Here is a 106,202-nt window from a genome sequence, read left to right on the forward strand (position 1 = left end):
CATAGCCCCAAGCCGATGGTGTTTACCGCTACAGTGCGCTCGCTGTCGGGGTCAAAGGCCAATCCTCATCTAGATACTCAAGGGCAATATGCCACGCAAGTATATTTTGATAGTCAGGTGACCGAGTCGGTAAAGCGTCTCACACAATATGCCTGTCGCGGTCAAAAGCAACCGACAGGGTTACACTTTCCACTGCTGCCAGACAGTAATGTGCTCATCGGTTGTATGAACAACGACCCAGACCAAAGTTACCTGCTAGGGTTTGCCCTTAACGACACCCAACCATCGGTTGTTACTAGCGCCAATAACGCCCAAAACGTATTGTGCTCTCGCGGCCAAAACCTGTTGATGTTTGATGACACCCCAAATACCCCGCATATTGTGTTGCAAACCCTAGCGGGCAATCAGCACTTGGTGTTACATGAGGATAAAAAGCAGCCTTACATTCACTGGCTTGCGCAACTTGGCGCAATGAATATTTTTGCAGCCAAAGACATACAACTTGGCAGTGTTAAAAGCGCAATTCGACTACTCACCAATAAAACCTTTATTGCCAGCGCCAAACAACAACTGGCACTGGAGAGTAAAAAGTCGGTGATTATTGATGCAGCAACCAACCTAGACGTCACCGCCAATCAAATTGACGCCAGCGCCAAACAAGATTTGACCCTTAAGGCCGGTCGCAGCCATCGCAGTGTTATCCAAAGTGATATAACACTCAAGGCAGACAACAACCTCACCATCACCGCGCCGGCGGGAAGTCAAATCATTCAAAGCCAAGGTAATATCACAGTAAAAGGCAGTGGCTCTGGCAACCTCACTCTTGCCAATGGCGGCAGTGAAATCAGTATTGACTCAAGTGGTAACGTCAACATCTTTGCAAACAAGTTACTGACCTTAAAAGGCAAAGCCATGACCGTGTTTGACGGTAGCATGGAGCAAGATATTGGTGGTAAGCAAAGCGCCACTATGCCGAGTGTACCGCAAATAGCGCAGATAGCAGCAAATCAACGCTTGTCGTTAACCGCTGATGGTACGGCATCACTTGCTGATAAAACCATTGACCTTTCGTATTTTTATAGCGACGGCACACCAGTAGAAGACATTGATTACGAAGTCGTGATGGATAACGGCAAAAAATACACCGGCCAGCTTAGTGGCGGTACCGCAGAAGTCATTGATGTGCCTGCTGGGAATTATACCGTGAGCTACATCGGCGAGGACGAAGAGAAGATTATCTCGTTACGCCAAGAGCTTCGCACGGCCCTTGACCAAATGGTTGCAGAAATCCGCAAGCAAGCTGACATTCAAGAGCGTCTGATTGATGACGAAAATCTTGGGATGCAAGGACTTATCTATAGCGGTGCTTTCTTATACGGGCTTTATCAGCAAGGAGAAAGCATTGTAACGGGAGTTGCAGATTTAGTCGAAGGCACAGCAGGGGCAATTTATGATGTTGGCGCAGCAACTTTCCGTATTTTGGGCCACCTCGCAACTGGCGATGTGGAAGCTATGCGGGCAGAGTTACAGCAAATTATGTCAACTGCCTCAGAGTCCATTAATGGCATCGTTGAAGCGTTTGAAACATTAGTTATAATTGCAGAAGATGAAGAAGCGCGTACTTTACTTGCAAACTTTCCAGCACGTTACTTTAATGCCCATTCCAGTGTTGAACGTACCAGAATGGCAGGTCGCTTGTCGTTTGAAATACTGCTTGCCCTTGCCACCTTTGGTAGTGGTGCAGTGGTTTCAGCTATCGCAAAATCCAATTACTTTGTTAAAGCAACCCGCGCACTGGAAAAGCTCACTCAAGCCACCAAGTTAAAACGCTTAAATTACACTCGCTCGGGTACAACTGAAAAAGTACAATTAGACCGGATCCCAAAGGTCGAAACCGACATTGACGACGTTAAAAGAATTGAGTCTGTCGCACCCGTCTCAGTTGCATTAAAAGTTAACCCAAGGACGCATGTTCAAATATTATTGGATGACTTTTTAAGTGATGCACCAGAGCATGTAAAGAATAATTACCGAGTTGCATTACGAGATGGAAAACCTTATATAACAAGACGAAACCAAACGGTCAGTGACCAATTGCAGTATGTTGACGGCCAAATTGTTTTCGCCTCGAATAGAATTGATACACCTAATAAAGTCTTGCAACGCTTAAAGGTTGACCACAAATCACTCACTCCAGCGGCAAAACAAAAGCTTAGTGCGCTAGAGGCACAAAGAAATCAAGCCATCGCCAAACGCGATGCTGCATTAAAGTCTGGTAATGCAGAGCACCTTAAAGCTGCATATAAAGATATGCGTGCAGCCAGTGAAGAGCTGGGTGAAGAAGCAGCCCGGATCTTCGTAGAACAAAATTATCCAGGAGCAACGCCACTGAGGTCAAAGTTGCTCACAGATGGTAAGCAAGGACAATTTGACCAATTATATCAAACCAAAGACGGTCGACTCCTAGTTATTGAAGCCAAAGGTGGTAGCGCAACTTGGGGGAGTCGAATGGCCGGAACAAAGCGTGCTCAGCAAGGCTCAAGAGCCTATATGGATTCAATTTTTAAGAATTATGAAAAGAAACTAATAAAATATAAAGCTGATCCGAAATATGGTGACCCAAATGAGGCTAAGTTTAACGAGCAGGTTAAAGAATTAAACCGAATGCTCGAACACTATAAAGATATGATTAAAATGGACGGTATTATTGATGACCCAATTGAATATATTGGTGTACAACAAAAAGCTTCTGATGCTGGAATTAAAGGAGCCATTGATGCCACCATATTTGATATTAAAAATATAGAAAAGGGATAGAAAATGATTAAAAATCATTATACGTACGCACAGGCCAGCTATGAAGATAGCCAAGACTCATACAATAGGTTTCCTGACGAATTAACACTCACCGCAATTAGAAATAAACCGCAAAGTGCTTTGTCTACGTTTTTAACAACCAACTTAAGAACATTCCCACTAGAAGCCCTTGAAAACCCAAACAGCAAAAATGCATGGAAATACCTCACGCGTGCACAAGAATTAGGATTGGGAATTTTTCAATCTAACGATAATCCAAGTAAGCCATTTCAACTACACTACGATAACCAAGTTATTGAAGTAGTCGGGGCATTAGACCCTGAAGGCGCTGATATTTTTAATTGGCCAAAGGCTATGTATCTTGCAATAATTACGCGAAATCAAGATGCGATTGATTATCTAATTCAAGTTGATGATTCAGTTTTTAAAGCGGCTAACTATGCTGAGCAATTCACTCCTTTTGATTACGCGCTAGTTGATTTGCTCAAAGCCATTTTTACGCCTGACGCAGACTTAGCCTCGGCAATTGAAAAAGCATTAATTACCAGTAATCCAGACGATTACAAATACGATGAGGCTTATCACTATGCTAGTAGACTCTACTGGCCCGTAGTTTCTGTCATTTTAGGTATATTTACCGATGATGGCGGCGTAGAGTTTAATCAGGCGATTGAAAAGGCAACGCTACTTCATAAAGAATACTACGATACCAAAGAAGAGAAATTTGAAATTGATGGCGCACTATCCATTCCCCTCACTGCCATGGCTTCATTAGCAAAAGACATCAAAGGTTACGACTTGACCACAGAAAATGGCTATATACCTGAGTGGTTGGTAAACCCTAACCCACCAAAATGATAAAGGTAAATTAAAAAAGAAGTCTAATTTGATAAACCACACTCTTTAACAACATGAATGTTGCAGGCTAGGTTCAATCCTCCTCCTAGCCTACATTTCTCATCAAATTTCTTCTGTTGCTTTCATGTACATTTTTAATTAGAGAAACTGAGTTAGCTAACTTTCAACTGCTTTATTGAGATGGTATGCAGTGGTAAGACAAAGCCATAAATAGTGATAGATATTTACCCCCTAAAAAGTAAGGAAAGATAATGGAAAATTTACCCATAGGCTTGCGCGATAAAATTGATGCTCTCTACATTTCTGCATACAAAGCATTAGAAGTCAAAAATGTTGACACCGCCCAAGAAAAAGCTGAGGAAGCATGGGGGTTATTACCTGAACCGAAATTTGATTGGGATGTCACTCTCAGTTTTGTTACCGGAATTTGTAAAATGTATCGAGAATTAAGCTTACACGAAAAAGCCCATAATATTATTAATGAGCTTTTAGACTCAGACCATTTAAATGACTATGAAGATGGACCATTATTTTTAAAAGGTACATTATACTTTGAGCAAGGAGAGTTTAAACAAGCATATGAATGGTTTGCTAAAGCCAATTCTATTTCACGGGGTAGATGCTTTGTAGAACAACCTAAGAAATACAAAACCTTCTTTAATGAGTATAACCAATGAATGTACATGACCAGATAGAAGAGTATTGCGAGCAAGGCAATGACCTTTTTGATGAAGAAGATTTTCAAGGCGCAATGACACTTTGGAAAAAAGCTTTCGATTTGCTCGCTGATCCAGATGAAGAGTGGGAGCAAGCCGTTTGGCTTAAAGTATCTATTGGGGATAGTTATTATATGCTTGATGAATATCAACAATCCCTAGATTCAATGCTGGATGCATTAAACTACCCTGAAGCACTTGACAACCCATTTATTCACTTTAGATCTGGCCAGTGTCATTATCAGTTAGGTGATAAAGAGCGCAGTAAAAATGCTTTACTTAAAGCCTATATGTTAGCCGGAAAAGAAATCTTTGAAGACCATGGAGAGGATGGGCTTTTTTATTACGACTTTTTAAAGTCCGAAATCAAGTTATAAACCAGTTCTACGCAAAGGACAGGACAGGACAGCACATGACAGTTAGCATATCCATCGTGCAATATCTTGTTCGATATATTTACCACAAAATTCAAGAGCCTTGGCTTAAGCTCCAAACAAAATATCACCCTTAAGGCGGGTCGCAGCCATCGCAGTGTTATCCAAAGTGATATAAACCTCAAGGCAGACAACAATCTCACCGGCATTGGTTTAGTCTTTATAAGCGGATGATGCTGATAGCACAAAACACTAGACATAACTGAAGCGGTAAAACCAGCCAGACCACTACAAACCAAATGATGTGGGGATCCGCGCTAATAGATCGGTTTCTCCCATATCAATACCAATCTGGCTGAGTAATGTCGTTATTTGCCCTCTATGGTGCGTCTGATGATTAAATAAATGATGCACTAAAAAACCAAACTGGCGAGAAAAGGTTTTACCTTGTGTGTTTTTGTAGTGTAAATCGGCTGCAAGCGCCTCCTCAGTGACTTCATTCGCAAATTCAATAATCACCTTATCCATTTCAGCCCTTGCCTGTCTCAACGCTGCAAAATCTTCATACAGCATCGCATCAAGTTTTGTCGGCAGCGGCATCGTTGCTACAGCGTTCAGTGCTTCAACATGATAGCTATGCTTTGTATAGCGCTTAAGCCAAATAATATCGGCAACAAGAATATGGTTTAATGATCCTATAATGGAGCCAAAAAAAGCCCCTCGATCTTGGTGTAATTTCGTGACGCCCAATCCCGAAACAGCTTCATATAATCTTTCGTTCATCCAGCGATTGTAATCCGCCATTAATTCAAAGTTTGCTTTCATCTAAATATTCCCTGCTCTTGTAAAAATTGACTAATCTCAACTTAGCGGCATTGGCTAGGTCAAAAAATACAAATATTTGAAGTTGAAAACAATCAATTTTATTGAACACTTTAATCTCAACTATCAATTATACAAATCAAAATGCGCACGGCATAATGGCTACATCAACTTAAGAAGGAAAGCAAAATGTTAAAGAATATTGAAGGTCAACGCGTACCACAGGTTACATTCCCAATTAGAGAAAATGAAGAGTGGAAGCACGTCACCACCGATGAAATTTTTAAAGGTAAAACTGTCGTTGTATTTTCTTTACCTGGTGCCTTTACACCAACTTGTTCGTCTACGCACTTACCACGCTATAACGAACTTGCTAGCGTATTTAAACAAAATGGTGTCGACGAAATCGTGTGTTTATCCGTTAATGATACGTTTGTAATGAACGCATGGGCACAGTATCAAGAGGCGCAAAATATTACACTACTACCTGACGGTAACGGCGAATTCACTGACGGCATGGGCATGTTAGTTGATAAAAACGATTTAGGTTTTGGCAAACGCAGCTGGCGTTATTCAATGCTGGTAAAAGATGGTGTGATTGACAAAATGTTTATCGAACCAGAAAAGCCTGGCGACCCGTTTGAAGTATCAGACGCAGATACTATGCTGGAGTACATTAACCCGCGCCAAATCAAACCAGAGCCGGTTACCGTTATTAGCAAGATTGGCTGTCCATTCTGTGAAAAAGCCAAAGCTTTGCTAAAAGAAAAAGGACTGGCATATGAAGAGCTGGTACTTGGTCAACAAGCATCGCTAACCAGTCTCAAAGCGCTGTCTGGTCGCGAAACCGTGCCGCAAGTATTTATCGGCGGTAAACACATCGGTGGCTCAGACGATTTAGCTGAATATTTCGCTTAATCACTCATCCCCCACAACATGACTTGGTGAACTTGCTCACCAAGTCAAAATGTTCCCCCTCAACACAACACGATGGCTAATAACTGACTGTCATGGGGGAGTATATCAATTTATCTTAATACTTGCTCAATTTGAAGGAGCAAATCTGACGCTAACTGCGTTAAAAATTTCTCATTTAGAACAACTAAATAGCAAAATTTTTGCCTGGTTATCGACAAGATTTTCTCGCCTCAAATAGACCTCTTAATTAAGTAAATTGGTATTACACTTTCTGATTTCGGAGCAAAAAATGAAAAAGATAAACACCGACGTAGTCGTGATTGGTGCGGGAACAGCGGGTCTCAGCGCCTATAGAAATGCCAAAAAATATACCTCAGAAGTACTGATGATTGAGTCTGGCGTATACGGCACAACGTGCGCACGGGTTGGTTGCATGCCAAGCAAGTTACTGATTGCCGCAGCAGAAGCCGCACACCAAATTGAAGTCGCACCTAAATTTGGTATTAATGTAAAACCCGCTGAAATTGACGGTAAAGCGGTTATGGCGAGAGTAAAGCATGAGCGAGATCGCTTCGTTGGCTTTGTCGTCGAAGCTGTCGACGAATTGCCTGAGCAAGATAAACTACGCGGCAGTGCAAAATTTATCAACAGCCATATCGTACAGTTGGACGACCACACCCAGATCACAGCCAAACGCTTTGTTATCGCTACAGGTTCAAGACCTAGCTACCCCGGTGTCTTTAATAATTTTGGCGACCGCTTAGTTATTAACGATAACGTTTTTGAGTGGGACGATTTACCCGACTCAGTGGCCGTATTTGGCCCCGGCGTGATTGGCTTAGAACTAGGTCAAGCGCTACACCGACTTGGCGTAAAGGTCAAAGTATTTGGTGTCGGCGGTGGCCTTGGCCCACTAACCGACCCAATCGTCAAAGACTATGCCACCACGGTGTTCAGTGATGAGCTTTACCTCGACACAGATGCCAAAGTATCAGATATGAAACAGGTCGGTGACAAAGCCGAGCTTACCTACATTGACAAACAAGGGAAACCACAAACCGAGCAGTTTGACTATGTATTGGCAGCCACAGGCCGTGTGCCCAATGTTGATAACCTTGGGCTAGAAAATACCACGCTTGAGCTTGATGAGCGAGGCGTACCGCTAGCCGACCCACATACCATGCAATGTCTTGATGGCTCTGGTAACGCCCCGATTTTTATTGCGGGTGATGCCAGTAACCAGATCCCGCTTCTACATGAAGCCGCAGATCAGGGCACGATTGCAGGTGAAAACGCCGGTCGTTTCCCTGATGTGAGAGTGGGACTGCGCCGCGCAAAACTTGCGGCGGTATTTAGCGACCCACAAATAGCGATGGTTGGAGCAAGTTATAAAGAACTGGAAAAGCAATATGGCAATTGCGGCTGCTTTGCCATCGGAGAGGTGAGCTTTGAAAACCAAGGCCGCAGCCGCGTGATGTTAAAAAACAAAGGCCATATGCGAGTCTACGCTGAACAAGGCACCGGATTATTCTTAGGTGCCGAATTTGTCGGCCCTGCTGCTGAGCATATGGCGCATTTACTTGCTTGGGCGCTACAAAACAAGATGACCGTGCCGCAAATGCTCGAAATGCCTTTCTACCACCCAGTGATAGAAGAAGGCCTAAGAACGGCACTGCGAAATCTAAATGCAAACTTGAAGTTTGGCCCAGATATTATCAAGCACTGCTTGGAATGTGGTCCTGGCGCTTAACTTATCTCTGTTCAGGCCTCATTGCGAGGCCTGTTTTGTTGCAATTACTCGTATCTTAATGATTTTACAGGCCGCGCTTGTGCAGCAACTAGCGTTAACGAGCCGACCGTTAGCCAAGCAATCGCAAACGCTAAACTTGCAGCAATCAAAAATGGTCCGATTGAAAGGTCAATACGATAGACAAAGTTGTTTAACCACTGCTGCATCACAAAGTACGCAAGCGGCCACGCTATCAGGTTTGCAATCAGCACTTGCTTTGAAAATTCCTTGTTGATCAATATCACGATATCCATCACGGAAGCACCAAGCACTTTACGCACCCCAATCTCTTTGGTGCGCCTTTTTGTGGTAAAAGAAGCAAGACCAAATAAGCCTAAACAAGCAATGAAAATCGCCAGCATAGAAAACAAATTAAACACAATGATTTCTTTGTCTTCCTGGCGATACATCTGCTCAAATTTAGTTTGTAGATAAGTCAGTTCCATTTCTTGTTCTGGTACTAGCTTGCGCCAAGTGGCCTCTATAAAGTCGCGAGTTTGCGCTGTATCACCTTGGAATTTAATCGCCATCGAATTGCCTTCATGCTCTCTTAGCAAGTGATACGTTGGGCTTATCTCTGTTTTAAGGGAGGAAAAATAGTAGTTTTGCGTCACCCCGATGATAGTCGCCATAGCGCTTGAATGCCGAGTTAATCGTACTTCAAATGTTTTACCAACTGCTTCATCAGCACTAAATCCTAAACTCTGCGCCGCCTTTTCATTAATCACAACCGAAAAACGCGGATTTGGCTCAGCCGCACTCGGCATCGCGAACTTATCGGCAGGAAAATCGCGACTAAACCCTCGGCCACTCAGTAGCTTAATGTTGTAGCTGCTAAAATAATCTTCATCTACTGCCAATGTCGGCATGGTTTGCGACAATTGTGTTTTTGGATTAACCATCCCAAATGCATCGACAATGGTCTCTGTTGGTACCGCCGAACTTGCCGTCACACTGACAATATTTGGGTGAGAGAGCAGCTGTGTTTTTAGTGCGCTACGCTGTTGACTGGCGATGTCTGTATAAAGACGGCTCAGCACAAAAGTATTGTCTTTGTCATAACCGAGTTCTATGGCTCTGGCGTACTTTAATTGCTGGTTAGATACCGTGGTGGCGATAATAAGCACCACGGCGACACTAAATTGAAATACCACCAGCCCTTTACGCAGCAGCGCGCCAGATTTACCCTGTGTCACTTCTCCTTTAAGCACTTTAGCAGGTTTAAAGCGGCTTAGATAAAAGGCAGGGTATGCGCCTGAGATTAAGCCAACGAATAACCCTAACAGCAACAGCGTAGTCAACACTAACGGCTCTGAATAGAAGTCAAAACTGAGCGGCTTGCCGATAAAGCTCGCAAACAAAGGCAAACCGGCTTCAACCAGCGCTACAGCAATGATCAACGCGATATAACTCAGCATCATCGCCTCAACCACAAACTGCACAACTAAATGCTGCTGTTTTGCGCCTAATGTCTTACGTACTCCCACTTCCTTTGCGCGCTTGGTTGCTGTGGCAGTCGACAAGTTCATAAAGTTAACACACGCAATAAAGAGAATAAGCGCTGAAATAACACTAAACGAATAAACAGTATTGATATCACCATTTTCTTTCATTTCACCATACTGATGGGAGTGAAGGTAAATATCGGTGATAGGCATTAATTCAAAGCCAAGGGTTTTGCTAGTTCCCGGACCATAATGATTATCTAAATAACTTGGGATTTTTGCTTCAACATCTTCACCGGTTACCCCATCCGCTAATTTAACGTAGGTAAAATAGTTAAAACTTGGGTCACGCTGCCAGCTGTTATCACCATAATAAGTGGTGGCCGTTGCCATACTGATGAGCGCAAAGACGTTTAAATGGGTGCGCAGCGGCAAGTCTTTTATCACGGCGCTGACCTTTAACGGTAGTTTTCCTGCACCAAGTAAAGATTCTCCAACAACATTCGTGCGACCAAAATAGAGCATTGCAGCTGCTTGAGTTAAAACAATAGTGTTGGGAGCCTCGAGTGCCGACTGACGCTCTCCGTCAATAACATCTAAGGAGAAAAAATCGACAAAGTTGGGATCAGCGAGGAATACACCATCATGAAGAAAACTTTCCTTGCCTTGCCCAAGCGCAACGCTCACTTCTCGAAAGCGAGTAGCATCAACCACTTCTTCAAAATGTGCTTGGTAGTTTTCTGCGTTAAATACTTGCCCTTGCGCATAGTATTGCTCAGGCGCACTTGGTGGCATCCATTTTACAGACGAGCGATAGATTTGCTCATGACCCTTTATAAACTTGTCGTAACCCAGCTCAGATTCAACAAAGATGGCCATATTGATACAAATAGCTAAACCAATCGCCAAACCCAAAATATTGATTGTTGAGTAGAGCTTTTGTTGCAGTAAGCTGCGATACGCGATTAACAAGTAATTTTTAAGCACAACGAACCTCCTGCATTTGACTCGAAACAATATGGCCATCCAAAACATGGATCGTGCGATGCGCGTAATTTGCATGGTGATCTGAGTGCGTCACCATGACTATCGTTACCCCTTCTTGATTAAGCTGTGCTAACAGCCCCATGACTTCTTCACCATTTTTTGAGTCAAGATTGCCGGTTGGCTCATCCGCTAGAATCATTTTTGGCTTTGCGACAATAGCACGCCCAACAGCAACCCTTTGCTGTTGACCACCTGAAAGTTGCTGTGGGTAATGATCTTTGCGATGCGCAATATTCACTTTTTCAAGCACGGCTGTCACACGCAGTGCTCGCTCGGCTTTAGGGATCCCCTGATAAATAAGCGGAAGCTCAACGTTTTCATACACTGTGAGCTCATCGATAAGGTTAAAACTTTGGAAGATAAAGCCAATATTGTCTTTACGAATATCAGCAAGCTGACCTTCACTTAATTGGCTGATGTTCTTGCCATCAAAAACATACTCACCACCATCAATATGGTCTAGCATGCCGATAATATTGAGTAAGGTAGACTTACCTGAACCTGACTGTCCCATGATAGCAACGAACTCGCCACGCTCTACGGTCACCGTGACATCCTCAAGGGCGTAAGTCTCAACCAGCTCAGTACGAAAAACTTTATTTATTTTAGTTAGATGTAACATATTCTTTTGCCTTTTAATTCGATTAACGAGTCAAACTGACCGACTGCATGTCTTTAAAGCTGCTGTAACTTGAGGTGATCACTCGGTCGCCGACCGCCAGCCCATCAAGTACTTCAATATATTTGTTGTTACGCTCGCCAAACGTCACCGATTTCTTCACCGCCACTTGGCTGCCCTGCTCTAGTACAAATACCCACTTGCCGCCGGTATCTTGATAAAATCCACCATTTGGTATTAAAGTCGCGGCTTTTGCATCTGCTAATAACAACTCCAACTGTAAACTTTGACCTCTACGAATGTCGCTGGGCAGCGCAGCATTAAAAGTTAAATCCACTTCAAAACGACCATTTGACACTTCGGCATAGACCTTTGCGAGCGTTAGCTCATACGGCTTTACCTGCAGGGTTAACCTTGCGGTTTGCCCTTCATACACACGGCCTAGGTAAAACTCATCAATTTGGGCCGACACTTTATATTCGGACACTATATCAACTTGTCCTAAACGTGCTCCTCTCGCCTTTGACGCACCTAATTCCGCATCTAGCGCAGTCAATTGGCCATCCATAGGCGCTTTGATAATTAGGTTTTCAAGATTTTTGCGCGCAAAGCCTAAGTTTTTATTAAGCTGCTCGACGCTATCTTCTAGCTGTGCAATTTGTGCCGTACGGATTTTTTCATCTTGTCGCTGCTGCTCGATAATTAACTTGCGGCGGTTTCTTAGATACTCAGTTTCATCTTCGGCGGCTTGTAGCTCATCTTTTGAAACTAAATTACCGCTACCAAGGCGCTTGAACTGTGCAAGCTTTCGCTCACTTTGACTTACCTGAAAATCTAGCTCTAATAAGTTTCGTTTTAAGTTTAAACGGTTTTGATCTATCGCTAAGCGGGTATTGTGTAGGTTATTTAGCTGCTCTGAGATCTGCGCCTCACGGGAGATCACATCCAGCTGCAAACTGGTGTTGCTCAGTGCGAGCAGTTTGTCACCCTTTTTAACCATCGCACCTTCTTCTACGAAACGCGCTTCGACTCGCCCACCTTCGATGGCATCAAGATACACAGACTTACTCGGCATGATGCTGCCTCTAAGCGGAATAAGATCATGAAACTCGCCCTTTGTTACTGTACTTATCTTGACCTTATCCATTGCCAGATTAACACGATCCCCGCTGCTACTCGCTGCACTATCAAATGCAAAATACGCTACCACGATGACAGGTAGCGCCAGCCACCACAGCTGAAATCTTTTGTTAGGTGTTATTTTTCTGTCCATTTTGTCACTCTCTTGAGTTTAGGTTAGCCTAATAACTCAAATTGCATGCCAAACTAAAAAACAAATAAAAATCAAAAACATAAAATAATTCTATAGAATAATGGAACAAAAGAGTGTAAAAAAATTAAACACCTAGTGTACGATATCGTACAGTTTGACGAGGAAATGTAATGACTATCAGCGATAAGGCAATTTTAGTTGTCGACGACAACAGCGAAATTCTCGTCGCCACGAGAATGTTGCTCAAACAATATTACAAAAAAGTCGTGACGCTAGAGAATCCCCACGATATCGCTAAAACAATGTCGGAACAGGACTTTGCTCTGATATTGCTCGACATGAACTTTACTCGAGAATCAACCTCCGGCGCCGAAGGATTCTACTGGCTAAAACAAATAAAAGCCTTGGATGAAGATGCCGTGGTAGTGCTCTTCACCGCCTATGGCGACCTAACGATGGCGGTGGATGCCATCAAACTTGGCGCCAACGATTTTGTCCTCAAGCCTTGGCAAAATGAAAAGCTACTCGCAACGGTTGCCAATTGCATCGAGTTGAGCGAACAACGACAAAAGTCTAAGAAGCTCACGCAAATCGCACAAATCTCAATGGCAGCGCAAAACAAACCATTCGAGCATTTAATTGCCTCGAGTCCAGCAATGGAGCAAGTTTTTCAAACCATAGAAAAGGCCGCCAAAACCGATGCCAACGTCTTAATCTTAGGCGAAAGCGGCACTGGTAAAGAAGTCGTAGCCAGAGAGCTACATAAACAGTCTTTACGAAAAGACAATACCTTCATGTCTGTCGACATGGGCACGATAGCCAGCTCTTTGTTCGAAAGTGAATTGTTCGGCCATATGAAAGGCGCATTTACAGATGCGAAAAGCAATAAGCCAGGTCGCTTTGAGCTTGCGGAATCCGGTACATTATTTTTAGATGAAATAGCCAATATTCCGCTCGAGTTACAGGGCAAGTTACTTACTGCGATTCAAAATCGAGTGGTTACACCGGTAGGAGGCAGCAAACAAATAGAGGTTGATCTGCGCCTTATCACCGCAACCAATATGAATTTGTATGACATGGTGCGCGAAGGCAGTTTTCGTCAGGACTTGTTATACCGCATTAATACCGTAGAGCTCACACTTCCAGCACTACGAGATAGACCCCAAGATATTCCGCTACTTATTGAGTTTTATGCTGATCTATACAGCAAAAAGTACAAGCTCACGTGTAAAACGGTCAGCGACAAAATGATGGCTGATTTAGTCAAGTATCAATGGCCCGGTAACATCCGAGAATTACAACACTTGGTTGAACGCGCTGTTATTTTATCAGACTCAACCCAATTGCAGTTTCAGCTCGCCAGTCCAGCGGCAAGCTCTGAGGAGAACGCGGGACTTCTTGACACCTATAACCTCGCAGAAATAGAGCAGCACACCATAGAGCGTGCGGTCCGAGACTTTAAAGGAAATATCAGCCATGCAGCTAAAGCGCTTGGGATCACTCGAGCGTCACTGTACCGTAAAATGGAGAAGTATGATGTGGAATAATAGCCTCGTTCGCATGGCCATTTTTCAACTCGCAGCCATTTTATTCGCCACACTTGGTGTGCTGGGCTTTCTCCACAGCTACGTCTTTTTGTTTAGTGGTTTATCCATTGCGATTGCAGTCCTATTCACAGTGCTGTCTATTGCCACGCTGAAAAGACAAAAACAACAATTCGAAGAGGTGTTTACTGCGCTCAAGTATCAAGATGGTAGCTTTAGAATTGATAATAAGCACCCAGTAAGTAAGCAAGCACTTACAACTTGTAACGAGCTTATTCAGAAAGCTCAGCAAGATAAAACCAAGCAGGCAGAGCTCGTCACCACATACGAAACTATGCTACAACACATAGAGGCTGGTCTTATCCTTATCAAAAATGACCACACCATTTTGATTTGCAATAACAGCGCAAAGCAATTGTTGGATATTCGCGGCGCAGAATCCGGATACTCACTACTTGCAGCACACCCAGAGCTTGAACAAGCCAAAGTAGGTAGTCACATCGCCAAAGACTTACTTTTTAAATATTTTACGTTTTCCAATCAAGGCAGTCAGTATCAACTTTGGCTTTTCACCGCGATTTCAGAGCAGCTTGAGAGCACCCAAATCGAGTCTTGGCAAAAGCTGATCAGAGTGCTTATCCATGAAATAGGAAACTCCGTCGCACCGATTTATTCGCTCTCCAATACGCTAGTTAATATCACCAATAATCAGCTAGCTGAAGCGGTAACAGACCAAGAACTCGTTGAAGACTACCTACAAAGTCTGCAAGCGATTGGTATTAGAAGCCAGTCTTTACTTGGCTTTATTGATAACTACAGAAAGCTCACACATATTCCTGAACTTGACCTCCAACCGCTTGCGATACAGACTTTATTTGACGACATTACGCCGCTGATAAAAAGTGACTTTCGTGACGCCAATATCACCCTACACTTTGACGTGACGCCCGCTGCGCTGAGCATTAATGTTGATAGAAAAATGATAGAGCAAGTGCTGCTCAATCTACTAAATAACGCCAAAGATGCCATGAAACATAACAACCATGAAAAAATAGTGACTGTATCAGCAACGATTAATCGCTACGGCAAATGTGAGATCAAAGTTGCTGATAACGGGGAAGGAATAGAACCCAGCGCACTTGATAAAATATTCGTACCATTTTTTACCACAAAACCTCATGGTTCAGGAATTGGACTTGCACTCAGCCAACAAATTATCCATCGCCACAAAGGGCGGATCAGCGCGACTTCTGCAGCAGGAAAAGGGAGCTGCTTTAGTGTCTTGCTTTAGTGCTTTTCTTTTTGTTAAAGAAAAATAGCAACAACAAGGAATTAGTCATGAAACTTCCACTTATCGATAACGCCGAGGCAGAGTATATTCCAGCGTTTCTTACCAAGGCAGAAAACCACTCACTGTATCAGTGGTTAATCAAGCACTGTGATTTATCTCAGCCTGAAATCATCACCTTGCCTAACGGTGAAAATACAGAGATTAGACCCTGGAAAATGATGTTTGTAGAGCCAAGGCTCGAAGATCCAGCGGTATTTCCTAGCTATCATGGTAGACGCCAAACTTGGCCTGATTTGATTGCATTGATACAGCAGCGATTACAGACTCAAATAGGTATCGAATTTAGCGTCTGTGTCTGTATTTTTTATCCAGATGGTGAAGAATACATGGACTTTCACAGTGATCTGTCCGCATTTGGGCCAACTAATGTTATCGCTTCTCTGAGCTTAGGTGCCGAGCGCTTGTTTCAAGTTCGTCATCAAGAAAATCCCGATGAGCAATTTGAACAGCTGCTAGAAGACGGTTCGTTATTCATCATGGGAAATGGCTTTCAAACGCAGTTCCAACATGCCGTACCTCCTACACCTAAAGAGATTGGTGCTAGATTCAATCTGACCTTTAGGCAGTTTGCTTGGCCCAATATTACGTAGGTGAACGATGAAAGTGGGGTTTTATCAATTTGCAGTCAACTATGGCGACCCTCAATGCAACCGGACAACCATAGAAAAAACTTTATCACAGGCTGACTTTGATCTCATCGTCTTACCCGAATTATGTACTTCAGGTAGCCTCTTTCTTTGCCATACTCATATGGAGGAAATGGCAGAGGAGTTATCCGACAGCACGACTATCAGCCTGCTTCAATCTATCGCACAACAACAACACGGTACTATCATCGCTGGCATCATTGAGAAGGCAGGCTGTGAGCACTTTAATAGTGCGGCTATAGTGGGTCCAGAAGGGATTGTTGGCGTACATCGCAAGGTTTTTTTAGCACCGCCCGATAAGCGCTTTTTTCAATCAGGTAATGCATTCAAAGTGCACGAAGTAATGGGTATTAAAGTGGGTATTTTATTATGTTACGACATCTGGTTTGAAGAGGGGCTGACGCAACTCACCGATCAGGGTGTACAGCTCATTGTGAACCCTTCAAATTATTGTGGCGAAGACAGCCTTGATACAATCATAAAACAAGCCAAGAAGTATAAAGTCCATATTATTTCAGCCAATCGCCTAGGAATGGACCACAGCAATGGCACGGGAATTCAATTTATCGGCCAAAGCCTTCTTGTGAGCCCTAATGGAGAGGTACTTATACTCGGCGATGCAGAGGAGCAGCTTATCACAACCGAAATAGACTTCTTGACCTCGTCATAAAGGTAACGAGAATTATCACCTTCAGGAGCTGCTCAATTTTGGTTTTGCATCCACTGCAATTCTTGATATTATCGCAACTCGTTGGGGAGTAGCCTGCTTCCAATGCTCGGAAGAGTTCGTATCAACATAATTGGCCACATGCCATGGTGCGGACACCTCTCGGTTGGCGAGACCATCGATATATCCATGCCTGTGGTCGGGCGTGTGGATGTATCGTGGACTCAAATCGCCCGACCGGAGCAATGTAAATGAATTTCGTCACCCTGCTACTGTTAGCATACGCCATGTCTACCGATGCGTTTGCCGCGGCAATCGGTAAAGGCGCCAGCCTAAAATCACCTCGGCTTACCGAAGCCATAAAAATCGGCCTTATTTTTGGGATTATTGAAGCCAGTACACCGCTGATTGGCTGGTTAATAGGACAATCTGCAGCTGGCTATGTCGAGGCTTGGGATCATTGGATTGCGTTTATCTTATTGTTAGGACTTGGCGCTCATATGATTTATGAGAGCCTTAAGGGTGACGATGATGCACCAACGCAACACGCAAAGCAGCCTTGGTTAAAAACCATTATCACAGCGTTTGGCACTAGCATTGATGCGATGGCTGTCGGTGTCAGTCTCGCATTTGTTGATGTGAATATATGGCTCGCCGCTGCGCTCATTGGCCTTGCCACCACCATGATGGTAACAATTGGGGTGATGATTGGGCATTCGGCTGGAAAGTTTCTTGGTAGTCGAGCTGAAACCTTTGGAGGGGTGACCTTAATCTGTGTGGGAACTTGGTTGCTATATAGCCATCTTTCGATTTAATCTGACTCGCAGAAAGAGCGGTATATTTACCGCTCGCTTACTTATCCCTTTACCTTAGGGCTAATGGCTTTTAAGCCTTTTTAATCGCTTTTTTCAGCTTTTTGATTTTCGCTTCATGCTTTTCAATCTTTGCTTTACGCGCTTTCAGCTCTTTTTTAAGCGCTTTAACATCGCTTTTCTTCGCCATAACTAATCTCCTTTGGTTGTTTTGCGAACACCTACTACCATAGCAAAGTGACTGACAATATCAAACTACACCTGCGCTACTGCGTTACCTGCAACCTAATAGTGGTAATTTTGACCAAATACTATTTTGTACAACTAAATATTAGTAAATAAATAGAGTAAGTTGATATTAAAAAATACTAACCAATTGTTTTATAAATGATTTAATGTTGGCTTGGTTGTTGCTACTCTAACCACAAATCAAGAGAACGGAACCAACCATATGTCTGTACCATTAAAAGATAGACCTCTCGAATCCGTCAGGGAAGAGGTGATTGACCAGTTAATTCTAAATTACAGCCACGGTGAGCTTTCGGCTGATGCATTCGAGAGACGATTGGATAAAGCATACGACCTGAACGAACAAGAACAAATTGCAGCACTTAGTGCTGATTTACCGCTCAAGTCGGATGCAAGATATCACAGCGAAAAAGCCGCTCGTTTGGGTCCAAAATTTACCTCAAGCGTAGATGGTGCTGAGGCAATAAGCATTACCTCTATACTTAGTTCCAACCATCGCAGTGGCGAGTGGGTCGTACCTAAAGAGATCCACCTAAAAAACTACCTTGGCAGCTTGGAACTAGATTTTAGCAACGCAATTTTTAGTCACCCTGAAGTACATATTTATATAGATTGCATTTTAGGCAGTGACGAAATCTTTGTACCAGACACAGTCGACGTCGTCACCGATATTCGTAATATTATGGGTTCAGTAGAAAACACAAGAAATACGCTTGCATCTGCAGGACAGGTGAAACAGCGTCCACGAATTTATATTCACGGCAGAATGATTTTGGGTAGCATTGAAGTTAGTGTAAAACGCTCGATGAAAGCGCAAATAAAGCAATTTGCCGACGGCCTTAAATCCCTATTTGGTGACGGCACGAAATCCAAAAGCTAAAGCTTTATAAAAAACCCCTTGGCATCAAGTTCAGGGGTTTTTTATTATCCGAATAGTAAAGTAACCTTTTTACTTCTCTACCGGAAAGCCTCTATCACGCATCAGCGCCTCAACTTCAGCGTCACGACCTCTAAACTTGCGATATGCTTCAGCAGGATCCATTGAGTTGCGAACTGAGAATAGGTAATCTACCAAACGCTGTGCAACGTCTTTGTCGTAGAAGCCACCTGGCGCTTCTGCAAACGCTTCTGCAGCATCAGAAGTTAATACCTCAGCCCACAGGTAACCGTAGTAACCCGCTGAATAACCTTCACCTGAGAATACGTGACCAAAGTGAGTTGTACGATGACGCATCACTACCTCGTCCGGCATGCCGAGCGCACCTAACTGAGACTTTTCGAATGCAACGGGGTCGCCGATCTTGTCAGGATCTGTGGTATGGAAAAGCATATCCATGATAGCCGATCCAAGGTATTCAGTCGTCGCGAACCCTTGGTTAAAGGTTGCTGACTTCTTGATTTTCTCGACTAGTGCTTTAGGCATAGGTTTGCCTGTTTTATAGTGAACTAGGTAACGATTGATCACTTCATCTGTCGCCAACCAACGCTCCAATAACTGAGATTGAAACTCAGTGTAGTCGCGCACGCCAGAGTTTGAACTTGGATACTTCACGTTTGATGAAAGCGCATGCAGCGCGTGACCAAACTCGTGGAAATAGGTTTCTGCATCTGACCAAGAAATTAAGGTCGCTTCACCTTCTGGTGCTTTCACAAAGTTGGAGTTGTTTGAGCTAAGCACATTTGTTTTACCATCAAATGTTGTATGGCTACGATATGATAAGGCCCACGCACCAGAGCGTTTACCTTTACGTGCGAACGGGTCTAAATACCAAAGACCGATATTATCACCGGTGGTTTTGTCTGTTACTTCCCATACACGAACCTCAGGGTGGAACACTGGTACTGAGCCCTTAGGCACTTCGGTGAACTCAAAGTTAAACAAACGGCCTGCAACATAGAACATTGCTTCGCGCAGATTGTCTAGCTGTAAATAAGCTTTAACTTCATTCGAATCCAATTGGTATTTAGCTTGGCGAACCTTCTCTGCGTAGAAACGGTAATCCCATGGCTTAATGGTGATATCAGCGCCTTCTTTGTCGGCGATCGCTTGCATGTCAGCAACTTCTTCTTTCACGCGCGCAATTGCTGCTGGCCACACTTTTTTCATCAGCGCCATCGCGTTTTCAGGCTTTTTCGCCATGCGATCTTCAAGACGCCACTGCGCATAATTATCGTAACCCAGTAAGTTAACGCGCTCATGTCTAAGCGTTAAGATGTCAGAGATAATCGCTTTATTGTCGTACTCATCACCGTTGTTGCCGCGGTTATAGTAGTTGTTCCATACTTTCTCGCGTAACTCACGCTCTGTTGAGTAGGTTAAAAATGGATCCATTGACGAGCGAGAGTTGGTGATCGCGTACATATCCGCCTTGCCGCGTGCTTTTGCAGCGGCCGCTGCCGATGCAACAAACGACTCAGGCAAACCTGACAACTGCGCTTTAGTGAGGTAAACCACGTAGTTTTCTTCATCTGCAAGGACGTTATTTGCAAACTTAGTATGTAGCTTTGATAGCTCAAGATTAATGTCTGCGTAACGCTTAGCGTCTTCACCTTTTAGCGTCGCACCATTGCGAGCAAAGCCGTTATAACGCATCCAAGTGATACGCTGCTCTTCTGCCGTTAACTTTTTATATTCTGCACCTTCATAAACGGCTTTTACACGTTCAAAAAGCGCTTGGTTTTGGGTGATTTTAGAGCTGAATTCTGAAAACTTAGGCACAACTCGCGATTGGATTTCTCTAAACTCTGGGCTTGAAATGTTTGCACTCCAAAGACCATAGTAGGTAAAAACGCGATCCAAAGCGGCACCCGCTCTTTCAAGCGCAACAATGGTGTTCTCAAAAGTTGGTTTAGCTGGATTGTTAGCTATTGCTTCAATTTCTTTCAAATTATCAGCCATACCAATTTCAAGCGCAGCTTCTAAATCTTCAAGCTTCATTTTGTCAAAATGAGGAACGCCTTGATAAGGACCTGAAAACTGCTGCAAAAGCACGTTATCATATTGCTTACTTTGCAGTGATTTTACTGGTTCTTGGCTTTGGCCTGCAGTGCCCGCACAACCCGCAAGGGCTAAACATACGGCTGCACTTAATAATGTGATGGAAGGTTTGAACATATTGTTTCATCGCTTGTTGTTATCGTGGGTAAGATATTACGGATCGTCTCTAAAAGTGCAATCGCTTTGCGGGAGAAACAAGGTTCTCTGCGATAGAGCAGAAAAGCTAGAGTTCATAGTAGCTTAAAGACACTAAAACGACAGTGAGTAGAGTTTTTTCATGGGTTGTTACAATTTACCTTGAAAATTTAACTAAAATCAGCCAAGTTAGTAAAAAACTGATCTGTGAGAAGAAATAATGGAAGTTGGTATTTTTATCTATGACGGTGCAGAGTGTTTAGATTTCTGTGGCCCGTTTGAGGTATTCAACACCGCAAAGCGGTTTATCGAAACGCCAATTAACGTCAGCCTTGTCGCACCAAGTCATGTTCCTGTTACCTCGCGTGGCGGCATGAGTGTAAACCCCCATTACAGTATCTACTCGCATCCAAAGTTTGATTTGCTCATCGTAGTCGGCGGGCTTCATCACCAAATTTGCGGAGATCACAACGTACTTAATTGGCTTGCAGAAACAGCGAATCATACCTCTCAGTGCGCATCTGTTTGTACGGGTGTGTTTTTATATGCCGAAGCAGGCCTTATTGATGGCAAGCGAGTCACCACTCACTGGCAGGATATCGACGATTTGAGAGAGCAATATCCCTCTTTAGAAGTCGTTGAGGACGTAAGATTTATGATGGATCAGAATTTTACTAGCTCAGCGGGTATTTCGGCAGGTATAGATATGAGTTTAGAGCTGGTGAAAAAACGCTTTGGGCAATCTATTGCAAGAAAAACCGCAACCCAAATGGATTATGACTGGCCTAGAAGTTAATAATGGTGAATAACCTCACCATTATTAACGTTACCATGCGAATAGCTATTCACTACTGCTACCCATAAGCTCTAGCTCACTCACACGTTTTTTCGCAAATACGACGACTTTTTCGTATTCACTTTGCGCTTGTTCCAAGTGTGATTTACACTGCCCAGCTTGGTGTTCACGCGCATAAGTCTCTATTTTATCTAGCAAATCAAAGAGAGCTTCTGCGGCTAAATCACCAGCTTGACCTTTAAGTGCGTGACTGTATTTTGCCGATGCGTCGCAATTACTATTTTTGATACTCAATCTAAGCTGTTGCATTTGATTTTCAGAGTCGCTCAAGAATAAGGTGTAAACCTTTTTAAGTAATTCTTCGTCCCCAGAGATGCGCTCAAGCACGTCAGCTTCGTTTATCGGCATGCCTATTTGCTCTTCTGCCACGCTTTCAAACGGTTGAGTGAGCAAAGAGTCATCATCCTTAGCATGCACACCTAGCGTATCTAGCACGCCAAATAACTGTTCGACGACCACAGGTTTCGTCACAAACTCATCCATTCCTGCATTGAGACAACGTTCTTTTTCACCCGCAAGGGCGCTGGCAGTCATCGCAATAATGATCGCATCTTTATACTTATCACCACCTTGACCTTGACGGATCGCTCTTGTGGCCTGATAACCATCCATTCCTGGCATATTACAGTCCATAAAGATAGCATCAAAATCAACCTCTTGATGCTCAAATAACAGTAGTTTATTCACAGCATCTTGACCATCAACGGCAAAACTCACCTTACCACCTTGCCCTTCCAAAATGCCTTTTGCCACAATCCGGTTGATTTGATTGTCGTCTACCACCAAAAAGTGACAGCCCGCGACCAAGTTACCACTTAATGCGACTGTCTCACCTGACTTTTTCAAGCTAGGCTGTAACCGAATTGCTTTATTTAAGTCAAATAGCGCGACAAATTCTCCAACCCGAAGAGGTGAAGAGATATGCACTATGTTGTCAGCATCGTTAATATTCTGAAGTTCATCCCCCACTAAAATAAGTTTTTCAAAGTGATTTTGAGCTGATTTCATTTGAATATAATCTTGCTCATTGGTAATGATGCATATATCACTCTGCATCTCTTTCTCAAGGTACTTACCACCGCATTTAGCGATAAGCTTAGCGATAGAGTCTGACTCCAATTTGGTTTTACTGAGCACTGAGACTGTTTTACCGGCTAATACTTCAGGCACGTTGATGGGCTTAGTTTGCGCACTAGAAAAGGGTAATTCAAACCAAAACTTGCTGCCTTTAAACTTTTCACTCTCAAAATGAATATGGCCGAGCATTTTTTCAACTAACTGCTTACAAATAGAGAGTCCAAGGCCTGTGCCACCATACTCATTCGAGGTATTAGCGGATTCTTGGCTAAACGATTGAAATAGCTTGTTTTGATTAGCTTTTTCAATTCCCACGCCAGTGTCTTCCACAGTGACTTTCAGCCATACCGTGTCGTCTAACTGTTCTGTGGTAACGGTCAATTTCACATGACCTTTTTTAGTAAATTTAATCGCGTTACTAAGGAGGTTATAAATTATTTGTTTAACGCGCGCCGCATCACCGCACAGTTCAATATGCGCTACACCAGTTTGGTCCAAAATATAAGTGATACCTTGCTCTTTGGCTTTCGCCGACATAGACAGCGCGACATGTTCAATGACAGAGAGCGGGTTGAATGGTTCATTATCAATGTCCAGCTTACCCGCTTCTATCTTCGACAAGTCCAGTACATCATTAATTAACGACAAAAGCGTAGTCGAGCTCGTTTCCATCATTTCTAGGTACTTATGTTGGTGCTTAGTAACGGGCTCTTTTCTCACCAAGTTTAGCGACCCTAAAATACCATTGAGAGGCGTCCTCATTTCATGGCTGATAGTGGAAATAAATGCACTTTTCACTTCTGACGCTTTCGCTGCTTTATCTCGAGCCTTCACCAGCTCTTTGGTACGCTCCTTCACCTCTTGCTCCAGTCGTTCATTTGCACCAACTAACTGTGCTTCCGCTTCTTTTTTCACAGTGATGTCTTCAACAAATAGTGCAACCCCCTGAATGTGCCCACTCCCCCCATAGATAGGTGATAAACTAAGTGATAGCCAGATGTTTTCATGGGCGTTCAAGTCTAGTTGTAATGACTTAGACTCCACCACTTCGCCCTGTAAAACCATATTGGCATAGTGAAATAAAAACTGATGCACAGCCTCTGGCAAAAACTGTGGGTTGTTACCTAAATGACTGTTATTCAGCAGCTTAAAGAAGCGCTGTGCTGACTCGTTAAAGCTGGTGAGCTTTAAGTTGCTATCAAAACCAAGGACACCATCTGATGCACCATCTAAAATCGCCTTAAACTCTGCTCGCGTTGAATCGAGCGCACGTAAACTGCTCGTATATTGCCAAAATGCAAAAAAGACGAGAGCGAATACACCGCAGGCAATAGCGAGTAAAACATAGGTGGTTAATCGTTTTTCATTGAGGCTTTGCTGATAAACAGCAAAAGGGATAAGATTAACGAGCTTAACTTCTAAGTTATTAAAGTTAGCCCCTTCAACCTTGCTAATTAGCGCTAAAAACTGCTCCCCAGTTTGCTTATCTTCCACCAGTTGGATTTTATTGGACCATGGCGTCACGCGATATAATGTTTGAAAGTTGATTTCGGGGTTTATATCTTTGCTGTATCGTAGCGAAAACTCGGGATGATAAATAAATGAGTCATCTGCATCTAAGACCATCACTTGTTGCATACTTGGCGCTTGAGAGACAATTCTGTCTATCATCTTTTCAGCATTGGTATTAATTACCAATATACCAAATAAGTCGTTATCTATATCGTAAGTCGGTAAAGTAAAACGTTTGGTTGGTTGAAAAGGCGTAACAATTTGTCCGTGCTCGCGATTTAAGTTGATTGTTGTGGAATAGATAGTACGTTCTGGCAGTTGCAGTGCTTGAACGTAATAGTCGTGCTTACTTTTATCTTGTAATTTGCTATCAGGGACCGTGATCACTTGGCCTAGCTGTCGCTCAACCCTAACCATTTCCATCCCAGAATGGGCATCAAGTAAACGGATTTGGTTAATGCCATCATAGGAATATAACATTGACCTAAAAATCGTACTTAGTCGTGCCCGCCAAACATCTAGCTGAGTGTTTTCTTGAGGGTCGATACCATCGTTTTTTTCAGCTCTGGCGATACCCTGAATAGGCGGGGTGTCTAGCAGAAAATAAAGAAACCGGCGATTGTCGTCGATCTCGCCCAAGTAGATATTGTTTTGTGCCGAATGAACCTGCTCTAAGCGCTGATAAAAGCTCTCGTTCAGGTCGCGATGGATACTATTTTCAAAATATAAGATGGCACTCACCATCACGGCGAGCAGCAGTACAATAGCGCCCTTAGCAATATTGGAAGAAGACACATTTTCTCCTTGGACAGTGGCCTGACTGTTAGGCATAAAGACCTAAAATGCGTTTGCACTAAAGCACAAGGAGCAACTACAAGCAAACGCATTATTAAATCTAGTCCAAATAGAAACAAAGACAAAGATTACTTACCCTGCAAACGAGATAAGCGGGTAGGTTATTTACACCGTGATCCCTTTACGGTTATGAAAACGGTGATAATCAATGCTTGGCCCTTCTGGTACTACTTGGGTTGGATTGATCATCGTATGGCTAAAGTAGTAGTGCCTTTTAATGTGGTAAAAATCAACCGTATCTGCAATACCTTGATGTTGATATAAGTCACGCACATACGCAGAAATATTGGGGTAATCTTCGATTTGCTTAATGTTGCACTTGAAGTGACCATGATACACGCTGTCAAAACGGATGAGAGTCGTAAATAGTCGCCAGTCGGCTTCCGTTAATTGTCCTTTCACAAGATAACGTTGCGCAGCGAGTCTTGCTTCGAGCTTACCTAGCGCGTTAAATAACGAACTTACCGCATTGTGATAAGCATCTTGGGTTGTCGCAAATCCGGCCTTATATACGCCATTGTTGATATTGTGATAAACAAATTCGTTTATTTCATCGATTTCATGCTGTAGCGCCTCTGGGTAATAATCGGTGTCGTTTCCCGTTATCTGGTTAAAGGCACAATTAAACATACGAATGATTTCACTCGATTCGTTGCTCACGATTTGCTCCGTTTGTTTATCCCAAAGGACTGGCACCGTAACTCGACCCGAATAATTTGGGTCGTTTTTCGTATACAGCTGATGCATAAAACTGAGCTGATACAGGCTATCACCGACTTCTGCACGCTGACTGGTAAAACACCAACCTTGGTCTAACATATCAGGGTCTACAATCGATACATCAATATGCGCCTCTAATTGTTTAAGCTTTCGGAAAATAAGCGTTCTATGAGCCCAAGGGCATGCAAGAGAAACATACAAATGGTAACGTCCAGACTCGGCTTTAAAGCCCGCTTTACCCGTTGGCCCCGCACTGCCGTCTGCTGTTACCCAATTTCTTAGTTTTGCAGACTCACGCTCAAACTTGCCTTGGCTACTTTTTGTGTCATACCACTTATCGTGCCATTGACCGTCAATTAATAATCCCATGTAAACCCCCTATACAATATCGCCGAAGCGTCCTTGTTGATAATCTCTTACCGCTTGATGAAGCTCCTCTTGGGTATTCATCACAAATGGTCCCATATGCGCTATTTTTTCATTAATCGGCTGCCCTGCAAGGATCAAAAAACCAACATCACCCGTCGCGAGGAGATCAAGGTTTTGGCGTGGGTCAAGCTCAAGCAACGTTTGCTCCCCATGGTTTTCAAATCTGCCCGAATGAATGTAGATCATCACCTTGCCAAACTGAGCCAGTTCAAGGTGCAATTGACTTCCCGCAGTTAAGGTCACATCTGCAAGAGCTCCCTCCCCTGCAAGAGACTGTAATGACGATGTAAGCACTTCGCCCGCCACTTGCCATGTGCCAGCCAATGCTTTGAAATGACCAGCTTTTGCTATTGTTTTTTGTGGTGCAGGGTGCTCAGTTGTATCTTGATATCTAGGCGCTCGCATTTTGTCTTTTGCCGGCATATTTAACCAAATTTGAAAGCCATGCATGCCTTGTGCGTCACTTAGCGGCATTTCTGAATGCACCACACCACGCCCGGTACTCATCCACTGCACATCACCGCTGCGAATGGCTTTGACATTACCCATTTGATCTCTATGCTCAAAGCCGCCTTTGCGAATATAGGTAAAGGTTTCAATGCCTCGGTGTGGGTGCGGTGGGAAGCCAGCCATAAAGTCACTGCGATTATCTGATTTCAATTCATCAATCATGAGATAAGGATCTAGGGCCTGTTGACCTTTGCTGTTTGACTTTTGTTCTCCTGAGTGTGTTTTGGTCGCGACGCTCGACTTGCCGCCTAGTAATCTAGGCAAAAGTTGAGCAACAATGAACAAAGTGCACTCAGGTGAACCCGAAGGGCAGCGCTTGATTGGCATTTCTACTGTGTTATCGCCTGACTCACATAGAATAACTATGCTACGCCGGCTCTGCCTTGTATAAATACCAATCAAACTACTGCAAAAACAAACTTGAAAGATAAACAGGCCCTAGACTCTTGCCGTCAAATCCAGCAATGCGGTTAATATTTACGCCAGCACCATCTTGTGTTGCCTGTGCTTTGTTAGTTCGAATAATTTTCATAATAGCTCTCGGGTTAACCTGAACTTGGAATAATCAGTTCAGCGCAATTATTTAATAGTTAGCCTACCAAACCTGCGTGAGAATAAAATTAGTCAAATTTGGCTATTTCGTTCTATTACATCGAATGATTGTTCCAATCTATTACAACGCGTGGTCATACTGGTCAGAACAGTCCTTAACATTGCTCGCATCTAACAATTTTTAACAGTATTTACACAATTATCTGACAAGCTTGTGAAGCTACAATTTAACCCTTAATAGGAGCAAAGGATGAGGTCCCTAAGTTTATTGTTTGCGCTGGCACTACTTGCGGCGTGTAGTTCAACAAGTCCGGTAAGCGTAAATACGGTTGCAGGTCCCCCAACGAATCTTACGGTTGAGATCACTGATGTGACCAATACCGATGGTCAAATGCTAGTGCTGTTATTTGACAACAGCGCTGACTACCACAGCGATAAAAATGTGAATGATCCAGACGCTCACTTTTTCCGCAAGCTGATTGTCACACCGCAAACCCCTACCACAACGGTCACTTTTGAAGGCGTGCCTGCAGGCCAGTATGCGATCCACGTGATCCATGACGAAGATGGTGATGGCGGCATGGATCGGATGATCTTCCCATTTACCGGTATGCCAAGTGAGCCTTATGCGCTGTCGAATAACATTCACGATAGCTTTTCAAAAGGCGATTTTGAAGAGGCTTTGTTTACTGTAAAGGCCCCTGACACTAAGATCCAACTTGCCCTCTCTACGCATTTATCAAAAATGACAGGGCTGTAATGCTTGAATACTCACAGGTGCAGCAATGCCTGTGAGTTCTCTTTTTAAGTTCTGACATTTGTCATTTTATTTCCTGACAACCCTCACTCACGCTTCATCTTATAGCAGCGCATACTGCAAATCGTACAGTTCAGTAGGAGCGAAGACGGTGAGCAACGCCATTGAGTTATCAAATATCAGTTTTGCATACAACAATACTAAGCCAATATTAGCAGACCTAAACCTTACGCTTGAACAGGGTAAGGTATATTCCATTCTTGGTCCAAATGGCGCGGGAAAAACCACCCTGATCAATATAATGCTTGGCAGACTAAGACCCACATCAGGACGAGTTTCAGTTCTTGGCCATCAGCCTGAGTCTGATTTTTGTCGCCAGCGCGTGGGTGCCATGATGCAGTTAGGCGGACTACCTCTGCAAACCAAGGTGAAGGAGTTTCTGGCGTTATTTGCAAGTTACCATCAAGCCCCAATTCCATTGGAGCGGTTAATTTCCCTCTGCCAATTAGCACCATTTTTAGAACAAACTTTCGATACCTTATCTGGAGGTCAAAAGCAACGACTGTTTATGGCAATTGCACTAGCAGGCAACCCCGACATTGTTTTTTTGGATGAACCTAGTGTTGGTATGGATGTAGAGTCGAGGCAGCAACTGTGGCAGGCCGTACGGACGTTAAAACAACAAAATAAAACGGTACTCCTTACCACACACTATCTTCACGAGGCAGAAGCATTAGCGGATGAATTGTTGGTGTTAAAAGAAGGAAAATGTACCAAGCTTAACGATATACCTGAACTTGCTAACACCTATCGTCGCTCACAAATCAAGTTCACCAGCGACCTGTCTGCTGCTGCACTGGTTAACGCACTTCCCATGATAGATCTGAATGTTAAAGGCGATCAGTTCACTATATTGACGGACGAGCCAAACCATATTTTGCAGCAGTTATTAGAGAAATTTTCTATCCGCAATTTGTATGTAGCCCCAATGAGCCTCGAAGAAGCTTATTTATCTCTAATGAATGCTAGGAGCGCTTAACCATGATAAACACAACATCCTTTATACTTGAAACCAAAACTGAACTCTTGAACACATTTAGAAGTAAGGGTTTTGTGATCCCAGCCACCCTATTTCCTTGCTTGTTTTATCTTTTCTTCGGCGTGGTGTTCAGTCATCATGACTCCCATAACTATATGTATATCAATTATCTGATATTTGGCATGATAGGACCTGCGCTATTTTCCTTTGGCGTTAACGTCGCCCTTGAAAAGCAAAATGGTTGGCTGATACTCAAGCAGCTCTCTCCCGTTTCTCCCTATCAGTATCTGCTCGCAAAATGTGTGAGTGCGACGGCTTTTTCATTGCTCGTAGCCTGCCTAATGAGCTTGCTGGCATTATTTTCTGGCGTGTCTTTAAGTTTAGCTCAATGGTTACTCGTGATTGCCATTGCCCTGCTCGGCACCTTGCCTTTGTGTATGTTAGGGCTGTTAGTTGGGCTGTCAGTGTCAGCAAAAGCGGCACCTGCAGTGGTTAATTTAGTTTACCTACCACTCTCCTTGCTTTCTGGCTTGTGGCTGCCTATCACACTATTTCCTGAAGCAATGCAATGGTTTGCTTGGCTGTTGCCCACTTTCCATATTTCCCAGTTAGCGCTTTCGACCATTGATACCACCTTGGGTTTTCCAATTTACCTCCATGTGGCCGCCCTAATTACACAAACGCTAGCATTATTTTTTGTCGCACAAATTAAATTTAAAAAGGCTTAACAGGACAACCAAAAGCGCACGGCCCCAACCCTGTGCGCTTTTATTTTGTAATTACTTAACCTGAGGTTTGGATAAGGAATGTTCCAACTCATTGTTGCTAAAGCACAACTTAGTTTTTTCCTTGTCTAGCCAGAGAGTTTTAGGGAAAACAAGGCGAATTTACGCACCAATAGCTGGCTATTGGAAGTGAATTCAACGCAGTTAGCGCTAAAACTGGCTGCTAGAAAGGCATTAATTATCCGCAGCTCAGGTTACTTACTCTCTACGAGCTTACTATCGATACTGAATTTACCAGCACCTGACACGGCAAGTGCGAGAAAGCCACCAGCCATTGCAATATTTTTAAAAAACATTAAGAACTGCATTTGGTCGGCCAGCTCAAAGTGAAACAGCAACGCACTGACAATACTAAACCCTGCAAATGCAATTGCTGTCAGTTGAGTAAATGCTCCCGCAAGAATGAAAAGCCCTCCTATCAACTCAAAGGCTATAACCAATGGCAGCAGCTCGCTTGGTAATCCGCTTGAAGCCATGTATGCAGCATTACCTTCGAAGTATTGGATTTTATTAATCGCAGCCAGTATAAAAATGCCTGACAGCCCTACTCGACCAAATAAAGATAATACTGATGCCATTGTACTGTTCGGTTTAATGATGTTAATTAGGTTCATGATACTTTCCTCGATAAATATAGACGGTATTGGATTGGCTCTCGGTGATGAGCCGTTAGAAGAAAGTATACGTTCGCTTTAAAATAATTAAATTAGTAAAAATATCACACATCATTCTATTGAAAAGAATTAAAGTTATCCAAACAGATTCGCTTCCAATAGGTAGTCAATAACCGCCCGTGTCCTAGGTGGAATTTGCTTACGTGATGGATACACGAGAGAAAACACCAGTTGCTCGCTACTTAACTCTGGACAGATCATTTGTAACTCCCCATGCTCAACTTCTTGCTTCACAGTAGAAGGCAATAACTGCGCAACTCCTAATCCTGCCACTGTCATTTGTTGTAACAGCATAGGGGAATTGCACCAATGTACTTGAGTTGGTGTAAAGTTTACGGCTTCACCGCCACGATAAAATTGTGTCATCCCCGTTGATTTAGCCTGCTCTAACAGTAACCAAGGTAACTGATTTAGCTGTGTGTCTTTGCTTGGTAAACCATGCAATGCTATCAGTTTAGGGCTTGCATAGAGCTTAAAACATTCTTGATGTAATTGCCTTGCAACCAGTGCGCTATCTTTAGGAAAGCCAACCCTGATGGCGAGATCTATTTGGTCGTTAATAATATCGCGCTTGTCATCATCAACGATGATATTTAACTGGATCTTCGGATATCGTGCAGTGAGCTCAGGAAGTTTAGGTAACAGAAACTTATGTGCGGTGTCGTGTGTCATGGTTATTGAGACCATACCATGAGGCTCTTTGTTATCGAGCAATACCTCAACATCATCCAAAATAGCGTGCAATGAATGCGCTTGAGCCAAAATGTCACGCCCCTCTCGCGTTAGCGTGAGTTGCCTCGTGCTACGCTGCAGTAGTCGAACGCCTAGCATGGTCTCTAACTGAGACACTTGTTCACTCACTCTAGAACGGCTAGTAGCCAGCTTTCGCGCAGCTTGAGCAAAGCTTCCCACATCCACAACCGTTGCAAATATTGCTAAGAGTTTTAGTGCATTTAAGTCTATTGTACTCAATTTCAGAACTCACCATACCGAATTAACCCACTTATGATAACAAAAATTACCACGCATAATAGCCACATCTAATACATTCTCGTTTTAAAAAGAGGTATACATCATGATCGCAATCACAGGCGCAACAGGCAAATTAGGTCAATTAGTTATCGAGTTTTTGGCACAGAAGATCCCAGCCAAGCACATTGTGGCTCTAGTTAGAGATCTCGATAAAGGAAAGGCACTTACCAATTTAGGGATCACGGTACGGCAAGCTGATTACGACAAACCGCACACACTTGACGCAGCACTTACAGGTGTTGAAAAACTGCTACTGATCTCAGGCAATCAGATCGGAAGCCGCACACCTCAACACAAAGCAGTTATTGACGCCGCAGTGAAAAACCAAGTGCGCTTAATTGCCTATACCAGTATTTTGAATGTGGACAATTCACCACTAAAGCTGGCTAAAGAGCACAAAGAAACAGAGGCGTATTTGAGAGCGAGCGGCGTGGCTTATAGCATGTTGAGAAATGGATGGTATAACGAGAACTACACTGATTTAGTACCTGTATTTACAGCAAATAATGCCATTACCTCAATCGCGCCGCAAGCTCAGATCAATAGCGCTGCTCGTGCAGACTACGCACTGGCCGCTGCAACCGTATTAACTAGGTCTGGCCATGATAATTCAGTCTATGAGCTGGCTGGCGATAACGCATTTACAATTGAAGGTTTGGCACAAGCGGTGTCAAAGCATAGTCAAGTTGAAGTAAAAGCAAAGTTTGTATCTGACGAAGAGTATTTGGCCTACTTAGTTGCTCTAGGTGTGCCCGCAGGTTTTGCCGCATTATTGGTTGACGCCGAGGCACAAGCACAGCAAGGATATTTGGCAACCCAGAGTAATACGCTCAGCCAGTTGATTGGTCGCCCGACCACAACGATGGCCCAATCGCTCGCAAAAAATTAAGCGTACTTTACCGCTGATATAGTGCACAGGCTTTGCTTGTGCACTTATTTTTTACTCAACCTTACCTTCTAAGGTTGATATCAATAAGTCTCGGCTCACTAGAAAACCACAAATGCTCACCACGACTAAAAAGATACCGTACATAGAGCCGATATAAACCCAGTCGCTTTGGCCAAACCAAAGGCTTGCACGAGTACCATCATTCACTAATAAGATGTTAACAAGAGACAGTGTGATCACGCTGCGAAAATAAATCGGTTTATCCATATGGCTCGCAAATGCTGCGATAATGAGGGAAAACAGGCATAAGTAGAAGCCTATAACGGAAAACGCACCAGGTTGCATACTAGGATAAAATGCGACGAGAGAAAGGAGTACAGCAGCCCAACCGGTAGTTTTGTATATCATTATCAAGTCCTTTGAAAATGTTAAAAAGTGTTCGTTATGTAAACGCGCAAATTATGAGGTAATACCCGTAATTACGCAACTAAATGGTGATAAATATTGGCTGATATGACCTTTATTCCTTAGTTTTAAACCTATCAGATTGCCTTTGATTTTAAACCTAATCCTAAAGCATTAATTGAAAATTTAATTAACGCATTATCAAGATGATAGCGCAGCTGAAACTCTTGTCTTTAACTGCGGTACACTGTCTTTTTCAAACCAGTCGTGCTTTTTTAACCAGATATGATTACGAGGGCTGGGATGAGGTAATGGCAAAAGACTTTGGCTGGAAAAATCAGCATTTTTTACCATCTCAGTTACTGATGAATATTGCGTTAAGTAGCATTTTTGCGCATATTGCCCAATAAGTAGTGTCAGCGATACGTGGCTGAGTGTAGCTAGCACCTGAGAATGCCACGTGGGCGCGCAGATTTTAGGTGGTGGTAAATCTCCAGATTTCCCTTTACCAGGGTAACAAAATGCCATTGGCATAATGGCAAAGAGTTCAGGGTTATAAAACTGTATTCGACTTACACCCAGCCAGTCTCGCAATCTATCTCCACTTGGGTCATTAAACGGCTGGCAGGTTTGATGTGCTTTTAAACCCGGCGCTTGGCCTATAATTAAGACTTTGGCCTTATAACTGCCTTGGATGATAGGTTTTGCCCCCATGGGAAGCGCTTTATCACACAGCTTGCACTGCCTAACACGTTCAAAAATATCCATCTTTCCTTACTTATTTTACCCAATGACACCAAGGGTCATTATGGCATAGCCATATTCAAAACCCCATTTAACCAACAAAACTTAAAGTGTTTAGTCGTTAAAACGACTCCACTCAACTTAAAACAAGTGCGAATCACTATCATTTAGATGCAAATTATTGGATAATATTCTATTACGTTTGCTGTCTTTTAAAGGGGTGCTATGCCTAGTCGGGATAACACAAATAATAAGGCTATTTTGTACAGAGCTGAAGTGCTTGCACGCTTTTTCATCGCTATTTTCGGCGGCTATTACGTGACTGTTTTAGCTTCATCTTTGTTGGCTTTAACTTTACCTACTCCGCGCCTAGATGCGCTGTTATATGCATTAACAACTGGCATCGTCTTTTACGCCATTGTCTTTATTTGGGTGTTTGGATGCCGCTCTTTTAAAAAGGTATTTCTTGGCATGATCGGACTACTTTGTATTCTTTACGGTACTTTGACGCATTTTGGAGGCTCCCTGTGAGAGAGTCATTTTTCCGCAGTATGACTTGGCTACACACTTGGGTTGGTTTACTCGTTTGTTGGTTGCTGTTTTTAATCTTTTTTGCCGGTACAGCGAGTTTTTTCAGACATGAGATCAGTCTGTGGGCACAACCTGCGACACATCATCTACCTCATTACGATAGCGCTCAACAAAATGAAACCGTCAAAAAGAGTATCGAGCGGTTTCAAGATATAGCACCAAACGCAGAATCTTGGCGTATTGAAATGCCAACGGAGCGTCGCCCCAGCTTGCTACTGATGTACTCAGAAAAGCCAGCAGAAGGAGAAAGGCGCGGAAAACGCCACTCGGAGTATCTTGACCCAGTAACGCTGGAGGCACTTCCTGAGTTTAGAGAGACTAAAGGTGGTAACTTTTTCTACCGTCTGCATTTTGACTTGCATTACATGAACGCGATCACCGCGCGTTGGATTGTCTGTTTTGCAACTCTGTTTATGCTGATTGCGCTTATTTCTGGCATAGTGATCCATAAGCGCATTTTCAAAGACCTATTCCAATTTAGAAACGGGAAAGGGTTGAGAAGTTGGCTAGACGCCCACAATCTCTCTTCCGTGGTGGCATTACCGTTTCATATTATGATCACTTATACTGGCTTAGTGACGCTTATCTTTATGTTGCTGCCACAACCTGCCGAGCAGCGCTTTGAAGATACAAAAACGCTCCGAGCCGAACGCTACCCCTTTCTTGCTGCGATCCCTGAAACAGGACAACCATTGAAGGAGCTCGCATTAAATACAGCGTTAGATCATTATTTTACTAACTCAGGCGACGCACCGCTTCGCCGCATTGTGATCTCATCGCTAGGAGATGCAAGTGCAACAATTAAGCTTTATGCCAATGCTCAACGTGCTGTTCAAGATGATCCACCAAGCTGGATGTATAGCGCGGCATCAGGAGAGTTGTTAAAAACACACAATGTGACACTGTCTGGCGCAGAAAATCTTTACGGCGGAATGATAGCACTGCACACCGGGCGGTTAGCAGAGCCGCTTTTGCGTTGGTTATACTTTGTTGCTGGATTAGCAGGATGTGCCATGATTGCAACGGGTGCGGTTATGTGGGCAAAAAGACTGCGCCAAAAGCTCAAAGGTGATGACAAGCCGGGTGTAGGCCTTAGGCTTGTGGAGTCGCTCAATTTAGGCACCATTATGGGTCTGCCAGCCGCAACGGCGATGTTCTTTTATGCAAACCGATTGCTTCCAGTGGAATTAGCGGGGCGTGCAGACAAAGAAGTTCTGGCGTTCTTTGTTACGTGGGGAGTATTCACTCTGGCTGCTCTCTTTAAGTCGGATAGACTAGCGTGGCGGCTATCTGCGAAAGTGAATGCAATCGTGTGGGGCTTACTGCCTGTCGTAAATATGCTAACCACTGATAGCAGTCTTGTGAGCTATTTCATTAATGGTCAGTGGGTATTATTTGGTTTTGATGTGATGGCTATTGGTATCGCGTTCGGTTTCTTGGTTCAAGCCAAAAAGCTCGGCAGTACCAAAGCAGCACCAGCGACACCACGTCGCCAAGCAAAACATGAGGTAAACGCCTAATGGAATGGCTAACGTTTTTACTTTGTCTGCTAGCGTTTATGGGTTTTGCAGTAGCAAAACCCAATCACTATAAAGAAGTATTTGGTACACGTCCAAAAGGAAACATAACAAACCAATTAACCATTGCCGGCTGGCTTTGCCTCAGCGGCAGCTTGGCACTTGCTCTTAAAACTCAAGGGGCCTACGGTAGCTTAGAGTTTATCGGTTATATGACCTTGGCAGTATTACTACTTATCGCTATCTTTGCGACCAAACCTAGTTACTTCAGATCACTATTTTACCTAGTCATTACCGCTATGCTGCTCAGTACGCTGTATTGGATCATATTTTAACTAAGGCGCCACTAATGGCGCCTTTTTTAGATCACAATTTTACTAACATTCCTTTGTTAACTCTTTGAAACCACATCATTTAGCATAAAATATCAGCAATAATGGCGGTATACACCGCAAATTTACTAACTTAAACTAAGGTAAGTTAGTAAAATCGTGATCTAATGAGCTCAATTAGCTTAATTAGCTTAATCAGTTAGTAAAAATATGATCTGATAGTCTTGTTTTCGGACTAGCTTAGTAAAATCCTGATCTAAGCGCCAAAGGAATACTATTGGTTAGTTAAATTCTGATCCAGAAAACGAGAAGAGTAACTCAGCTCTGCTCCGAGCTTAAGTTTTATCTTACCTTCAAGGTCTATAGCGCTCTATGCTGCGCTAAAAAGTCACGGGTCAGTTCGTTGGCTTGAATAATTTCTTCTGGTGACATTTTTCCCTCGAGATCTCTGATAGTCCACTCAACTCTGCCAAATACCTCACTGTTACTCACCACTTCTACAAAAAAGTAAGCAAAAGCGAGAGACTTAACATAATCCTGCCCACCAGTTTGTGGATCTAAGTGTTGAAAGCCAGAGATAAGCTTTAGCATCGAACTCTCACCACCTTGAAGTGCGACCTTGTGCGCTAAGCGATACTTAGTCGTGATAAATGCTTGTCGACGCGAAACTTGTTCATCTCTTGGGACATCTTTTAACTTCAGCTCATCAACCAGCTCAACGTCGCCCAGTAGCCAAAGCAAAGACACCGCTTTATCTGAGCCCTTTTCAGCAGCTTCTATCAACATGTCAACATAAGGGCCATCGCGATCTGCGATGCCTAAGCACATTTTAAATTTTCTATGCATACTATCTATGATTTCATAGTACTCATCATTAGCATGCGCTCGCTCAGCCCAAGTATCGAGTTCGCTCTGCGTTTTAGGCACTCTTCTGCATATTCTTATGTTGTTTGCATTTTGAAATAGACGCTCACGATCTAAATGATCCGATTGGGTTATGACTTCATTACTTACAGTTTTCTTGCTCGCATAAGCTTCTATTATGGAAGGTTTTTCAACGACATTAATATCGTTACTTGCCGGTATTTTATGAGTATTTTCGTACAAGCTCAGAGAAAATAGAATGCAAAGGCTAATAAAAATGACTATTACCGCTAACTTTTTCAATCAACAACCACTCCCAACTCTTCATGATTTACACAGAGATATAATTAGGTGAACCAGAATTAACTACTTACTGCTATCCAACAATAACTCGTGCTATATTCTTTCGACAAAAAGCTTTTCATAAAAAAACAGCCGAACTAAGTTACTGATAATAAACAATGTAAGTAACTCATGATACCCCCTTAAATATAAAGTTCTTATAAAACAAAAGGATTATGTATGCAGAGTGTACATTTAAAAGTAAGTAATAGCTTTGCTCTAGCACTTCTTCTTACAGCTTCATTTGCTCAAGCTCAAAATGAATTACCACAGTCTTATTTCAACCTCTCTGAAATTGGACAATTTGAAAAAGTTTTACATGCAGAGAAAAAACCAAATGGAGAGCATGAAATAGTATTAGTCGACACAATCGACAATTCTAATTATGTGACTTTCTTAGTCAAAAAAGATGATCGTTTTATCGTTAATCAAAGAATGTTACTTGGTGCAGCTACAAGTAAACATGTACTTGTTACTGTAAATAACACCGGGTCTCAGTTTTTAGTCTTAGCAGCAGAAAATCGATTATTAGTTATTGATACTAATAGTAAAACTCTTATTAATTCGACTGAAATATCAACGTCTCCCATTGTTTCTTTGCAAAAATCGCCGTGGAAACAAAGCGAGGTGTTGATTACAACAGCTAGTTCAATATACGCAGTATCCATCGACAGTAATACCGAAGTTCGAAAACTATCTGATGTTGGTGGTAGCATGCTCGCAGGTAGCTTTACTGCTGAGAATCGTAAACAGATATTGCTGTCCACAGGAGCTATCTATGAGCTCATCGCGGAACAGTTAACGGTGGTGGGTAATGCCAATGCAAATGTATTATCTGGCAAAAACTTCTTAAAGACTTTAGATGAAAATAAGGACGGTATTCACGAAATCTTAATGCAAAATGACGCTGATTCTCAAGTTGAGATCTTTGATAGTATTTCTCAACGAATTGAAGCTATTTTCGGACTGCCAGATGAGCACCGAATAGTCCATCCAATAAATCAAACAGAAACTGATAAGTTGATAACTTGGTCATCGAGCACAAGAGGCCTCGAACGGCAGTTTGAGCGATACCGATACTGTGTTAGAGACTTAAAAAGAAATGCTCCCGCAGCAAAATGCTATCGCTTCGATCATGACCTTAGATACGTCCATCGTTTTATAACCTACTATGGAGACATCACTTTCGATGGTAAAGTAGATTTGATTTATACTACTGAATTTAACCGTCAAAACATTATTTTTGATACTCATGTCGCTTCACAGCAAGCCATGTTACCAGAATATGATGTTCGCTGTATGCATTCTCAGCAGAATATGATTGAGGATGTCAACAACGATCAAGCGCAATTATCTTGCCACTCCAAAACGCTTTTTGAAAGTGCAATGAGCGGGGGAACTTACACCAAGAACATGAGAACCAAAATCAGCTTACAAAACAGCGATACACTCTCAAGGTATACGTATGATTCTGAATTTGCCGAGTACCTCACAAGCAAAAAGTTTGAATTTTATGATGATTTCAACAACGATGGAAAGCTAGATAAACTCTTCTATACGTATTTGCTACTCGACAAATATCCTCATCGCTTCATTGTTACCACTCAAGAAGAAGCCAATGAAAACAGTCTAGATAGTGTTACTCTCCCTCTAGAGTTTCATGTCGAACCACTTAAAAAGCTTGTCTACGCAAGAACGATAGAGAGCCATCTATTGCATGGGTTATATGTTCAAGTGCAGGATTCTACATGGTATTACCAATTTGATTCAGAATTTCAGCAAATTGGTGACGGGTCATATGTCGACATAGCATCTGCAGCATACCATGAAGAAATTGGCACTTATGCCTTAACGAAAGATGGTGCCATTCTTGTGATCAATACAAGCGAAACTCCACTTCCAATCACAAAAGTGTGTGAAGGTGATGTGCCGGTCGGGTTACACCAAAGTGGCCCACATTCACTGATCTATTCTTGCAGTACAAAGTTCGGCCAGCTTGATACATTTTCTCAGCAAATAGATTGGGAAATCAATGGGGTTGCCAATAACGGCTATGTTAATACTTCGGTAGTGAACGATAGTAAGTTTTTGGTGACATCTGGATCCGCTCCCCAAGTGTTTGAAATCGCAAAAGGTCAGCCAAATCAGGAAGTAATACCGCCACTCGACTATAGAGTTCATATTAGCGAGCAATTATCTATTACGCTACCAGAAAAACATGAAAATACCTCCTACGCTTTCACAAATTTCACCCGTCATGGGGAGCTAAGCTCAATAGATCCTGCACCTAGTCAGCGCTTTTTATATCAGCCACAGTCTCTTGGCCATGAATACTTAGAATATAGTGCAACGCAGGGAGAGTGGGAAGTCGCAAAAGGGGATGTCAACATTGAAGTCTACAATGCCCAACCACAAATAAACAATATTGAAGTGGCTACTCACTGGAATAAGCCCTTAAAGATTACATTACCTGCAGAAGACGACGATTCAACATCTTTAAGCTATTCCTTGCTAAATAAAGAAAATATCGAAGGGCTCACATGGCTTGATAGAGAAGCCGGGATTTTACTATTTACACCCACATCTTGTTGCGGTGACGTCCATATACAATACAAAGTAAATGATGGTTATGTGGACTCTGAAACTGGCATTGTATCGATTAAACTCACCAACAGCACACCAACCGCCGAGAACTTAGCGTTTGATGCTGTACGAAATGAGCTGACAACAATTAAACTTGATGGTAACGATGCTGACTCAGACCTACTTATTTACACTGTGAGTAACCCAAATAAGCTTGCAAATTTCATTCTTGATAGCCAAACAGGGGTGGTAAAATTTACAGCGAATGAAAGTACACCACAAAGTTTCCACTTTGAGTACTTTGTATCTGATGGTTTCGCAAACTCAGAAACTAAGATGGTTGAAATCAGTGTGAAAAATCAGCCAAAAACACCACCAGAGAAAAGCTCTGGCAACATGCATATGCTTTTACTTATTTTTCTCCTAGGGACCTTCGTCCTGAGATCCCCAAAGCGTTTGTTAACCTTTAAAAAAGGTTAAATCTGATGTAGGAGCTCATTGAGCTCCTACCATTTTTTCTCGGCTTTATTCCAATCCAGCTGCATATCCCACACGTATCGGTGCTCTGGCTCTAGAGGCTGTTGAGAATCATCGACTTGTTCAAGCACATTGCGTGCTTTTACTATAGTGGCGTCACGACCGAATAGGTAACTTTGCTCTTTGACAATAGTTAAATAGGCTTTATTTAGTGCCAGCGCACGTGGTTTTGATGGTGTGATCAATTCATAAAGGTTTTTCGCAGACTGCACTTTTTTGCTGTTTACCGTACCATCCTTGTTAAACCAGCGCATTAGCATCTCTTGGTTTTGCCTAAACTCATCCCCACCGCCAACACGCATCATATAGGTCAAGAACTCGCCCTGCTCTTCGCCTTTGTTAGGTACGTCTTGCATCTCTTTTAAATTGATATAACCCCAACCCAGTTTGCCTTCAACTTTACGCGCAAACGAGAAGGTTTGGTCATAGGTTGAGCCAATGGTTTTGTGACAACCATTACAAAAAGCAAGCTCTTGCTCATGTTGCGGACGAAGCGCACCATTTTTGTCTTCAATATAACCGTTAATTGTCCAACCGAAGTTGTTATTGATCCCTTGGTCGCCCAAATAAAGCGTTTGTGGGTAATTTTCGAATGACTTTTCTTTAGCTTCTCTGTAGTAAGCAGCACCGAGTGATTGTTTGGATTTAAAGTTGTGCTTCTTCATGTAGCGCACTTCTTTCATTCTTGGCGCATTAAATACTTGGCCATTATCATCCACTCCAATATACCGAACGGTGTGTAAGAATTCAGTGTCTTGTGGATATAACTGATGAGCAAGCTCGATAGGATTGGCATCACCAAGGTAACGTTCACTGCGCAGCATGCTGGTGATCTGTGTGAGTTTGCCATCACCATTTAAATCTACGCCAACTCGCGATTCAGAAATCACTGGCGTTGATATTTCGTCAAGCCCCTTTACAGCCATTTCAACCAGACTTAAGTTGGCAAGATAGACGTCCTGATTATACGTTTCGCCCTTTTCTCTGAAGGCGTCAGCAAGACGGATCATGACATCCCCCGTCGAGCCATTGGTTGGCCAAAAAGTACTAGGAAAAGGCTTATAATTGAATGCCACCCAGCCACTGCCGTCTTTTGCTATACCAAGCTCATCGAAGGCTTTTTCTGGATATGCCAAGTTGTTAAGCGGGGTGATCTCACCTTTCCAGTCGGGGTTATTTTTTAGTTTTTCGATGAAAGGGCTGTAATTATCTTGGTTGACCCAGTTAGTAATATCTTGATCTGAGATACCTTTGATAAGCTCAGAACGATCTTTGAACAAATTTTTCCAGTGGTTTTTAAATCCGAGATCGGAAAACTCATAGGCGCCTTGTAAATTGGCATCGCGCATCATGTTTGGTCGGTTTTTTTCATCATATGATTGATGGCAGGCATAGCAAGGGTTATTCACGCCATCCGTTTTGGTGTAACACTGAGGTGGGATCACTGACTCGGGGTTATAGACTTCATTGTGCTGCATAAACGCGGTCGCAGGAATGTCATCACCCTGTTTATAAGGTGCTGTAGCTTGCGCCGACATAAGTGCGGTATTGGTTAGCCCTTGAGTCTGTTCATCATTACAACCAAACAAGGCTACGCTCGTCAATGCCACTAGAGTTAGGCTAACGTATTTCATTTTTATGACTCCAAAATTTTGCTAAAAAAAAAGCAGCGCACCATGAAGTGCGCTGCTACTTGCTTAATTATTTTGCTTTAGGGTCATAAAGCCAAAGCGTGTTGTTTTCTTGGAAGCCATCTTCACCAATGATGATGCGACCATCTTCCATTACGATTACGTTATCAGGCTGCGAAAGCTGATTGACGTCACAACGCTCAGCGCCAGTTAGTGACGAGCGGTAAGTTGCACCCATGACAACCGGTTCAATGCGAGTTAAGTTATAGTTGTTATCGATATGAGCACGGTATACACCGCCACAATCTTTAACACGCGCAGAAAGCTGCATGTCACCTTCGCCATCAATCATGGTGTTGTCGATATCAGAGATGCCAATATACATATAGGCTTTATCTACCACCTCACCGGCCACAACATCTTGACCAGTTACCGCCTCAAGTACGCGGTTATGGTTGATGCTTAAGCCTTCAAGTTTACGCCATTCAGCCGTAGCGCCTTTTTGGCGTGCAGCCTGACGAGACTCTAGGAAGATAGCGCGGTTGTCCATCGCTTTACCTGCCGTTACTTTACCGCCACCGTTTGCAACTGTTGGATAAGTAGCAGCACCTTCTGCCCACGCTTTTACATCAGCAACAGACAGATAGCTTGTTTGACCTTCAACATAGTCAGTCTCATTGATGCCGTCGTATTCGGCCACCCAAGTTTCAATCTGTGCATTACTGCCGCTACCAAGCTCAACCCAGCTAATGTCAAAGCCAGTTACAGCCGGATCGGTAAGGCCTGCATCTTGAGTTAGCTTTGCTGCGTATAGGGTACCTGCACTTAAGTCTTCTGGTTGATCTGCAACAAATTTAAATAATACGCCACCGGTATCATCTTGTGAGGAATAGACAGTACGACGGTCAGGCATTACAACTGAGTTTTCATGCTCATAACGACCGATTGTAAAGTGTTTTACAACATCAGGCGTTTCGGTTGTAGGATTTTTGATTTCTGCAATGTAACCGTAGCGATAAGGGTTAGGGAAATCAGGTGCCATTAACGCTTCCATTGTGTCGTTACCTGTTTCAGCAGGATTATTCCACTGGGGATCTTGAGTAGTATCCACAGCCGACCAGACAATCCATTCTTCCGAAGTCAGCGGTGTGCCCCAAGGTGATACTGAACCAAAGCAGTTAGCAGCAGTGCCTTTAACACCGTCGAAGTCTACCATCATGGCTTCTTCGATTGACCATTTACCCGTTGTCGCTTTACTCATTTTCAAACGACTGACACCACCTGGGTACGCTTCCCAATTTGTGAATAGGTAACCTGTGTTTGCATCGACTGGAATATAACCATTGAAATCAGGGTTATCATTTTTAATGATTTCTTCACCAGTTGAGATGCTGTAATGTACACCCAAGCCACCCGCTAACCCCTTAGTGCCAAGGTTTGCAAATGTATCACCTGTTTGGCCTAGAATTTGATATTGACCAATTGCAGAAATCACGGTTTGTTGTTCCATGGTCGAAGCAGGAACTGGCGCGCTTGGGATATTTGCAGGTAGATTATTAAAGTTCACACCGGTTAGTACACCGACAGTACCCGTATTGAATGGCTTGCTATTGAACTTATCAGTAGCTGTGTTGGTATCATTTGGGTGCTGAACATTGAAGAACAAGTCACCCCCTTCAGAAAGAAATAGACCTGTTACTTCAGCACCAGCTGGGACGGTTGCGATGCGAACAAGGCCAGGTACGCTGTAACTACCATCACGACCATTTTGGCCGTCTTGTCCATTTTGACCGTCCTGGCCGTCAGTACCATTTTGTCCATTTGTGCCGTTTGTACCATTTGAGCCATTAGTACCGTTTGCACCATCTTGGCCAGCAGTGCCCTGCTCACCTTGAGGACCCGCAGGACCTTGTGCTCCGTCGTCACCATCACAGGCTGTAAGTGCCATTGCAACTGCCGCTGCAATAAGAGAATATGCTACACGCTTCATGAGTTACTCCAGTTCCTAAGTATTATTTTTTGTAAAGCGTGCAACAGTGTGAAGTGTTCCTGTTACAGTTGACTGAATGATTTATTAACCATTTCCTACAGGAATAAGACACTTAGACTCAACCTACATACAGCCTCCCTTCTGTTAGTAAGTTAAAATACCCATAAAAGGAACTTTAGTGTAAAGGGGGTTTACACTATTCTTTTTGAACGGGTTTGTGTCTCATATAGATAAGTTCATTGGTGTTAAAACCATATTGTTCTGACATGGTTTTAAACTTGTTCATTACGGTATCGGACACTTTAGGTGCTCTAGAAAGCAACCAAAGGTAATCACGGTTGTAGCTGGTAACAAATGCATATTGGTAATCCTCATCTAACTCGAATACCACATAACTGCCATAAAACGGACCAAAAAATGACACTTTCAGATGCGCTATTTCATCATTTGCAACAAACTTAGCTTTGCCAATCGCTTCTTTCCATTCCCCTTCCTCTGTTACATATCCCTTATTGACGACTTTAATTGAACCATCGGGATTTTGGCTATACGTCGCCGTGACATTCTGCATGCCCCTTTCAAATGAATGATCTAATCGCGCGATTTCATACCAGGTGCCTGTGTAACGCTCAACATTAAAGTCTTTAACTGGTTTGATGCCCTCAGGCAGCCCTGTGCATGCTGAAACTACAAACACCAAAATCACCGTGAAAAATAACTGACGTACTTTCATATAAGTTCTCCATATTCCATCTTAATGTCATACGTAGTAACCAAGCACTAAGATTAACGATAGGTTCGATTTTTACCTAGTAAGAATAAAATTTAAATTGAGACCCTTACCATGCCAATTTCACCTTATTTATTTTAAACTTACGTGCAAATAAATAGATCGCAGCAAAGTATGATGAATACAGCACAGAGCAAAAAAATACTAACTCATGGTTTGGGTGTAGCAACGGGTAAAGTTGCGTTTTATATTGAACATCCACCAAGCATAGAACCTTATAATAATTTGATGCAAGTCAGTGCGTTAGCCAATAGGGAGATCGAACATATTAATGCGCATTGCGGCAATGGTTGGCGGAAAATCTTCAATGTTTTTGCCAAGTTCTTATTTGCTGCAAGGCTGCCAGATCACGATATTACTAACTATTCAACTTGGCAGTCATATCGTGATAGCGCATTACTTCAAGCTTCAAGTCAAGAAGCCCTGCTCTTCTCAACGCCTGATTTTTCAGCAAAAACATACGATTGGCATATTATTGCAGGACGCACCTACGCGAAATCATTGCTCAGAGATCAGATTTTTACTAACAATCTAATTTGGCTAGATGATGAGTTCGCCGTTGACTATAACTTGCGCCTTATCATTTCGCCATTTTTGGATTATCGCCAACTTAGTAATATAAAAATCAATAAGTTAGCGTGGATAATAAGACAAGGTTAGATATTAGGCGACAACTGAACTGCATACCAATTCGTGAATAGATCAAATTTTTACTAAGTAAAATACTGATCTACCTTCCGTATCACAGTCATTGAGATCAGAGTTTTACTAACTTTTTAGAAGTTATAGATAGATAAAGCGCGGTGACGTCAGCAGCAGAACAGCAATTGACTAGGTATAGATCACTATTTTACTAACTTAATACAAGCTACTTTGAAAGAGTAAGAAAGGAAAAGCCAAACCCGAACGTGACCTGGCTTATTTATCCGAAGATCAGGTTATTTAGATAAAAAAAGCTACTGTTTATCTACCACAAAGCCCGCAAAGCCAAGGGCTTTAAAGAAAGGTTTGGCGATGCCAAAACCTGCGGTGTCTAGCAGTTCAGCAAGGCGCATTTTATCCACGGGGTAAAATTCATGCTCTAAATTCACCCTCATGCGCTGCTCGCCAACATCAGTCAGCCCAAGTTGTTTGCAAACGATTAATTGCGCTTCACGTTCAAAGCTTGTCGCAGGTTTTTCTAAGTCGGCAATAAAAAGACGCCCATCCGACTTTAGCTGCTCACTCATTTGCTTAAACAAGCTTGCTTTATCACCGTTATCTTTTACAAAGTGCATCACCAGCAAGCACAGTACCGCATCCGCTTGATAGGCCTGTGGTGAAATCGCGCCATGATGGATCTGCACGCGCTCCTGTAGGCCTAACTTAGTAAAATGCTGATCTGCAATTGCCAACATATCAGCAGATACATCTTGCGCTATAAACCGCCAACTCGGGTTTAGCTGAGCAAGCTCTACAATTTCTTTGCCTGTCCCTGCACCCACAACCAAAATGGTTGCGCTATCTGGGTAAAGTGCTAAAAGTTGTGCCCCAGTAAGTTGGTGAATTAACGCATAGCCCGGCACTAATTTTGTGATCCTCGAGTCGTAGTTTTGGGCTTCTTCGCCCGTAAAAGTCGGCATCCAAATTTCCTTATGTTTGTGGTACTAAATTTAAAGATGAGTAGCCTCCCGGCTGTTTATTCACATGGATACGGGTGGCGATCCGCTCGCTCATCTGAGCAACATGCGAGATCACTCCAACCTTGCGGCCTTGTGATTGCAACGCGTCTAGTGCATCAATCGCGACACCTAGCGTCTCAGGGTCTAACGTACCAAACCCTTCATCAATGAATAATGAATGTATTTGCACTTTATTTGATGAAAGTGCAGCAAGTCCAAGTGCTAAAGATAAAGATACCAAGAAGGACTCTCCTCCAGACAAGGTGTTGACGCTACGTTGTTCGTCAGCCATGTCTTTATCTATCACCGCAATTTCTAAAGACTGCTCAATATTGGTAAGCAGATAACGTCTAGAAAGCGTATGCAATTGCTGGTTAGCATACTGCAATAAGATTTTTAACGTTTGTGTTTGCGCCCAATTACGCAGCTTTTTGCCTGTTGCGTCGCCTAATAGCTTATCTAACAAATGCCATTGCTCGTAGTCTTGTTGCTGCTGAGCGAGATTTGCCGCTTGCAAAGAGAATTGTTGTTTATTCTGAGCATCGACCTCTAATGCACTTTGCACTTGTAGCAACTGATTTTGAGTTTGCTCAAGTGCTTGCGTCGTCTCGGCATGACTTAGTTTCACTTGTTCACTATCAACTCCATCAGGGTATTTACTTTCAAGTTGGCTGAGTTCTTCACGCTGATGACTAAGCTGCAGCTTAGTGTTTTGAAAAGCTTGCTGAACTTGCGCACACTTTTCTAAATTCGCTCGAGCTTCATCTAACGAAACCTCAAGTAATGCTAATACTTTTACTTTGTCTAGCTGCCCCTGCTGGTCGAGCAACCATTGTTCAAAGCGCACATCAAGTTGCTGCAACCGCAATGTTTGCTCGGCAATTTGCTTTTCTAGCTGCGTCAGGCTGTGCTGAGCCTTTTCACGCTGTGCTTCGGTTTGGCTCAGCGCCAGCTGGGTTTGTGTGATCTGCTCTCGGCTTTGCTGTTCTTGCTGCTTAAGCTCTGCAATCCAATCATCCAAGCTGGTGTGCTGCTGTGGTAAGTATTCAGCACGTTCGTGATTGAGGCGTTCAATATTCTGCTGATGTTGTATAAGCGTATGTTCTAATTCTTCAAGCCGCTGCGCCTCATCTTGTTTTTGTTGACTGACAAGATGTAATTGATGCTCAAGCTGAACTTTATTCGCCGTTAATACATCTGTACGCTCGGTGGTTTTTAGCCAAGTTTGCACCCCTGTTTTAAGTTGGCTGATGGCAGCTTGAGGAGATGAATCAAAGTCTTGCCACCACGACTTATCGGAAATTAACGCTTCAAGCCGACTGCGTAAGGCATCCACTGTCTGTGATAGCTGATCATATTCGGTTCGCAAAAAGGCAATATGATTACCTAAATCATGGTGCTGCTGCTGAAGTGCCTGCCCTTTATGTTTAGCCTGCTCGAGGTGTTGTTGTGCCTGCTGAACCGATTGCCACTGGCGGTCGATATCATTGCGTAACTTGGATAGTTCATTTAGCCGTGACTGTATATTCTCCAGTTGCAATTCAGCTTGCTCAGCGCTGCCAACTTTATACTCATCATTTAACGTATCTAGTCGAGCGCGATTCTCATTTATTTGCTTAGTGCAGTGAGCAATTTCCTGACTGACGGACTGCCATAGTGCATTTTCACGCTCTTTTTCACCGACTTGTTGGTTATAACGCTGCAACACCTGTTCCCGAGCTTGCTCAGCAGCTTGATACTGAGACCGGAAATCCGATAGTAACTGTTCCCAATGGGCATCGATATGCTCCACACCATAAGGATGTTCTTTTGAGCCACACACCATACATTCTTGCCCTGCTCGCAGTTGAGAACGTAAATCGCTGATCCGCTCACTTGCGCGTAACTGCACTTGCTCCAAGTTATCACGAGTTAGGGCTAGACGCTGTTTAGACAACTCATCTTGCTGCTTGGTATCTCGGATCAGTATCTCAAGCCTTTCCAAGCCAATATGATGCTGAGTTTGTTGCGATCGTAACTGATGCAGCAAGGCATCCCCTTCTTCAATACTACGATAGGCTTGCACGCATAGAGACCAGTCCTGCAATGCCAAATTTAGGTCTTGTTGAGTCAAAGGTGCGAGTGCTTCTTTTAACGCGGAGAGCACGCTGGCTTCGGTATCGTAAACCTTTTGTAGGTGCTGTACCTCAGCCTCATGTTTGCTCAATTGTGTACCTAGCGCTTGCTGTTCGTTCGGTAATTTTTGCAACTGGGTTTCATGATCGTTGCGTTGTTGTTGGTACTTTTGCAGATCATCGAATTGAGGTTGAACCACGCTCCATTGCCTAGCAATATTGCTAACTGAGTGCAAATTCGCTTGCTCATGCTCTAGTTGCTGTAATTCAGTAGCGATCTCGCCTTGTTGTACTTGATACTTCTGTATCGCAGCTTCATGTTGCGCAATAAGATTAGCGTGCTTATCAAGATAGGGCTTAGTTTCTCGTTCTTGCGCTTTGTGTAGGCTCAGCTTTTCATCCAATATACGAATGGTGTTAAAGCTTGCTTCTAACTTTACAAAATTGGTTTGCTGCGTAATAAGCTGCTGTTCCAGTTGCTGCTGCTTTGCTTTTAGTGTTGCAATAGCGGATACAAAATCTTGTTGCTGCAGTGCTAGCCGCTCTTGAGATAGCTGCGCAACGCGCTTATCCGCCAGCTCATGCTGCTCACGATTATCACGCATCTCATTGGCTTTTAAGACTTGATGCGCATATTCCTGCTGTGGCTTCCCCTCTTCTATTTGCTGCTCAAGCGTTTTTAGCCTGTGTTCCACCTCAGCTATTTTTTGCTTTCTTAGCTCGACATCCGCGAGCCATTGCAGCTGAGCTTGCAGCTTTGTGCTTGTCTCTTGTTGTCGATTTCTTGTATTAATCAACGCCAACTTCTGTGCTTCAAGTTCTGCAAGCTGCTCTGGTGACAAGAGCACAATTTGACCTAGCCTATCTTGCAGGGATTGCAGCTCGACTTTCTTTTGTTTGTGCGCTTCAAAAACCGCTTTACCGATATTGCTGAACTTTTCGGTACCCGTAAGACATTCTAGTAACTGAGCCCGTTCATCTCCCCCAGCCTTCAAAAACGCGGAGAATTCATGCTGAGCAAGCAGCACGGCTCGAGTAAACTGTTCAAAGTTAAGCCCGACTAGCTGTTCGATTTTTTGTTCTGTTTCTTTTTTCTTCTCACAGACTAGGGTCATATCAGGTAGGCTGAACAACTCAATAGTGGCGGTTTTCAAATTACCTTTAGGGCTTTTTCTAGCGCGCTCTACTGACCAAATAGCTTGATAACGTTTGCTATCTTGAGCAATAAAAACCACGCTAGCAGATGCCGCAACACAACCCCGACGCAATAGGTTTCGCGGGTCGTTTAACTTAATATTATCGCCATTAAAGGCAACTTTCTCTTTGTCGTCCGATTTTAACCGTGCGGTTTTGCCATAAAATGCAAGACAAACCGCATCCAGTAAAGTGCTTTTTCCCGCCCCTGTATCACCAGTAATGGCATAAAGACCTGTGTCTTTGAGTGGTGCCGCAGTAAAGTCGACTTCTGCACTTTCTATAGAGGCAAGGTTGGTGATTAATATTTTTTCAAGTTTCATCGCCCTACTCCTCCATGCTCGCGATCACTTCTGCTAACTTTTCATGTAATGTCGCGGGTGCTTTTTCCTGCTCAGGTTCAATTTCGCGATAGGCAATATCCAACAAGGTATTGGGCGATAACGATTCAACTTTGCCCAAATCTTCAAACAACCACTCACTGGCAGCTGCGCCTTTAGACACCCGCTCAATACCACAAAACTTAATATCCTTTCCTTTTAACGCTTCATCAATCTCAGCTCGAAAGCGGCTATTGGTTTCAGCTGCAGATAATTTTAAGCGAACATAGGGAGCGCTATCGAACTTGCTAAAATCCTGCGCCGCGATAGCTTCGCATAATTCAGCCAAGCGCTTTGCACCATCTTCAGGGATATATAACACATCTTTAAAACGGGGAACGTAAAGGGGGTTTACATCGACCAGACCTTGCTCATTAAATTCAGCGAGCAATACCTGATGCTTATAATTGCGTTCGGAAAATGACATTGGCAAAGGTGTGCCGCAGTATCTGATAGCACTTTGCTTAGCGACGGTTTGCGCTTTATGTAAATGGCCTAGCGCAACATAGTCAAACTGCTCGCCAAACACGCCGGCAGACACCGCATCGAAGCCGCCAATGTTGAGGTTACGCTCAGAATCTTCAGAAATCGTTCCACCTTTGGCGTGCAGATGCCCCATTAGCACAATAGGACCTTTCACTTCTTCTATCGTGCTTAGCGCATGCTGATAAGCTAATTGTACCCCGGTTTGATAGTCAAACTCGTCATCTAGCGGTTTTGGTAAATCAGCACTGCGCAAAAATGGCATTGCCACAACATGCATATGCTGCGCTGCGATGGGTAAATCGATAACAACTTGTTCAGGCGCTTGCTTGTTAAAGCGTCCAATAACATGGGTGTTGAATAAGGTTAAGAGCGGTTTTGCGGTTTCAATGCGATTAGCGGAATCGTGGTTGCCTGCAATCAGAATAATGTGCAGCTGAGGGCACAGTTGAGATGCTTTCTGGATAAAGGTATACAGTTGCTTTTCAGCACTCGCGGGCGGTGTTGCGGTATGAAAAATATCACCGCTGATCAACAGTACATCAATTTGCTGTTCAACCAGCGCATCGCATAGCCAGTCTAAAAACAGCTGATGCTCTTCACTGCGATCATGCTCGTAAAACGATTGCCCTAAGTGCCAGTCAGACGTGTGTAAAACCTTCATTTAGCGTTCCTTTTCCTATAGAAACGCTAATATAGCATCGTCGAGCAATATTCGTCTTGTGAATATTGACGCTTTAACAGCTTAGTGAGTCAACTGCCACCAAGCAAAAATGATTATAGGTAATGCCAGTAAAAAGAATTTAGCAGGTAACTTGAAAACACGACTATGCTTATCTTGCACGCGTTTAATCGCCGATTTCTCGTTACAGGCAGCTACTTTATCAACATAAAAATAGCCGTCATCTAAATAATCTTTACAGTTTTGTTCGTCTGCAGGAATTGCAACAAACTTCTCTTGTTTTTTTAGTATGTAGAAATCCATACTGCCCACCACATTTGATTCGCTAAACGGGTATTTAGTACAGAGCAAAACTAACGCCAGTTTTACCCATAGATTGTAAAGTGCGCGATTTTAAAGACAAACTTGGGTCAATATCAACAACTAATTTTGTTTTCTTTATTTATTTATAAAATGTAGACAATAACCCAGCAAAATACCTTTTTGGCATACAAATTAATTTTTTTGAGCATTGTATTTTTTCTATCAAAAACAACAGATTAAAAAACACTCAAAACAGCGTAATTTCAGTCGTGCCTAAATCTTGTTACTTTATCTCAAAACTTTGATTTATGTGTTTTTATTTGTCAGTTTATTGACACGTAGAAGGTTTTATTTGTCTTCCTTTGTCACCATGCAAATCCCCTCTACTCACTCCGAGCAAAAACTGAAATAAAAATGTTTATTGGTCAATGCTTTGGCACGATAAAATGGGAAATAACAATGAAAAAATCAACACCAGCCATGCCTTTATTGGTTGCACTAGCGCTATCCGGTGTCGCACACGCCAGCGCCATTTCGCAAACCAAAGGGCATTTTGAAGATAAGTTTCGCCAATTAGATGAGACTTTACCGACCCCTAATATCTACCGCAGCGCAGCCGGTGAGCCCGGAGAGCGTTATTGGCAACAAAAGGTGGATTATGATATTGATGTAAACTTGGACGAGAAAGCCAAAAGGTTAACCGCTACGCAGACCATACATTACAAAAATAACTCTCCTCACACCCTCAAATATTTATGGCTACAATTAGACCAAAATATCTTCAAAAATGATTCAATTGCTGAACGCACTGCAACTTTTGGGAACGAATTACAGAGTAATCCGGTTACAAAACATGCAAAAATTTCACTAAATCAACTCAGACGTCAGCAGTTTATGGATGACACAGAACTTGGTTTTGTCATTAATAATGTCAAGGACGGTCGCGGTAAACCGCTCAAGATCACGATTGTTGATACCATGATGCGTGTTGACCTAAACGAACCGCTCAAATCAGGTAAAGATCTGCAATTTAGCATGGACTTCGCCTTTAATATTGTTGAAGAAGATGCGGTTGGCGCACGTTCGGGTTATGAGCACTTTGAAACAGATGGTAATGACATCTTTTTGCTCGCGCAATGGTTCCCTCGTCTAACGGCGTATACAGACTATGAAGCTTGGACCAACAAGGCGTTTCTTGGCAGTGGTGAGTTCACGCTTGAATTTGGTGACTACGATGTTGAAATCACGGTGCCGGCCGATCATATCGTTTCTGCAACCGGTGAGTTAGATAACCCAAAGCAAGTTCTGAGCAAAACCCAGCGTGACAGACTAGCGCAAGCAAAAACAGCAAAACGCCCGGTATTCATCGTTACTGAAGAAGAAGCGCTAGAAAACGAAAAAGCCGGCACAGATGACACTAAAACGTGGCGCTTTAAGGCCAAAAATGTGCGCGATTTTGCTTGGGCTTCATCACGTAAATTTATGTGGGATGCTAAAGGCTATCAGCAAGGTGGTGACGAGCAGCCTCTCGTGATGGCCATGTCATTTTTCCCCAAAGAGGGGGGTGACTTGTGGAAAAAATACTCCACCGAAGCCGTTATTCATACCATGGAAGTCTATTCACGCTTCTCGTTTGATTACCCCTATCCAACCGCGCAGTCGGTAAATGGTCCTGTCGGTGGGATGGAATATCCGATGATCACTTTCAATGGTCCTCGTACGAAATTGCAAGATGATGGCTCTCGCACCTATTCACTGGCCGAGAAACGTTTTTTAATCGGCGTTGTCATTCACGAAGTAGGGCACATCTACTTCCCTATGATAGTCAACTCAGACGAGCGCCAGTGGACATGGATGGATGAGGGCCTCAATAGCTTTTTAGATGGCGTTGCTGGCCGCGAATGGGATCCCACCATTCCTTGGGGCGTTGAGCCAAGAGATGTTGCTGCCTACATGAAATCTGAAGATCAGTCTCCAATCATGACGCAATCAGACAGCGTATTGCACTTAGGTCCAAATGCCTACACTAAGCCAGCTGCGGCTCTTAACATTCTGCGCGAGGTGATTTTAGGCCGTGAGCTATTCGATTTTGCATTTAAAGAATATGCCCTACGCTGGAAATATAAGCGCCCAACGCCTGCCGACTTTTTTAGAACAATGGAGGAAGCCTCTGGAGTCGATTTAGATTGGTTCTGGCGTGGCTGGTTTTACAGCACAGATCATGTCGATATCTCACTAGATAAAATCTATCAATTGCGGTTAGACACCAAAAACCCAGACATCGACTTTGGCCGTCTACGTGAGTTTGAAAAGAACAAACCAATGTCGTTATTCGTCAAGCGTAATCAAGAACAAGGGCGCGCACTTTGGATTGATAAAAACCAAGACATAACAGACTTTTACGATAGTAATGACCAGTTTACGGTAACCAATGAAGAACGAAATGAGTATCGTGAGTTTTTATCTGAGCTTAAACCTTGGGAAAAACGTACCCTTGAGCGCGCGGTAAAAGAAGACAAAAACTATTACGTGCTTAAGTTTAGCAATGTCGGCGGACTCGTGATGCCAATCTTACTTGAGCTCACGTACCAAGATGGTAGCAAAGAAGAGCGGACTATCCCTGCCGAGATTTGGCGGCGCAATGCCCGTAACGTCAGCAAGCTAATTATTACGGATAAAGATAAGCCGCTTGCGTCTGTGACCGTTGATCCGCGATGGGAAACTGCTGACGTTGATATTGAGAATAACCATTACCCAAGACGCATTATAGAATCTCGCCTAGAGCTCTATAAAAAGAAAGAGCGAGAAGGTAAAGTGTATCGCGATATCATGCAAGACGTAAAAGCCGAGCTAAAACCTCTTGAAGAGAAAAAGGATAACTAATGAAAACCTGGCGCTTAGCCTGTTTACTGGTGCTGATTTCGCCGCTTTGTCAGGCGCACCAATTAAAAGCAGCGATCACCACCGTGTTATTTAACGAACGCAGTGGCAATATCGAGATCATGCACAGATTTTATCTCCATGATACTGAGCATGCGATAGAGAGCCTATTGAGTCACAATGCCGACATCTTTAACAACGCTGCTGATAGAGCAAGCTTTGCGAATTATGTCAGTAAGCACGTTGAAATAAAAACAGGCGCAGGGAAAGTGCTGCCTTTAAATTTGGTTGGTGCGGAAATCGATGGCCAATTCTTTTGGGTATATCAAGAAACCCCGCTGTTCTCACCAATAACAGAGCTTAAAATGCGTCACAATGCACTCAGAGATGTGTGGTCAGAACAAGTCAATTTAGTAAACTTCGAAGGCAAAGGAAAAGTCAGGTCGCTGCACTTTGATGGCAATGATGATTGGCTAAGCGTTACGTTTTAGGTTATCTAATTCGCTAAAGTAAAAAGGCACTCGGTGCCTTTTTACTTTATCAACTCATGTTCTGCGCTAAAGTTAAAGCATACATTGTGAACGCGCGACGAGGAAAAGGAATGATAGCCTCAATAAAGCTGGTTTTAACCTTCATATTACTAACGTCATATAGCGTCTGTGCAAGTGATCTTGTGCGCTATAACATCTCTAAAGAATTTGCCGATCCCAAACAAGACTACTACATCGCGCTGTTAAGACTGGCTCTAAATAAGAGCCGCGATAAATACGGCGCTTACCAACTCATTGAAAACTCTTTCGATCACACCCCCCAAGGACGCACCTTAGAAATTTTGGAGCAAGGGAAGCTTTTAGATGTTCACTGGAGCATGACGTCAATCCAACGGGAAAAAAGTTTAGCAACGGTATATGTGCCGTTACTTAAAGGGATGATGGGGGCGCGTTTATTTCTTATCCATAAAGATACCGAGGAAAGACTCTCCCTACTTAACTCACCCGCCCAATTAATGAGCTTCACGCTTGGCAGTGGTATCGATTGGCCTGATACCTCAATCTACGAAAAAAATGGCTTTGTTGTAGTTACTAGCATGGCAGCCCTATTACCTAAAATGCTAGAAGAAAAGCGCTTTGAGCTCTTTCCTCGTGCGCTTCACGAACCATGGACGGAGTTACAAAGTATGAATAGTGCAGTGGTAGAGTCCAAGTTCGCATTTTGTTATCCCACCGCCATGTATTTTTTCGTCAATAAAAACAACCGTCGACTCAAGGAGCGCCTTACCTATGGCCTCAACAAAGCAATAGAAGACGGCTCGTTTGATAAACTGTTTTTCAATCACCCAATTACTCGTGAAGCCATTGCAAAAGCTAAATTTGAAGAGAGAAAAGCATTAAAACTGCAAAACCCAAACTTGAGTGGCCACACAAGGGATACCCTGTTTAACCCCAAATATACTTGGCAACCTATCCACCAGTGCATATCACCCAACTAAACCTAGCTCAGAGCGACAAGCTATTGAAACTTGAATTATCGGCTTTGGTTAATTAATCTGGGGCGGGGATACAGCAGTAACGGATCGACATTAGTTCAATCATGCTTTTGTAGATTTCTCTGCCTATTCAGTAGTTCATTTTACACGATGGTATCGTACACCAGCGCTGGCTACCTAAAGTTGTCAACTAAAATAAATTCACCATCAATAAATAATAAAAACAAAGAAGGCCGATACCTTGATCAATATTCCACCTAATATCCCACGCTCGAACAGCCCTATTGGTCGAAAACTTGGAAACTTGATGCTTAAGATGATGGGATGGAGGATAGCTGGCACTTTCCCAAGTGAAGACAAATTCGTAGCAGCCGTCGCGCCGCATACATCAAACTGGGATTTCTTTATTGGCATTGCTGTCAAGCTTGCACTTGATGTTGAAATTCGTTTTTTAGGCAAGCACACCATTTTTATCCCACCATTTGGCTGGCTATTACGTAAATGGGGCGGTATTCCGGTTAGGCGAGATACACCTCATGGTATGGTCACGCAGGTTCGCGATATCTTCAATGCCAACGACCAATTAATTTTGGGCCTAGCCCCAGAAGGGACTCGTAAATACACCTCAGAATGGAAAAAAGGTTTTATCTACATAGCACAATCCGCCGAAGTCCCCATTGTGCCTATGGCAATAGACTACCGTAGTAAAACTTTTGTTGTTATGCCGGCGATTAACAATACTACAGAGCTCACTCCCGATCAGTTACTTCACCAAGTCAAACAACAGTTTTCAAAACAAATGGCAAAATACCCTGAACACGCATCAGGACTATGAATAAAAGCGTCAACTAAAGCTGAAAACTTTAAATATACAAATCAACTAGATAGAGACTAACAGATAAATAATGCCACTAATTGAAAAAATAAAGTCAATCTAATCAATCACTTTAAAAAGACACACTTTAGTTACATTAGTTTGACAACTCCACTACTTAACACATTTAACCACACCACATTGTAAAGATTTGTTAATGAGATTTATACATATATATCATGAAGATATTTAATTTTAATGAATCCAGATGAAAACACTTGGTAAATTAAAAGTTGATCACAAACCCGCAAAATGAATAGTATTTCACCACTTATTAACGTATTCGTGGTGGATTATGCGATTGCTCATTGTTGCATTACTTGTTGGTTTTATTGGAATTGCTTTTTGGAAAATGATGCCTGAAGCTCAACTTTCACATGCAAATGTAATTCAAGTTTCGAACAACACAGAAGATGAGTCGAAGGCGACCCTAGAGCTTGATACGCTTGAACAAGGTTCTAAGCAAGTCACCATCACAGCAGCGCCAATACAAAAAAGCAGTGACTTTTATGCGGTGAATAAGGTATCGAATAAAGCAAAAGCCGTGCTGTCAGCCGCAAAGGTGTTACCACAAGACTTAAACAATGAAGCTTATATTGAATTTGACTTACCTACACTCAGAAAATTAGAAGGCGGCGATAACTTTGAATTGCTTATTCCGCAAACACAAGAGTCATTTGTAGCAGAAGTGACCGGCATATCCTTAGCAGAAAACGGCGATAAAAGCGTCTTTGGTAAGGTCACAGGTGCTGATGGTCGTTTCCATACCACCGTTTTGACGGTAGGAAAAGACGCCGTATATGGTCAACTCACCGCGCCAAGCGGCAACTATGTATTCGAATCAAAAGACCAATTTGGCTGGATCGCAGCCAAGCGAGACTTATATCGCTCTCACAAAGAAGAAGAACTGCATCCGCATGATAGTCATGACGAAACAGAACGTAACTCAGTGTCTGTGAAGGAAGATATTTTTCAACCCAAAAGTAACGTTAACTAAAAGAAAGGAAAAACAATGAATACAACAGTAAAGGCAGCATCGCTGGCAACAGCACTCGCTCTATCTGCAAGCGCATCAGCAGTCACCGTTGATATCGGCATTCTTTATACTGATCAGTCAGCGGCTGCTACATCAAACATTAACACTAAAATCAATCAGTTGATTGCGTTTACAAACCAAGTTTACAGCCAAAATGGTATCGATCTGCAACTACGTCTTGCAGGCACGCAAAATTTAGGTAACTACAACATCACACCAACGAGTGCTTGGTTAGATTCTGTGACTAACAGCAGCTATGTAGCTAACCTACGTAATACTTGGCGTGCAGATATGGTTGCAGTACTTGGTACAGGTGAGCGCAATGGTAACTACATCACATGTGGTCTAGCTTGGGTAGGTCAAGGTAGCAATGGCAACCTATATTCAAGCATGAGCAACCGTATGTTCAGCATTACAGGTATCGATTGTGGTGCAACAACATTTGTTCATGAGCTTGGTCACAACCAAGGTCTAGCGCATTCACGCAAACAAGGTGACACCAGCGGTGGTGTATACGTTGACGGTATGGGCCACGGCGTACAAGACAACTTCGCCAGTATCATGGCCTATCCACATGTATTTGGTAATGCAACACAGTACGACTACTTCGCTAACCCGAACTGGTCTCTTGGCGGTGTGCCTTACGGTGTAGTTGGTCAATCATATGCTTGGAAAACGGTAGATGCGACTAAAACGAGCATCGCAAACTTCAAGTAATCGCTTGACGTTCAAGTTTCAAACTAAAACACACCCAAACCCGCGCTCTTAGCGGGTTTTTTCGTGCTTAGTATGCTTACTTTGCCAACCATTGATTGATTTCTTTATACATAAAGTCGCGGATTAGAGGTTGTGCTTCTTTGTTTGGGTGTAAGTTATCGTTTTGCATTAACTCCGGTTTGTCCGCCACTTCTAACATAAAGTAGGGCATTAGATAGCTACCGGTTTGCTCTGTCACTTGTTGGTAGCTCTCAGTAAACATACTGGTATAACGCGGACCTAAGTTAGGAGGTATTTGTATTTCCATTACGGCAACGTTGGCGCCAGCTTGTTGACTAGATTGCACCAGTTGTGTGAGATTTGCCTTTAACCTTTTAACAGGGAAGCCACGTAAGCCATCATTACCGCCCAATTCGATTAATACATGAGTAGGCGAAATCGTTTTCAATTGCTGATTTATTTTTGCCACAGCATTACCTGTTGTTTGACCGCTAACGCTAACATTGATAATTTCGATCGGATTTTGTTCTGTTTCGTATTTATTTTGTAACAATTTAACCCAACCATCATCTTGTTTCAGGCCATAAGCGGCGCTTAAGCTATCACCAACTATCATGAGTTTTTGCTTGGCATTTGCGCTTAACGGCGCCATTACAACAACAAGTATGAACAACAACTTTAGGAAATAGTACTTCATGTCAGTGCTTTCTCAGTTAAATATGATCCAAGTAAAAGGCCTTACTAAACAGGTCTCTACCGTCGAAGGTAATCTCACTATCCTTAGTGATATCGATTTCACTGTCAAGTCAGGTGAGTCCGTGGCTATCGTTGGTGCTTCAGGCTCTGGTAAGTCAACCTTACTTAGTTTGCTTGCCGGCTTAGATATCGCATCCAAAGGAGAAGTTCATTTAGATGGCGAATCATTACAAAAAATGGATGAAGAAGCTCGAGCTCAGTTGCGAGCAGAAAAAGTCGGCTTCGTATTTCAGTCATTTATGTTAGTACAAAGCTTAACGGCGCTTGAAAATGTGATGCTTCCTGCTGAATTAGCTGGGGACAAAGGTGCAAAAAATCAAGCGACAGAGTTATTAGAAAAAGTTGGCTTGTCTCATCGACTAACTCACTATCCCTCACAACTTTCGGGTGGTGAGCAGCAGCGAGTGGCTATAGCCAGAGCCTTTGTTGGCAAACCCAAAATTTTATTCGCCGATGAACCATCAGCCAATTTAGACAGTAAGAACGGCCATCTTATCGAGCGTTTGCTGTTTGACCTAAACAAGGAAAATGGCACCACTTTGGTGCTTGTTACCCATGATGAGCAACTCGCTCAACAGTGTGATCGCATCATTCATATTGAAGCTGGAAAACTAGAAGTAATAAAACAAGGAGCGGCTGTCAATGTGGTTTAAGTTAGCACTTACTTTATTCTCTAGGGAATTTAGACGAGGCGAGCTCACCATCATCCTAGCTGCAATTGCGCTTGCAGTATTGACTGTATTTAGCTTGTCTTCCATTACCGAGCGGATCCGTTTGAATCTAGAACAAAAATCCGCAGATTTTATCGCTGCTGACAGGCGGCTTTCGAGCAACCATGATTTCGACGACCGAGTACTGACCACAGCACGAGAGTTTGGCTTAAATACCGCCAAGCAAGTGTATTTTGACTCGATGTTATTTGCCAACGATGAGTTAATTCTTGGCGCGCTAAAAGCGGTGACAGAAACCTATCCACTTAGAGGTAAACTTACTTTAAGAGATAGCCTTAATGGCGAGAATTACCAAGTTCAAGCCGCCCCAAAAAAGGGCAATGTATGGCTCAGCGAAGGCTTGTTTTATTCCCTTAGTCTTAACATTGGCGACATGGTAGAAATAGGGGCAGGGCAGTTTACCGTGAGTAAGGTGCTTATTAGCGAGCCTGATGCCCCTTTCTTCTCGCTGGCGGGGAACAAACGCGTCCTTATTAATTATGATGATATTGCGGTGACGAAAGCCATTCAACCCGGAAGCCGAGTATTTTATCGCCTACTATTTTCGGGCACAGAGCAGCAGCTGGGAGAGTACTACACTTGGCTCAAGCCGCAACTCAAGAGCAACCAATCTTGGCAGGGAATAAAAGACAGGCAATCACCTTTAGGTGAAAACTTAGCTCGTTCGGAGAGCTTTTTACTCCTTGCTGGATTGTTCGGTATCATGCTCGCTGCCGTAGCGATGGCGGTTTCTGCAAAGCGCTATTGTGAGCGCCAATATGATCCTGTCGCCATGATGAAAACTCTCGGTGGTAGTCGCAAAACCATCCGCCGTATTTATCTTTTACACCTTTCTTTAGTGACCTTTTTTTCCGTTGTAGTCGGTCTTGCTATCGGTTACGGGCTGCAAAGTATTGGGGCCGCTTACCTGATTAACTTTATGGATACAGCCCTGCCTGAAGCAGGCTTCAGGCCTTGGCTGTTGAGTATTGCTGTAGGTGTAGTGTGTGCAATGATGTTTTCATTGAAACCACTATTAGATTTATTTGATATCCCGCCGCTGCGCGTCCTAAGACGTAACCTCGGAGACACCATCGCGATTAGTCGAATTCATATGGCGCTCTCGGTATTAACTATTTTTGGATTAATGTGGCTATTTAGTCGCGATATTAAGATCACCGCGATTTTATTCGGCGCAACCTTGCTACTCATGGCCGTGCTATACGTGATCTCAAGACTATTATTTTCAGCGGGCAGAAAACTGGGGTTGAGCCCTGGCTCAAGTTGGTCTCTTGCCATTGCCACACTGCAAAAACGTGCTAATGCAAATGCGGTACAGCTTATTAGCTTTGCTCTGGCTATCAAATTAATGTTGTTTTTAGTGGTACTGAAAAATGACATGATCTCAGATTGGCAGATGCAAGTTCCAGAAGACGCACCTAATGCGTTTTTTATCAATATCATGGAACAAGAAATTCAGCCAATGCAAAGCAAACTCGATGAAAGTGGCATCAAACATGAACATTTTTACCCCGTCTTTTTGGGCCGTGTCAATGCGCTAAATGGCGAAGAGTTTGCGCGCAGGGTCTCACTACAAGAAGGTGAAGAAAAAGACGAAGATGCACGAGAAGGGGTAGGGCGAGAGCTCAACCTTACCTGGCTAGATGAATTGCCAGCGGGCAATGAAGTAGTCGATGGCGAATGGTTTGACGACTCTGATGCGCTTCAAGTTTCCGTCGCTCAAGGGCTCGCCGAGCGGGTAGGGATAAAAGTGGGGGACACGCTTAGCTTCCTAATCAATAGCCAAACAATTGAAGCCAAAGTAACGAGTTTACGTAGTGTCAATTGGGGCTCGCTGAAACCTAACTTTGTGATGATATTTAACGATAAAATCGCCGGCCAATTCCCAGTGACTTACTTTACTGCCGCCAAGCTTGAAATAGCAGACACTAAGGTTATTAGCCAGTTTTTGAAAGCGTATCCAACAATTAGTATGATCGACATTCAAAGCCAGCTCAAACAGGCGCAGTCGATGATTTCTCAAGTCTCACTGGCGATTAGCTTTGTACTTAGTATCGTGCTTATCAGCGGTTCTTTGGTGCTCATTTCTCAGGTTCAGGCAAGCCTTGCCGAACGTATGCAAGAAATCGTTATCTTACGCACTCTCGGTGCCAAAGGTCGTTTGATAAAACTCGCCACGCTTTATGAGTTTTTATTACTTGGCGGATTAGCAGGGCTGGTAGCTGCCGTGGTCAGTGACATTGCACTGTTTGTGATCCAAGTCCAAACATTCGATGTGGATGGCCGCTTGCACCCCTATATTTGGCTATTAGGGCCTGCAACTGGCGCAACGTTCGTCGCTGTAATTGGTTACTTTATGGTGGCGAATACCATGAAACAAAATACACAAGGACTACTACGCAAACTCGCATAAAACTTCGAAAAGCCTAAAAAGTGGCTCACCGTTACCATCAGTGAGCCACTCATCTCGCAAAAGCAAAACTCCATCGTCTTGATCTTTACAAACTTCAATTACGTACCTACCTTTAAGTAGGGCTACGCAGTACATATGCGAAACCAAAGGATATTAAAAATGGATAGGATACCGGTTAAAGGCATCATTTTTGACCTAGATGGCACACTAGTGACATCTGAACTCGATTTCTCACTTATTCGGGCACAAATTGGCTGTCCGGTAGGGCAAGACTTACTCAGTTTTATCAGTGGATTGCCTTCACCTTATATGCGTGAAGAGGCCATGAACATCGTCCACCAACATGAACTATGTGACGCACAGCACTGTGAAGTTATTCCTGGGGTTAAGGAGTCTATTGCGCACCTTTCGAGAATGGGTGTCCCGCTTGCCGTTGTGACCAGAAACTTTGCAAAAGCGGCGCGATTGAAGCTTAAAACAGCGGGATTGCCAATCCCATTGATTTTAACGAGGGACGACGCGCCAGCCAAACCAGACCCAGCCGCACTGCTGCAAGTTGCTCAGACCTGGCAAGTGCCACCTTATCAATGTGTTTATGTTGGCGATTACCTCTACGATATAGAGGCGGCACATAACGCCAATATGCCATCATGCTTGTTTGCCCCCAATGACAAACCTCACTACGCAGAGCAAGCAGATGTCGTCATTAGTCACTTTGCTGAGTTAGTTGATGCGCTGTACACGCTAGACATGAGAAGACACCGCTACTTAGCCTAGCGCAATAACATTGAAGCTATCAGTTATGTGTTATTTGATAGTTTGCCTTTTTTCCCTCAGTCGACTCAAATGACCCTTTGTCACCCACCGCAATCGCGTCAACATCGCTCTGTACCACCGTAAAATTACTATGTGCTTTACCATGCTTAAAACGACCGTCGTGCATCAATACAACTTTGCCTTGTTGCCCAGAAAAGCACCCGATTACTGCTTCAAAGCCATTAAATTCAACATCTCCTTCTTCGGTATAGTGAAGCTGATAATAAACTTCGCTACTGCCTTCAATTTCGCCGTCATAACTGAGGCTCACCACGGCTTTGGAGAGTTTAGCACCATCATCAAATTGTTTTTCTGTGGTTTCTTGCCAATTGATAATTTCGTACACACCTGTTAGTTGCATCGCATTTCCCTTAATTTTATAGTAGAAGAGTTTGACCTTGCTCTGCAGTTTCATGCAGCTTGTTTTAAATCTAGCACGCAATTTAAAATTGGTATTGTAAAAACGCGACAACAAACAATGAGCTCTATCCATAACAAGGCAGCGATGAAATCTAACCTTAGCCCAATCAACGGTGTACTCCACCAACAACAAAGCGCTCCAAACTACCAGCTTAGACGGTATTTCCCATGCACAGAGTTAAAAGGTCTTGTCGAGCAGTTTTGGTTTGTCGACTGGTGTTTGCCGGATAATAAAACCCATACACAACGAAACTTACCAGATCCCAACTTTCATTTACTACTAAGTACCGATGAAATAAAAATTATTGGTCCTGTAAGCAAAGTATACGATTACACAATGCATGGAAAAGGGCAGATCTTGGGAGTTAAATTTAGGGTAGGTGCCCTAGTAGAGCAATTTGATATCACCCCTTTGGCATGTGTCGATAAAACCTTTTCTTTGGAGCATCTTTGCGATGTGCCATCGAGTTCGCTTATTTCTTCATTAACGGCGGCAAGTGATGATGCAGAGCGGGTAAAAGTGCTATCACAATTTTTAATGCCGTTTACACTCCCCTTAAGCACAGGTACAGCTATGGCTGAAGGTATTCTCAACACTTTGCAAGATCACAGCGATATTTTTACGGTTGAGCAACTGGCCGAACAGTGCAACATGCCAATACGAAAAATACAAAGGCTCTGCCAACACTACATCGGTTTTAGTCCCAAATGGCTAATTCGAAAGTATCGTCTACACCAAGCGCTTGCACTGCTTGAATCTGATGCGACTACAATGGCAGACATTGTGGCTCAGTTGGACTATACCGATCAGTCACATCTTATTAGAGATTTTAAAGAAATAATAGGCACCACTCCCAATCGTTATCTCAAACGCCCCTAACAGGTACTTCGCCTCTATGTGTTGTAATGCCCCTTTACAACGCCACAACGCAATGACACTTAAGCCTCAATCGCTTTACAAATTAGTGCAATTGCACCGCTTGTCATCGAGACATTAAACGCTTCTCTATCTGGGTTACACTCCATAGCAAGTGCAAAACCATGTAAATAATCAACCAGTAAGCAAATCGCATCTTGTTGTGCCTTTTCTTGTAATTCAAGCGTTTGAGTCACTTCTTCAAATCGAGTTTGAAATACCTGAGCTGGACCTACTGAGTCCATTGACAGCAGCACAGTTAACAACCCTGGATAGTCGTCGAGTAGCTGTAAATAACTTGCACTGAGCTGTTGTAGTTCTGTTTGCCACTTTTCATCGCAGCTAGGTTCATATATTTCATCGACTAAAGAGCAGGTCAAAGCTTCGAGCAAAGCCTGTTTGTTTTTAAAGTAGTGATAAATTGCCATCGCATCGACATTTAGGCTGCTCGCCAACGCTCGAATACTAGGTACTTTTCTACTTTCCTTCATCTGCAATTTGGCTGCTTGTATGATCCGCTCCTGACTTAGTGCTTCACCTTCCGCTAACGGTCGGCCACGCTTCTTATCCTTGACACTCATTGTTTACTCTCGCTAAGATAAAATAAATTCTACACTGTAGAATTTATTTTATCTTGAAATGGTTTAGGGTTCAATTGGAGTATAAAATGGCAAACATCGTCTATATCGGGGCAAGCCTAGACGGCTTTATCGCCGATAAAAACAACTGCTTAGACTGGCTACACGATTTACCCAACCCTGAAGGTTCAGACTTGGGGTTCGCCGATTTTATGGCCCGCGTAGATGCCATCATCATGGGACGTAATACCTTTGAGACAATCCAAGGGTTTGATTGCGAATGGCCATATAATAAACCTGTTTTTGTATTAAGTAATACGCTTAAAGAGGTACCAAAAGTTTTTTCAGATAAGGTATCGCTTGTGCGAGGTGAACTGACAGATATCGTCGAACAACTGGCTCAGCAGGGCTTTAAAAACCTTTACATTGATGGCGGAAAAACCATACAAAGCTTTCTTCAACAAGATCTCATTGATGAGCTAATTATCACGACCATTCCAACTATTTTAGGTGGTGGAACACCTTTATTCGGAAAATTAAACGAACCGCTTAAATTCAAACATGTGAATGCTGTGAGATACTTAGATTGCGTGGTAAAAAATTACTACGTACGCCAAAGATAACCCTAAGAAGGCGCTTAAAATAAGCGCCTACAGTATGCAACTAAGCGCACTGCTTATCACCTGACGTAGCTTCCATATCTGCATGCTTTAACTGACATAAGTCACGCCAAAGCAGAGGGATGATAATAACGGTTAACGTGATGTTTGAGATAGGTACCGCAAGCCACACCCCATCAACACCAAACCAGAAGGGCAATAAATATAAAAACGGCAATTGCACCAACATGTTTCCAAGCGAAATAGCCAACGCTTTACCGCCTTTGCCTACCGCAACAAAGTACATTGAGGTAAGAAATATAAAGCCATCCAAGAATAACGTGGATAGATGCAGCTGCAAACCACGCTCGGCCGCGTTGAGCAAAGCCAAATCCTCACTGAAGAGCCCAAGTACATCCGTCGGAAACAGATAAAACATAGTTACCATCATCACACCAACACCCAAGCTCACTTTGAGCGCCAGCTTAAACATAGTGAGAATGCGCTGGTAAAGGCTTGCTCCATAATAATAACTGATAGGCGGCTGGACACCATTCGCTACGCCTTCTGCGATAAAATAGTAAATAACGCCAAGGTAACCAACCACAGCGAAGGCCGCCACCTCAACTTCACTGGCAAATATCAGCAACTGCTTGTTATGTAACGCAACGATAAAGCCAAAATACAAAAACATCACCAGTCCTGCTGCGCCTTGCTTTAGTATTTCCAGAGCTAGAGGCTGATTAAACGCACCTTTGGGTTTATTTGCTTCACTAGGTGTGAGCAAAAAGTAGAGCGCTGCAAGTGCGACTATTCCTTGTGAAATCAGCGTAGCAAGTGCAGCACCGGGCAGCTGCCATTGCATTTTCACAATCATAAAATAATCGAGCACTATATTGCTGAGCGCCCCTACAATCAGTAAAGCCGTTGCCATTTCTGGCTTACCGTTGTTTCTTAGTAGTAACGGCAACGCACCTGCCGCAATGGTAACCCCAGCGCCCCAATTTAATACCTGTAAGTAGGCCAAACTGGAATGTAAAAGCTCACCCGATGCACCTTGAAGCTCGAGCAAACCCGGTCCGAATAATATAAGGACAGTCATTGCAACCACAGTCAAGATAGCGATGAGCCAAAAGCTGGTGCTCATCAGCTGCTGCACACCTGTATTGTCGCCAGCGCCACAATAAATCGACAACAAACTGCCAGATCCCATCCCGATTAAAACGCCAAAACCAATAATGATCCCTATAATGGGCCAAGCAAGGTTTACAGCAGCCAACCCCTGAGCACCAAGGTAGTGACCAATAAAAATACCATCGACGATTTGGTACAATCCATTGACCATCATTGCGACAACGGCAGGGATGGTATAACGCCAAAAAGTTCGGGTAACGTTGGCGTATTTAGCATGTGCTTTGTTCGCAGAATCTAACAGCATAATGAAATCCTTAAACATGAAAAGCCGTTATTATCCTTGTAATTGAGATTGGTCAAAGTTAGTATCCATCCGAAATTCGGATAGGTTAAATCATCATGCATTGGACACTCGATCAACTTGAAGCCTTCGTCACCGCCGTCAGGTTGGGATCATTTTCAGCTGCAGCAAGACACTTGGGGAAGGCACAATCTCGGGTCAGCACCGCAATTGCCAATCTGGAAGCCGATCTAGGCTTTGCACTTTTTGACCGCTCCGCCAGGCTGCCAGTGTTAAATCAAGCTGGTCTCGATCTGTTGAAAGAAGCCGAAGCGGTGCTCATGCAGTGTCAGCGACTGCAATCAAGAGCCAATTCTCTTAATAGTGGCGAAGAGGTGTCTCTCATCGTTGCCATGGATGAAGCAGTGCCCATTATCGCATTTGAATCTTTGTTTGAACGATTAGCTCAGCAATTTCCGTTATTAAAATTAGCCATTATTAATGGCTCTCAAGACGACATTGCACAATGGGTAAGCGCAAAAAGGGCAGAAATAGGCATTTTATTTCACCAAAAACCATTGCCAGAATCGCTAGATTTCACTTCGATAAACAGCTTTAAACAGATCTTGATCTGCTCCCCTCACCACCCGCTGGCACAACATCCTGCCCCGAGCATTGAAGAACTAAATCGACATCGGCAGCTCGTAATACGCGACCGCATTGGTAATACTCAGTCACAAGCCATATCCACAAGTCACTGGCACATTGACAGTTACTATTACATCATGGGTTTAGTCATTAGAGGCGTTGGATGGGCATTAGTACCTGAACATGTTGTCAACACACCGTGGTATATGGGAGAACTGTTCGAGCTATCAACAGAGCATATCCCTAATCCTCTAGTCGTCGAAATGGGCATAGTGCAACGCAGAGATCAAAGTAAAGGCCCTATTGTGCAGTGGCTTTATAACGAAACAGCTAACTTATTCTGAGTAAACCTATACTGTCAAATTAAAGCCATACTGGCTCTGCATAGGCTGGTATTTTTTCTACACTGATGGTTAAATTGATCTGTTTTGGATAAATTTCCTTTTAGCAAACACCAGTAACAAAAGTTCACATTTACATAGTAGAGTGGAATTAATACTGAGAACCAATTTAGGAGCACGTAGTTTTATTGTTTAAGACTGCAGTTAGGATACATTATGTTTGATAAAAATACGCTTATTGAAGCCTACGAAAACGTTTTAATTACGCTCATTAAAAAGCGTATCAACGAGTTAAAGTTTTATGTAAATCAAAGTATTTATTCTCATATGTCGTTATCTGTTGAATTTTGGCATTACGATGTAAACTGGAATATCTACAGCCTGCCCGAAAGCCGTTTCGAACAGCATAAAAACGTTGCTTCAGACGAGTTTATCATCTTGTCTGACTTTGAAGATGATTGTCCAGAAGTCAGTAAACTGAGAGACATTTTCGAGAGCTGGGAAGATATAGAACTCGTTGAAGATGAGGACGAGAATATGGATCTGTTGTTCAAGCTATCTCATGAAGCGCTCGCCGAGGCACTATGCGGAAACGAAGTAAAACCACTATTACTAGACATCTTTGCTGAGAATAAAGCGCTTAAAAATAAACCGCTTAACGAGCTTATCAAAGTAGAAGATCCTGACGGACGCTTTGATATCAACTTTGTAGAAGCTGTTGCTTAGTAAGCCGTCAAATAAGCCTAGATCATATGTTTACCAGACTACTTTAAGTAAGCCCCGTAAAGGGGCTTTACACGCTAGTTCATCTCACGCGCCTTTGTGATTGCAGCTTGAATGGCAGCTTTGGCCTGTGGGCTGTTTTTCCAACAGGTTGTTCGCAACATTGAAGCGACCCGCTCAGAAATTTCTTCAACTTCATAAGTTGCAAGCTCGCTCAAACTGCAAATACCGATTTCTTCAAAACGCTTTATCACCGTAGGGCCGACTCCTTTGAGGGCCAGTAAGGTGTTTTTTTCACTTTCAGAGAAAACCATAATTCAGCTATCCTTTTATTTATCAAAACGCTCAACATTAGCGCGATAATATTGAAATTCTATCACTATCTTGGCTTGAGAAGTCTGGATCAACATAAATATGCATTCTTGTGATCAAGCTATCAGAGAATTCGAACACACTACAAAAACGGCCAGATGAAATTTGATTATCAGGCCAGTGCGTACCATTACGCATCACACCGCCTTCGCGCCCTTCAACAACAACAGTTTTTCCAGACACAATGAAATTAAAATGCGCAATATCGTGCCAAATACTGTTGAGTGAGCTGCCAATTTTATCGCCAAACTCAAGTAATGCTTGCTTACCAACAGCGTCACCAAACTTTGGAAAAAAGAAAATCACTTCATCATGAAATAAGTCTAAATAGCTTGAATCTCCAGCATCAATCTTTTTAAAGTACTCAGTCACCAATTCAATTAAGGTATTTTTATCCATCGTGTTTTCTTCCTAATCCTTTGCAATTAATTTGTTATCTCACTCTCTTAATTAGGGCAAAAAAAGTAAAAACAATATAGGCCTGAACTCGGGATAACAACTTGTTCTCTAGCTGCTGTTATCCCTTACTACTGCGTTAAATTTGCTTGTAATAGGCTCGCTATTGACGCACAAATTTACCTTGTATTAAGAAGTAACTTCTGGCTAGAGTGATATTACGCTTTTGAACTTAGGTATTTTAGTAGCTTAACTAACTTCTTATCCCGAGTTAAGGTTAGGTAATCTCAATGGAAGAATTTGCGGTGCAAGGTTTAAAGTTAGCATTGTAGATTCCTCGTCCATAAAGTAATTAACCTTATTTAATGCAATCAGAATACGCAAAATAAAATCCGATGACGACAATCAACCCCAGCTTGCTTTTCTCAACACAAAGCACGCATTGTATACCTCGAAAGGGAATGGTAACTTATTGATGAATTTACGTTTAAATTTATTGAAAGAGAGCTCAATGTTCAAGCTAAGACCGTTCCAAGCCAATGATGTTGACAACATGGTCGTGATTTTGAACGATCCCGATGTCGTTCGGTATTTATCAACAAAAATTCCGCAACCTTACACTGAGCAAGATGCTATGTGGTGGGTAAATGAAGGCAGTAAACACGGCTATGTTCGAGCGATTTGCGATGGTCAGCAGCTTATCGGCTGTATAGGTATTACCCCTGGCGAGTTTGAATATCAGCGCTCTGGTGAAATAGGCTATTGGCTCGCAAAAAGCCATTGGCGTAAAGGGATTACTCATAAAGCCATTTTACACATTACCTCAGAGGTATTTAACGCGACCAGTATTGAACGGGTCTTTGCCGCCGTATTTGACGACAATCGTGCATCAATGAAGCTACTAGAGAAGTCAGGTTTTGAGCAAGAAGCGGTGTTAAAACGCGCTATATTCAAAAATGAGCGTTTCTACAACAATCACATTTTTGCCTTATTAAAGCCTTAAATGAGCGGTTGCTTAGTACAACCGTAAGTAGGCTACTCAAGCAATCAAGTGGCTCCGTATTAACCTAGACCAAAGTCAGCGCTATCTCTAGCGACTCAATCTGCTTTTTTAAGCTTGGATTAATTTCTTCATCGGTAATAATTGTGTCAATTTCGTTAGCTATAACAATCTGATAAGTAGCGACTTTATCTAGTTTATGACTCGGTCCCATAATCACAGTGTGATCGCTTTGACGAATAGTCGCAGAGAGGATCTCCGCTTCTTCGATATAGCTTGCACTAAAACCGTGGTGAATATGGAACGAGCAAATCCCCATAAAAACAATATCAAAACGGATCCGTTTCACCATTTCGATCGCCGTCATGCCTACCACCCGCATTGCAGGTTTAAACATCGGGCCGCCTAACACAATCACATCCACTAATGAATGGTAGGCCAGCTCTTTGGCGATCAGTGGACAACCAGTAACTACCGTCAGCGGCATATTTTTAGGTAAGTGCTGAGCCAAATAACGGCACGTCTCGCCAGAATCAATCACTATCGTTTGTCCAGGCACGAGCATCGCCAAAGCAGGTTCAATATAACGAATTTTACTGGTATCGGGCTTATCTAAACGCTCGATATAGTCAGGAGTATTATCCTGCAGCGCTAAAGCGCCACCATGAACACGCCGCAGGAGCTTAAGCTCAGCCAGTTTGTTTAAATCCCGACGGATTGTGTCTTCGCTCACATCAAGCGTCTGCGCCAAGGACACAGAGGTGATCCGCCCTTGTAAATTAAGCTGATCGAGAATGAATTGATGACGTTCTGCCAATAGCATTGCATGTTCCTGCATTTTTTTGCGTAATTTTACTTGAAAAAGATCGAGATACAAGCGTATTATTTGCACATAAATGCATGATAAAGCCGATTTAATATCAACCAACGCCTGTTTATGCATGAAATATTATCATAAGGAGTAAAAATGGCACTTAATTCACTCAACCTGAACCATTATCAGGGATTGATATTCGATATGGATGGTACACTTGTTGATTCTGAAGTTGCAGTACGACAGGCCGTCGCGCCTTGGTGTGAGAAACATCATGTCGATTTAGAAATGGTATTAACTACGGGCAGAGGTGCACGTTTCAAAGACTTTATAGAACAATTTACTCCGCATTTAGATTGCCAGCATGAAGTCGAGCTGTTGGAACAAGCAGAAGCCGACCTTGCCCATACCGTAACTGCCATTCCTGGAGCTAAATCGTTATTAAGCGAAATAAAAACACAGCAACGCAAATGGGCCGTTGCAACTTCTGCAAATCGTCACAATGCAGTTGCACGACTCACCACAGCAGGTTTACCTATTCCTGAAATATTAATTACCGCAGATGATGTTGGGCACGGTAAGCCTCACCCTGAGCCATTTTTATTGGCGGCCAAACGGCTGGGAGTGGCAACCTCTAAATGTCTTGCATTTGAAGACTCAGATCAAGGGGTAAGATCCGCACTTAGTGCTGGCTGTGACGTAGTCGTAGTTAACCGTTTTTGCACTATTCACCATGACCATATTGTTGCCCGTATCAATCACTATCAGGATATCTACTTATCAGAGGAAGTAAGCGAATGAAAACATGGCTGACAGGCTTTTATCAAACGAAAGATACCTACTGGGATTTCGCCGGTGTATTCTTCGGCGGTATCGGTTTTATCGCATTATTCGGCCAGCTGCTTAGCGAACTTGAGCGTCAAGGCCCAACCAACTTGTCCTTTACGTTTTTAATCGGGTATGTGTTGGTGTTTAGTTTTTGGCTGATGTATGGGCTGAGATTTCAGCGAATAGCAATCATTGTTACTAATGTACTTTGCCTACTTTTACAGATCTTAATTTTACTAACTGCCATTTTGCATTGAGTCGTTGGCAAAGCTCAACAGCTTTGCCAACCTATTTAGAATGGATTGTCATTTGATTGGGAACCCATTTACGAGCCCAGATATCAGCTCTAATTGGATCACATCACTCCATACTGCAATTTAACAACCACACACCTCAATCCAACCATAACTTAGGAGATGCTCGCTCCGATACAATGGCAAATTGCTCAACCCAATCGATTAATCCCTCAATCGCCATTGGTTTGGCATAAAAGTATCCTTGCACATACTGACAGCCCAAGCCTTTTAAGCAATCTAGTTGTCCTTGTTGTTCTACGCCCTCAGCTATCACCTTGAGTGATAAACTCTCTGCCATCGACAAAATCGCGTTGACCAAAATGGCCGCATCTTGGTTTTGATCTATATCTTGAATAAAACCTCGGTCTATCTTTAATATATTGATAGGGAAGCGTTTAAGGTAGCTAAGCGAAGAGTAGCCAGTGCCAAAATCGTCGATTGCTAAGTTGACTCCCGTTGCCCGCAGGCTTTGTAACCAAGCGGTTACGGCTTTATCATCTTCAAGTAAGATGCTTTCTGTGATTTCAAGCGTTAGGTTCTCTGGAAGAAAGCCTGATTGCTGCATGATTTGCTTAATGGTAGTGGCGTTAAAGCCAAGTCGATACTGCTGACTCGAGACATTTACCGTCAAATAACAGTTCATGCCAAGCGCTTTATTTAACCTGCGAATGTCATTACATGCCTTGGCAGGTAACCACTCACCAAGAGGAGCAATAAGGCCGCTTTCTTCAGCGACCGGAATAAATTCAGCAGGTGAGATATACTGGCCGAAATCAGTTGGCCAGCGCATGAGCGCCTCGACACCATATAATTTACCCGACACCGTATCAACAATAGGTTGGTAATGTACAGTTAAGCGCTGATGTTCAAGCGCAGCTCGGAGCAGCTGCTCCAGCTCAACTCGACGATTCACCTGTTGCTGCATTTCTTGCGCAAAGAAATGATATTGATTGCGCCCCGCCTCTTTTGCTTTATACATGGCTAAATCGGCAAGTCGTAATAACTCTTTTTGATCTTTTGCATCACTTGGTAAAATCGCGATCCCGATGCTTGCCCCGGTAAATACCTCAAAGCCGTTGATCACAAATGGTTCGCTCAGTGCTTTGACAATTTTATCAGCTACTTGGGCAGCATGATCCGGGTGAGCAATTTGGCTCAATAATAATACAAACTCATCTCCACCAAAGCGACTCAAGGTATCGCTTTTACGCAGCAGGCCGTTTAAGCGCTTAGCTACGGAGATAAGTAAGGCGTCTCCGGCCTCGTGACCCATGGTGTCGTTGACACGCTTAAACCTATCTAAATCGATAAATAACACAGCACTTTGATGATGAGTACGGCTCATGCGTTTAATATCTTGCTCAATGCGCTCAAGTAATAACGTTCTATTCGGCAGTCCGGTCAACACATCGTAATAGGCTTGATATTCAATCTGCTCTTCTTGCGCTTTGCGCTCGGTCATATCAGACAATATGGCAACATATTGCTGCACTAGCCCTTTGTCATCATGCACGACACTGATTGCTAGCCACTCTGGATATAACGTACCGTCTTTACGCTTGTTCCAGATCTCACTTGCCCACTGTCCGTGCGAGTTGAGGGTGCTCCACATCTGCTCATAAAAATGTTTGTCATGCTTACCTGAACTTAAAATATTAGGTCGTTGGCCGAGCACTTCATGTTCTTCATATCCAGTAATTTTGGTGAAAGCAGGATTGACCGCAGTGATCTCAAGTTTTGCGTTGGTGGTCATGATCCCTTCTTGGGTTGCATTAAATACCGCCGCTGCGGTCTTAAGCTGTGCACTTGCGCTTTTTTGTGCTGTGATATCTTCTTTGATCGCAATAAAGTTAATGATTTCCCCTTGCTGGTTTTTAATCGGGGAAATAGACGCGTACTCCCAATAGTAATCTCCAGACTTACGGCGATTGTAAAACTCACCACGCCAGACTTTGCCTTGTTTGATGGTTTGCCACAGCGTTTTGTAGTCGGTAAATCCTTGTTTGGAGCCTAGTACTTTGGGTGTTTGTCCTTTCACATCCTCAAGTGAATACCCAGTAACTTGTTCAAACTTAGGGTTAACGTATTCAATGCGAGCACGAGGATCGGTGATCACAATAGAAGAGGGGCTTTGCTCAATGGCATGGCCCCACTTGCGAAGCTCTTCTTCCGCTTGTTTAAAAAGGGAGACATTAACACTCACAAACACTTGGCCATTGTTGTGCGTGTTCGTTTGTTTTACTTGTAACCAAGCGCCAGATTCAGTTTGATGCAAATTGGCATCAGAGTTAAAAATTTCTCCAAACTGCTGCTGCCACTCTTCTAGCTTGCGTGGCATTTTTTCGCTATCAGCAATTGCGAAATGATTACGCCAAGCACTGTTACAGAGCAGCAAATTACCGCTGCGACTAAAAAGAGCAAAGCCTTCGGTTAAGCGCGCTACGGCATCGGACAAAGTTTGGCTGGTGCTCAGAATTTTATTTTTGGCCACGTAAAGCCGGTTTGCAAACACAATCAAGAGCAAAAATAGCACAATGGTCAGCAGTAAAAGCAATTCACTTTGATGCTTGGTTTTTTCTATGGTTTCACTGTGGTGCTGGCTATATGCCGCGTAAAGCGCTGAAAAAGCTTGGTCACTCGGCAAAGACAAAAAGCGTTGTTTTGCCTTTTTTAATTCTGCACTGTTAGCAAGAGCAACTTTAAAATGCTGATAGATAAGCTGCTCTAAGCCACTTTCAGAGTTGATGGTCATTAAAGGCTCTGCGACAAATTCATAGAGCTGACCCAACATTAAATTAGCAAGCATTCTATTGGCGTGGGTTGCCAGTTCGGGCTCACTCTGCTCCAGCTCGATTAGCAACTCGGGGAGATAAAGCAGGCTGTTTTTAATATTTGCTGCCGCTGTTTTAATGGATTCGACTTGCAATACTTTATTGCTGAGTAGCTGACGATAGGCATCAAATTGCTGTCGAATGTCGGGCGTGGCTTCTGCAAATAATGCATCCTGCTCTGGTGTATTCAAAGCGTCGATTGCATGTGCTAATCGCGCTAACTCATCATATTGATTGAGCTGTGCACTAAGCATTTGTAACACCGCGGCATCCAGTTTGGCATCAATACTCTTGGCTTCAAAGAGCAGGGTAACTCGTGCTTGGTGTGTTTGACTGCTGAGCTCTTGCTGCGAGTAAAAATACGCAAAAAGCGCAATTGGCGCGCACAGCAGTAACGCTTGCACACCAATGAAGGCCTTATTCTTCATTCGTGGTTTTCCAAATCCATTTCGTGGTGATGTCCTGCTAGGCTGTCAATAAAGGCAACTAGCTTGTTAATATCGGAGTCGGAGATATTGCGGCCAAGTTGGTATTTGGCCATGGTCGCAACGGCGGCTTCTAGGCTGCTATGACTAGCATCGTGAAAAAAGTATGCTTGTTTGCTAGCAAGTCGCAAGCTCGGTACTTTGAACACAAAACGATCTTGCTCATTGCCAGTGACGTTAAAACGACCATAATCCGCTTTTTGAATTGGTGTATTTCTATCGCCAAAATAATCACCAAAGGTGCCCATTTTGGCAAACATATTGCCACCAACATTGCGTCCTTGATGACAACTAATGCAACCATACCGTTTAAATAACTCATAACCGGCAATAGCCGACTTAGGTAAACCTATGCTTTTATCTTTAAGCCATAAATCAAACGGCGCATTAAGCGTGATTAACGACCCTTCAAAAGTCGCTATTGCGTCTTTTACCGTGTGTTTCGTTACTCCCTGCGAGTACACTTTAGTAAATTGCGCGACCAGCGTTTTATCTTGATTTAACTTAGCAACGACCTCTGGCCAAGTCATATCATGCTCTTTTGGGTTTAAGATGGGTGAGTCGATTTGATCATACAGCGATTGCGCCCGGCCATCCCAAGCTTGACGAATATTTAAAGCCGCGTTGTAAACAGTTGGAGTTTTTAGCTCACCGAGTGCGCCATTAATCCCACTGGAAAGGGGCTTTACATCCGCGCCATGGCTGCGTAATTGATGGCATGACGCACAGCTAACTTGGCTTCCTCGGGAAAGCCGCTTATCAAAAAAAAGTGATCTGCCTAAGGTGACTTTATCGGTATCAAGCCCTATTGCAGGCTCAAGAGGCAGAATTGGATCATTTGCAGCTCCCAATAATGGAAACGCAAAAAGTAATAAACTCCAAATTCGCATACACTCCGCCCAAGTTGCCATCTTGGTGTAAAAGATAGCAACATTCGGCATTGCAAATTTTGATTTAAAATAAGCTTAGCAATGGAAGTTGTGTGTTTCTATTCACTCGCCCCGCACGGCTAAACTTGTCACTTCACTCAGCCAGTTATCAATTACCTCAGGAGTTGCTAAGTACGCAGGGCCAAATAACGTATGTTGAGTTGGCTCTATACCACAAAATCCCAATGTCCCATGTTCTAGCTGAGCCATAAGCCCTGCAGCAACTTCTTCCAAATAAGTTTGCGGCGTGTCTGAGGTGAGAATAACTCTCGCGGTTTTATGCGGTAGAAGCTTTTCAATTTCAGTGCCGGCCTCACTGTATTTAAAAGCAAAGCCTGGTAGTAATGCTCTATCTATTAGCCCTTTGAGCTTGGCTGGTAACGCCAACCACCAAATTGGGCTTACTATCACAATGTGCTGCGCCCACAGTAAGTTCTCTTGGAATTGCTTGAGGCATGGCTCTAATATCTGGCTCGCTTCATAGCCATACATCAAATTGATTTCAAAGTGCATCTCACTAAGATCCATTCTGCGTACTTGATGTTGGGTGCTTGCAGCTTGCTCGTAACTTGTGGTGATAGCATGGCAAAGGCTTTTGGTTTTGGGGTTACCGTTTAGTAGCAGTATTTTTTTCATCGTCGTTTCCTTATCACATGACTGAGAAACGAGTGTACTGTCTCCCCTTTACGGGAGAGTCAAGTTACTCTACCTGAGACTAGGATAGTTTTATCTGTGGACATTCATCAAGCGATGCGATGCAATGTTCAATACGCTGTATTTTTTGCTGAAGCTGCGCAACTTGCTCTATGAAAAATACTTTGAGTTCAACTAAAAATATGTTGATTTCGACCCAGTTGACTTGCCGCCCTTTAATCTCAATCACCTGCTGTAATTGCTTAATCGACACGCCGAGCGATTTTGCTTCTTTTATTAATAACAGCAGATCGACATCTACTTGAGAATAGACGCGATACTTACCAACACGCTCCGGGGTAGGAATAAGCCCTTTCTCTTCATAAAAGCGAATAGTCTTGACTGACAGCCCAGTTTGCTTTGACAGCTTGCCAATATACATTTTTGATTCTCCCTACTAAAAGCAAAATAGCGGTTTACAGCCTCCGAAAAAGTTGTAACTATCAACAGTAAACCAGCCACACGCTAACAAAAAGTATCGTCAAGGAATAGCAAAAGATGTATCAGTTATTTTACTACCCCCGAAATGCCAGTTGGGCACCGCATCTCGTACTCGAGCACCTACAACTAGAAAAAGAACTGCTCTTGGTCGATAGAAAAACACAACAACAAAAGTCTGCGACCTATTTAGAACTCAATCCAACAGGACGGATCCCGACATTGGTCGACGGTGACCAAATCATCTTCGAGAGTGCAGCTATTTGTTTGCATTTATGCGAAAAGCACCCTGAAGGACAGCTTATCCCAGCGCCAGCAACCCCACAGAGAGCCACGTTTTATCAGTGGCTTTTTTATTTAACCACGACGGTTCAGCCAGAACTCATGCTGTATTTCTATCCTGAAAAATATCAGCTGTCACCAGTGAACAGCAAGACCATCTCTCAAGCCGCGGAGCAACGAGTCGGCGACATGTTTGCACTCATCGACAAGCAGTTGGCAACACACACCTACTTAGTTGATGAACAGCTCACGCTTTGTGATTATTATTTATTTATGCTGGCTCATTGGGCAAGTGGGTTTAATACTGCGCCAAAAGACTATACGCATTTGGGCCGATTTATGCGAATGATGGCACAGCAAAAAGTGGTAAAAAGAGTGTGTGAAATTGAACAAACCGATCTAAGTTTTTATTAGCATCCATTACACCAAGGAGGAAAAATGGAAACCTTAGTGAAAAACTATATCTCTGCGTACAATCATTTTGATATTCCGGGTATGCTAGCTCAACTCACGGATGATGTCGTGTTTGAGAATCTCGCCAATGGTGAAATTACAACGCGTACAACCAGTAAAATGGAGTTTGCAGAATTAGCAAATCAGTCTGCTAAGTTATTTTCCGAACGCAATCAATCTTTAACCGCCGCCACGCAAGACAATGATCTGTTTATTGTTCATGTGAGCTACAAAGCGAAATTAGCCCAAGACTTAGCCAATGGCATGAAAGCTGGGCAAAGCATCTCCTTGCAAGGCCGTTCAGAGTTTGCATTTCGCGATGGCAAAATTTGTTTGATAAGAGATATAAGCTAACTCCTTACTCCAAACTCGGGTTATTTAACCTGAGGTTTGGATAAGGAATGGGCTAATTCATTGTTTTAAACTCACCTTAAATAACTTTCTTATCTAGCCAGAGAGTTTTAGGGATAACTCCGCTCTCGCGTCCTGCTACCGCCCTGGTACCTACATCCTGTAGGCAAGGCGAATTTACGCACTAATAGCAGGCTATTGGAAGTGAATTCAACACAGTTAGCACTAAAACTGGCTGCTAGAAAGGCATTAATTATCCAAACTCAGGTTATTTATTTGGCAAAATCAGCGTGCTTTCCTATGCTGGTTTTGCACTTTCATCATTAATTCATTTCGACCTAAGCACTATCTTGCGATCGGTCCAAGACGAATGAAATAAAACGGAGAACAACAATGGGACTATTAAGTGGTTTACTCGGTAATGCAAGTGAAGTAGACAGTAGCGAAGTAGATAAGTTATTAGCAGATACATTAATTGCTGGAGAAGAAGTTGCACAAGCTTACAAGGTGATCCGCGACTTGTTTATTTTTACCAATAAACGCCTAATTTTAATCGACAAGCAAGGCATGACGGGCAGCAAAGTAGAAATGCTCAGCATTCCGTATAGCAAAATCACAAAATACAGCAAAGAATCTGCGGGTCACTTCGACCTCGATGCGGAACTAAAAATATGGATTGGCTCAGATCCAACACCAATTAGTAAAGAATTTAAAGCGGGCGACAATATCAACCAAGTATATCAGATCATTTCACAATATTGTTTATAGCCACATGCAGTTAACTATGAATAGGCACGCAGGATGCGTGCTTCTTCCACACATATTCGTCCACTCTTTTATCAATAGAGTGCAGGCTTGGCATTATAACAAATTTGCAGAGTGACCTATCAAGCGCCATTTTTCATCGCTACATAAATACCAAATAGACTGCCTTAGTGCGTCATATGACCTCTCACCCAAGGTATTCTCCAGTGCGGAGACGTACTCAATCACAACCTTATTGGGACACTGCTCAACTAACTTATAATCCTCGCTAATTATTTTATGCTCACTGAGATCTTCACTCTTCAAGCCTTCAATAATGTCATCCTTTGTCATACCATCACAAAATAGTCCACTTTCTGAAAACTCATCATGGATGTAGTCCGAGATCAGATTAATATTTTTTCGTAGCTCTGGCGAATGTAACGCTCGCTCTAAAGCTTCAATTTTATCCAGCATACTCTTTCCAAAAAGCCAGCATAAACCGGCTTTGCTTCTGGGCTACTTATTTTCGAGGCCAAACACCTGCTAGGCATACATCTACAAACTTTTTAGGTTTCGTCAGCTCAATCTCAACTTGTGAATGGGCAGCTTCATTACGCTTAGCACAATTTTTTAAATATGACATGACTATCTCCTTTACTCTTGAATTATAAAGTTATGTACACCTAACTTAGGTAATACAGATTGAAAAAACTTGATGTCGAATAAGACGGCGTGTTTTTCAGGCAATATTGAATCGACTTTAAATAGGTAGGGAACTTGATTAGTGGTTAGCGGATCGAGTTCTGATGCCTGACAAGCTAGACAGTATGTTCTTATTATGGATTGGTAATGATCATTATATTCAATCTTTTCTAGTGGAGTTTCATTCCCGAGAACCACTTTTTTTCTAATTGGATAATGATGTATAAACTGCCCAACACCTTTGCAAAATACTTGGTATAGTTCTGTATGCAAAATAAATGCATGGAATAACTCATCAACTAATTTGCTTGCTGCAGCAACTGCTTTTGGTGAAATAACCACAAATATTAGATAGTCTTTTAGACCCTCAACGACCACCTGGATCTCATCATCAGATAATTTATATTCAAAGTGCGTTTCTATATACCAGTCAAACCACTCCAGCACAGCTTCGTCAAACTTATAGTTTTCAATGAAATCGACCGCATTTTCCTTACCCTCAATTGCTTTCATTAAATCCCGTCTCCATCTCAGCAACAGCCTTAAGGTATACGTCTCACTTTAATTAGTCAAAGTGATTCTGCCCCTAATTGATTACTCGCATGAAACAATAAACATGCTCCTGCTACCAAATTTCAACTGGCTTTAATGAATTTAAACACTGAAAATGAATTGTATTAATAAAAGTAAAATAGGCAATGTAGTTACACGTTTGCCAATTCAAACTTACCCATTTGCTCCTTAAAAGTTTACAGCTGCTCAAATAACAGCTAACTTGTACCTAAAAAATTCATAAGGATATAAAAATGATAAAGCAACTTACTAGCATAATTTTATGTTTTGTACTGACGGCATGTGGCAGTGACACAAATAATACAACTCCAACAAATGTGACCTCTAACAAGCCTCCAACAAATACGCCTTTACCATCATCACCCAAACCCCTTCCTGATGTGAGCTTCGACCAAAGCTTTATCGATGATGTCTCTGAGTTTGTTAAATTAGCGCATGCTGTTCAGTATTTTTATCCATCGGCCGAGGTAAGAGGCTCGGATTGGTCACTTTTCATTGCGGAAAGCATTGTCGAATTAAACCAAACACCAAGTAAAGAGCGTAAAGAAAAGGGGATTGAACTCATAAGGCAAATTGCACCTTACTTGGTTACACAACAAAACCATATCCCAAAATTGCTCCCTGATACGCAAACATATACTTGGATACAAAATGCGTCTGCGCATTTCAGCGTCTATACACGGTTGCTAGTATCAGCTACGTTAGCTGAAATTCAAGAGGAGAAATACGCCCCCAGCAAGCAATTTGTAACTCTTAACTTTTATCAAAGTCCCCTCTACTTACCACTCTACCTGCCCGTTAAAACTGAACTCTCTGGTGGTACATTCACTCAATTAGGCCGTTGGCAGATTGAGTCTAACTTCGCGCGTACCGAAGCTTGTATGGCTACCGTGTCGGGAATGTGGGCCAATATTCAACATTTCTGGCCTTACTTTGAGCAGATTGATATTGACTGGTCAGCAAGTCTTATCCCGTTACTAACCGCTTGCAAAACTGAAGAGCCAGAGCGAAGGTTACAGCTAATTAAAACCGAGCTCACTAAATTGAATGACAACCACATTATAGTTAAGACTCCTGATATGTTTACGGTTAGCGACGCGTACTATGGTACTTTTTTTTACGAGATCGTAGAGGGAAAAGCCATTGTAACGAGAGTTCAACAAGATGAGCAAACTGGTATCGAAATTGGAGATGAAGTACTTACTATTAATGGTGAAGATATAATAGAACACCTATCAAAGAAAGCGCTTTACTCGCTTAAAAATACACTACATAGGTTGAGCCACACTGCAAGACAAGGAGTTTATTTTAAAGATAAGACCCCTGTTAACTTTACCGTTAAAAAACCGGCGGGGGAGATTTTTCAGGTAAATATAACACCGCTAGAGCAGAGTGAAGTAAAACCTTTGATCGGATTACCTTACACCCCCCATTCAACGTCAAAAATTGAAGATTTAGGCGACAATATATATAAAATCAATATTTATAACGTTATACCAGATGACTTGAATGCGATAAAAGAAGCGTTAAAAAATGCTCATGGCGTTGTAATCGACTTTCGCCATTACCCACAAAGCTGGGACGGATGGCGAAGCGTATTAAGCTGGTTTATCAAACAAGATGCGACCAATGATACTTTGGCACTATTATGGCAAGGAGCACCAAATCAAAAAGATAAAAAGCTCTACCCCGTTCAGCAAATAATTCATCGAGATGCCAACCCACTTTCAATTCCATCCATAGTACTTTCTTCTAGAAGAAGTATCAGTCAGAATGAACATGCTTTGGTATTTGCACGTAGTGGCGGCCTAGCAATCTTAGGGGAGCACACTTCAGGGATTAATGGTAACGTTTTTTGGGTTCCGTTTTTTGGCGGTTTAAAAGAGGGCAATCTAGGTGCTGAGTTCCAATACACAGGTATGCTCGCGAACCGACATAATGGTGACCCTTTGATAAACGCAGGTATTGCGCCAGATTATTTAGTGCCAAGAACCAGAGAAAGCATTATCAATGGTACTGACAATCAAGTAGAGCGTGCCATTGATATTCTAAAATCAGAATTTTAGTCTTATAACAGCTCACTTAATTGAATGGTCCGCTTAAAAGCTATGACAACAGGTAATTAGCTTTTAAGTGGACCCAAACTTTATGAACTAACTTCAGAACGAGGAGTTAGCGCCACATCAACTTACCGTACGCTCTGTTCGCAGATAAAAAGCCGAGTACAAACCCATAGCCTTTGTATTGTGCGATCAATTGTCCTAACTCTTGTCTAAAACGCTGATATTAAGCTTTAAATAAAATACGTAATGGTCTTTTTGCTAGAATCATAACCATAGGCGAAGGTTACAAAGGTTAGTATGTTCTAGCCCATATAAAATAAAACACAACGCTATGTCTACTTTATGTAATAAAGCAATGTATTTTGTTCATAGCCACTATAAACACCATTACTATACGGCCATAAATCAAACTTAACATTGTGTTGATATAAAGAAGATCCAGCCCTCATATAACTGTCGCCACGACTTGTAGATTTAATACTTAAACTTATAAAAGAGTAATCCAAGCCTGAAAGGCTACATCCAGTACCTTCATTCTGCCATAAAACTCCAGTGTCAAATGGGACTATAGGTTGACTTAAATCATTGCTCTGACTCAACGCTACACAATTCCCACTATTAAGCTTAGACTCATTAATAAAGGAGATTTTTGAATGCTCGTCTATAAACATCATTCCTGTTGACATGCTATTTCTGACGGCTAGCCACTGCTCGCTAGAAAGAACGCCAGGTTCGCTCGCAGTTACAGGTGAAGATGTAACAATACTTTCAAGTCCGTCTTTGTGGTGAGCAACTAATGTCCAGCCACCTCCATTTACATCCATTTCACACATGGCTAAAAATGGTGATATACCTCCGTTACCATCAGGGTCTATTTCATAAATACCCGATGCTATATTTGGGTTTTGTTCTTTTAAAGCAGCACATGTGGAACCTGTAACTTCTGATGGAGGCTCAGGCTCCGTTGTAGTGCTAGAGATAAACCCTCCGAAATACTCCAGTTCACCTATTGCTCTGTAACTGTGGCCTTGTGTTGAATGTATTTTCAACCGCACGAATCTCCCAACAGCAGGCTCTGTAAGTTCAATTAACTGATCCAAGCTTTTCACTAGCGAGAATGACTCATGGTCAATAAAATTAATATTATCATCGGAAACTTGTAACGTTACATCTTTGACGCCCATACCTGGATCTGATGCACCTGGATACAACATAACTCTGAATGAGGTAATGTACGCTTGACGATTAAAAGCAACTTGCAGCCAATGTTCCTGTACAGAAGTCGTCAGCCAAATCCCCCTATTAATCTTTGAGGTCGCATCAATATTAACCTTGGATGAGCTGTTATAACCGTCAAATGCCCCTGAAGCACTATCTAAACCATAACTCTGGCTGGCCGAGTATGATGATTCGTCTAATCCATTACTTCCAATTAAGGCTATATTTCCATATTGACCTGTTGAATCACCAGGATCTAATTCAAAGCTGCTATCAGTATCCAACCGAAGAGCAATTGTATCTTTTCCGTAATGAGTAATATCCTGAGCAAAAGTTTGATTTTTAATCGTCAGTAAACTTATCGTTTCCAGTAAATGCTCTGTTTCAACATCTTTTGACTGTTCTTCTTGTACTAATAGCTTCCCATTTATAGTTTGAAAGCCATGTTGATTAATTGCTTGTTGATTTAAAGAATAAGCCAATCCGCTGTCTGTGAGTCCATTATTAGGTTGGCTGTATATGGCTAAATATCCGACTTTCTCACTATTACTATGCTTGGTACTTTCTTGCTCTTGACGATTAGTTGTAACACCAAAGGTTAAAGCCGAAACACTAGACACTCGTAATGAGTAAGCCTCCTTAGCACTTTGAGTCTGTCCGCTTAATAATACATGTGGAGCATGCGGAAAACTCTCACTGAAAAATTGCTGAGCATTCCCTTCTGATAAATCAAATTCACCAACTTCCCATATACTACCGTCTTCAAATTGATGCCGACCTTTTTCAACAATAAGGAATGACACATTTTCCTCACTATGCGCTCCATCAAGGTAAGGCCATTCATCAAAGAAGACTTCAAAACTAGAGTTCGACACACTAGAGATAGAAATTACACCTGGCTCACTATCTTTGTATGACGGGATCGAAGCGAAGACAACCGGATCATCATAACCAAATATCGGAATAGTCACTTTCTCACTAGATACTTTAACGCTGTCAATTAACGTAAAAGCACTTACATTTGAAATTAAAGTCATTGAAAATGAAATCAATAAGAGATACTTTTTCACTACAGTTCCTTATGTTAAAAATATTAATAAACTTCAGAAAATTTAATAACTACGAGACCCAAAGTCTAGCTTGTGTTCTTATTTTATTATTTACTAGAGACAGTCAGTTCCACCACTTCTTTCTTGGCCGATATTCGATTTATCAACAGTACATCGTTGTCGTTAATGTCGGTGAGATAGTCGACACTGGTAGGCACTTCGCCGAGTATGCTAAACGACGTTTTGTCTAAATCATAGGACCAGAGTTGATTGTCTTCATTGACGCCATATATCCCATTGCCGCGCATTACAAAAGATTTTCCTCTGCCGCCTTGATTGTTTAGTGCACTGATCCGCTGAGGTTCAACAGCGCCGATTTGCCAAAACTGATCAAGTCTATCCTTATACACAATTTTACCGTGTTCACTTTCAAGTGCCCACAGCACAGGTTGCTGCGTCAGTATTTCAAACGATTGTTGAGCAAAGTCATAAGCAGCTAACTTCATTTCTCCCTTTACCCGAATCTGTGTTAGCGCACGTTGTTTTGCACTTTTCCATTGATATAAGCGTAAAACAGGGTAGGCGTGCGGGTAAGATGTCAAGCTACCATCTAAAGTAATTTGTGTCAGTACACCACTGGCACTGACCAATATGCTTTGACCATCCTCGGCCCAGTGGATCCCGCGAATAAAAGTATCTAACGGGAAATTAGTCAGTTGTCGCGTGTTATTGCCATCGCTTAGCCACACCTGTTCAGTACCAGAGCGCTCCGACCAAAATGCCACTAAGTCTCCATCTGGCTGAAAAACAGCCTGATCTTCACCAAGGTTGGTTCGTGCAAAGCTGGTATATGTTTGAGCGCCTTGTGATAGCTGTGTCAGTGGTAATTTGACGATATCACCGTCGTAAGGCCCTTTGATCATCAGTACACTTTTGCCATCAGGACGAAATTCGGGCTGCCTCATTCGATCTGAAAACGGCAATTGAATTTTACTCACAAGTCCTTCATAAGTCAGGCTAAATAGCTGACGTCCGGTACTGAAAATCAATTGTTGGTTGAGTGGGTCAAAACTTGGGTAGATATCGTGAAATTTAGTAATTTCCGGCGGCCGCTGGATCTGATGGCTAGAGATCAACTCACCGTCGGGTTTTAGCATATCGATATAATGTAGGCCATCAGCATGAATACTACTGACCGCGATTAAATCATCTTGAGGTGAATAGGCGTAATCAATCAACGTCCCGTCTTCTACGGTATAAAGGTCGACACCACTGTCGTCATCTATGGAATAATTGATCAGCTTCCAGCGCTCGCCTTGTTTTTGCTTCAATACCACATTGCCATCGTTCAGCCAGATAGGCTTATCAACCACTGAGTTTTTACACTGGAGAATAACTTTTGGCTGCTGAGGGCTTTTCAATGCTTTAGTAAAATCGAGTGTTACAAGGTCGTAGCAGCGCTTTTGTGTAACGGGCTCGCTACAAGCGTCGGTGGCCAAAAACAGTAACTGCTCACCATCTTTTGAGAAACTATGCCTGCCATATGCTCCAAAGCGCTCTGTGAGTAGGATCTCTTGCTGGGTATCCGCTTTTTTTGCCCATATCTTATTATCGCAAAACTTATCTAAATAGCGGTGAAAAACAATGTACTGACCATCAGGGGAATAGCTTGCATCAAATTCTTTATCGTCAGTTGCGGTCAATGAGCGCAAAGTATCAAAGATCAGTGGTGAAGGTTTTTTGATGGAAAAATATTGATAACCGATAGCCCCGAGCAAAATAGTGAAGGCAAGTAAAACAAACACATAAAGACTGAGTTTATGTTTATTCTGACTTTGATTGAGGTGATTATCTTGTTGCACTTCAGGCTCAGGGACTGGCATCACCTCAAGTTGCGGCTCAGTATTCGTCAGCTCGCTCGTTTGCTCCCCCCAACGTACTTCACACTCTAAGCTATATCCTTTTTTAGCATGCGTTTGGATGTAACCTTGCACCTTACCATCATCCCCAAGCGCCTTTCTCAATTGCGCAATACTACGCTGCAAAGTATTAGGAGAGACTACCGTATCTGGCCATACTGTATCGAGCAAGGTATCAAGGCTCATCACTTTGCCTTGATTCTGAGCCAAGCAAGTGAGTACCGCCAGAGCCTTTGGTGCCAGTGTTTGACATTCACCTTGGTGTGAAATCTGGTTACGTGATAAATCTACAAAAAAGTCACCAACCCAATATTGTTCTACCATAAATTCCCAGAGTACCTATCGCACGCGCTAACAACGCCAATTATTATAATTATCAGTATAAGGATAAGCAGGGTAAAAATAAACAAAATCAAAAACTTAAACTTTATCAACCTGTAAGCTTAAGGACTGTTGATAAACGTCTATTTCTCACATCTATGGAAGCTTTATCTGCCTCCATACCTACGTTCGCTTTGGTAAAATACTACTAAAGTGAACAAAACTTACCGGCTGCTTGCTTTTTATCCAACTTCAGACCAAAATAAATGTAACCAATATTAGTTACATACTTAAATGTAACCAAATTAAGTTACTTTTATGACGTCAATACCTCAAGGTGCGGTGATCACAGCAGACATTGTCGGCTCCCAATCACTGTCACAACTACAACTTACAAGGCTGCAAAGCGAGTTAAAGGATTACTTAGCTGAAATCGCGACTGCGGAGCAGGGCTATTATAGTTTTTACCGCGGCGACGGTTTTCAGCTTGTGTTGCCAGATGCTACGAAACTGTTCAATGTAGCATTACAGCTACGGTTGTTTTTAATTAGCCGACATAGCGATGCCAGACTCAGCCTCGCGGTCGGTGAAGTTAATATCACAGCAGCAGATTTATCAACCGCAACAGGTGCTGCGCTAGTACTTGCAGGCCGAGGGTTGGACGCAATTGGACAAGCAAGACTCAGGTATAACAATGGCAGCAATGCCCACTTTGCACTAAATCTGGCATTTGTGGATTTATTACTTTCGAACTTAACCCAAAAACAAGCAGAGGCCGCTTTTATTCATATTTCACACCCTAAGTTGAGCCATGCCGATATTGCAAAACAACTCAACACCAGTCGGGTGAACGTGACTAAATTACTCAATAGCGCACACTACACTTTATTAGATCAATTTTTAGCAATTGCACGCTCGCACCAATAGTCGAATGCTCAACACTTACATATCACGAGGTGGACTTAATGAACGAATGGCAAGTATTGTTATTGTGGTTAGTAATAGGCCACACAATCACTGACTTTTACCTCCAACCTATGAGCTGGGTGCATGACAGAAATACCCGCCACTATAAGTCCATCAAGTTGTTGTGGCATAGTGTGGCGCATGGCGGGGCTGCACTTGCAATCATCCTACTTTGGCAGTCGACTTTGTTTTGGGGAGTACAGTGGAATGCGCTGCTCTTTGCGCTAGCGGTAGGTATTAGCCACTATTGTATCGACTTAGCTAAATCCTATTCTAGCAAAGGCGTTATTCCTTTTGTGCTAGACCAATGTGCACATATCACTATATTAGTGGCCGTCACTTGGCAAATTGCAGAGCCTGAGATTGCCCTCAGTGCCTTTACCAAGCCTTTTGCCAATGTCCAGCTGCTAATACTGGTTGTGGGCTATTTAATGGTATTGCATCCTGCATCGATATTCACCAGCATGCTGCTTGAGCGTTGGCAACTCAATAATTCCGCTCTTGATAGTCTGCCGCAAGCAGGAAGTTTAATTGGTCAACTTGAACGTGTATTACTACTGAGCTGCGTGTTACTGGATAGCTGGGCTGCTATCGGCTTTATTCTCGCCGCTAAATCGGTATTTCGCTTTGGTGATCTAACCCAAAGCCAAGACAGAAAGCTCACCGAATACGTGATGTTGGGCACGCTTGTCAGTGTATTGCAGGCCCTTGTGCTCGGCGCCTTAATCAAACCATTTATGCCCATTCAATTGTAATTTAATCAATTCCACGCCTTGACATTTAATCTAGTGCCTGCAAAATAAACGTAGGCAATATTTACCGCTAATTATTTGCCTCTATTCGTTTTATTTCCTCATTAGGAGTTGCCATCACAATGAATAACTAAGCCCTTTGTAACTGACGAACTTATTATTAATTTCCAGTGCAAGGCTTATGGTTATCGTTGAGGCTTCTCAGACTAATCTATAGACTCTCATTTTCTATTTTACTGTTTATGGCTTTTACGAGTCTTTGTGCCTTTAGCCTTTTGCACTGCTGCGACTAGGAGCAGTAATTATGCCTTGGATACAGGTAAAACAAGCAAGCTTGACACTTGCAAATGGTCAGTGTTTATTTTGCGATGTCGACTTAACAATAGAGCGACAATTTATTGCGATAACAGGCCCAAATGGGGCAGGCAAATCACACTTACTCAAAGTCTTATACGGTGAACAGCCTCCAACCTCGGGCGAGCGCCAAAGTCATGGGAAATGCTTTTATCTCCCACAAGATGCGACTAACCGCTTTACCACCGTTTCTGAGCTACTTGGGCTTGAAGAGAAGCTAGCAGCACTGCATCGAGCCCATCAGGGGTTAGCCTCTGAGCAGGATTTTGACTTAATCTCAGATGATTGGCAGTTAGAATCAACTTGGCAAGCAACACTTGCACCGCTAGAACTCACTTTGGAAACCCCCTTTACAAGGCTTAGTCCAGGAGAGCGAATGCGAGTTTATATTGAGATACTACAATCTCAGCCTGCAATCCTATTACTGGATGAGCCGAGTAACCACATGGACAGCGTCAATAAGCACTGGCTAGCTGAGCAGCTAAAGCACCACAAACATGGTGTGGTTGCCGTCACACACGATCCTATTTTATTGGATGCAGCCGACCATATACTGCACATAAAACAAGGGGAGCTAACTCATCACTCGCTTGGATTTGACGCCTTCAGAGAGACACTCCTTCAAACTCAAGCTCGACAAAAACAACAACATTTGGCAAATCGCGCAGCACAAAGAGCACTTAAACAAGCCATGATTGCAGCGGTTCTGCAACATCAACGGCAGGCCAGTAAAGGAAAAGCACAAGTGCGCGCTGGTAGCCAAAGTAAACTGGTTACTGACTTTAAGTCAGACAGAGGAAGTAAGCGCCATGCCGGACAAACCCATAAAATTCAGCAAGCTCAAGATAGAGTTAAGAAAAATGCAGTTTACTATCGAGAAGACAAACAACAGTTTCATTTTAATTCAGCTCTGCGAGCGAAAGAAAAGATCCGCTTATGCGAAGCCGAATTGTGCTTTGGACCGGAAAAGACAGTGAACCTTTTTGCGGATACAACACAAAAGCTCAGGGTAATTGGAGAAAATGGCATCGGAAAATCGACCTTGCTTAAAACCCTTGCAGGTAAGCTAGAGTTAAAGCGCGGAGAAATCCAACGCCCAATAACATGTGTTTACTTAGATCAGCATTGCGCGTGGCTTGAGCAGGGCCCTTGCGTTTTAGATATTGCCGAGCGCTCACTTGACACGCCACATCATAATTTAATCACCAGCTTTGCAAGCGTTGGTCTGAGTCTAGATAAGATTTCAGGACCTATCACGAGTCTCAGTGGTGGCGAGAGAATGAAAGCGGCCATCGTGCTGGCCGTGCAACTGCAAGGCTTTTTACTGCTTGACGAGCCGGATAATCACCTCGACCTCGAAGCACAAAAAGAGCTTGCTGCCATGCTTAATCAGCTTCCTTGTGGATTTATACTGGTCTCTCACAATGAGTATTTTTGCACTCAGCTTACCAACATAAAAGTTCTACCGCTGCGTGATCAATAGTCATAGAAGGAAGAAAAGGGGGAGGAAGGAACGCCTCCCCCTTTGGGCACTTAGTGGCGTCTCTGTTATGACCACTAAATTAAATGGGCTGAGACGACTGCACGTCTCAAACCACATGGGGACGATGGGTTAAAGCGGTAATACCTCGAGGGTGGTGACATAGCTGCCGGCACGTTTTGTGGCGGGTGCTTGTGCTTTGTCGTCTTCATATTCCACTTCAAACCAATACATGCCTGGCTCAGATAGCGTTAGCGTCACTTCACCTTTGGCATTCGTTGTATATTTGCTTGGTTGACTATTATCACGGTACTTTTCATCCTGACGTACTACTATCACTTCTGCACCCTTGGCAGGTTCACCATCCATCGTATACTGCAAGGTAATAGGTTCACCGGTGTACAAATCATTAGGGTGAGTAACCGGGTTTAGTTCTAGCCCTTTGCCGGTTGGCTTAAGCGCAGTGTTATTTGGTGCGCCCAAAGTTACAAATACTTCTAATCGTCTTGCAACGTCGGTCACACTTAAATCTTTTGCCGTTTTTGGCACTTCTTTGTTAAAGGCTTCTACTGAGCCAATTTTTCCGCGTCCTGGCCAATAATGCTTTTCACCGTTTTCATCAGTCCAGCGCGCCACCAACGAGCGACTTTGATTAAACACTTTATAAGTGCCTTGCTGATTGAGCTCAATGTCAAACACACTACGATACTTAAGTTTTGCGGCGTTCTTAAGCTCAACCTTGCTACCAGAAGGAGACAGTGCAGATAGACGCTCTAGTGGATAAGCATAATGATCTGGGTTAAAGATCCCATTGGCGATGGCAGCATCAAACGTGATCCATTCGCTGTCACCAGACACCACGGTGGTACTTGGCTTTATCCATACTCGGTGTGCTTCACTTAACGGGCTATATGCAGCTAAGGCAACTAAGACACCAGAAACTAACGTTGAAATTTTCACGATTAAGGCTCCATTGTTAAAATTGTTGTAGCGAGTTCAGATTTACCTTCTGCAATCACAGTGACAGGCGCAGCGATAGGTAAGGTCACTGGCAGTTTCAATACTTCACGACCTCCAAGCTCACGAGCAGCCTCTACAAACAGCGTGTATTCACCCGCAGGTAAAGCTTTAAACTCGTCGCGCCAAGGGGTTAAATCAATCTTTGCTGTACCTGGACGTCTTGTCGCACCAGTCACGCCATCTACAGGCATGGATAGGCTACGGCCGCTTCTACGCCACCAAAGGCGTAAGTCTTTTAGCCACTTTTCACCTTCTTTATCCGCCATGTTAACGTCATACCAAACGGCAATATCGGCAACTCGCTGTTGTTTGCTGTCTGCCAGCCATACTGCTACATAAGGTGGATGATATTCCGCAACGTTTAAACGCGGGATCGTGATTTCAACTTCATCAGCTTTAGCGTGTGCGGGTACCATCAGCACTAAAACAGGTAATACAAAGCCTGCTGCGACGAGTGGCCAAGTCGACTTTCTTCCTCGAGAATGTTTGTATAAAAGCCATAACCCTGTGAGTGAAAACACTACACAAGCTACTGAAAACACGTCAATAAACATACGCCATGCAAATCCTGTATTACGTCCTTTGTGAAGATCGTTAAGGTATGATACCCAACCGCGATCCGTGATCTCTTGATAAAACTCACCGCTATCAAGGGCGATGCTAAACCAGCCATCGCCACCTGCTCTTGGCAGCGCAACATACAATTCATACTCGCTCCACTGCACTTGCTGTAGTGCAGGTAACGCCGCGCCTGTGTGTGACTGATACCAAGATTGAAAGCTGTGTGGCAGCGCTGTTTGCTCTGCTGCTGCGTTAAGCTGGGTCAACAGAGCACTTGGCAGCACCGCTTTTTTAGCATATGTGGTAGGCGTAGCTTCTATCTGGCTTGCGTGATTTAAGGTGATCCCAGTCACGGCAAACAGCAGCATTCCCACCAAACACACGGCAGAACTCATCCAATGCCAAGTGCGCCAATCAAACAGCTTTTTAAGTCGCCGATTCGACGACTTAGCCGCTGAGCGAGCTCGTGTCATTAAAAGCTCCACGCCAATGAAGCCCAATAGCGACGACCATCTTCAAAGTAGCCGTATTCTGCTTCAGTAATTTCTTCATCGAAGAGGTTGTAAATCCCAAATCCAAGCTTGATCGCTTCGTTCAGCTGATAATTTGCACCTAAATCAGTTAGGTTATACGAAGGTGCGACTAAGCTACTTTGCGAAGGTCCTGTTACAGGCTGGCTTTCTTCACCACGATAATGGAAGCGTAACCACGTGCTCAGCTCATCAGAATACTGATAATTAAGCGACGTTTGGAACAGATGTTTAGGTAACTGGTTTAACGGACTACCAGCATACACTCCGGTTTTTTGCTCCGAATCTGTGTAGGTATAGTTTGCGCTAAGCTTTAGTTTTTCCGTCAATTGACCCGAGAAGCTAATTTCACCACCTTGGGTTACGGCTTCATCAACGTTGACATAGGTTGTCGGTAACGAGCCAAATTCATTAGGGCCGTCCGTGCATTGAGTTAGTGGGCACGAAACCCGTGAAATTTTATCGTCGAATTCGTTATAGAATACCGTTGCAGAGGTGCTGATCCCTTTAGCAAGCTCGACGTATACGCCTACCTCGTAATTAATTGAGGTTTCAGGGCTTAAGTCTGGATTACCATAAATATTACCACCACGACTCACTTGGCCCCACGCCGCCGTGCTTTGACGCAAGTTCGGCGCTCTAAAGCCGGTTGAGATCCCACCTTTAACGGTCACCGCATCTGATGCAGTATAAACACCGTATAAGCGCGGGCTAACATGGCCGCCAAAGTTACCGTCTTTGTCGTAGCGTAGGCCCATAGTCAGGGCAAATGGCTCAACGATGCGCCACTCATCCTCAGCAAATACCGACCATTGATCGTTGTCGACTTGCTGCAAATCACTAATGCGGTTACTGGTTTTGTCGGTCAAATCTTCATTGAGATAAGCGACACCGATTGAGCTAGTATGAAACTCGCCAAGCGGTAACGTCCAAAGAGACTGAAAGTCTACGTTTTTGACCGTCATCTCACGGGATTTATTATCAAACTCTTCATGTTTTAAGTAACTACGAGAGCTACCAAATGACCAGTAACCGTTATGCGTCAAAGAGATTGACTCACTATCGTATTCGGTTGTGGTGGACTCAGGACAGCCACGACGGCCACACAGCTCACCTGGCGCAAGCGTTGCCACCGTTTTGCCGAGCGTTGCATCAAGCGTTTGTGAAGCAATACCATAATCCAATAACCATTCGTGTTCATCTGATGGTGTATAGGCCAGTTTTACCTTCAGCGTATCTGCATCCCGACCTCTAAAGCCAGAGACGATTTCGTCTTCGTCTCTGTGCGTAGTTTGGCCGTAAATTTGTACCCCTAAGGTATCTTTGATCAGCGAGCCTGCAGCAAAGAAATTTGCCTGATAAATATCACCTGAGCGACTGTTTTCTTGGCTGGTTGCGTCAACTCTAACTTCTCCATGCCACTCGTCAGGCGTTTTTTTAGTGATAATGTTAATTACGCCGCCAATTGCATCAGAGCCATACAACGAGGACATAGGCCCGCGCACAACTTCGATACGTTCGATGGCAGCAACAGGAGGCGTCCATGCACCTTCAACACCAGGACCGTCACTATTTGGCCGAGTCTCACGCGAACTTTGTCTTTGCCCGTCGACTAAGATAAGCGTGTACTGACTGCCCATGCCGCGAAGGCTAATATCTTCCCTGTCTCCGCCTCCAGTTACTACAACTCCGGGAACATCTGTCATGGCATCGGTAAGATCTCGATAAAAGCGCTGCTGTAGCACTTCTTGATTGATAACGCTAACAGACGCCGGGGCATTTTTTAGCAGTTGCTCAAATCCAGAAGCGGATACGACGATCACTTCCACCTCTTCTTTTATTTCTGATTTTGCATCACTTTGCGCAAGTGAGGAAAAAGGCAGGGCAGCTGCAACAGCTAAAGAGAGTGGCGCCAAACTACGACAGGCCATCAACATCGAGAAACCTCCATGATAGAATACAAGATAAATAACAATTATTTTCATTTGTAATGGTATGATGATTGCGTATTTTGGAGCAATGCGGTTTTTCTTAAAGGTATTTTAAGTAGGTCTTAACAATGAATCAGAAATTGACTCGCGGACTTAAAGTGTTCGCAAAAACAGTAGAAGCTGGCAGTATGAGTAAAGCCGCTGACTTATTGCATATGACCACCTCGGCCGTCAGCCAGCAGATCAGCAAATTAGAGCAAGACATAGGCCTAAGTTTATTTAATCGAAATACTCGTAACCTCACGCTCACCGAAGCGGGCTCTATCTATTACAAATCCGCGATACAAATACTGCAAACCGCAGAGCAAGCGGAGCATGAACTCGAGTTATTACAACATACGCCTTCTGGCATATTGAAGATCTCTGCCCCCATCGGGTTTGGAGGCGGGCTACTCAGTAAGCCTCTGCGCTACTTGAGTGAGCAGTTTCCACAAATAAAAGTCGATTTAATCCTAACCGATGAGCCCATTGACATCATTACTGAGGGCGTCGACTTGGCTATCTGTATAGGCCCTTTACAGGACTCAAACCTTATTGCCCGTCACCTTGCTGACTGGCAACTGATCCCCTGTGTCAGTTGCCATCATCCACTGGCACAACTCAATATATCGCATCCTGAAAGCTTAGCGCCTCACGCCTTGATTGGTCATTCGAGTAGTAAACAAAACCCTTACCATTTGAGCCACCAACCAACTCATCAACAAGTGGCACTGCCAACAGCGCGTTTTATGGTGAATAATATGCAGGCTTGCATTCAGCTCACTCTAGATGGCATTGGCTATGGGGTATTACCTGAACCCGAAATTAGACATCACCTTTCATCAGGGAGGCTAAAACGGCTATGTGCTGAGTGGTCATTACAAAAATATAGCGTTTACGCCGTGACGCCGCATCGCGACACCGTTGCGGCAAAAACAACCGCTGCAATTGAAAGCCTAAAAGAGTGGTTTACCCAAGTTTCCAACGATAACCAAGTGTTTGTTGGCGACTTTAGTTTTATCTAAGCTTCGCTCAGTTGAACTTTGGTAGTTAACCTGAGCTGCGGATAATTAATGCCTTTCTAGCAGCTAGTTTTAGCGCTAACTGCGTTGAATTCACTTCCAATAGCCAGCTATTGGTGCGTAAATTCGCCTTGTTTTCCCTAAAACTCTCTGGCTAGACAAGGAAAAAACTAAGTTGTACTTTAGCAACAATGAGTTGGAACATTTCTTATCCAAACCTCAGGTTAGTTAATAAAAAATTGCGAGCCATATAGTTGGCTCAGAAGTGTCTGTATAACTTACTTTATGCTTTTGATGTGCGGGAATATTAAGACTATCGCCCACCTTTAAGGTTACTATTTTACCGTCATCAAAAGTCAACTCACCACAGCCCTTTAATACCAGCACCCATTCATTTTCATCTTGGTCGTAGTATCCAGAGCTTGGCGAGGTATGACCATTTGATACTATCCGTTCAATACGAATATTTGGATGAGACAGCACCGTTTCAAAAATTTCTTCGGTTACATCAACTGGAATATCTTTTAGAAAGTTCATAAGCTTGAAACTAGGGCCTAGCAATTAGTCAAGGATTAGAGAAATAATTTGCCGCAACAGCACATCCGTTTATCTGGTAACGGCAAATTGGGAGAATGGTACAACTTGATCTGTAGAAATGTTCAATACGTCGTTCTCAATCTTTCAAAACAATCCATCAGGCGATTGGTGAAAAATCCCCTAACTTAAGCGACTCCACTCGGACTTCTTACCCAGTTGTACAGTCACCATTAAAGTTACACAATTTAACAATGTTTGTAAAACAAAATTTAACATTAAATAAACAAGAATGAACTTACTAAAATCCTTTAAGTTCTACACGCCAAGGAGGATCCAGTCGATTCTCACCAGCCCAGTATAATTTGATCTTGTTCCCTGCGGGGTCAAACAGTATGGCTTCTCGCCACAGATAGCGCTGCTCTGTCGGCAGTTGCTCAAATACGATACCGCGGGCCTCAAGCTCAGTGACCCAATCATCTAACTGTTCATGTTCAAAGTAAATAACTGCACCATTATTGATGGGAGGCGTTTCTAACGATAACGAGAAGGTTGCATTACCTTCAGGGCATTCAAATCGAGCATAGTGAGGTGTATCAACAATTTGAGTAAAACCTAGCGTTCGATAGAATTGACAAGCTGCATCCATATCATCAACGGGCAGGGTAACTTGGTTAAGATTCATAATCATCATCCTTATAACAATACTGAATCATTGTGCCTTGTAGGCAAAAAAATACCAGCCTAGGTTAGGCTGGTATTACATTCATCACATCTTAATGTGAGTTACAAATCAAATGTTCTCGACACAGAAAGTACGATACGTTCATCAGCCGTATCCCAATCTAAGCTCGTATTTTCAGCCGCCACTTCAATATCAAAGCCTTTAAATGCCGTTTGATAAGCAAGACGATAGTGATTGTAAGATTTATCGTTACCATCCCATGTATATTTATCGCCATCCAATGAATTGGAGATATCAAAGCTTGCTCGTAATGCATGACCTTCTGCAATTTCAAAAGTATGCGCTAACATCGCAATAGTGTGACCCGCTTCGGTTCCGAAATAATCCCAGCTGTACCAAAAATTAAACTCAGTTTGGCCAAACTCACTCGCGTAACCAAACTTAGTATATATCTCTGGATAGTTACCATCGCTTGAGTTGTCACCACCATGATAAGAATAGTAAGCAATACCATAGTCAAGGCTCCAGCTTTGGTTCAGCTCGATAAAGCGACCAACGTAAAAGTCCCACTCTAGTTCAGTGTCACCACCAAAGTCGACGTTAGACGCCCAGCTTCCAGCATACACGCCATTAGCAAAGGCTTTATCGATGCTGCCTTGTAGGGCTGGGTCATTTTGCGTTTGGCTCACACCGTTAAAGGTATAGTCAGATACACCTGTAAGCGTTGCAGACCAGTCTGCCGCCGCATAGTTAGACGCCAGTACAAGTGGGAGTGCACAAAGTGTTTTCTTTAAAGTTGTCATGTAGTTGTATCCCTAGTTTACTGATTCAATTTTTCTAAAGTCGATAAGGTTGTCTTTTGGCGAGCTATCAATCTTGCTCACAGTTTTGTATTTGCTATAAGCAATGTAACCAAAACATGAGAAGAACAAGCCTATAACTAACGCACCAACCCATTGGATCTGTAAAAAGTTGAGTTTAAATAACAGCGTAAGCAGTGATAACGCCACGATATTAAATAAAATATAGTTTCTTTTTCCTAAACGGCTAACCGTGAGGTTAAGGTTGTCTGTATATAGGCGGATCAAAGAGTCGAGTGAGTTAATCACAAACACCACACCAACAAAGACCATTGCAAAGTTTTTAATACCCGCAGTTGGGATCCCAGCCTCATGGTAGTGATAAAGCACACTAAACCATGCTGCGATTGGAATAGATGGGAAAATCAACATCGCCGCTAGCACTTGATAGGTTTTCAAACCACCGACAAAACGCGATGTGAATTGCCCAATCATGATACTCCACGCAAACCACCAAAACAGATAAAACTCGTGATAGTCATTCAGTGGCAACACAAACTGATCTAAATTGGCAAAGTAACCGCCGATCAGCGCCAAGTTATTGGTATAACTCGACATCGCACTGTCACCAAAAACAAACGCTGACGCCCACATAAAGGCGATTAAACCGATAAAGACCCATGTTGTCGTGATACTTAAAAAACGCACGTACTTAAGGCTAGTGCTTGAGTAAACCGCAAAAGCAATCGCCGCAAACACAATCAGATAGAAACTCGGAATAATCGACTCACCGTCGCCTAAACTGGGTAAATACCAAGGTAGATTAGACAACAATAAGAATGCGGTAAACGCACAAGTACCGATAATAACTAGGTTATTAATGAATTTAACCCAAGGAATTTCAAAGAATTTCACTTTGGGCTCTATTACGCAGAAATAAAAGCACGTAAGAAAGTAGAACCCCCAGATTAAAAATCCCCAAAAGCCAAACTCTATGGCCAGCGGATTAGTAAATGCATACTCTGGGCTTGCTTTTATGTCTGCGTAACCCGCAAACTCCGTAAGCGGAAACATGATCAGGCCAACATCTAGGCCAGAAGTAAATAAGATTGCAATAAAAGTGAACGTTTTAACCGGTGTAACACCAACGCACTGTAAATTCCCCCACTTCAATAAAATAAAGGCAATTGCCAATAGGGTGAAAATGATGCCTGCACTAAGCCATACTGTCATTGTCACCCTCCCAAAATTGATAGAAGTAACTCATTTTTTCTCCGTTGTTTTTATTTACATTATTCCCGCATTAATGCAGTGCAAACGATTTGCACTGCATGCCACTGCAGGTCTCATATGGGGCACGAACTTTCCCATACGAGTGGCGAAACTAGATCTCCGAACTACGTTGAACCTGTTGCCAGTTTTGTGTCATAGCAACGTTTGCTCCCTCAGCGGCAAGTGGCGAGTTGCCTAAAATCATATCCGCTGCTTTTTCCGCGACCATAATAGTCGGCGCGTTGAGATTACCGTTTGGAATGGTCGGGAAAATAGATGAATCCACAACGCGTAGCCCCTTTACACCGTGCACACGGGTTTGCGAGTCTACAACCGCCATTTCATCCTCACCCATTTTGCATGAACAAGAAGGGTGATAAGCACTTTCTACCGCTTGACGCACGAAAGCATCAATTTCTTCATCGGTTTGGATATGCTCACCTGGTTGGATCTCGCTCTGTCTAAAGTCATCAAACGCACTTTGCTCAATGATTTCACGAGTCAACCTGACACAAGCCCTAAAGCCTTCAATGTCTTCTTGTTCTGCCAGATAATTAAACTGTATTTTAGGCGCCACCGTTGGATCTGCTGATTTAATCGTTACTTCACCACGGCTCTTTGGTTTATTGTGGCCGACATGAACTTGGAACCCATGACCATCAAAGGCACTTTTACCATCGTAGCGAATGGCTGCAGGTAAAAAGTGGTACTGAAGATCTGGCCACTCAACGCCCGCTTTCGAACGAATAAAGGCACAAGATTCAAAGTGATTGGTCGCGCCAAGACCTGATTTATCAAGTAACCATCTTGCACCGATCAAACCTTTAGAAATTAACCCCAGCTTGCCGTTTAAGGTGATAGGCTGCTTACACTTGTATTGGAAATAAAACTCCAAGTGATCTTGAAGGTTTTTGCCAACCCCTGGTAAATGGTGTTTTACTTCAACACCTGCGGCAGTCAACGCTTCTTTATCACCAATACCTGATAATTGTAATAAGTGCGGTGAACCGATTGAACCTGCACTCAGGATCACTTCCTTCGCTGCATTCGCTTTTTTCAGGTTCCCTTTCACACTGTATTCAACACCTGTAGCGGTTTTGCCATCTAACAGTACTTGTTGTACCAAGGCACCCGTGACTATGGTGAGGTTACTGCGCTGTTTAATTGGATCTAAATAGGCGCGACTTGATGAACAACGCTTACCACCTTTTACGGTCATATGCATTGGCCCAAAGCCTTCTTGCTGCTCACCGTTATAGTCTTTAGTAAACGCATAACCCGCTTGCTCACCGGCGCTAATAAAGGCGCGATAGAGCGGGTTTGCCATTTCATTACCATTATTGGTGCCAAGCGGACCTTGCTCACCACGGTATTCATCGCCGCCTAAATACCAAGATTCAGCGCGCTTGAAGTAAGGCAAACAAGACTGATAATCCCAACCTTGTGCACCACTGTCTTGCCACTCATCAAAGTCTTTAGCATGACCTCGAACGTACACCATGCCATTGATTGACGATGAACCACCAAGTACCTTGCCGCGAGGACAATGCATAACGCGATTGTCTAAGTGCGGCTCGGGCTCGGTATGGAACTGCCAAGCATATTTATCGGTATTCATTGGAATAGATAGCGCGGTTGGCATCTGAATAAAAATACTCTTATCACTACCGCCAGTTTCGAGTAATAGTACTTTGTGCGCTGGATTTTCCGATAGGCGGTTTGCAAGCACACAGCCTGCAGAACCTGCACCTACAATAATATAATCAAAATCAGTCATCATACTCCTCGATTAAAATGGACTTTCAATATCGCTCATACCAACATACACGGACTTAGTCTGGGTATATTGATCTAGCGTCTCGATACCATTTTCGCGGCCAATGCCCGACTGCTTATAGCCTCCAACGGGCATTTCAGCGGGTGAATTACCATAACTATTGATCCAACAGATCCCAGCCTCTAGCTGGTGGATGACACGGTGTGCACGTTGAATATCCTTACTAAACACACCCGCAGCCAAACCTAAGTGGGTGTTGTTTGCACGCTGAATGACTTCATCCTCATCATCAAATACCAATATCGACATCACTGGACCAAAGATCTCTTCTTTCACTATGGTCATATCATCATGACAGTCGATAAATACGGTCGGTGCGACAAAGTAGCCGTTTGGTGCCGTTTCAGGACTAAGTGCCTCACCACCGGTCAGTACGGTTGCGCCTTCAGCTTTGCCTTTTGCAATGTAATCCATCACCAGTGTGTGATGCTGCTTTGAGATTAGAGCGCCAAGATTTACGTTTGGATCGAGCGGATCGCCCGCGATGATATTTTGTTCGGTACGCTGCTTTAACTCAGCCAAAAAGGCGTCGTAAACCTTACGCTGAACAAATACGCGTGTGCAGTTGGTACACACTTCACCTTGGGTGTAGAAGTTGCCCAACATCGCAGCACTTATCGCTTGAGAGATATCAGCGTCTTCAAAGACGATAAGCGGTGATTTGCCGCCTAGCTCCATCGTCACTTCTTTTAAATTGCTTGCCGCACTTTGCATTACTTTTTTGCCAGTACCCACTTCACCGGTGAACGATACTTTTTCAATATCAGGGCTGGTAGTAAGCCATTGGCCCACCTCAGCGGCACCTTGTACCACATTGAATACGCCCGCAGGGACACCGGCTTCAATAAAGATTTCGGCCAGCTTAATCGCGCCTAGTGGTGTTTCTTCCGATGGCTTGAAAATGAGGGCGTTACCAGCGGCAAGTGCAGGGCCTGATTTCCAACACGCAATTTGCAGTGGATAATTCCACGCGCCAATGCCTGCACAAATCCCCAAGGGCTCTTTACGAGTATAGAAAAAGTCCCCTCCCACTGGCTGCTGAGAGCCAACTTGAGCGGGAGCCAACCCTGCAAAATATTCAATCACATCAGCGCCAGTTTGAATGTCTACACATTCAGCCTCTTGCCAAGGTTTACCTGTATCTAACACTTCAATCTTAGCAAGCTCATCATTGCGCTCGCGCAACAGAGATACCGCTTTATGTAAAACACGACTACGCTCAATTGGCGCCATCGCTGACCATAATGCAAAGCCCGCTTTAGCACTTTCAATCGCAGCTTGCTGAACATGACTGTCAGCAACCTCTACCTCATAGATCACTTCATCCGTTGCTGGATTTTTTACTGCAAACTTTTCGCCTGAGTGGTTTGCCAAGAACTGGCCATGAATAAAATTTTGATATACAGGGACTGTCACATTATCCTCCAAACTGCTTAATAAGTGATTGAATGTAGCGTTTTGCGAGCGTTTCACTGTGATGAAACGCATGATGGTCAGCTTTGCTTAGCACAGCTCTTAACCAGAGTCCGTCAATCATACCGGCGGCAAGCTCAGCCGCTTCTTTTGCTTGTGCTCGCGACATAAAAGCAGCAAACGAAGTCGCTAAGTTACTCTGCAGACGGCGACTGTTAACACGCTGTAGTCGGTGTAGCTCGTCATCGTGCATAGACTGCGCCCAGAAACTCAACCAGGTGCGCGTCGTATTTGACTGCTGCTGCACCATGGCAAAGTTAGCTTCTACGATATACATGAGTCGCTGCTCGGCACTACAACCACCAAAGGTTTTGTCCAACAAACTGTATTTCAAGTTGTTTAATAGATAGCGCACGGTTGCTTCAATCAAGCCTTGTTTCCCACCAAAATAGTGACTGATAATCCCCGATGAGAGACCGGCTCTTTTACTGATACTATTAATAGTGGTTGCTTGTAATCCTAACTCGGCAACTGACTCTAAAGTGGCGTCAATTAGCTGCTGACGACGAACAGGTTCCATTCCGACTTTTGGCATAGCTTTTTATTAATTGACCGTTCAATTAAAATAAATCTTAGGGTGATAAAGATGAGACTTCAAGGTTGACTTTTTGTAAAAAGCCAAATTTTTGACGTTTGTACCTAGGTTAATCCCATGATAGCTAAGGGGTTTTAAAGGATTACAAAAAATCTTAAAAAATTTTAAAAAATCTGAGATTTTGCAGGTATTTGCGATAATTTACCGTTTTGATGTGACAATTTGATTAAGTTTGGTTTGGCTAGAAAACAATCATAATTTAAGCAAATGAGGGGGGCTTAAGTTAGCACAAAACATCCTTGCTAGTTAGGATTTGAAAGCGGTAACGGTTGGTAACTAGGAAATCTATTTGAGACAGTTGAAATCCCAAAAGAAGCGTTTGACTGATAACTCGCTACTAACAACTCAATCTTAGGTTTAAGCGCTATGATCGCTTCATCAATTTTACCTTTCAGCCTCGTACTAAAAACATTTTTACGCAGCAAAAAATGTACTTGGTTATCATGTACCACATAAGGCCAAGCCTGTGCAGTGTCAAGTCCTCGCTCTTTGATAAAATAGTTCCCCGTGATCATATCATCCACAATAAAATCAACGCGCGCTTTCATTAACATTTCAACCCGCCGCTGCGCACTGGCAATACTCACAAACTGATCTTTATAGCGGGGATCTTGTTTAAGCTTACCAAGCTCCTCTCCATAGTAAGATCCGATGCTTAATCCTATGGTTTTCGATTGCTTTAGTAATGAAGCGAGATCGGCAAGCGCTGTGGAAGGTGATAACGAGAATAATCGCATACGTTCAAAACGGTAGGGCAGAGAGAAATCTCCGTATGCTTCTCTATCTTTAGTGTAGCTAACCATTACTGCGACATCTATCACTCCTTTTGACATTTCTTCAAAAGTGCGAGCGCTGGAAGGGAGGCGAATATAGGTGGTACACACGGCAACATGCTGGAACACCATCTCAGCAATGTCTACGTCTAGGCCCCAAGGTCCAAGCTCATCAAATACAGTTAATGGCGGCCAATCGGCAACAACGCCGATATTCACCGTTTTACTGCATTCGCTTGCACTGGCAGGAGAAAATACCAAACCCCACACCAATATAGCCATGCCAATCAAGCTATTCACTGATATGTACTGCTTAACCATGACACCTCGTGAGCAAGTCTATGACAATCGGCCTTATAACATGACGACTCAGTTCATCGTATAGGCACTATCTTTAGTAGTAACAATATATTTACCTAAAGCCTAGATCACAATGCCTAATTATAAAACTATTTAAATCAAAAAGCGCATCTGTGCTCACAGGAACAAAAGAGCGTGACGTAAACCCCCTTTACATCACGCTTGTTTTGGGCACTTTATGGCTGATATTCGAATACTTCTTCAATAGAGACATTAAATACATGCGCTATCTTAAATGCTACTTCGAGCGAAGGTGAGTATTTTGCAGCCTCGATCGCCATAATCGTTTGCCTCGTGACACCCACTCGCTCTGCAAGCTCTTTTTGTGTCATTTCACTGCTCATAAAACGTAGCATTCTGATTTTGTTTTTTATTGGTAAATCAGCCATACACAGCTCCCAAACGAGCTTTGACGAGCTGGGTTCCATAACCGACCAATTCAGCCAGCAAAAATGCAATCACCAAAATATGAAGTGGTGCAAATGGTAGTTCAAAAGGAAGCGCTTGCGACCAATTTTGCGCTTCGGCAGAATACTGGAAAATAGAGATACATACACCAACCTGAAGCACCCAATAGGCAGGTTTACACCCAGATAGCGCAATCAACTTTTCACGCTCATCTAACGGCTTATCCATATCTTTATCGCTAACAAAGCTTAGTAGCAGCTGACCTGCAATAGATGTCACGATAGAAATAACAATCACCTTGAACAACAGTCCTGATACCCAACTCGGATCTTGACGTAACTGCTCTGTAGCCGCTGTTATTTCGCCTAAATAAAAAAACAAGATATAACCTGTTACCAAAAACTCTATCGCAATCGTTAAGTCACGGAAACTCAACGAGTCTAAAAACGCTTTAATCTTATTGTTGCTTTCCATGTTACCCTCACTTTACTCAAGGTTAAATATTCTTTACATTAAAAGCGTAAACTTTGACCAGCTTCAAGTCAAATATTTTTTACTTTAAGTCAAGTTTTAATAACTAACCTGAATTCGGGATAAGAAGTTAGTTAACCTGAGGTTTGGATAAGGAATGAGCTAACTCATTGTTTTTAAGCCCACATTAAATTATACCCTCATCTAGCCAGACAGTTTTGGGGATAACAAGGCGAATTTACGCACCAATAGCTGGCTATTGGAAGTGAATTCAACGCAGTTAGCGCTAAAATTGGCTGCTAGAAAGGCATTAATTATCT

General features: G+C 43.1%; 96 protein-coding genes and 1 riboswitch. Of the genes, 46 read left to right on the plus strand and 50 right to left on the minus strand.

All coding sequences use genetic code 11. The features are described 5' to 3' along the window. From NO992_RS17065 to NO992_RS17080, 4 genes are all read left to right on the plus strand, one after another. A partial coding sequence (locus tag NO992_RS17065; RefSeq protein WP_371379210.1) for a type IV secretion protein Rhs occupies window positions 1-2,817 on the plus strand: 2,817 nt, incomplete at its 5' end. Between the two features lie 3 nt (window positions 2,818-2,820). Further along, on the plus strand, window positions 2,821-3,675 hold the full coding sequence (locus tag NO992_RS17070) for an immunity 49 family protein (protein ID WP_371379212.1): 855 nt from the start codon (window positions 2,821-2,823) through the stop codon (window positions 3,673-3,675). A 251-nt stretch (window positions 3,676-3,926) separates the two neighbouring features. Next, the gene (locus NO992_RS17075) at window positions 3,927-4,352 is read left to right on the plus strand and encodes a hypothetical protein (protein WP_371379215.1); all 426 of its coding nucleotides are present in this window, start codon (window positions 3,927-3,929) and stop codon (window positions 4,350-4,352) included. Beyond that, window positions 4,349-4,768: a tol-pal system YbgF family protein gene (locus NO992_RS17080; protein ID WP_371379218.1), complete on the plus strand. Its 420-nt coding sequence runs from the start codon at window positions 4,349-4,351 to the stop codon at window positions 4,766-4,768. The genes NO992_RS17075 and NO992_RS17080 overlap by 4 nt, the downstream gene beginning before the upstream one ends. Before the next feature lie 285 nt (window positions 4,769-5,053). Here NO992_RS17080 and NO992_RS17085 read toward each other — a convergent pair whose 3' ends face one another. Further along, window positions 5,054-5,590, minus strand: a complete 537-nt coding sequence (locus NO992_RS17085; protein WP_371379222.1) for a DinB family protein — start codon at window positions 5,588-5,590, stop codon at window positions 5,054-5,056. 186 nt (window positions 5,591-5,776) lie between these two features. Here NO992_RS17085 and NO992_RS17090 point away from each other — a divergent pair, with 186 nt between their 5' ends. Next, window positions 5,777-6,505, plus strand: a complete 729-nt coding sequence (locus NO992_RS17090; RefSeq protein WP_010605622.1) for a glutathione peroxidase — start codon at window positions 5,777-5,779, stop codon at window positions 6,503-6,505. 289 nt (window positions 6,506-6,794) lie between these two features. Beyond that, window positions 6,795-8,255, plus strand: a complete 1,461-nt coding sequence (locus NO992_RS17095) for a dihydrolipoyl dehydrogenase (RefSeq protein WP_371379224.1) — start codon at window positions 6,795-6,797, stop codon at window positions 8,253-8,255. Between the two features lie 44 nt (window positions 8,256-8,299). On the opposite strand, the gene NO992_RS17100 is transcribed toward NO992_RS17095, so the two are convergent. From NO992_RS17100 to NO992_RS17110, 3 genes are read right to left on the minus strand one after another with little or no spacing between them, the layout of a single operon-like run. After that, window positions 8,300-10,726, minus strand: coding sequence for an ABC transporter permease (locus NO992_RS17100; protein WP_305775999.1), 2,427 nt, complete (start codon window positions 10,724-10,726; stop codon window positions 8,300-8,302). Next, complete coding sequence (locus NO992_RS17105; protein ID WP_017216962.1) at window positions 10,719-11,408, minus strand: ABC transporter ATP-binding protein; 690 nt, start codon at window positions 11,406-11,408, stop codon at window positions 10,719-10,721. Before NO992_RS17105 ends, NO992_RS17100 begins: the two co-directional genes overlap by 8 nt. A gap of 22 nt (window positions 11,409-11,430) precedes the next feature. Beyond that, the gene (locus tag NO992_RS17110) at window positions 11,431-12,678 is read right to left on the minus strand and encodes an efflux RND transporter periplasmic adaptor subunit (protein ID WP_371379228.1); all 1,248 of its coding nucleotides are present in this window, start codon (window positions 12,676-12,678) and stop codon (window positions 11,431-11,433) included. A 170-nt stretch (window positions 12,679-12,848) separates the two neighbouring features. Between NO992_RS17110 and NO992_RS17115 the strand changes: the two genes are divergently transcribed. From NO992_RS17115 to NO992_RS17140, 6 genes are all read left to right on the plus strand, one after another. Further along, window positions 12,849-14,225, plus strand: a complete 1,377-nt coding sequence (locus NO992_RS17115) for a sigma-54 dependent transcriptional regulator (RefSeq protein ID WP_045965114.1) — start codon at window positions 12,849-12,851, stop codon at window positions 14,223-14,225. Then, window positions 14,212-15,513: a PAS domain-containing sensor histidine kinase gene (locus NO992_RS17120; protein WP_371379231.1), complete on the plus strand. Its 1,302-nt coding sequence runs from the start codon at window positions 14,212-14,214 to the stop codon at window positions 15,511-15,513. The genes NO992_RS17115 and NO992_RS17120 overlap by 14 nt, the downstream gene beginning before the upstream one ends. Before the next feature lie 47 nt (window positions 15,514-15,560). Beyond that, window positions 15,561-16,163 carry an alpha-ketoglutarate-dependent dioxygenase AlkB gene (locus NO992_RS17125; RefSeq protein WP_371379234.1) on the plus strand — a complete coding sequence of 201 codons (603 nt, stop codon included), beginning with the start codon at window positions 15,561-15,563 and terminating at the stop codon, window positions 16,161-16,163. 7 nt (window positions 16,164-16,170) lie between these two features. Then, window positions 16,171-16,890 carry a nitrilase-related carbon-nitrogen hydrolase gene (locus NO992_RS17130; RefSeq protein WP_371379237.1) on the plus strand — a complete coding sequence of 240 codons (720 nt, stop codon included), beginning with the start codon at window positions 16,171-16,173 and terminating at the stop codon, window positions 16,888-16,890. A 71-nt stretch (window positions 16,891-16,961) separates the two neighbouring features. After that, window positions 16,962-17,102, plus strand: a riboswitch (yybP-ykoY riboswitch). Window positions 17,103-17,138: 36 nt separating this feature from the next. Beyond that, the gene (locus NO992_RS17135) at window positions 17,139-17,702 is read left to right on the plus strand and encodes a manganese efflux pump MntP family protein (protein WP_039495455.1); all 564 of its coding nucleotides are present in this window, start codon (window positions 17,139-17,141) and stop codon (window positions 17,700-17,702) included. Window positions 17,703-18,150: 448 nt separating this feature from the next. Beyond that, window positions 18,151-18,828 carry a LiaF domain-containing protein gene (locus NO992_RS17140; RefSeq protein WP_211856853.1) on the plus strand — a complete coding sequence of 226 codons (678 nt, stop codon included), beginning with the start codon at window positions 18,151-18,153 and terminating at the stop codon, window positions 18,826-18,828. 69 nt (window positions 18,829-18,897) lie between these two features. Here NO992_RS17140 and NO992_RS17145 read toward each other — a convergent pair whose 3' ends face one another. Beyond that, a complete protein-coding gene (locus tag NO992_RS17145; RefSeq protein ID WP_340548684.1) occupies window positions 18,898-21,063 on the minus strand; it encodes a M3 family metallopeptidase in 2,166 nt (721 codons plus the stop codon). Between the two features lie 238 nt (window positions 21,064-21,301). Here NO992_RS17145 and NO992_RS17150 point away from each other — a divergent pair, with 238 nt between their 5' ends. Next, a complete protein-coding gene (locus NO992_RS17150; protein WP_340548683.1) occupies window positions 21,302-21,877 on the plus strand; it encodes a DJ-1/PfpI family protein in 576 nt (191 codons plus the stop codon). Window positions 21,878-21,922: 45 nt separating this feature from the next. On the opposite strand, the gene NO992_RS17155 is transcribed toward NO992_RS17150, so the two are convergent. The 4 genes from NO992_RS17155 to NO992_RS17170 form a co-directional block, all read right to left on the minus strand. Next, a complete protein-coding gene (locus tag NO992_RS17155) occupies window positions 21,923-25,321 on the minus strand; it encodes an ATP-binding protein (RefSeq protein ID WP_371379243.1) in 3,399 nt (1,132 codons plus the stop codon). Window positions 25,322-25,486: 165 nt separating this feature from the next. Continuing rightward, window positions 25,487-26,470, minus strand: a complete 984-nt coding sequence (locus NO992_RS17160) for a glutathione S-transferase family protein (RefSeq protein ID WP_371379246.1) — start codon at window positions 26,468-26,470, stop codon at window positions 25,487-25,489. Window positions 26,471-26,479: 9 nt separating this feature from the next. Continuing rightward, entirely contained in the window at window positions 26,480-27,367 is an 888-nt protein-coding gene (locus NO992_RS17165; RefSeq protein WP_371379248.1) for a pirin family protein, read from the minus strand. Window positions 27,368-27,443: 76 nt separating this feature from the next. Then, window positions 27,444-27,572, minus strand: a complete 129-nt coding sequence (locus NO992_RS17170; RefSeq protein WP_371379251.1) for a hypothetical protein — start codon at window positions 27,570-27,572, stop codon at window positions 27,444-27,446. Between the two features lie 270 nt (window positions 27,573-27,842). On the opposite strand from NO992_RS17170, the gene NO992_RS17175 reads away from it, so the two are divergent. From NO992_RS17175 to NO992_RS17185, 3 genes are all read left to right on the plus strand, one after another. Next, window positions 27,843-28,352, plus strand: coding sequence for a DUF2141 domain-containing protein (locus tag NO992_RS17175; protein ID WP_010376030.1), 510 nt, complete (start codon window positions 27,843-27,845; stop codon window positions 28,350-28,352). 148 nt (window positions 28,353-28,500) lie between these two features. Further along, window positions 28,501-29,388: an ABC transporter ATP-binding protein gene (locus NO992_RS17180; protein ID WP_045965105.1), complete on the plus strand. Its 888-nt coding sequence runs from the start codon at window positions 28,501-28,503 to the stop codon at window positions 29,386-29,388. Window positions 29,389-29,390: 2 nt separating this feature from the next. Next, window positions 29,391-30,116: an ABC transporter permease gene (locus tag NO992_RS17185; RefSeq protein ID WP_371379255.1), complete on the plus strand. Its 726-nt coding sequence runs from the start codon at window positions 29,391-29,393 to the stop codon at window positions 30,114-30,116. Window positions 30,117-30,367: 251 nt separating this feature from the next. On the opposite strand, the gene NO992_RS17190 is transcribed toward NO992_RS17185, so the two are convergent. Both NO992_RS17190 and NO992_RS17195 read right to left on the minus strand, forming a co-directional pair. Continuing rightward, a complete protein-coding gene (locus NO992_RS17190; RefSeq protein WP_371379258.1) occupies window positions 30,368-30,787 on the minus strand; it encodes a DoxX family protein in 420 nt (139 codons plus the stop codon). Between the two features lie 135 nt (window positions 30,788-30,922). Further along, complete coding sequence (locus NO992_RS17195; protein WP_010376038.1) at window positions 30,923-31,819, minus strand: LysR family transcriptional regulator; 897 nt, start codon at window positions 31,817-31,819, stop codon at window positions 30,923-30,925. A gap of 103 nt (window positions 31,820-31,922) precedes the next feature. On the opposite strand from NO992_RS17195, the gene NO992_RS17200 reads away from it, so the two are divergent. Next, on the plus strand, window positions 31,923-32,768 hold the full coding sequence (locus NO992_RS17200) for an SDR family oxidoreductase (RefSeq protein ID WP_371379261.1): 846 nt from the start codon (window positions 31,923-31,925) through the stop codon (window positions 32,766-32,768). A 51-nt stretch (window positions 32,769-32,819) separates the two neighbouring features. On the opposite strand, the gene NO992_RS17205 is transcribed toward NO992_RS17200, so the two are convergent. Together NO992_RS17205 and NO992_RS17210 are read right to left on the minus strand one after the other, a co-directional pair. Beyond that, window positions 32,820-33,176 carry a hypothetical protein gene (locus NO992_RS17205; RefSeq protein WP_010605604.1) on the minus strand — a complete coding sequence of 119 codons (357 nt, stop codon included), beginning with the start codon at window positions 33,174-33,176 and terminating at the stop codon, window positions 32,820-32,822. Window positions 33,177-33,374: 198 nt separating this feature from the next. Continuing rightward, complete coding sequence (locus tag NO992_RS17210; RefSeq protein WP_371379264.1) at window positions 33,375-33,941, minus strand: uracil-DNA glycosylase family protein; 567 nt, start codon at window positions 33,939-33,941, stop codon at window positions 33,375-33,377. A gap of 201 nt (window positions 33,942-34,142) precedes the next feature. Here NO992_RS17210 and NO992_RS17215 point away from each other — a divergent pair, with 201 nt between their 5' ends. Genes NO992_RS17215 through NO992_RS17225 form a run of 3 tightly spaced genes read left to right on the plus strand, consistent with a single transcriptional unit; the run spans window position 34,143 to window position 36,360 of the window. Further along, window positions 34,143-34,448, plus strand: coding sequence for a hypothetical protein (locus NO992_RS17215; protein ID WP_010605602.1), 306 nt, complete (start codon window positions 34,143-34,145; stop codon window positions 34,446-34,448). Continuing rightward, window positions 34,445-36,028, plus strand: a complete 1,584-nt coding sequence (locus NO992_RS17220; protein WP_371379268.1) for a PepSY-associated TM helix domain-containing protein — start codon at window positions 34,445-34,447, stop codon at window positions 36,026-36,028. Before NO992_RS17215 ends, NO992_RS17220 begins: the two co-directional genes overlap by 4 nt. After that, window positions 36,028-36,360, plus strand: coding sequence for a DUF3325 domain-containing protein (locus NO992_RS17225; RefSeq protein WP_010376049.1), 333 nt, complete (start codon window positions 36,028-36,030; stop codon window positions 36,358-36,360). Before NO992_RS17220 ends, NO992_RS17225 begins: the two co-directional genes overlap by 1 nt. A 357-nt stretch (window positions 36,361-36,717) precedes the next feature. Here the strand turns inward: NO992_RS17225 and NO992_RS17230 are convergent, their stop codons facing one another. Next, window positions 36,718-37,524 carry a hypothetical protein gene (locus NO992_RS17230; RefSeq protein WP_151201445.1) on the minus strand — a complete coding sequence of 269 codons (807 nt, stop codon included), beginning with the start codon at window positions 37,522-37,524 and terminating at the stop codon, window positions 36,718-36,720. Between the two features lie 219 nt (window positions 37,525-37,743). Here NO992_RS17230 and NO992_RS17235 point away from each other — a divergent pair, with 219 nt between their 5' ends. Next, the gene (locus NO992_RS17235; protein WP_371379274.1) at window positions 37,744-40,626 is read left to right on the plus strand and encodes an Ig-like domain-containing protein; all 2,883 of its coding nucleotides are present in this window, start codon (window positions 37,744-37,746) and stop codon (window positions 40,624-40,626) included. A gap of 26 nt (window positions 40,627-40,652) precedes the next feature. Here the strand turns inward: NO992_RS17235 and NO992_RS17240 are convergent, their stop codons facing one another. The 3 genes from NO992_RS17240 to NO992_RS17250 form a co-directional block, all read right to left on the minus strand. Beyond that, complete coding sequence (locus tag NO992_RS17240) at window positions 40,653-42,317, minus strand: hypothetical protein (RefSeq protein WP_340549095.1); 1,665 nt, start codon at window positions 42,315-42,317, stop codon at window positions 40,653-40,655. 67 nt (window positions 42,318-42,384) lie between these two features. Next, complete coding sequence (locus NO992_RS17245; RefSeq protein WP_017216939.1) at window positions 42,385-44,304, minus strand: alkaline phosphatase PhoX; 1,920 nt, start codon at window positions 44,302-44,304, stop codon at window positions 42,385-42,387. Window positions 44,305-44,500: 196 nt separating this feature from the next. Beyond that, entirely contained in the window at window positions 44,501-45,037 is a 537-nt protein-coding gene (locus tag NO992_RS17250) for a lipocalin family protein (RefSeq protein ID WP_371379279.1), read from the minus strand. Between the two features lie 174 nt (window positions 45,038-45,211). On the opposite strand from NO992_RS17250, the gene NO992_RS17255 reads away from it, so the two are divergent. After that, window positions 45,212-45,754 (plus strand): hypothetical protein, encoded by a 543-nt coding sequence (locus NO992_RS17255; protein ID WP_371379384.1) that lies wholly within the window; start codon window positions 45,212-45,214, stop codon window positions 45,752-45,754. A gap of 296 nt (window positions 45,755-46,050) precedes the next feature. Here NO992_RS17255 and NO992_RS17260 read toward each other — a convergent pair whose 3' ends face one another. The 4 genes from NO992_RS17260 to NO992_RS17275 form a co-directional block, all read right to left on the minus strand. Then, entirely contained in the window at window positions 46,051-46,716 is a 666-nt protein-coding gene (locus NO992_RS17260; RefSeq protein WP_069021006.1) for a class I SAM-dependent methyltransferase, read from the minus strand. Between the two features lie 10 nt (window positions 46,717-46,726). After that, window positions 46,727-50,386, minus strand: a complete 3,660-nt coding sequence (locus NO992_RS17265; protein ID WP_371379282.1) for an AAA family ATPase — start codon at window positions 50,384-50,386, stop codon at window positions 46,727-46,729. A 4-nt stretch (window positions 50,387-50,390) separates the two neighbouring features. After that, window positions 50,391-51,590 (minus strand): exonuclease subunit SbcD, encoded by a 1,200-nt coding sequence (locus NO992_RS17270; protein ID WP_010605594.1) that lies wholly within the window; start codon window positions 51,588-51,590, stop codon window positions 50,391-50,393. A gap of 81 nt (window positions 51,591-51,671) precedes the next feature. Beyond that, on the minus strand, window positions 51,672-51,911 hold the full coding sequence (locus tag NO992_RS17275; protein ID WP_010376069.1) for a hypothetical protein: 240 nt from the start codon (window positions 51,909-51,911) through the stop codon (window positions 51,672-51,674). A gap of 459 nt (window positions 51,912-52,370) precedes the next feature. Between NO992_RS17275 and NO992_RS17280 the strand changes: the two genes are divergently transcribed. The 6 genes from NO992_RS17280 to NO992_RS17305 all read left to right on the plus strand — a co-directional run bounded on the left by NO992_RS17280 (window position 52,371) and on the right by NO992_RS17305 (window position 58,904). Then, window positions 52,371-54,794 carry a M1 family metallopeptidase gene (locus tag NO992_RS17280; protein WP_371379287.1) on the plus strand — a complete coding sequence of 808 codons (2,424 nt, stop codon included), beginning with the start codon at window positions 52,371-52,373 and terminating at the stop codon, window positions 54,792-54,794. After that, complete coding sequence (locus NO992_RS17285) at window positions 54,794-55,282, plus strand: DUF6702 family protein (RefSeq protein ID WP_371379290.1); 489 nt, start codon at window positions 54,794-54,796, stop codon at window positions 55,280-55,282. The genes NO992_RS17280 and NO992_RS17285 overlap by 1 nt, the downstream gene beginning before the upstream one ends. Window positions 55,283-55,392: 110 nt before the next feature. After that, entirely contained in the window at window positions 55,393-56,280 is an 888-nt protein-coding gene (locus NO992_RS17290) for a hypothetical protein (RefSeq protein ID WP_211856880.1), read from the plus strand. A 238-nt stretch (window positions 56,281-56,518) separates the two neighbouring features. Then, window positions 56,519-57,112 (plus strand): 1-acyl-sn-glycerol-3-phosphate acyltransferase, encoded by a 594-nt coding sequence (locus NO992_RS17295; protein ID WP_308375416.1) that lies wholly within the window; start codon window positions 56,519-56,521, stop codon window positions 57,110-57,112. Between the two features lie 334 nt (window positions 57,113-57,446). Continuing rightward, window positions 57,447-58,148, plus strand: a complete 702-nt coding sequence (locus NO992_RS17300) for a hypothetical protein (protein WP_010376083.1) — start codon at window positions 57,447-57,449, stop codon at window positions 58,146-58,148. Between the two features lie 15 nt (window positions 58,149-58,163). Further along, on the plus strand, window positions 58,164-58,904 hold the full coding sequence (locus NO992_RS17305) for a reprolysin-like metallopeptidase (RefSeq protein ID WP_039495419.1): 741 nt from the start codon (window positions 58,164-58,166) through the stop codon (window positions 58,902-58,904). A 76-nt stretch (window positions 58,905-58,980) separates the two neighbouring features. On the opposite strand, the gene NO992_RS17310 is transcribed toward NO992_RS17305, so the two are convergent. Continuing rightward, window positions 58,981-59,601, minus strand: a complete 621-nt coding sequence (locus NO992_RS17310; RefSeq protein WP_017216929.1) for an arylesterase — start codon at window positions 59,599-59,601, stop codon at window positions 58,981-58,983. On the opposite strand from NO992_RS17310, the gene NO992_RS17315 reads away from it, so the two are divergent. The 3 genes from NO992_RS17315 (at window position 59,600) to NO992_RS17325 (ending at window position 63,581) form a co-directional block, all read left to right on the plus strand. Next, complete coding sequence (locus NO992_RS17315) at window positions 59,600-60,313, plus strand: ABC transporter ATP-binding protein (RefSeq protein ID WP_010376092.1); 714 nt, start codon at window positions 59,600-59,602, stop codon at window positions 60,311-60,313. The genes NO992_RS17310 and NO992_RS17315 overlap by 2 nt on opposite strands. Further along, window positions 60,303-62,804, plus strand: a complete 2,502-nt coding sequence (locus NO992_RS17320; protein WP_371379296.1) for an ABC transporter permease — start codon at window positions 60,303-60,305, stop codon at window positions 62,802-62,804. The genes NO992_RS17315 and NO992_RS17320 overlap by 11 nt, the downstream gene beginning before the upstream one ends. 159 nt (window positions 62,805-62,963) lie before the next feature. Further along, on the plus strand, window positions 62,964-63,581 hold the full coding sequence (locus NO992_RS17325; protein ID WP_010376096.1) for an HAD family hydrolase: 618 nt from the start codon (window positions 62,964-62,966) through the stop codon (window positions 63,579-63,581). A gap of 19 nt (window positions 63,582-63,600) precedes the next feature. Here the strand turns inward: NO992_RS17325 and NO992_RS17330 are convergent, their stop codons facing one another. Further along, the gene (locus NO992_RS17330) at window positions 63,601-63,981 is read right to left on the minus strand and encodes a DUF3224 domain-containing protein (protein WP_010376098.1); all 381 of its coding nucleotides are present in this window, start codon (window positions 63,979-63,981) and stop codon (window positions 63,601-63,603) included. A 144-nt stretch (window positions 63,982-64,125) separates the two neighbouring features. Between NO992_RS17330 and NO992_RS17335 the strand changes: the two genes are divergently transcribed. Next, window positions 64,126-64,920, plus strand: coding sequence for a helix-turn-helix domain-containing protein (locus NO992_RS17335; protein WP_371379300.1), 795 nt, complete (start codon window positions 64,126-64,128; stop codon window positions 64,918-64,920). A gap of 59 nt (window positions 64,921-64,979) precedes the next feature. Here the strand turns inward: NO992_RS17335 and NO992_RS17340 are convergent, their stop codons facing one another. Then, complete coding sequence (locus NO992_RS17340) at window positions 64,980-65,537, minus strand: TetR/AcrR family transcriptional regulator (protein WP_371379303.1); 558 nt, start codon at window positions 65,535-65,537, stop codon at window positions 64,980-64,982. Window positions 65,538-65,623: 86 nt separating this feature from the next. Between NO992_RS17340 and NO992_RS17345 the strand changes: the two genes are divergently transcribed. Then, the gene (locus NO992_RS17345) at window positions 65,624-66,157 is read left to right on the plus strand and encodes a dihydrofolate reductase family protein (RefSeq protein ID WP_371379306.1); all 534 of its coding nucleotides are present in this window, start codon (window positions 65,624-65,626) and stop codon (window positions 66,155-66,157) included. Window positions 66,158-66,197: 40 nt separating this feature from the next. Here NO992_RS17345 and NO992_RS17350 read toward each other — a convergent pair whose 3' ends face one another. Continuing rightward, window positions 66,198-67,571, minus strand: a complete 1,374-nt coding sequence (locus tag NO992_RS17350) for an MATE family efflux transporter (RefSeq protein ID WP_371379309.1) — start codon at window positions 67,569-67,571, stop codon at window positions 66,198-66,200. A 95-nt stretch (window positions 67,572-67,666) separates the two neighbouring features. Here NO992_RS17350 and NO992_RS17355 point away from each other — a divergent pair, with 95 nt between their 5' ends. Beyond that, complete coding sequence (locus NO992_RS17355) at window positions 67,667-68,539, plus strand: LysR family transcriptional regulator (protein WP_349196021.1); 873 nt, start codon at window positions 67,667-67,669, stop codon at window positions 68,537-68,539. A 213-nt stretch (window positions 68,540-68,752) separates the two neighbouring features. Further along, window positions 68,753-69,262, plus strand: a complete 510-nt coding sequence (locus tag NO992_RS17360; RefSeq protein WP_371379313.1) for a hypothetical protein — start codon at window positions 68,753-68,755, stop codon at window positions 69,260-69,262. Between the two features lie 74 nt (window positions 69,263-69,336). Here NO992_RS17360 and NO992_RS17365 read toward each other — a convergent pair whose 3' ends face one another. Beyond that, window positions 69,337-69,573 carry a helix-hairpin-helix domain-containing protein gene (locus NO992_RS17365; protein WP_010376112.1) on the minus strand — a complete coding sequence of 79 codons (237 nt, stop codon included), beginning with the start codon at window positions 69,571-69,573 and terminating at the stop codon, window positions 69,337-69,339. A gap of 37 nt (window positions 69,574-69,610) precedes the next feature. Then, on the minus strand, window positions 69,611-70,030 hold the full coding sequence (locus tag NO992_RS17370) for a nuclear transport factor 2 family protein (RefSeq protein ID WP_010376114.1): 420 nt from the start codon (window positions 70,028-70,030) through the stop codon (window positions 69,611-69,613). A gap of 508 nt (window positions 70,031-70,538) precedes the next feature. On the opposite strand from NO992_RS17370, the gene NO992_RS17375 reads away from it, so the two are divergent. Continuing rightward, window positions 70,539-71,030, plus strand: a complete 492-nt coding sequence (locus tag NO992_RS17375; protein WP_010376116.1) for a GNAT family N-acetyltransferase — start codon at window positions 70,539-70,541, stop codon at window positions 71,028-71,030. A gap of 64 nt (window positions 71,031-71,094) precedes the next feature. Here the strand turns inward: NO992_RS17375 and NO992_RS17380 are convergent, their stop codons facing one another. Further along, a complete protein-coding gene (locus NO992_RS17380; protein WP_371379317.1) occupies window positions 71,095-71,850 on the minus strand; it encodes a DeoR/GlpR family DNA-binding transcription regulator in 756 nt (251 codons plus the stop codon). 144 nt (window positions 71,851-71,994) lie between these two features. Between NO992_RS17380 and NO992_RS17385 the strand changes: the two genes are divergently transcribed. Both NO992_RS17385 and NO992_RS17390 read left to right on the plus strand, forming a co-directional pair. Further along, on the plus strand, window positions 71,995-72,642 hold the full coding sequence (locus NO992_RS17385) for an HAD-IA family hydrolase (protein ID WP_349196017.1): 648 nt from the start codon (window positions 71,995-71,997) through the stop codon (window positions 72,640-72,642). Further along, window positions 72,639-72,926: a hypothetical protein gene (locus tag NO992_RS17390; RefSeq protein ID WP_017216915.1), complete on the plus strand. Its 288-nt coding sequence runs from the start codon at window positions 72,639-72,641 to the stop codon at window positions 72,924-72,926. Before NO992_RS17385 ends, NO992_RS17390 begins: the two co-directional genes overlap by 4 nt. Before the next feature lie 136 nt (window positions 72,927-73,062). On the opposite strand, the gene NO992_RS17395 is transcribed toward NO992_RS17390, so the two are convergent. The 4 genes from NO992_RS17395 to NO992_RS17410 form a co-directional block, all read right to left on the minus strand. Next, complete coding sequence (locus tag NO992_RS17395) at window positions 73,063-76,224, minus strand: EAL domain-containing protein (protein ID WP_371379321.1); 3,162 nt, start codon at window positions 76,222-76,224, stop codon at window positions 73,063-73,065. Continuing rightward, window positions 76,221-77,171 (minus strand): cytochrome-c peroxidase, encoded by a 951-nt coding sequence (locus NO992_RS17400; protein ID WP_371379324.1) that lies wholly within the window; start codon window positions 77,169-77,171, stop codon window positions 76,221-76,223. The genes NO992_RS17395 and NO992_RS17400 overlap by 4 nt, the downstream gene beginning before the upstream one ends. 102 nt (window positions 77,172-77,273) lie before the next feature. Further along, entirely contained in the window at window positions 77,274-77,846 is a 573-nt protein-coding gene (locus NO992_RS17405; RefSeq protein WP_371379327.1) for an NAD(P)H-dependent oxidoreductase, read from the minus strand. 79 nt (window positions 77,847-77,925) lie between these two features. Next, the gene (locus NO992_RS17410; RefSeq protein WP_017216911.1) at window positions 77,926-78,285 is read right to left on the minus strand and encodes a MerR family transcriptional regulator; all 360 of its coding nucleotides are present in this window, start codon (window positions 78,283-78,285) and stop codon (window positions 77,926-77,928) included. Between the two features lie 116 nt (window positions 78,286-78,401). On the opposite strand from NO992_RS17410, the gene NO992_RS17415 reads away from it, so the two are divergent. The 3 genes from NO992_RS17415 (at window position 78,402) to NO992_RS17425 (ending at window position 80,195) form a co-directional block, all read left to right on the plus strand. Continuing rightward, complete coding sequence (locus NO992_RS17415) at window positions 78,402-79,037, plus strand: glutathione S-transferase family protein (RefSeq protein WP_371379330.1); 636 nt, start codon at window positions 78,402-78,404, stop codon at window positions 79,035-79,037. Between the two features lie 24 nt (window positions 79,038-79,061). Continuing rightward, entirely contained in the window at window positions 79,062-79,430 is a 369-nt protein-coding gene (locus NO992_RS17420; protein ID WP_371379333.1) for a nuclear transport factor 2 family protein, read from the plus strand. Window positions 79,431-79,820: 390 nt separating this feature from the next. Beyond that, window positions 79,821-80,195, plus strand: coding sequence for a PH domain-containing protein (locus NO992_RS17425; protein WP_010605565.1), 375 nt, complete (start codon window positions 79,821-79,823; stop codon window positions 80,193-80,195). Between the two features lie 93 nt (window positions 80,196-80,288). Here the strand turns inward: NO992_RS17425 and NO992_RS17430 are convergent, their stop codons facing one another. From NO992_RS17430 to NO992_RS17440, 3 genes are read right to left on the minus strand one after another with little or no spacing between them, the layout of a single operon-like run. Continuing rightward, on the minus strand, window positions 80,289-80,648 hold the full coding sequence (locus NO992_RS17430) for a nuclear transport factor 2 family protein (protein WP_017216908.1): 360 nt from the start codon (window positions 80,646-80,648) through the stop codon (window positions 80,289-80,291). A gap of 46 nt (window positions 80,649-80,694) precedes the next feature. After that, window positions 80,695-80,817: a hypothetical protein gene (locus tag NO992_RS17435; RefSeq protein ID WP_371379337.1), complete on the minus strand. Its 123-nt coding sequence runs from the start codon at window positions 80,815-80,817 to the stop codon at window positions 80,695-80,697. Window positions 80,818-80,828: 11 nt separating this feature from the next. Then, the gene (locus NO992_RS17440) at window positions 80,829-81,389 is read right to left on the minus strand and encodes a hypothetical protein (protein WP_371379340.1); all 561 of its coding nucleotides are present in this window, start codon (window positions 81,387-81,389) and stop codon (window positions 80,829-80,831) included. Between the two features lie 293 nt (window positions 81,390-81,682). Here NO992_RS17440 and NO992_RS17445 point away from each other — a divergent pair, with 293 nt between their 5' ends. Then, entirely contained in the window at window positions 81,683-83,515 is a 1,833-nt protein-coding gene (locus tag NO992_RS17445; RefSeq protein WP_371379343.1) for a S41 family peptidase, read from the plus strand. Between the two features lie 332 nt (window positions 83,516-83,847). On the opposite strand, the gene NO992_RS17450 is transcribed toward NO992_RS17445, so the two are convergent. Further along, the gene (locus NO992_RS17450; RefSeq protein ID WP_371379346.1) at window positions 83,848-85,800 is read right to left on the minus strand and encodes a fibrinogen-like YCDxxxxGGGW domain-containing protein; all 1,953 of its coding nucleotides are present in this window, start codon (window positions 85,798-85,800) and stop codon (window positions 83,848-83,850) included. Window positions 85,801-85,886: 86 nt separating this feature from the next. Beyond that, a complete protein-coding gene (locus NO992_RS17455) occupies window positions 85,887-88,022 on the minus strand; it encodes a winged helix-turn-helix domain-containing protein (RefSeq protein WP_371379349.1) in 2,136 nt (711 codons plus the stop codon). A 315-nt stretch (window positions 88,023-88,337) separates the two neighbouring features. Here NO992_RS17455 and NO992_RS17460 point away from each other — a divergent pair, with 315 nt between their 5' ends. From NO992_RS17460 to NO992_RS17470, 3 genes are all read left to right on the plus strand, one after another. Beyond that, window positions 88,338-88,946, plus strand: a complete 609-nt coding sequence (locus NO992_RS17460; protein ID WP_211856900.1) for a hypothetical protein — start codon at window positions 88,338-88,340, stop codon at window positions 88,944-88,946. A gap of 38 nt (window positions 88,947-88,984) precedes the next feature. After that, complete coding sequence (locus NO992_RS17465; protein ID WP_371379353.1) at window positions 88,985-89,740, plus strand: DUF3307 domain-containing protein; 756 nt, start codon at window positions 88,985-88,987, stop codon at window positions 89,738-89,740. Between the two features lie 301 nt (window positions 89,741-90,041). Beyond that, the gene (locus NO992_RS17470) at window positions 90,042-91,574 is read left to right on the plus strand and encodes an ATP-binding cassette domain-containing protein (RefSeq protein WP_371379356.1); all 1,533 of its coding nucleotides are present in this window, start codon (window positions 90,042-90,044) and stop codon (window positions 91,572-91,574) included. A 129-nt stretch (window positions 91,575-91,703) separates the two neighbouring features. Here the strand turns inward: NO992_RS17470 and NO992_RS17475 are convergent, their stop codons facing one another. Genes NO992_RS17475 through NO992_RS17485 form a run of 3 tightly spaced genes read right to left on the minus strand, consistent with a single transcriptional unit; the run spans window position 91,704 to window position 95,619 of the window. Then, window positions 91,704-92,531, minus strand: a complete 828-nt coding sequence (locus NO992_RS17475; RefSeq protein ID WP_222244618.1) for a DUF4198 domain-containing protein — start codon at window positions 92,529-92,531, stop codon at window positions 91,704-91,706. 2 nt (window positions 92,532-92,533) lie between these two features. Beyond that, window positions 92,534-93,625 (minus strand): PepSY-associated TM helix domain-containing protein, encoded by a 1,092-nt coding sequence (locus NO992_RS17480; protein WP_371379360.1) that lies wholly within the window; start codon window positions 93,623-93,625, stop codon window positions 92,534-92,536. After that, on the minus strand, window positions 93,625-95,619 hold the full coding sequence (locus NO992_RS17485; protein WP_371379364.1) for a ligand-gated channel protein: 1,995 nt from the start codon (window positions 95,617-95,619) through the stop codon (window positions 93,625-93,627). The genes NO992_RS17480 and NO992_RS17485 overlap by 1 nt, the downstream gene beginning before the upstream one ends. A gap of 122 nt (window positions 95,620-95,741) precedes the next feature. Here NO992_RS17485 and NO992_RS17490 point away from each other — a divergent pair, with 122 nt between their 5' ends. Further along, window positions 95,742-96,677, plus strand: a complete 936-nt coding sequence (locus tag NO992_RS17490; RefSeq protein WP_305775965.1) for a LysR family transcriptional regulator — start codon at window positions 95,742-95,744, stop codon at window positions 96,675-96,677. 225 nt (window positions 96,678-96,902) lie between these two features. Here NO992_RS17490 and NO992_RS17495 read toward each other — a convergent pair whose 3' ends face one another. From NO992_RS17495 to NO992_RS17540, 10 genes are all read right to left on the minus strand, one after another. Next, on the minus strand, window positions 96,903-97,211 hold the full coding sequence (locus tag NO992_RS17495) for a cupin domain-containing protein (protein WP_371379367.1): 309 nt from the start codon (window positions 97,209-97,211) through the stop codon (window positions 96,903-96,905). Window positions 97,212-97,509: 298 nt separating this feature from the next. Continuing rightward, window positions 97,510-97,893 carry a VOC family protein gene (locus NO992_RS17500; protein ID WP_305775963.1) on the minus strand — a complete coding sequence of 128 codons (384 nt, stop codon included), beginning with the start codon at window positions 97,891-97,893 and terminating at the stop codon, window positions 97,510-97,512. Window positions 97,894-97,994: 101 nt separating this feature from the next. After that, window positions 97,995-98,696, minus strand: a complete 702-nt coding sequence (locus NO992_RS17505; RefSeq protein WP_371379370.1) for a TorF family putative porin — start codon at window positions 98,694-98,696, stop codon at window positions 97,995-97,997. A 12-nt stretch (window positions 98,697-98,708) separates the two neighbouring features. After that, window positions 98,709-99,926, minus strand: coding sequence for a choline transporter (locus tag NO992_RS17510; protein WP_017216891.1), 1,218 nt, complete (start codon window positions 99,924-99,926; stop codon window positions 98,709-98,711). A 151-nt stretch (window positions 99,927-100,077) separates the two neighbouring features. Then, window positions 100,078-101,745, minus strand: a complete 1,668-nt coding sequence (gene betA / locus NO992_RS17515; RefSeq protein WP_371379373.1) for a choline dehydrogenase — start codon at window positions 101,743-101,745, stop codon at window positions 100,078-100,080. 9 nt (window positions 101,746-101,754) lie between these two features. Beyond that, the gene (gene betB / locus NO992_RS17520; protein WP_371379376.1) at window positions 101,755-103,218 is read right to left on the minus strand and encodes a betaine-aldehyde dehydrogenase; all 1,464 of its coding nucleotides are present in this window, start codon (window positions 103,216-103,218) and stop codon (window positions 101,755-101,757) included. A 1-nt stretch (window position 103,219) separates the two neighbouring features. Continuing rightward, window positions 103,220-103,810, minus strand: a complete 591-nt coding sequence (gene betI / locus NO992_RS17525; protein WP_017216888.1) for a transcriptional regulator BetI — start codon at window positions 103,808-103,810, stop codon at window positions 103,220-103,222. A 302-nt stretch (window positions 103,811-104,112) separates the two neighbouring features. Further along, on the minus strand, window positions 104,113-104,964 hold the full coding sequence (locus tag NO992_RS17530; RefSeq protein WP_371379380.1) for a substrate-binding periplasmic protein: 852 nt from the start codon (window positions 104,962-104,964) through the stop codon (window positions 104,113-104,115). Between the two features lie 215 nt (window positions 104,965-105,179). Continuing rightward, the gene (locus NO992_RS17535; RefSeq protein ID WP_010376185.1) at window positions 105,180-105,392 is read right to left on the minus strand and encodes a helix-turn-helix transcriptional regulator; all 213 of its coding nucleotides are present in this window, start codon (window positions 105,390-105,392) and stop codon (window positions 105,180-105,182) included. After that, a complete protein-coding gene (locus tag NO992_RS17540; protein ID WP_010376186.1) occupies window positions 105,385-105,885 on the minus strand; it encodes a hypothetical protein in 501 nt (166 codons plus the stop codon). The genes NO992_RS17535 and NO992_RS17540 overlap by 8 nt, the downstream gene beginning before the upstream one ends. Window positions 105,886-106,202 lie beyond the last annotated feature (317 nt).

Origin of the sequence: Pseudoalteromonas sp. DY56-GL79 (genome assembly GCF_041414765.1) — a bacterium.
In the GTDB taxonomy this organism is placed as follows: Bacteria; Pseudomonadota; Gammaproteobacteria; order Enterobacterales; family Alteromonadaceae; genus Pseudoalteromonas; species Pseudoalteromonas piscicida.

Bases quoted from the DNA above. Each gene is read 5' to 3' on its own strand.
- NO992_RS17255 (WP_371379384.1), top strand. From the start codon at position 45,212: ATGAATACAGCACAGAGCAAAAAAATACTAACTCATGGTTTGGGTGTA.
- NO992_RS17350 (WP_371379309.1), bottom strand. From the start codon at position 67,571: ATGCTGTTAGATTCTGCGAACAAAGCACATGCTAAATACGCCAACGTT.
- NO992_RS17175 (WP_010376030.1), top strand. From the start codon at position 27,843: ATGAGGTCCCTAAGTTTATTGTTTGCGCTGGCACTACTTGCGGCGTGT.
- NO992_RS17415 (WP_371379330.1), top strand. From the start codon at position 78,402: ATGTATCAGTTATTTTACTACCCCCGAAATGCCAGTTGGGCACCGCAT.
- NO992_RS17335 (WP_371379300.1), top strand. From the start codon at position 64,126: ATGAAATCTAACCTTAGCCCAATCAACGGTGTACTCCACCAACAACAA.
- betA (WP_371379373.1), bottom strand. From the start codon at position 101,745: ATGATGACTGATTTTGATTATATTATTGTAGGTGCAGGTTCTGCAGGC.
- NO992_RS17285 (WP_371379290.1), top strand. From the start codon at position 54,794: ATGAAAACCTGGCGCTTAGCCTGTTTACTGGTGCTGATTTCGCCGCTT.
- NO992_RS17115 (WP_045965114.1), top strand. From the start codon at position 12,849: ATGACTATCAGCGATAAGGCAATTTTAGTTGTCGACGACAACAGCGAA.
- NO992_RS17095 (WP_371379224.1), top strand. From the start codon at position 6,795: ATGAAAAAGATAAACACCGACGTAGTCGTGATTGGTGCGGGAACAGCG.
- NO992_RS17455 (WP_371379349.1), bottom strand. From the start codon at position 88,022: ATGGTAGAACAATATTGGGTTGGTGACTTTTTTGTAGATTTATCACGT.
- NO992_RS17305 (WP_039495419.1), top strand. From the start codon at position 58,164: ATGAATACAACAGTAAAGGCAGCATCGCTGGCAACAGCACTCGCTCTA.
- NO992_RS17510 (WP_017216891.1), bottom strand. From the start codon at position 99,926: ATGACAGTATGGCTTAGTGCAGGCATCATTTTCACCCTATTGGCAATT.
- NO992_RS17490 (WP_305775965.1), top strand. From the start codon at position 95,742: ATGAATCAGAAATTGACTCGCGGACTTAAAGTGTTCGCAAAAACAGTA.
- NO992_RS17125 (WP_371379234.1), top strand. From the start codon at position 15,561: ATGAAACTTCCACTTATCGATAACGCCGAGGCAGAGTATATTCCAGCG.
- NO992_RS17105 (WP_017216962.1), bottom strand. From the start codon at position 11,408: ATGTTACATCTAACTAAAATAAATAAAGTTTTTCGTACTGAGCTGGTT.
- NO992_RS17440 (WP_371379340.1), bottom strand. From the start codon at position 81,389: ATGAAAGCAATTGAGGGTAAGGAAAATGCGGTCGATTTCATTGAAAAC.
- NO992_RS17355 (WP_349196021.1), top strand. From the start codon at position 67,667: ATGCATTGGACACTCGATCAACTTGAAGCCTTCGTCACCGCCGTCAGG.
- NO992_RS17260 (WP_069021006.1), bottom strand. From the start codon at position 46,716: ATGCCGACTTTTACGGGCGAAGAAGCCCAAAACTACGACTCGAGGATC.
- NO992_RS17110 (WP_371379228.1), bottom strand. From the start codon at position 12,678: ATGGACAGAAAAATAACACCTAACAAAAGATTTCAGCTGTGGTGGCTG.
- NO992_RS17290 (WP_211856880.1), top strand. From the start codon at position 55,393: ATGATAGCCTCAATAAAGCTGGTTTTAACCTTCATATTACTAACGTCA.
- NO992_RS17465 (WP_371379353.1), top strand. From the start codon at position 88,985: ATGAACGAATGGCAAGTATTGTTATTGTGGTTAGTAATAGGCCACACA.
- betI (WP_017216888.1), bottom strand. From the start codon at position 103,810: ATGCCAAAAGTCGGAATGGAACCTGTTCGTCGTCAGCAGCTAATTGAC.
- NO992_RS17375 (WP_010376116.1), top strand. From the start codon at position 70,539: ATGTTCAAGCTAAGACCGTTCCAAGCCAATGATGTTGACAACATGGTC.
- NO992_RS17265 (WP_371379282.1), bottom strand. From the start codon at position 50,386: ATGAAACTTGAAAAAATATTAATCACCAACCTTGCCTCTATAGAAAGT.
- NO992_RS17275 (WP_010376069.1), bottom strand. From the start codon at position 51,911: ATGGATTTCTACATACTAAAAAAACAAGAGAAGTTTGTTGCAATTCCT.
- NO992_RS17315 (WP_010376092.1), top strand. From the start codon at position 59,600: ATGTCAGTGCTTTCTCAGTTAAATATGATCCAAGTAAAAGGCCTTACT.
- NO992_RS17080 (WP_371379218.1), top strand. From the start codon at position 4,349: ATGAATGTACATGACCAGATAGAAGAGTATTGCGAGCAAGGCAATGAC.
- NO992_RS17150 (WP_340548683.1), top strand. From the start codon at position 21,302: ATGGAAGTTGGTATTTTTATCTATGACGGTGCAGAGTGTTTAGATTTC.
- NO992_RS17410 (WP_017216911.1), bottom strand. From the start codon at position 78,285: ATGTATATTGGCAAGCTGTCAAAGCAAACTGGGCTGTCAGTCAAGACT.
- NO992_RS17070 (WP_371379212.1), top strand. From the start codon at position 2,821: ATGATTAAAAATCATTATACGTACGCACAGGCCAGCTATGAAGATAGC.
- NO992_RS17340 (WP_371379303.1), bottom strand. From the start codon at position 65,537: ATGAGTGTCAAGGATAAGAAGCGTGGCCGACCGTTAGCGGAAGGTGAA.
- NO992_RS17205 (WP_010605604.1), bottom strand. From the start codon at position 33,176: ATGATATACAAAACTACCGGTTGGGCTGCTGTACTCCTTTCTCTCGTC.
- NO992_RS17395 (WP_371379321.1), bottom strand. From the start codon at position 76,224: ATGAAGAATAAGGCCTTCATTGGTGTGCAAGCGTTACTGCTGTGCGCG.
- NO992_RS17325 (WP_010376096.1), top strand. From the start codon at position 62,964: ATGGATAGGATACCGGTTAAAGGCATCATTTTTGACCTAGATGGCACA.
- NO992_RS17310 (WP_017216929.1), bottom strand. From the start codon at position 59,601: ATGAAGTACTATTTCCTAAAGTTGTTGTTCATACTTGTTGTTGTAATG.
- NO992_RS17250 (WP_371379279.1), bottom strand. From the start codon at position 45,037: ATGAAAGTACGTCAGTTATTTTTCACGGTGATTTTGGTGTTTGTAGTT.
- NO992_RS17370 (WP_010376114.1), bottom strand. From the start codon at position 70,030: ATGGATAAAAATACCTTAATTGAATTGGTGACTGAGTACTTTAAAAAG.
- NO992_RS17190 (WP_371379258.1), bottom strand. From the start codon at position 30,787: ATGAACCTAATTAACATCATTAAACCGAACAGTACAATGGCATCAGTA.
- NO992_RS17480 (WP_371379360.1), bottom strand. From the start codon at position 93,625: ATGACACGAGCTCGCTCAGCGGCTAAGTCGTCGAATCGGCGACTTAAA.
- NO992_RS17400 (WP_371379324.1), bottom strand. From the start codon at position 77,171: ATGCGAATTTGGAGTTTATTACTTTTTGCGTTTCCATTATTGGGAGCT.
- NO992_RS17225 (WP_010376049.1), top strand. From the start codon at position 36,028: ATGGAATGGCTAACGTTTTTACTTTGTCTGCTAGCGTTTATGGGTTTT.
- NO992_RS17420 (WP_371379333.1), top strand. From the start codon at position 79,062: ATGGAAACCTTAGTGAAAAACTATATCTCTGCGTACAATCATTTTGAT.
- NO992_RS17140 (WP_211856853.1), top strand. From the start codon at position 18,151: ATGTCTGTACCATTAAAAGATAGACCTCTCGAATCCGTCAGGGAAGAG.
- NO992_RS17280 (WP_371379287.1), top strand. From the start codon at position 52,371: ATGAAAAAATCAACACCAGCCATGCCTTTATTGGTTGCACTAGCGCTA.
- NO992_RS17430 (WP_017216908.1), bottom strand. From the start codon at position 80,648: ATGCTGGATAAAATTGAAGCTTTAGAGCGAGCGTTACATTCGCCAGAG.
- NO992_RS17540 (WP_010376186.1), bottom strand. From the start codon at position 105,885: ATGGAAAGCAACAATAAGATTAAAGCGTTTTTAGACTCGTTGAGTTTC.
- NO992_RS17535 (WP_010376185.1), bottom strand. From the start codon at position 105,392: ATGGCTGATTTACCAATAAAAAACAAAATCAGAATGCTACGTTTTATG.
- NO992_RS17445 (WP_371379343.1), top strand. From the start codon at position 81,683: ATGATAAAGCAACTTACTAGCATAATTTTATGTTTTGTACTGACGGCA.
- NO992_RS17130 (WP_371379237.1), top strand. From the start codon at position 16,171: ATGAAAGTGGGGTTTTATCAATTTGCAGTCAACTATGGCGACCCTCAA.
- NO992_RS17435 (WP_371379337.1), bottom strand. From the start codon at position 80,817: ATGTCATATTTAAAAAATTGTGCTAAGCGTAATGAAGCTGCCCATTCA.
- NO992_RS17425 (WP_010605565.1), top strand. From the start codon at position 79,821: ATGGGACTATTAAGTGGTTTACTCGGTAATGCAAGTGAAGTAGACAGT.
- NO992_RS17215 (WP_010605602.1), top strand. From the start codon at position 34,143: ATGCCTAGTCGGGATAACACAAATAATAAGGCTATTTTGTACAGAGCT.
- NO992_RS17160 (WP_371379246.1), bottom strand. From the start codon at position 26,470: ATGGGATTATTAATTGACGGTCAATGGCACGATAAGTGGTATGACACA.
- NO992_RS17075 (WP_371379215.1), top strand. From the start codon at position 3,927: ATGGAAAATTTACCCATAGGCTTGCGCGATAAAATTGATGCTCTCTAC.
- NO992_RS17495 (WP_371379367.1), bottom strand. From the start codon at position 97,211: ATGAACTTTCTAAAAGATATTCCAGTTGATGTAACCGAAGAAATTTTT.
- NO992_RS17090 (WP_010605622.1), top strand. From the start codon at position 5,777: ATGTTAAAGAATATTGAAGGTCAACGCGTACCACAGGTTACATTCCCA.
- NO992_RS17485 (WP_371379364.1), bottom strand. From the start codon at position 95,619: ATGTTGATGGCCTGTCGTAGTTTGGCGCCACTCTCTTTAGCTGTTGCA.
- NO992_RS17385 (WP_349196017.1), top strand. From the start codon at position 71,995: ATGGCACTTAATTCACTCAACCTGAACCATTATCAGGGATTGATATTC.
- NO992_RS17380 (WP_371379317.1), bottom strand. From the start codon at position 71,850: ATGCTATTGGCAGAACGTCATCAATTCATTCTCGATCAGCTTAATTTA.
- NO992_RS17300 (WP_010376083.1), top strand. From the start codon at position 57,447: ATGCGATTGCTCATTGTTGCATTACTTGTTGGTTTTATTGGAATTGCT.
- NO992_RS17500 (WP_305775963.1), bottom strand. From the start codon at position 97,893: ATGAATCTTAACCAAGTTACCCTGCCCGTTGATGATATGGATGCAGCT.
- NO992_RS17330 (WP_010376098.1), bottom strand. From the start codon at position 63,981: ATGCAACTAACAGGTGTGTACGAAATTATCAATTGGCAAGAAACCACA.
- NO992_RS17240 (WP_340549095.1), bottom strand. From the start codon at position 42,317: ATGAAATACGTTAGCCTAACTCTAGTGGCATTGACGAGCGTAGCCTTG.
- NO992_RS17120 (WP_371379231.1), top strand. From the start codon at position 14,212: ATGATGTGGAATAATAGCCTCGTTCGCATGGCCATTTTTCAACTCGCA.
- NO992_RS17210 (WP_371379264.1), bottom strand. From the start codon at position 33,941: ATGGATATTTTTGAACGTGTTAGGCAGTGCAAGCTGTGTGATAAAGCG.
- NO992_RS17185 (WP_371379255.1), top strand. From the start codon at position 29,391: ATGATAAACACAACATCCTTTATACTTGAAACCAAAACTGAACTCTTG.
- NO992_RS17470 (WP_371379356.1), top strand. From the start codon at position 90,042: ATGCCTTGGATACAGGTAAAACAAGCAAGCTTGACACTTGCAAATGGT.
- NO992_RS17245 (WP_017216939.1), bottom strand. From the start codon at position 44,304: ATGAAGCGTGTAGCATATTCTCTTATTGCAGCGGCAGTTGCAATGGCA.
- NO992_RS17200 (WP_371379261.1), top strand. From the start codon at position 31,923: ATGATCGCAATCACAGGCGCAACAGGCAAATTAGGTCAATTAGTTATC.
- NO992_RS17345 (WP_371379306.1), top strand. From the start codon at position 65,624: ATGGCAAACATCGTCTATATCGGGGCAAGCCTAGACGGCTTTATCGCC.
- NO992_RS17460 (WP_211856900.1), top strand. From the start codon at position 88,338: ATGACGTCAATACCTCAAGGTGCGGTGATCACAGCAGACATTGTCGGC.
- NO992_RS17270 (WP_010605594.1), bottom strand. From the start codon at position 51,590: ATGAAGGTTTTACACACGTCTGACTGGCACTTAGGGCAATCGTTTTAC.
- NO992_RS17170 (WP_371379251.1), bottom strand. From the start codon at position 27,572: ATGAAAATTATTCGAACTAACAAAGCACAGGCAACACAAGATGGTGCT.
- NO992_RS17165 (WP_371379248.1), bottom strand. From the start codon at position 27,367: ATGCCAATCAAGCGCTGCCCTTCGGGTTCACCTGAGTGCACTTTGTTC.
- NO992_RS17235 (WP_371379274.1), top strand. From the start codon at position 37,744: ATGCAGAGTGTACATTTAAAAGTAAGTAATAGCTTTGCTCTAGCACTT.
- NO992_RS17135 (WP_039495455.1), top strand. From the start codon at position 17,139: ATGAATTTCGTCACCCTGCTACTGTTAGCATACGCCATGTCTACCGAT.
- NO992_RS17505 (WP_371379370.1), bottom strand. From the start codon at position 98,696: ATGACAACTTTAAAGAAAACACTTTGTGCACTCCCACTTGTACTGGCG.
- NO992_RS17320 (WP_371379296.1), top strand. From the start codon at position 60,303: ATGTGGTTTAAGTTAGCACTTACTTTATTCTCTAGGGAATTTAGACGA.
- NO992_RS17145 (WP_340548684.1), bottom strand. From the start codon at position 21,063: ATGTTCAAACCTTCCATCACATTATTAAGTGCAGCCGTATGTTTAGCC.
- NO992_RS17530 (WP_371379380.1), bottom strand. From the start codon at position 104,964: ATGGTTAAGCAGTACATATCAGTGAATAGCTTGATTGGCATGGCTATA.
- NO992_RS17085 (WP_371379222.1), bottom strand. From the start codon at position 5,590: ATGAAAGCAAACTTTGAATTAATGGCGGATTACAATCGCTGGATGAAC.
- NO992_RS17405 (WP_371379327.1), bottom strand. From the start codon at position 77,846: ATGAAAAAAATACTGCTACTAAACGGTAACCCCAAAACCAAAAGCCTT.
- NO992_RS17360 (WP_371379313.1), top strand. From the start codon at position 68,753: ATGTTTGATAAAAATACGCTTATTGAAGCCTACGAAAACGTTTTAATT.
- NO992_RS17365 (WP_010376112.1), bottom strand. From the start codon at position 69,573: ATGGTTTTCTCTGAAAGTGAAAAAAACACCTTACTGGCCCTCAAAGGA.
- NO992_RS17390 (WP_017216915.1), top strand. From the start codon at position 72,639: ATGAAAACATGGCTGACAGGCTTTTATCAAACGAAAGATACCTACTGG.